The organism is Erythrobacter sp. BLCC-B19, from assembly GCF_028621955.1.
Taxonomy (GTDB): Bacteria; Pseudomonadota; Alphaproteobacteria; order Sphingomonadales; family Sphingomonadaceae; genus Erythrobacter.
Genome location: NZ_CP117516.1, coordinates 458,632 through 569,056, shown reverse-complemented (window position 1 = coordinate 569,056; position 110,425 = coordinate 458,632). Strand labels below are relative to the sequence as shown.

Below are 110,425 nucleotides of genomic sequence, written 5' to 3'. Positions count from 1 at the left end.
CCGAGCTGTTGTAGCGGTTCCACAATTCGCCAAGGCCTGCGCCCAGCACCAGCACCATCAGCAGGCCGACGCCAAGGAAGGTGCCGAAGATCGTGTTGAGCTTGCGCGCCAGCGGCAGATCGCGAAACCACGCAAAACGTTCGAGCCAACTGGCAGCCGCCGACGGCGCAACCACCGCCTCGTCGCGATCCGCCGCTGTATCGAAATCCGCCCTGAGGTCTCTTACGAAGTCAGGAACGGCCTGTTCCTCGCGCCGCTCCTGCAAGCTCATCATGTTCATGCCGCGATCCCCCGGAGTATTGTTGCAAGCATTTATGAAGGAAAATCCTTTCCAAATGCTTGACTTACCCCGCGAAACGCAGCGTCAGCCGGCCCGCACCCGAGCGAGAAAGCCCTGCACCTGCGCGCGCAATGTGGCGGCCTGGGTTTCGAGACTGGTCGCGCTGGAGAGCACCTGGCTCGCCGCCGCGCCGGTCGAAAGCGACAGGGCGCGCACGTCTTCGACATGAGCGGCAACCTTTTCGGTGCCGCGCGCGGCAAGGTCGATGCTGCGGGCGAGATCGTGCCCCGCGACCGACTGCTGATCGACCGCCGAGGCAATCGAGACCGCGGTGGTTTCCAGCTGCTCGATCTGGGCCGCGATCGTGCGCAAGGCGCTGACGCTGGCCCCGGTGGAGGATTGCATCGCGCGGATCTGATCGCCGATCATCTCGGTTGCACGGCTGGTCTGGTTGGCGAGCTCCTTGACCTCGCTGGCGACCACCGCAAAGCCGCGCCCGGCCTCGCCGCCGCGCGCGGCTTCGATGCTGGCGTTCAGGGCGAGCAGGTTGGTGCGCCGCGCGATCGACTGGATCAGCTCGACAATCTGGCCGACTTCTTCAGCCGACGCGGACAAGGCGCCGATCGTGCTGTCGGCCTGACGCGCGGACAGGCTGGCTTCGCGCGCGAGTTCGGCCGAGGACGCGGCCTGCCGGCTGATCTCGCCGATCGACATGGCGAATTCGTCGCTCGCGGCAGCGGCAGAGGTCGCGCCGAGATTGGCTTCCTGCATCGCGGCAGCGGCCTCGCCCGTGCGCTGTGATGCGTCGGAAGCGGTGGTCGCCATCAGGCTGGCGGTCGATTGCAGCTGGCTGGAGGCGGCGACGACCCCGGTGACGACATCACCGACGGTGCGTTCGAACTGGTCGGCAATCGCGTGGATCGCGCGTTCGCGTTCGAGCCGGGCTTCTTCGGCGATCACCTGCTGACGGGCCTGCTCGTCGAGCTCGGCGCGGGCGCGTTCGGCGCGTTCGCGGCTGAGCTTTTCGAGCCGCACCCCGGCGCGGTGGAAGACTTCGGTGGCGCGCGCCATTTCGCCGATTTCGTCGGAGCGCTCCTTGCCGCTGATCGCGACATCGGGCTCACCTGCGGCAATGCGGGTCATCTGACGCGCCATCGCGGAGAGGGTCGCACCGACATGGCGATGGAAATAGCGCTGGGCATACAAGGTGATCAGCGTGAGGATGGTGGCCAGCACGATCCACATCACCAGCAGCCGCGAAATCAGCGCCGCGCCATCATCGGCCATGCTTTCGGCCTGTTCGCCGAGGCCGACGGTGAGGCTGCGGGCGGCTTCGAGTGTCGCGTTGCTGGTTGCGGCGATCTCTTGCCCCTGACGCTTGCGGCTCGCGGCGTCGGCGGTTTCCGGATCGAAGGCTGCGACCGCGCGGTTGAGGCCATCGATCCCGGAGACGATGAGCGCGATCTGGTCGGCCGAGCCGGTGTCGCTGGCTGCGGCGCGATCAGACAGGGCGGCGGCGCTGACAGCGGCGCGGTCGAGCGCCTCGCGGGCCGCACGGGCGCGGGCGACCTCTCCTTCGGCAACCAGCATTTCGGCGTGGCGCTGGCCTTCGCTCAAGTGAGCGAGCAGCCGTTCTGCGCCGAGGGCCGCGGCGTGGGTGGAGCGGATGCGTTCGGCACGCTGGCCGAGCTCGACATAGCCGCCCACCACGAACAGCCCGGCAAGCAAGGCAAAGCCGAGATTGACGCTGAAGAACAGCGTGATCTTGCCGCCGATGGTCAACCGGTCGAACCAGGCCCGCAGCCGTCCGACCCGTGCCGGAGCAGCGACCGGTGCAGGGACGTGCTCCTGCACGGCAGCTTCGGCTTCGAGGTTGAGGGCAATGTCGGAAAGCGCGCTCATGCCGCCTGTTCGTCCCCGTGGGCTGGCCCTGCGACCTGGGCGGATGAAAGAGATTGTTCGGCGATCAGCCGGTCGATTTCTGCTGCGGGCAGGGCTTTGTAGTAAAGCCAGCCCTGAATCTGGTCGCACCCGGCAAGGCGCACCAGTTCGGCCTGTTCCTCGGTCTCCACCCCTTCGGCAGTGACCCCCATGTTGAGCGCGCGGGCGAGTGCGATCGAGGACAGCATCATCGCCCGGCTGCCGTCATCCACGCCCGCCAGTTCGACGAGCGAGCGGTCGAGCTTCAGCTTTTCGAAGCGGAAGCGCCGCAGGAAGCCGATCGAGGCATAGCCGGTGCCGAAATCGTCGAGCGCAATGCGCACGCCGAAGCTGCGGATCACATCCAGCGTGCGTTCGGCAACGACCGGATCGAGCACGAGGCAGGTCTCGGTCACTTCGAGTTCGAGCCGGTGCGGGGGGAAGCCGGTTTCTTCCAGCACCTCGCCCAGCTTGATCGGGAATTCGGCGTTGCGCAGCTGGGCTGCCGAGATGTTGACCGAGAGGGTGATGTCACCCCAGCGGCGCGCGTCGCACACCGCCTGACGCAGCACCCACAGGCCGAGCGGGTTGATCAGGCCCGATTCCTCGGCGACAGGGATGAAGATATTGGGGCCGAGCGGATCGCGCGTGCCCCGGTCCCAGCGCAGCAGCGCCTCGACCGCGACAATGCGCTTGTCCTCGGCGCTGACGAGCGGCTGGTAGGCGACGTTGAATTCCCCGCCGGCGATCGCGGTGCGGATTTCGTCCTCGATTTCGCGCACCCGTTCGCGGCGGCGGTCGAAGCTTTCGTTGAACCAGGTGCAGCGCATCTTCCCGCCGCGCTTGGACATATCCATCGCGACATCGGCCCGGCGCAGCATTTCGGAGGAGGGCACGCGCAGATCGGCGGTCGAACGGGTCAGACCGATACTCGCGCCGACCGCAATCTGGCGGTGGCCGAGCGCAATCGGGGTGCCGAGCTTCTCGATCAGCGTGCGGCAGATGCCCTCAAGGATGGTGCCTGCAACCTTGCCCGACATGACCATGGCGAACTCATCGCCGCCAAGGCGGTAGCATTGTGCTTCCTTGCCGCAGACGGCGCGGATCAGCTTGGCACATTCCTCGATCAGCTGGTCGCCGACCGCATGGCCATAATGGTCATTGACCTGCTTGAAGCTGTCGAGATCGATCATCGCCAGCGCCACTTCTTCCTCGCCTCGTGCAGCGAAGAGAATGTCCTCGTGGAGCGCGTGACGGTTGGAAAGGCCGGTGAGCGGATCGGTGATCGCACGCGCTTCGAGCCCGCGGATGCTGGCAATTCCGCTGCGGCCGAGGAAGAACAGCACGGCGGCATAGACCAGGATGGCCGAGATCAGCAGCGCACCGGGCGATGCGATCGCCAGGTCGTCGCTGAAGCTGACAACCATCACCAGCGCGGCGGACATCACGCTCGCCACCGCGATCGGGATGAGCACGAGCCCGGTGGAGGTCAGTCGCAAAGGTTGCTTGGCCGTTGACACGATCCTGTATCCCGCTGGGGCGCGCCGAAGGGGCGGCCTTGCAGGATTGTCCTAAAGAGAAGCGGCTAAGGAAGGGTAAAGCTGCGCGCCTGCGATGCGCGGAAGCGCGCGCAAATCAGGCGATTTTCTGCAGGCTGGCAGCTGCGGCGGGGCTGGCCAGTTCGAAGAAACTGGCGCGCCGCGAGGTCGGCACGAAGCGGTCGGTCTGGCCCACCACGGTCTCGCCCGCGCCGAGCATGAGGAAACCGTCGGGCATGACCGCGCTCGACAGGCGGTTGAAGGCCGCGCTGCGGGTCGGGCGATCGAAATAGAGCAGCACATTGCGGCACAGCACCAGATCGAACGGCATCCGCCCCGGTGAGGGGCCGAGCAGGTTTGCCTGCGAAAAGCGCACCATGCGGCGCACCTCGTCACGCACCTGCCAGCCGCGCGCTGTCTCGTCGAAATGGCGCAGCATCTGGGTGACACCCAGCCCGCGCTGCACTTCGAACTGGCTGTAGAGCCCGCTGCGTGCCGCTGCGACCGCGCGCTGCGAGACGTCGGTGCCGAGGATGTCGATGTGCCAGCCCTGCCACTGTTCGGCCTGTTCGATGAACAGCATCGCGAGCGAGTAGGCCTCTTGCCCGGTCGAACAGCCCGCCGACCAGATCGACAGCCGCCGACTGTCGCGCCGCCGCCGTGCCAGTTCGGGCAGGATCTCGCCCGGCAGCTGATCGAAGGTCGGCTTGTCGCGGAAGAAATAGGTCTCGTTGTTGAGCAGCGCCTCGACGACTTCCTGTGCCAGATCGGCGCCTCCGGCCGTGGTCGGCGGGGCGGCGAGCAGGCAGACGAGCTGGTCGACATTGGTGATGCCATAGGTGCGGAAAATCCCCGCCAGCGCCGAATTGACGCGCCAGCGGCGGCTTTCGGTCAGGTGCTGACCGGTGCGCGCTTCGAGCAGATCGGCGATGATCTGGAAGGAGGCTTCGCTGACATCCATCAGGTTCAGGCCTGCCGCGTCGCCGCGGCGCAGCCTTGCGCCATCACCGCCTCGCCCAGCCGTTCGGGCGGGGCGACGAGGCTGGTGAGTCCCGCCCGCGCGACCGCACCGGGCATTCCCCAGACCGCGCTGGTATCGGCATCCTGCGCATAGATCGTGCCCCCGGCGTCGACCAGCATCTGCGCGCCAGCGGCCCCGTCGCGGCCCATGCCCGACAGCAGCACGCCCAGCGCGCGGCCTTCGCAGGCTTCAGCGAGGCTCGCGAACATCGGGTCGACCGAGGGCACGCAGCCACTTGGCACAGGTTCGGTGCTGATCCGCGTGACCAGCCGCGCGCCCTTGCGTTCGACCACGATGTGGCCGTGGCCGGGGGCGATGATGATGCGACCGGGGGAGAGTGCCAGGCCGTCAGCGGCGATATCGGCGGGACGGCCGCAGGCGGTTTCGACCTGACGCGCGAAGACCGGGATGAAGGAGGCGGGCAGGTGTTGGGTAATCAGCAGCGGCAGATCGAACTCCGGACCGATCCGGCGCAGCATCAGGCCCAGCGCGTGAATCCCGCCCGTCGAGGCACCGATCGCGACCACCTCGGGCCGCACTCGGCGACGGCCAAGCGGCGGGCGCACGAAAGAGGCAGGCGGCTCGCTGCGCTGAGGCACGAGCGCCGAATCGCCGGAACGGTCGGCACTGCGGGTGCCGAGCGCGCGGATCTTGCCGAGCAGCTGGGCACGGTAATCCTCGGTGAACCCGCCCGGGCGCGGCTTCAGGAGGGTATCGGCAGCGCCCATCTGCAGCGCGGACAGCGTGTGTTCGGCCCCGTCCATCGTCAGCGAGGAGACGACCAGCACCTGCGGGCCGCCGGGCGTGGCAAGGATCGCCGGCAGCGCGTCCAGTCCGCCAATGCCGGGCATTTCGAGATCGAGCAGCACCACATCGGCCGGGGTTTCCCCCAATTGCACGATCGCCCGTTCCGCGCTGCTGGCAGTGCCGACGATGACCAGTGCAGGATCGCTTTCGACCATCCGCTTGAAGATGGTGCGCACGGTCAGCGAATCGTCCACGATCATGACCCGGATCGCAGCGGCCGCGCCGGGGCGCGCAAAGGGGCGCCGCGCGCCTTCGTCAGCAGCGGCGGATGGGGGCACGCGGGGAATGGAGGAGGGACGGTTCACGCAAACCCGACAAGCTGCAGCTTGATCTGCAGAGTCTCGTGATCGAAGGGCTTCATCACATATTCGTCCGCCCCGGCGCTGATCGCCTCGCGGATGTGGGCGACGTCGTTTTCGGTGGTGCAGAACACCACCTTCGGCCGGTCGCCGCCAGGGCGCTGGCGCAGGTGGACGAGGAATTCGATCCCCGTCATCACCGGCATATTCCAGTCGAGCAGCACCACATCGGGCATCGCCGCATCGCACGCATCCAGCGCCAGCTTGCCGTTCTCGGCCTCTTCCACGGCAAAGCCGAGCGTTTCGAGAATGTGTCTCGAAACCTTGCGGATGACCCGGGAATCATCGACGATGAGGCAAGTTTTCATGGGCGTTCCTGCGATTGATGCCATGAAAATAGGGGCGATTTGGTAAGGATTGGATTAAGCTACCGGCTCGATTTCGCTGGTAAGGGCTTCAGGCCCGGCAAGCAGCGCCGGCAAATCAATCAGCAACGCGGGGCCGGCGAGGGTCTCGATCATGCCGGTGGCGATGCGCGACCATTCGGGGCCGAATCCGCCCGGCACCTGCCCGGCAGAGCCCGCTGCGGTGGTGATGTCCTCGATCGAATCGACCAGCAGCGCATAGGAATGGCCACCCTCGGTAACCACCACGGCGCGATGATCGGTCGGCCCGTCGGTTTCGGTGAGGCCAATCGCGCGGCGGCAGTCGATGACGGTCAGCGCCTGGCTGCGCAGCGCGGTGATGCCGGTGATCCAGGACGGCGCGCGCGGGATCGGGGTGATCGCCGAAATCTCGATAACCGACCGCACATCGAGCGCCGAGAGCGCGCAGCGACGTCCGGCAATCTGGGCGATGACGAGCAGGTCTCCGGTCATGCGGCTACTCCGGTGCGCAGGCGCGCCAAGTCGGCCAGAGCGGCGAGCAGGGCTTCGCGGTCGTAGCGGTAGATCGTCGGGCAATCGGCAGGAGCGTCGGGTTGATCGCGCAGGCGGATGACCCGGGCGGGCAGATCATGACCCAGCGCGGCGGCGACTTCGTAGATATCGTCAAACACGATGCCGATGGCCTCCGGATCGCTCGCACCCTCTGGCAGAACGTCGTAGCCTGCGGCGGTGACCAGCGGGGCAAGAATGGTGCGCGCCCATTCCCCTTCGGGCAGCAGGCAGCGCGGGCGATTGGCAGCGCGCGGCACCTCGCCATGGCGCGCGAACAGCGCGTGGGCGTCGATCAGGGTCACAGGCGTGCCGCCGATCAGGGTGATCGCTTCGATCAGCGGGTCTTCGGGCACGGCCCGCAGCGGTTCTGTCAGTTCGACGGCGTCCTCGACCTCGCGCACCGCATAGAGCAGTTCGCACGACCCGTCCGACAGGCGCAGCAGGCGCACGCGCGGGGTGGTGAGCGGGCCATCGGGCAGGCCGATCAGCGGAAGGATTGCCCCGTCGATCACGACCCGCGCGCGCGCGGCGGAGCGATCAATCGCGCTGGCAGGCGCGGTTTCGATGCGCTGCACCAGTTCGAGCCGTACCGCGGCGCGGCGGCCCGTGAAGTCGGTGAACAGCATTGCCCTTTCGGCCACAGCGGCAGCGGCGTGCTCGTCGGCGAGCGGGGTCAGCACCCGTGCGCGGGTATCGGACACCAGCGCGTGCTGCGCGGCGATGTTGGCGATGTCGAGCAGCAGCACCGGGGTTCCGTCATCCAGCAGGGTCGATCCGGCGTAGAGCCCCGACTTCATCACCGCGGGCGCCAGCGGCTTGACCACCAGATCGCCGTGATTGTGGATGCCCTCGACCGCCAGCGCGAACAGATCGCCGCTGGCAAGGCGCAGCATCACCAGCGTCGGCTCGCGCGCGGCGGCTTCGGCGGAGGTGATGCCGAGCACGTCGCCCAGCATCAGGCAGGGCACGCGGTTGCCGCGGAAGGTGATCAGCGCGGTCTCGCCCAGCCAGGTGAGGTCGAGCGCGGTGCGGCTGGCCTGCACGATTTCCTCGACATAGCTTTGCGGGATCGCGAAGCGGTGCCCGCCGACCTCGACCGTCAGCCCGGCAATGATGCTGAGCGTCAGCGGGATCTGCAGGCTGAAGGTGGTGCCTTCGCCGGGCGCGCTCGCCACCTTGATGCTGCCGCCGACCTTTTCGAGGTTCTGGCGCACGACATCGAGGCCAACGCCCCGGCCCGAGACATTGCTGACCGTCTCGGCGGTCGAGAAGCCGGGTTCGAAGATCAGGTTCAGGATCTTGTCGCGCGAGGCGGCGGCGCGTTCGGCGGGGGTGATGAGGCCGGTGGCGATGGCCTTGGCGGCGATCCGGTCTTCATCCAGCCCGCGCCCGTCGTCGGAAATGACGATGCTGATGGTATTGCCCGATTGCCGCGCGGCGATGGCGATGAGGCCGATCTCGCGCTTGCCGTTGGCAAGGCGGGCCGAGGGCGATTCGATCCCGTGGTCGATGGCGTTGCGGATGAGGTGGGTGAGCGGATCGCGGATCGTCTCGATCATCTCGCGATCGAGTTCCACGTCCCCGCCGTCGCAATCGACCATCACCTGCTTGCCGAGCTCTGCCGCAAGATCGCGCACCAGCCGGGGCAGGACGGTCAGCAGCGTTTCGATCCGCTGCATCCGCATCCGGGTGATCGCATCGCGGACATCGGTGAGGATGGTGGTGAGCCGTTCGAACGGGCCGTCGATGGTCGGCTGGGTGCCGGCCTGCCGCAGCCGGTGGGCCAGATCATTGCGGGCGAGCACCATGTCGGACACGCCGCTCATCACCCGGTCGAGCAATTCGACCGGCAGGCGGATGGTGCGCTGGGCGGCTGCATCGGTGCGACGGGTGAGGGCAGCAGGTTCCTCGCCGTTGCCCAGCAAGGCCTTGGCCGGAGCGTGCAGCGGCAGCGCGAGCGATGCCGCATCGCTTTCCGGTTGCCCTTCCGTTTCGGCGCCGTTCGACGATTCCTGTGATGCGTCGAGCTGGGCGATCAGTGCCGCATCGGCCTCAGCCGGGCCAAAGGTCTCAAGATCCTCGCCCGCCTCGATCACGTCGATCATCTGGCCGATACGGTCGATGATCGCGAGCACGGCCGTGACCAGCGCGGCATCGGGTTCACGCCGTCCGGCGCGGCAATCGGCCAGCGCGTCCTCTGCCGCGTGGGACAGGGCGGCAAGGCGCGGGAAATCGAAAAAGCCGCAATTGCCTTTCACCGTGTGAACAAAGCGGAAGATCGCATCCAGCCGCGCACGGTCGGTCGGGTCGGCCTCCCACGCGACGAGTTCGCCGCTTGAGGCTTCCAGCATTTCGCGGGTCTCGGCGATGAAATCCGCCAGCAGATCGTCCATGCGTTGCGCGCCCTCTTGCCTTTCGCGGGCATGGCTATGGCGCAGGGTTGGTTAACAAGCGCCTAGCGTGGGCTCCAGGCCGGCGCGGGCCTGGCAAAGATATGGCGCACCAGCACCAGCGCGGTCGCCGCACCGAAAAGGTTGGCGGCAAGTTCCGCGGTAAAGATCGCCGCGCTCCCCATCGTGCCTTGCAGCAGCAGCGCTGTCGGCAGCATCACCAGAAACACCCGCGCGACCGATTGGGCGAGGGCAAACCCGGCCTTGTCGACCGCGTTCATGATCCCGTTGCCGACGATCAGCAGCCCGAACCCGGCATAGCCCCACGCCGCGATCTTGAGGTAGAGGTCAAACTCGGCGACCACCGCCGGGTCGTCAGTGAACACCCGTGCGAAGGTTGCGCCCGCAGCCATCATCGCGATGGCAACCAGCAGCCCCCACGCGATACAGAAGCCGAAGGCATAGAGCACCGCCTCGCGCGCACGGTCGAACCGGCCTGCGCCCCAGTTCTGCCCGACAATCGCCCCGATCGCGCCCGACAGGCCGAGCAAGGGCACGATCACGAAGCTCTGGAGCCGCCCCGCCGCGCCAAAGCCTGCCACGGCCGCTTCGCCTTCCAGCGCCACCAGCGCAGTCAGGATCGAGAGGCCCAGCGGGTTGATCGCGTTGGAGAAGGCAGCGGGCAGACCGACCTTGATGATCGCCTTGGCCGGATCGATCAGGCTGCAATCCCGCAGCAAGGCGAGGTTCAGCGGCAGCGATGTGCCGCGCAGCAGCCACAAGGCCGTCAGCACGCCGATCCCCCAGCCGATCACCGTGGCATAGGCCGATCCGGCAATGCCGAAGCCCTCGACGCCAAATGCGCCAGTGATCAGCACCGGATTGAGCACCCAGTTGGCCGCGGCATAGGCGATGCTGACCGTGCTGGTGCGCTTGGCCTCGCCCTGTCCGCGCAGCACCCCGTTGAAGCCCATGATCGCAAGGCTCAGCGGGAAGCCCATCGCGTAAGGGGTCATATAGGCGCGGATCAGCGGCATCAGGTGCGCGGGCGCGTTCATCGCGGTGAAGATCAGGTCGATCGCCAGCCACAGCGCAAGGCCCATCACCACGCCGCACAAGGCCGCGAATACTATCCCGAAATTGGCGCGGCGCGCGGCGCGTTCGTGGTCACCTTCGCCCAGCGCGCGGGCGACCACCGAATTGATCCCGACCATCACCCCGACACCGAGCGAGGTGCTGGCGACGGCGACCGGGAAGATGAAACTGATCGCCGCCAGCGGTTCGCTGCCGAGCTGGCCGATGAAGTAGGCATCGACAATCCCGATCGACATGATCGCGGCCACGCCGATCACGGCGGGCAGTGTCTGGCTGACGAGATGTCCGGGGATGCTGCCGGTGACCAAGCGGGCAGTGGACGGAGATGAGGCTGTCATGCTGCAACCGGCGTAGCGGGGCGGCTCGCAGCTTGCAAAGCATTCCCTGTGCGTGCGATAGCGGAGGAAAGACTGACGGAGAGGATTTCCCCATGGCAACCCAGCTCAAACCCAGCATCGAGTGCAGCCCGGAAGAGTGGCAGGCGCGGCTTGATCTTGCGGCGTGCTACCGCATCTTCGATCACCTCGGTTGGTCGGAATCGATCTACAACCACATCTCGGTGAAGGTGCCCGGCGAGAAGGACACCTTCCTGATCAACCCCTTCGGGCTGCTCTATTCGGAAGTGACGGCGAGCAACCTCGTCAAGATCGATGTCGAGGGCAATAATGTCGGCGGCTCGCCCTATATGGTGAACAAGGCGGGCTTCACCCAGCACGCCTATTTCCACAAGCACCTGGGCGGCCGCGCCGATGCGATCTGCCATGTCCACACCACAGCGACCATGGCCGTGGCGAGCCACAAGGACGGCTTGCTGCCGACCAATTTCTACGCCTGCAATTTCCAGGGCCAGATCGGCTACCACGATTTCGAGGGCGTCACCGTCCGCGCGGAAGAGGGTGAGCGGCTGGTCAAGAACCTCGGCAACCACACCATCCTGATGCTGCGCAACCACGGCCCTGTCGTGATGGACCGCACGATCCAGGGGATGTTCGTCAAGATGTGGGCCTTGCAGCGCGCCTGCGAGATTCAGGTGGCGACGCTCGGCATGGGTGATCCGATCTTCATTTCGCAGGACGTGATCGACGTCCACCAGCGCGACCTTGCCGTGATGAGCGGACAGGGCGGCGCAGGGCTGTTCGATTTCGAAGCATGGAAGCGCAAGATCGACCGAATCGACGACAGCTGGCGCCAGTAAGCCACCAAGGGGCCACATCATGTCGCGCATGACCGTCAACGAACGGCCGGTGCAGTTCGACCTCGATCCGCGTATGCCGCTGCTCTATGCGCTGCGCGAGGCGATGAACCTCACCGGCACCAAGGCCTGCGGCGGCGGGCCGGATTGTTCGGGCGCGTGCATGGTGCTGGTCGATGGCGTGGCCTTGCGGTCATGCGCGATCACGCTGGCCGAGGCAGAAGGGCGGTTGATCACCACCATCGAAGGGCTGTCGCGCGATCGTTCGCATCCCGTGCAGCAGGCCTTGGTGGCGCAAGGGGCGATCCAGTGCGGCTATTGCACGCCCGGGATCGTCATGTCTGCCGCCGCGCTGCTGATGCGCAACCCCGCGCCCAGCCGCGAGGATATTGACGCGGGCATCCCCAATATCTGCCGCTGCGGGGTCTATCCGCGGCTCGTGAAGGCGGTGGAGCAGGCAGGCCGCGTAGCGCAGCGGCAGGAACAGGTCAGCGCCGCGCCCGCGCCGGGGATCAGCCCCGAGGATGCGGCCAAGGCCGTGCCCGCCTTGCGCATAGTGCCCGAGGGGGAATGAGATGAAGGCGACAATCTGGCACAACCCCGGCTGCGGCACCTCGCGCAAGACGCTGGCGATCCTCGACAATCTGAGCGGGGTCGAGCTGACGGTGGTGGAGTATCTCAAGACCCCGCCGAGCGCGGAGAAGCTCGCGCAGCTTTACCGCGATGCCGGGATCACGCCGCAAGCAGGCCTGCGGCTGCGCGGCACCGATGCGGCAGAACGGGGGCTGCCCGAAGCGGACGATGCGACCGTGCTCGCCGCGATGGTGGCCGATCCCAAACTGATCGAGCGCCCCTTGGTGGAGACCGAGAAGGGAGTCAGGCTCTGCCGCCCACAGGACAGGGTCTTGGAGATATTGTAGCGAATGCCACTGACCGGCTGCGCAGCAGCCGCGAGCGCACGCGCGCGAGCCGCAGGTGCTCAAGCCCGCAGGGCTTGAAACAGCACCGAGGACGCACCCGCGGAGGCGGGTGCGCCAGCCAAGACTTCCCGCGCAGGCGGGTGCGCCAGCAAGGACTCTCTAGCTCCGATCTTTCGTAAGCTCGGTATCAGCCTGCAGCTTGAACCACCCGTGCACCAGCACGATCAGGCACAGCGCCACGATCAGCCCGAAACCCAGCCAGTCCGAATGGGCGTAGAGCCACACGCCCAGCGCCGGCGCATAGATGTAGCTGGCCCCGGCAAGGCTGGCGACGATGCCGCTCGCCTGCCCCTGTTCGGCGCGGGTGACGGCGAGCGATGTGCCTGCCGTGGTGCCAGGGCGGAACAGGCCAAAGCCCAGCGAGGCAATGGCATAGCCCAAGGCGATCAGGTGCAGATCACCCGCGACGGCGAGGATCATCGTCCCGATGGCGGCAGCGGTAATGCCCCACAGGGTCGCCGCACGCGGGCCAAGGTCGAAACGCGGGATCAGCCCCCACTGCGCCAGCAGCGTGGCAATCGCGCCGCTCATCAGCACCAGCCCCACCGGCCCCGCGCCCTCGGCAGGCGTGTCGCGCAGGCCGAGCCGGTCGAGCACCAGAAAGCCCGCAATTCCCAGCACCATCGCCTGTGCATGGCCGCCGATCAGCCCGGCAAACACCCACGGCCTGAGCCGCGGATCGCGCCAGCTGAGGCGGGGCGGCTCGCCGGCCAATTCTTCGCTCTCGGCGTTCTCCTGCGGATCGACCGGCGCGCCCGAACCGCTTGAGGAATAGGCCACCGCCTGCCCGCGCGCGGCATATTGCGGCTCGTCATCGGGCAGGCGCAGGCGCAGCAGCACCAGCGCCACCACGCCGATCGCGGCAAAGCACAGGAACGGCCCTGTCAGGCCCAGCCCGAGGAACGGCACCACCATCAGCGGCGCCAGCGCCGGGCCGATCACGGTGCCGAGGCCGAAGCTCGACGCGATCAGCGAGAGCGCCTGCGTGCGTTCGGCGCGCGGGGTGCGCGATGCGACATAGGCCTGCACCGCCGGGGGCGCGGCGCTGCCGAACCCGCCATAGAGGCTGCGCGCCGCAGCAAAGGCGACCAGCGTCCAGAGTGCCGACATCCAGCCTGCCAGCCCCGCCCACAAGGCCGCTCCGCACAGCACGAAAGACACGATGAAACCGGTCAACCCCAGCGCCATCATCGCCTTGCGCCCGCGCTTGTCGGAGCGCCGCGCCCAGAACGGCGCGCACACCACCCACAAGAGCGCCGACCAGCTATAGGCCAGGCTGATCCATACATCCTCGACCTGCAGCGCCGTGCCGATCGAGGGCATCACCGATTGCATCGCGGTGTTGCCTGCCGCTGTCACCAGCATGACCATGAACAGCAACGCCATCCGGGCCGGCGGGATCGCGCCGGTGGCAGACTTGGCGGCAGGAGTGGGGTCGGACATGGCGTGCCTAATCGAACAGGGAGGCTTCGACCTCCGGCCCAGCCGGCTGCGAGAGCTGGCGGTGGATCGCGGCGGAAAGCGCGTGGCTTACCGCGTAATAGGTCGCCAGCATGACCCCCAGCATCGCCGCATTGCCGAACAGCGCCGCACGCTCGCCGAAAGCGGCGAAGATCAGCCCGGTGCTCACGATCACCAGCAGCGCGATCACCACCGCGAGACTGAGGAGAGCGGCGAAGAACACCATCAGCACGCCGCTATTGCCCGCTGTCAGCCGCCAGGACCGGAGCATGGCGGCCAGCGGATTGAGGCGCTTGTCGATCACGATCACCGCGCTTGTCAGCGTCAGCCGGACGCTGAGGAAAAATCCGATGCCAATCAGCAGCACCAGACCGCCGAAGGGCAGCATCGCCACCAGCGGCGCGCCAAGGAACAGCGGCGCCTGCTTGACCATTCCGACCAGAAACTGCGCGGCAAACATCGATGCGAACAGGCGCGGGATCTGTGCGAGCACTTCGCCCACCGTCGGCCGGGTGCGATCACCCAGCAGCGCAAGGATTGCGATCTCGCCGCAGATCGGCCCGATGATGCCGATCACAAATGCCCACCAGTTGCTCGCCAGCACCGCCTGCACCTGCGCCATCACCTTCTCGGGATCGGGCTGCGTGCCGGGCGGGCCCATGTCGAGGTCGCTCGCCAGCACGGTCGAGCTCAGCACGAACATCGGCAGGAACAGGAACAGCCCCGCCAGCACCCCCACCAGTTCGCGGTTCGCGCGCAACCGGGCCATCGCGTCGGTCCAGGCCTTCCCCATGTCGAGCTTGTGCTGTGTCATCCGTGCTGATCCGCCGTACCATGGGGGTGATGAGACGCGCGCTCTCGCAATCGCCTCTTGATCTCGCCGCTCAATGCCCCCACCGGTGCGGCATGGCAAGCATTGCTCCCGCCGCTGGCGGCGCATTTCCGATCGAATGGCGGCGCGAGACGGCGCAGGTGCCCTATGCTGCGGCTCTGGCGGAAATGGAGGCGCGCAACGCGGCCGTTTACGCGGGCGAGGCGGCAGAGCTGGTGTGGCTGCTCGAACACCCGCCGGTCTATACCGCCGGCACCAGCGCTGACCCGGCCGAACTGGTCGACCCGCGCTTCGAGGTGGTCGAGGCGGGGCGCGGTGGGCGCTACACCTATCACGGGCCGGGTCAGCGGGTGGGCTATCTGGTGCTGAACCTTGCGACACGGGGGAAGGACGTGCGCTGCTTCGTCCACGCGATCGAGGGCTGGGTGATCGCCACGCTCAAGACATTCGGCGTCGAAAGCTGGCGCGCCGAGGGCCGGGTGGGCATCTGGACACGCGACATCGACGGCGCCGAGGCCAAGATCGGCGCGATCGGCGTGCGGGTGCGGCGCTGGGTGACGATGCACGGCTTCTCGGTCAACCTCGACCCTGATCTCAGCCACTTTGGCGGGATCGTGCCTTGCGGGATTGCCGAATATGGCGTCACCAGCCTTGCGCGTTTGGGATTGCAGGTTTCGCCCGAACAATGGGACGCAGCGCTGATCGCCGCGAGCGACGATTTCCTTGACGCATTGGATGCCGCCGCCAAAAGAGCGTGCCAATGAAACGCGCTCTTCTCCTCGTCCTGCCTTTGGCGCTCGCCGCGTGCGAGCAGCAGGCCGCTGCCCCTGCCAAGCAGGGCGGCGCGGCCTCGGGCGAGGTGCTGGCCGGATCGGTTTCGGATGCGATGATCCCGCTCGACCAACTGTCCTCGCAGGCTCCGCTCGCCCCGCGTCAGGCGCCGCCGGTGGGGGATGTCGACGCGGAACAGCCCGATGTCGAGCCGATGCCGGGGATCAATGATGCACCGGCAAGCGTGGGGGGCGAAGCAGCGCCTGCCGCTCCGGCCCCCAGCGAGTAATCACTCAGCCGCCTGACCCTGTTCCTCTTCGAGGGTCGGGTAGTCGGTGTAACCCTGCGGGATCGGGAAGTACCAGCTCTTGGGCACGTCCTTGTTGGGGTTCCAGTGCGCGCCCGCCGCGATCCGCTTGTCGAGATCGGGGTTGGAAATGTACGGACGGCCAAAGCTCACCGCATCGCACTTGCCGCTGGTCACATCGGCTTCCGCTTCCTCGGCGGTGTAGTCGCTGTTGAGGATCAGCTTGCCGGTGTAGATCTGGCGGATCAGCGGGCTCTGCTTGGGCACGTCGGTCTGGCCGAAGGTGCCGTTCGGGCCGGGCTCGCGCAGTTCGACGAAGGCAAGGCCCAGTTCTTCGCACACCTTGGCGGCAGCGCCGAAGGTTGCGGGCGGGTTGCTGTCATCGGTCCCTTGCGAATCGCCGTTGGGCGAGAGGCGGATACCGACGCGGTCCGCGCCCCACACGTCGATCAGGGCTTCCAGAACCTCGCGCATGAAGCGGGTGCGGTTTTCCGGCGAGCCGCCGTATTCGTCGGTGCGCAGGTTGGTCTTGTCGCGCAGGAACTGGTCGATGAGGTAGCCGTTCGCGCCGTGGAGCTGGACGCCATCAAAACCCGCCTTCTTGGCGTTCTCGGCCGCGCGGCGGTAATCGCCGATGGTGCGCTTGATGTCCTCGTGGGTCATTTCGCGGGCCTGGGCATAGGGCGACTTGCCGGTCGGCGTGTGGGCTTCGCCCGGTGCGGTGGTGGCGCTGGCGGAGAAGGGCGGCTCGCCGCCGAGGAAATAGGGGTGGACGATCCGCCCCATGTGCCACAGCTGCATGACGATGAGGCCGCCCTCTTCGTGCACCGCCTTGGTGGTGGCCTTCCATGCTTCGGTCTGCTCGTCGCTCCAGATGCCCGGCGCGCTCGGCCAGCCGAGACCTTCGGTGCTGATGCCGGTCGCTTCGGTGAGGATCATCCCTGCGCCTGCACGCTGGCGGTAATAGGTCGCCATCAGTTCGTTCGGCACGAACATCGGTTCGGCGGCGCGGCCACGGGTGAGCGGGGCCATGTGGATGCGGTTCTTGGCATGGAGCGCGCCCATCTGGAGCGGCTGGAACAGAGCGTCGTGCATATGTGGGTAATCCTCGTGGGCCAGTTGCGATTGGCTATCCAATTGGGGGGCGCGAGGCTAGGGCGCAAGCATGGAAAATGAGGGTGCGCCCCAAGAAGAAGTTGTCGTGCCCGGTGCGCCTGAAGCGCCGCGCCCGGCGGCATGGCTGCTGTTCCTCGCGCTGTTCGGGGGGAACGTGGCGCTGGCGATCGGCCCGTGGTTCGTCCGGCTCGCCGATACCGGCCCGGTCGCGGCGGGGTTCTGGCGGCTGTTCCTCGCGCTGCCCTTCATGGTGCTGCTGGCGCGGGCGAACCGCCAACCGCTGACGGGAATGCCGGCGACGACGCTGGCACTGGTGGCGCTGGGGGCGGTGACTTTCGCGCTCGATCTGGCAAGCTGGCACATCGGCATCGGCATGACCCGGCTGGGCAATGCGACGCTGTTCGGCAATGCCGGGTCGATCGTGCTGCTGTTCTGGGGCTTTATCGTCCACCGGACGCTGCCGGGGCGGCTGGAGTGGCTGGCGATTATCTTCGCGCTGGCGGGCGCGGCGATCCTGATGGGGCGCTCGCTGGAGATTTCCGACGCAACGCTGATCGGCGACCTGTTCTCGGTCGCGGCGGGGCTGCTCTATGCGGTCTATCTGCTGACCCTGCAGGGCGCGCGGGGGAGCTTCGGATCGTGGAGCCTGCTGGTCTGGGTCAGCATCTTCGGCGCACCGGTGCTGCTGGTGATTGCCCTCGCGCTGGGCGAGCCAGTGTGGCCGCAGGCGTGGGGGCCGATTGTCGGGCTGTTCGTGCTCAGCCAGCTGGTGGGGCAGGGGCTGATGGTGTTCGCGCTGCGATACTTCCCGCCGCTGGTGGTGGGTCTCGCGCTGCTGACGCAGCCAGCCGTGGCCTCGATCTATGGCTGGGCCGCGTTTGGCGAGGTGCTGTCGGGGATGGATATTGCCGGAATGGTGCTGGTGGGCGCGGCGCTGGCGGTGGCGCGGGCTAGGGCTTAGCGCACACAGGGCGGCAGGCTTGCGACCTTTGGTCGCATCGCTGTCATGCGCTCCGCTTCGGAGAAGCTGACCCGCGCGCCGATCGTGGCGACAAGGCCGTGCCAATGCCAGAAGCGGACATTGTCGGGGTAGCCCGCGATATGGGCCTGAACCGCGCGGATGAAGGCACGGTCCGCGACACGATCCAGCCGCTTTGCATCGGGGCCGGACAGGCACGACCAGACCGGCCGCGCCAGAGCGCCCTCGTCGACCGCCTCACGCACCCGCAGGCTCGCCCACAGTGCGAAGAAGAAGGCGGCAAGCGCGAGGCAGCCAGCGACCGATCCGGTCAGCCGCAGGACGCGCGCCATGCGCTCAATCCCCGCTGAACCGCACCTTCCCCAAGTCCCCCATGCCCACGGTCCCGCTCGCCATCTCCAGCATCCGGTCGAGGCTGCGCTTCGCCTTCAGGCGGATGCCTTCCTCGATCTCCACCTGCGGCGTCAGGTCGCGCAGCGCCACGTAGAGCTTCTCCATCGTGTTGAGCGCCATGTAGGGGCAGATGTTGCACGAGCAGTTCCCGTCCGCACCCGGCGCGCCGATGAAGGCTTTCTCCGGCAGCGCCTTCTGCATCTGGTGGATGATGTGCGGCTCGGTCGCCACGATCAGCGTGTCGCCGGGGAAGGTCTTGGCGAAGCTCAGGATGCCGCTGGTCGAACCGACGTAATCGGCGTGGTCGATGATCGTCGGCGGGCATTCCGGGTGCGCGGCGATGGGCGCGCCGGGGTATTGCTCTTTCAGCTTGAGCAGCTCGGTTTCCGAGAACGCCTCGTGGACGATGCACACGCCGGGCCACAGCAGCATCTCGCGGTTGAACTTGCGCGCGAGATAGCCGCCGAGGTGCCGGTCGGGGCCAAAGATGATCTTCTGCTCGGGCGGGATCTGGGCGAGGATCGTCTCGGCGCTGGAGCTGGTGACAATCACGTCCGAGAGCGCTTTCACCTCGGTCGAACAGTTAATGTAGGTCAGCGCGATGTGATCGGGATGGGCTTCGCGGAAGGCGCGGAATTTCTCGGGCGGGCAGGAGTCCTCAAGGCTGCATCCGGCGTCCATGTCGGGCAGGATCACGGTCTTCTGGGGCGACAGGATCTTCGCCGTGTCGGCCATGAACTTGACCCCGCAGAAGGCGATCACGTCCGCGTCCGTCGCTGCCGCCTTGCGCGAGAGCTCCAGCGAATCCCCCACGAAGTCGGCAATGTCCTGGATGTCCGGCGTCTGGTAGTAATGCGCGAGGATCACCGCGTTGCGTTCCTTCCGCAGGCGGTCGATCTCGGCGAGCAGGTCGGCGCCGGTGGGGCTCTGGGTCAGCAGGCTCATGGTCGGGTTCCCCGTAAACTCAAGAGCCGCTGATATAGGCGCTGGCCTGCGATTATCGAGCGAAATCCTACATCACGAAGCCCGGCGGCAGGAAGGCCTGCATCGGGCGAGCGGCACCCGGCGTGCCCGCGATCACCGCCTCGGTGATGCTGTAGCCCAGCGGCGAATAGGCCAGCGCCATCGACGCAAGGAACGCGCCGACATTGATCCCCATGCCCCACCAATAGGCCGGGTGCACCTGACCATGCTTGCGCCAATCGACCAGCATCGCGATGGCGCCGAAGGTAAAGCTTGCGCCGACCGCGATCGGCCAGGCGTAGGGGATCAGCAGCGGCATCGGCAGCAGGCGGCCGAGGCCCGGGCCCGTCAGCGCGCTCATGGCCACCAGCATCAGCCGCCGGTGCCAGCCGGTGTAGCGCCGCACTCTCAGAGCCCACAGCGCCAGCCCGCCGAACACCAGCAGCCCGGCGAGATTGCTGATCAGGAACTCGTTTTGCGCAAAGAAGAACGGCCCGCCGGTGCCGCGCACCGAGACGAGAATGATCATAACCCCGGCCGCGACCATCGCCGGGATCCAGACATAGGCGATCCGGCCCAGCTGGCGGTGGAGCGCCTTCTGCCCGGCGGCGATGGTCACCACCTGCGCCAGATACAGCGCCAGCCAGCCCATGAAGATCAGCCCGTGGACATGGAACGCCAGCGGCAGGGCAAAGCTCGACCGGCCCATCGCCAGATTGAGGCTGAACCCGGCGATGATAACGCCGGCCATCACGAAGGCCATGATGGTGAAGAAGCGCGTCCCTTGCGAGCCTGCGCCGCGATTTGCCAATGTGGCCATTACCCCGATCCCCCGATGCGCGCCCCGGTGCAGGGTTCAACACGATCCTGCCTCAAGTGCAAGAATGATCCGGCCTGCCTTAAGCCGCGCCGATCAGGGTGCGACCTGACAGCGCGCAAGACCCATTGACGAACTGCCGAGCGTTTCGACCCACTTGCCCTTGAGTATCAGCGTCATGCCTCTGGGGCTGACCTCGCCGCGCCCTTGCTCGATGCCGTCGCGCGCGCGGAAGATGGTGGCAGGCGTGTTGGCCATCATGTCGGTCGGCACCGGCCCGTCGAGGCGCACGACATGGTTGGTTGCATCGCAGGTCATCGGCATCCCGAACAGGCCCAGCGCCAGATCGAGCGGGATGACGGCATAAAGCTGTTCCCAATTCGCAACGCCCGCCGGCAGCACCGGTTTTCCATCAGCATTGGCGCCGGGCATCTGCGCGGCATATTGCTCGACCCGTTCCAGCCACGCCCGCGCAAACTGGACTTCGGGCGGGGTGGCTGCGGGAGCCAGCGCGGGGCATTTGCCAGCATTGATGCTCATCGAGGGGCACAGCACGCTAAGGGCGCGGGTCGCTTCTGCCTTGGCGACTGTGCGAAACTGCTGCGCTGCTGCCGGATTGCGCGCAGCAAGGTCGGCCAGAACGGCGTCGGCCGCCGTGCGCTTGAGGCCCGAGACATCGCCCATGCTCGCCCACAGCGTTTCACCGCGCAGGGCGGCAACGGCCTGCACGCGCGCGGCCCACACCATCTGCCGGTCCGTGCCGATGGCCTTGGCCTGTCCTGCCGCCGCGACGACACGGGGGTCGGTGCAGGCGATGGCGGCCAGATTGCTGCGCATCCCCGGCAGCCAGCCGTCAATCGCGGCCTTGTCGGCATCGGAGAGGGTGGTGCGCAGTTCGTCAGCAAATAGATCGATTGCGCGGCGCTGGTCGGCATCGAGCACCTTGCACTGGTCATCGAGCGCGGTCTGTTCGCTCAGCTGTGCCAGCAACTGTGCGGGGCTCTGTGCTGCCAGCGGCGATGTGCTTGCGGCAAATGCCAGTCCGGCTGCCAGACCAAGAACCCGCCGAAAGGCCGACGCGCGCCCGAGAATTGTCATTGTCGCAATCTCCAAACATCCTCGAAGGTTGCGACCCGGCCTCGTTTCTCGAGATCCAGCAAATGCGCAGTGACCGACATTCCTGCCGCGCCGGTCAGCCGCGGATCGAGCCCGACATACATCTTGGCCACGAGCGTATCAACTGTGTGATCCCCCTCGCCCAGCAGGCGCAGGATCTGGTTTTCGCGCTGGCGGCGGTGGCCGATCATGCCGCGCACGAGCTGCTTGGGCTTCTCGATCGCCGCGCCGTGGGCGGAGTGATAGCGCAGGTCATCGCGCGCCATCAGCTTTTCGAGGCTCGCCATGTAATCGCCCATGTCGCCATCGGGCGGGATGACGACGCTGGTCGACCAGCCCATCACATGGTCGCCTGTGAACAGCGCGCCGCTCTCCTCCAGCGCGAAGCACAGGTGGTTCGAGGTGTGGCCGGGCGTGGCGACGGCGGTCAATGTCCAGCCGGTACCGCGCATCCCTTCGCCATCGGCGAGCACGCGGTCAGGCGCATAGGTCGGATCGAAAGCCTCATCGGAACGCGGCCCGGCGACTTGCAGCATCAAGGGCGCGCAGCCGACGATGGGCGCGCCCGTCTGCGCCGCCAGCGGCGCTGCGGCGGGGGAATGGTCGCGGTGGGTGTGGGTGCACATGATCGCGAGGATTTTCCGGCTCCCCACCGCAGCGCGGATCGCGGCGATGTGATCGGCCTCCTCCGGGCCGGGGTCGATCACCGCGCAGTCGGGGCCGTCCGCCATCCCCACCACATAGGTCTGGGTGCCGGTGAAGGTATAGGGCGAGGGGTTGGGCGCCAGCACGCGCTTGACGAGCGGCTCGACATCTTCGGCAAGCCCGGTGGGCCAGGGTTGGGGAGGGATGGTGACCATGGCCTTGCATATGGCGGGCACCATGGCAGATGTCACGCCGGAGAGAGGGATACGCGATGTCTGACTATATTCTGGTGCTCGACGAAGGCACGACGTCCACCCGCGCGATGCTGTTCGCCTCCGACGGCGTGCTGGTCGCCAGCGCGCAGGCGCCGCTGACGCAGCACTATCCCCAAAGCGGCTGGGTCGAGCATGATCCGCGCGAGATCTGGGACAAGACCCTCGCCTGCGCGCTGGAGGTGATCCCCAAGGCGGGAGGGGCGGCGAGCATTGCCTGCATCGGCATAACCAACCAGCGCGAAACCGTGGTGGCGTGGGATCGCTCGACCGGCGAGCCGCTGACCAACGCGATCGTCTGGCAGGATCGCCGCACCGAGCCCTTCTGCGCCGAGCTGCGCGCCGCGCACCACGAAGCCGGCGTCCAGGCGCGCACCGGGTTGCTGCTCGATCCCTATTTCTCGGGCACCAAGATGCGCTGGATGCTCGACAATGTGCCCGATGTGCGCGCGGCGGCGGACAAGGGCACGCTCGCCTTCGGGACGGTGGAAAGCTGGCTGACCTTCAAGCTGACCGGCGGGGCGGCGCATATCACCGATGCCAGCAACGCCAGCCGCACGCTCCTGATGGGGCTGGAAGACGCGCAGTTCGACGAGGGGCTGTGCGACTTGCTCGGCGTGCCGCTGGCCGCGCTGCCGGGGGTGGTCGATTGCTCCGGTCCGCTCGCGATGACCGCGCCCGATCTGTTCGGCCGCGCCATTCCGATCACCGGCCTTGCGGGCGACCAGCAGGCGGCGACCATCGGGCAGGCGTGTCTTGCGCCGGGGCAGACCAAGGCGACCTATGGCACCGGCGCCTTCGTGCTGACCTGTCAGGGCAGCCGCATCCCGCGTTCGCAGAACCGCCTGCTCGGCACGGTGCTGACCCAGATCGAGGGCCAGCGCACCTATGCCATCGAAGGTTCGGTTTTCGTCGCCGGGAGCCTCGTTCAGTGGCTGCGCGATTCGCTCGGGATCGTCGAGGTCGCCTCGGAGACCGAAGCGCTCGCCCGCTCGATCCCCGATAGCGGCGGGGTGGTGATCGTTCCCGCCCTGTCGGGCCTCGGTGCGCCGCACTGGCAGGCGGAGGCGCGCGGGGTGATCGCAGGATTGAGCTTTGCGAGCGGCAAGGCCCATCTCGCCCGCGCCGCGCTGGAGGCGATGGCGCACCAGACCCACGACCTGTGCGCCGCCTTCACCGCCGACGGCGCGCCGTGGCAGACGCTCCGCATCGACGGCGGCATGGCAGCCAATGACTGGATGGCGCAGGACTTGGCCGACGTGCTGGGGGTGAGGGTCGAGCGCCCCGGTTTTGTCGAGACCACGGCGCTCGGCGCGGCGATGCTGGCGGCCGCGGGGGCGGGGCTCTATCCCGATCTGGCGAGCGCCGCACAGGCCATGCGCGGGCGGCTGGCGACCTTTGAACCGGCGATGGCTGATGACGTGCGCGAGACGCGGCTGGCGGCCTGGCGCAAGGCGCTCGCGGCGGCGTGATTGTCTAGGCGGGGCGGTGCGGGACGGGCCTGCGCCACCCGCGCTGGCCTATTATCCGAACCGGCCGAATTCCCGTCCGATGCGATCCTGAAACGCGCGCACGGGTGAGGCCATGTCGAAATGTGCGCGCCATGCCTCGTCGAGCCGGGCAATGCGCTGGTGCAGCTTTTCGGTATCGGCGATCAGTTCGCGGGTTTCCGGTTCAAGCAGCGCCAGCTGCGCCTCGTCCGACGCCCGGTCAGGCGGCAGCGCGCCATGCAGACGCACCTGATTTTCCGAAAGCTCGCCGGAAAACAGCGCGCGCTGGTTGAGCAGCCAGGCCAGCACGTGCATCATCCGCGTGGTGGTCTTGAGGCCTTCGGTCGAAAGCGCGAGGCGCACGAAGGCGTCTTCCCCGACCATCGGTTCGCGCACACCCGCAGCAAACACGGCGCGCACCTCGTCCGCCAGAACGAGCGCTTCGGTGTAGAGCGCCTCAATGATCGGGCGCGAAAGATTGCTGGTGCGAGCCATGGAGCGGGAGATTACGCTGCCCTGCGTCTGCCCGCCATATTGCTATGGTTACTTTCCAAACAATTTTCACATCCGTCCCTTCAGGGAACAGAATTAGCGGCGCGTTAAGTATGTTCGCGCGGCGCGTTCGATGGCGCGAAACCTAGGCGATAATATCCGGCAGCAGCGTATCCTCGATAATCGCGATCTGATCCTTGAGGCGCAGCTTGCGCTTCTTGAGGCGCGCGATCTGGAGCATATCGGCGCTGGCGTTGGCGCGCGCGGCATCGGTCAGTGCCGTGATCGCGGCATCGAGGTCGCGGTGCTCGGTCTTGAGCAATTCGAGCGTTTTCCTGAGCTCCTGCTCGGTCATGTCGCCCCTGATCCCTTTCGCGCTGTCATCGCCATTTGCGGCCCCAACTGACACGCCCGCTACGCGTTCCCGCAGGGCTTGGGTAGATGCCTTGCGCAGATTTCGCGCCGGTCGGCGGCGGTCATCCCCGGTAGCCATTCGTCGCAGACGGCTACGGATACGCCGCTTAAGGGTTCATCAGGGCTTTGCAACCTAGCCTTGGTGTGGTTCTTTCGAACCTGCGGCTCGGCCGCACCCTATGCCGAGTCGCCTGTCCGGGGGCATTCCCCCGCTTCTACAGGAGAACGCCTTATGGCATCGACCGCAGTGTTGTCTCACCTCCACGCCCTTCAGAGCAAGCACGCCGGCCTTGAAGCCCGCCTGCGCGAAGAAATGGCCCGGCCTGTGCCCGACACCGCAACGATCCAGTCTCTCAAGAAACAGAAGCTGCGACTGAAGGAGGAAATGTCCGCCGTCTGACGGCGGGGCCACGCTTCTGACCGATCGTGGGCGGGCGGCGTGTGGCGCGCGGCGCTCGTACAGGGCTTTTGCATTTGCCGCGCGGTTTGAATACACCGTGAGGCGATGACCGCCGCAGCTGCCGCCCGCCAGATCCTGACCCGCCTGACCGAGGTGATGGCCTCGCGTATGCACGCGCAGGGCAAGCTCGATCAGGTGGTCGAGATCATCGGTGAATGCCTGTCGAGCGAAGTCTGCTCGATCTACCTGCTGCGCGAAGGGATGCTCGAACTCTTCGCCACCCGCGGCCTCAACCAGAGCGCGGTTCACGTCACCCGCATGGCGATTGGCGAGGGCCTGACCGGCGCCATTGCCAAGAAGGTGGAGACGCTCAACCTCGCCGAGGCCAAGGCCCATCCCGATTTCCAGTATCGCCCCGAAACCGGCGAGGAAAAGTTCCATTCCTTTGCCGGTGTCCCGATCGTCTATCGCGAGCGTGCGGTGGGGGTGCTGTGCGTCCAGCATGTCGAGCCGCGCCGCTATGAAGAGGTCGAGATCGAGGCGTTGCAGACCACCGCGATGGTGCTCTCCGAACTGATCGCCAATGCCGAACTGATCGACGAGGAACAGGCGCTTGGCCTGACCGCCGAGATGACCGGGCCGCAGACGCTGACCGGCCTCACGCTGGTCAAGGGGCTGGGGGCGGGCCAGGCGGTCTATCACCAGCCGCGGGTCGAGATCACGCAGGTCATGGCGCAGGATATCGAGGCCGAGCGCGACCGCGTTTACCGCGCCTTCGACCGGATGCGCGAGCAGATCGACAACCTTGCCAGTCAGGCCGAATTCGGCGTGGGGGGCGAGCACGAAGAGGTGCTCGAAACCTACAAGATGTTCGCCTATGACGAAGGCTGGTCGCGGCGCATCAACGAGGCGATCGACTCTGGCCTCACCGCCGAAGCCGCGATCGAGCGCGTGCAACAGCACACCCGGATGCGGATGCGCGAGATCGACGATCCGCTGCTCGCTGACCGGATGCATGATCTGGAGGATCTCGCCAACCGCCTGATCCGCATCGTCGCCGGGCAAGTGGGCACGGCAGCATCGCAAGGCTTGCGCAAGGACACGATCCTGATCGCGCGCAATCTCGGCCCTGCCGAACTGCTTGAGTATGACAAGCGCCGTCTGAAGGGCGTGATCCTTGAGGAAGGCTCGCTCACCGCCCACGTGGTGATCGTGGCGCGGGCGATGAATGTGCCGGTGATCGGCCGCACCAAGGGCGTGCGCACCACCATCCGCGAAGGCGACGAAGTGCTGCTCGATGCCAGCGCCGGAACCGCGATCATCCGCCCCCTGCCGCAGGTGGCTGACGCCTTTCAGGCGCGCTTTGCCAAGAGCCGCGAAAAGCAGGCCGCCTATGCCGCGCTCAAGGACGTCGAGCCTTTCACCCGCTGCGGCACCCGCATTCAGGTGATGATGAATGCCGGCCTGCGCGACGACATGAGCGCGCTCGCCATGACCGGCGCGGACGGCGTCGGCCTGTTCCGCACCGAGTTCCAGTTCCTCGTTTCAGCGACGCTGCCGCAGCGCGAGCGCCAGACGCGGCTCTATCGCGATGTTCTGGATGCCGCGGGCGACAAGCCGGTGATCTTCCGCACGGTCGACATCGGCGGCGACAAGTCGGTGCCCTATCTCGCCAGCGAAATCGCCGCGCAGGACGAGAACCCGGCGATGGGCTGGCGCGCGCTGCGGCTTGCGCTGGAACGCGAAGGGCTGATGAAGGTGCAGGCGCGCTCGCTGCTGGAGGCAGCGGCGGGGCGTTCGCTCTATGTCATGTTCCCGATGGTGTCCGAGCCGTGGGAATTCGATGCCGCCAAGGCCGTCTTCGACGAACAGCTCGCCTTCCTGCGCGCGCAGAAGAAGCTGCTGCCAGAGCGCATTCATTTCGGCGCGATGCTGGAAGTGCCGGCGCTCGCCGAAGTGCTCGATCTGCTGCTGCCGCGGCTGTCGTTCCTGTCGATCGGGACGAATGATCTTACGCAATTCCTGTTCGCCGCCGACCGTGCCAACCCCAAGCTGGCCGAGCGCTATGACTGGCTCAGCCCATCGATCCTGCGGTTCCTGCGCCGGGTGATGCAGAATTCGGTCGGCAGTGGGGTCGATATCGGCGTTTGCGGCGAGATGGGCGGGCGCAGGCTGGAGGCGCTGGCGCTCATGGGGATCGGCTATCGCCGCCTCTCGATCACGCCTGCCGCCGTCGGCCCGATCAAGGAACTGGTGCGCAAGGTCGATCTGGCCGAACTGACCGCAGCGATGACCGGCTGGCTGGCCGACCCGTCGCTCAATCTGCGCAAGGAATTGTCGGCCTGGGCCGACGCGCGGGACATCGAGTATGATTGAGGCACGGTTGGCCGAGACACGTGCGAGGCGTGCGGCAGTGTGCTATCGTCACGCTTGACAGGACGCTCCGCGCAGGGTGAGTCCCGTTCAAGGACGATTCACAACGCCTCTCTCACAACATACAGCAAGCCTCGCAAAGACGGCGCGGATCCGGGTCATGGACAGCGAAAACACCACCAGCGGCGATACCGCGCACGATACGTCTTTGGCTGACGGCCCCGGCGCCCGCCTGCGCGCCGCGCGGCAGGCCTTGCGGCTCGATCTGGCGCACGTCGCCGCCGAGACCCGGATTCCGCTGCGCCATCTCGAAGCGATCGAGGGCGACAACTACGAGGCACTGCCGAGCCGCGCCTATGCGATCGGCTTTTCGCGCACCTTCGCCAAGGCGGTGGGGCTCGATCCGGCCGAGATTACCGACATGGTGCGCGCCGAACTCGCCGATGGCTCGCTGCGGCGCGCGCTGCCTTCGCCGGGGATTGAGCCGGGCGATCCGGCGCGCCTGCCTTCCTCGGGCCTTGCCTGGGCGATGGGCGGGGCGGTGCTGGTTCTCGCGCTTGGCGTTTTCGCCTTCTACCGTGCCTATTTCGGTGCCGGGACCGAGCCGGGCTCGCTGCTTGAACCGGCGGCAAGCGCCACGCCTGCCGCTGTCGCCGCCAAGCCTGCGGCTGCAACCACGCCGGCAGCGAGCGGCCCGGTGGTGCTGACTGCGCTGGAAGAAGGGGTGTGGCTGCGGCTTTACGAGGAGGGCGGCGAACGCCTGTTCGAACGCGCGCTCAAGCTGGGTGAGGCGGTAACGGTGCCTGCCACGGCAGCCGATCCGCGCATCAACACCGGGCGGCCCGATGCCCTGTCGGTCACGATTGGCGGGCAGGCGGTCGCCAAGCTGTCGGACAAGCCGGAGACGATTTCGGGCGTGCCGGTATCGGCTGCGGCGCTGCTGGCGCGCGGCACCACCCCGGCGGCGATGGCCAGCGGTGTGCCGATGCCCGGCGGCGTGGTGCCGCTCAGCGCGCCGGCTCCGGCCCCAGCGCGCCGCCGCAGCACCGTGCCTCGGCCTGCGCCGACCACCATCACCGTCCCCGAGGCTGCACCCGCCAGCGAGCCTGCCCCGGCCGCCGAAGCGGCGCCTGCACCGCAGGGCTGATCCCTTTTCCCGTTGATTAGGGAGCCTGCCGCACTCGACTTCAATCGCTGTGCGGGGCAGGGATACCGGAAATATTCATACGCGCCGCGCCACGGATGTGCGGCCACTGCCAGGGAGCCTGACGCGCCATGACTTCGCCGCTGCGAACCGCCGCCCACCGGATCACCCTCAGCCGGACAGGGGCACGCCGCCTTGCCGGTGCCGCGCTGGCCGCTGCTACGCTCGCGAGCCTCGCTCCGATGGCCGCCAATGCGCAGGACACCGCCGCCTCGGCCGAAGCCCGGCTGCGCAAGGTCGAGGCCGAGGTGCGCGCGCTGCAGCGCAAGGTCTTCCCCGGCGGCGACGGACGCTTCTTCGAGCCCCAGATCGGCCCGGGCGGCGAGACAACGACCCCGACCGCAACGCCCCCCACCATCGCCAGCGGCGTTCCCGCAGCGACAGCGGTGACCGATATTCTCGTGCGGCTCGATGCGCTCGAAGGGCAATTGCAGCGCCTTACCGCGCGGTCGGAAGAACAGGCGAATGCGCTCGCGCAGATGGAGGCGCGGGTTGCCGCTCTGGAGACCGCGGCCAATGCGCCGATCACGCCTGCTCCGGTGCTCCCGGCGAGCCAGCCTGCGGTCTCGACCACCGCTGCCACGACGGTTCCCGCAACAGTCACGCCGGCGCCCAAGCCTGCCGTGACGACCACGCCGACGCCGGCGCCCAAGCCCGCCGCCCCGACCACCACGCCCCCCGTCGCCGCGCCCAGCGCCGCAAGGCTTGCTGCCGTGCAGGCGATTGCCAAGCCGCAAACCGCCGACGCAGGGGATGACGAATATTCCTACGGCTTCCGTCTGTGGAACGCCGGCTTCTATCCCGAAGCGCGCCAGCAGCTCGACAAGTTCGTCAAGGCCTACCCCAATCACCCGCGCATCAGCTTTGGCCGCAACCTGCTGGGCCGCGCCTATCTCGACGACAATATGCCCAAGGAAGCGGCGCAGTGGTTCTACCAGAACTACCAGGCCAACAAGGCGGGCGAGCGCGCGCCGGATAGCCTTCTCTATCTCGGCAAGTCGATGATCGCGCTGGGCGACAACGCCAAGGCCTGCATCGCGCTCGCCGAATTCGGCGAGACCTATCCGCTGCTCGCCACCGGCCGTCTGGCCGATGAATACAAGGCCAGCGTCGCCAAGGTGAAGTGCAAGTAACCGCGCGCTTTGCCGCCGATCTGGCGGCGCTCTGGCCCGAGGAAGACCGCGCGGGGCCGCTCGGCCTGGCCGTGTCGGGCGGGCCGGACAGTCTGGCCCTGCTGCTGCTCGCCGCCGAGGCGCTGCCCGGGCAGGTAGCGGTTGCCAGTATCGATCACGGCCTGCGCCCTGAAGCCGCCGCCGAGGTCGCGCTGGTCGGACGGATCGCGCGCGAGCAGGGCATTCCCTTTACCGCCCTCACCGTGGCGCTCGCGCCCGGCAACCTCATGGCGGAAGCCCGCGCCGCCCGTTACGCCGCGCTGGCGCGCTGGGCGGAGGACACGGGGCTTGGCGCTGTCGCGACGGCGCACCATGCCGATGATCAGGCCGAAACTCTGCTGATGCGCCTCAATCGGGGGAGCGGGATCGCGGGCCTTGCCGGGGTGCGGGCGCAGGGCACGCTGCCCGGCTGCGACATTCCGCTCATCCGCCCCGTGCTCGGCTGGCGCAAGGCCGATCTGGCGGCGGTGGTTGCAACGGCGGGGATCACGCCTGCCGACGACCCCAGCAACACCAACCTCGCCTTTGACCGCGCCCGGATGCGCGCAGCCCTCGCCGGGGCTGAATGGCTCGATCCGCTCCAGATCGCCGCGAGCGCCGCGCATCTGGGCGAGGCGTGGCAAGCGCTCGCATGGTATGCCGAGCTTGACTGGCACGAGATGGTGATGCGCGAGGTGAGCGATATCGGCACCCCCGGCTTCAGCTATTGCGCCAATGTCCCGCGCATCATCGCCATTGAAACGATCCTCAGGATCATCCGCGAACTGGGCGGCCACGCCACCCGCGCCGAGGCGGCCCGCGCATGGGAGCGCCTGTGGGCGGGCGAGAACGCGTCCCTCGGCGGGGTGCTGGCCGTGCCGGGGGTCGAGCGGGTCGAAAAGGTCGGCGTCCCCATGCGCGTCTGGCGTTTCCGGCCCGAGCCGGTGCGCGGCAGCGTGAATTGACCGGGGTTGTCTGACCAGGCCGGGGAAGGTGGCCGGAAGCTAGAGAATCTTGTCCCCCACGCCCACCATCTTGCCCCGCGTGATGATCACCTTGTCGCCGCGGCTGGCGGCGGCGAACAGCTTGGCGGCGAATTCGTCGGGCACGCCGATGCAGCCGTGGCTGGCATAGCCGTTCATCACCGGCGAGCCGTGGATCGCGATACCATCCCAGGTCAGCCGCAGCGTGAAGGGCATCGGCGCATTGTTGTATTTCTCGGAGACGTTGTCGCGCTCTTTGGTGAGGATCGGAAAGGTGCCGAGCGGGGTGGGGTGTTCCTGCGTGCCGAGCAACACGACGGCTGTGCCGATCTCGTGCCCGTCACGAAAGGCGCTGATGACGCGGGCATGGAGGTCGACAGTGATGACCAGCTTGCCGGTGCGCGGGGCGGCGCTTTCGTCCCAGAACCAGTCGCCATAGCGGATGCTGCCCTCGATCGGCAGGATCGACTTGATGACGAAGGGATCACTGCTGACCGGTGTCAGTGCAGGGGCAGGCGCGGCGAGCACGGGCGCGGCCTCGGCGACGACGACCGGCGCGGGTGCGGGTTCTTCCGGCGCGGCAATCATCCGCGCAGCCGGGCCGCGCGGTGCCTCTTCGATGGCAGGCTCGATCATTGGCGCGGGCGGCAGCTCGACCTCGGGCAGCGCGGCCGGCGCCTCGGTCAAGGGGGGGAGACCAGCATAAACGGCCGCGGCATCATCGGCGGCGGGCATCCCGCTATCGGGATCGATCCGCTCGAAGGTGCCCGTCGCCCGGGCCGCGACCGCTTCTGCGGCATTGGCGGCCTGATCGGCATTGGACTGCGCTGCCACGCCATAAGGCGCAGCGAGCAGGGCGAGCGAGACAGCAAGGTTCCGGATCATGCGCAAGGTTATGCCGCGTTAACCGCCGCCTTGCCAGAGGCTAACCGCGTTGCGTCCCTGTGGGGGACGGGCAGGGGTGAGGCGTTAACGCGCGATCACGCCGAACAGGTCGTGGGCGTCGGCATCCTCGATTGCCACGTTGACGATGTCGCCGGGCCGCAGCGTTTCGGGGACGCTGCGCAGGTACACCGCCCCGTCGATCTCGGGCGCGTCGGCCTGAGAGCGCCCCGTTGCGCCAATGTCGCCGTCCTCGTCGGGCTCACCCACCTCGTCGATGATGACGGGGAGCGTGCGGCCGACCTTGGCGGCAAGCTTGGCGGCGCTGATGCGCTCGGTCACTTCCATGATCCGGGCGTAGCGTTCTTCCTTGATGGCTTCAGGCACGTGATCGGGCAGGGCATTGGCCGCCGCGCCCTCGACCGGCTCGAAGCGGAAGGCACCGACGCGGTCGAGCTGGGCTTCTTCCAGCCAATCGAGCAGATACTGGAAGTCCTCCTCCGTCTCACCCGGGAAACCGACCACGAAGGAGCTGCGGATCGCGATATCAGGGCAGATTTCGCGCCACGACTTGAGCCGTTCGAGCACCTTGGCCTCGTTTGCCGGGCGGCGCATCAGCTTCAAGACCTTGGGGCTGGCGTGCTGGAACGGGATGTCGAGATAGGGGGTCAGCAGCCCCTCGGCCATCAGCGGGATGACCTGATCGACGTGCGGGTAGGGATAGACATAGTGCAGCCGCACCCACGGCGCATGGCCTTCAGCCGTGCGCAGCTGGCCCAGTTCGCGCGCCATGTCGGTCATGTGGGCGCGGACTTCGCGGCCCTGCCATGTCCGGCTCTCGTGCCGGATATCGACCCCGTAGGCACTGGTGTCCTGCGAGATGATCAGGAGTTCCTTCGTCCCCGCCGCGACCAGCTTTTCCGCTTCGCGCAGCACGGCATCGATCCGGCGGCTGGCGAGTTTGCCCCGCAGCGACGGGATGATGCAGAAGGCGCAGGAGTGGTTGCAGCCCTCGGAAATCTTGAGGTAGCTGTAATGGCGCGGGGTCAGCTTGATGTCGGTGTCGGACGGTTGGGGGATCAGGTCGACGAACGGGCCTTGGCTGGGCGGCGCGTGGGTGTGCACCGCCTCGACAACCTGCTCGTATTGATGCGCGCCCGTCACCGCCAGCACGCTGGGATGCGCGGCGCGGATCGCGTCGGCTTCCTCGCCCATGCAGCCGGTAACGATCACGCGGCCATTCTCGGCAATCGCCTCGCCGATCGCGGCGAGGCTTTCTTCCTTGGCGGAATCGAGGAAGCCGCAGGTGTTGACCAGCACCACATCGGCGCCCGCGTAGTCCTCGGCAAAGGCATAGCCATCGGCGCGCAGGCGGGTCAGGATGCGCTCGGAATCGACCAGCGCCTTGGGGCAGCCGAGGCTGACCATGCCAATCTTCTTCTGATCGGGGAGGATGGTGGGGGTGTTCATTGCGGCGCGGCCCCTACACTGTGTGCGGCCTTAGCGCTAGGCTTGACCGCAGCCGCGCCGGACGGGCAAAAGGCGCGCCATGATCGCAAAGCTCTTCACCGACCACCCGCGCGCCATCGGCGAGACCTACGGCCAGCACGCCCGCACCGCCCTGAGCTTCGGGGCGCGGATGGTGGCAGGCGGGCTGGCCTGCATGGTTCATGCGGTGGTGCCCGGCGTTTTCGTCAAGACCGCGAGCCGCACCGTGGTGCAGCTCGACGCCGAGATGCGCGGACGCAAGGCGACACCGGCCGAGGAAGAATTCGCCTACGTGATCTGATCTGGGAGACCCGCGCATGAGTGATTTCGCCCTGTGGCCAGTGCTGTCGGGGGCGCTCGCCTTCTTTGCGGTGGGAGCGCTGTGGTACGGGGTGATCTTTGCCAAGCCGTGGCAGCGTGCGGCGGGGCTTTCGAACACCCAGCTGCGCGAAGGCAATATGGCGCTGATCTTTGCGCTGACCTTCGCCTTCGAGATGCTGATCGCGATGGTGCTGTGGCACCTGCTGGCCCGCACCGATCCGCCGCAGCACGTGGTGATGATGATGTCGGTCGGCTTCGCGGGCGGGGTGATGATTCCAGCGGTCGGGATCAACTACCTCCACCAGAGGAAGCCGCTGGCGCTGTTCCTGATCGATGCCGGACATTTCCTGATCGGCATGGCGGCGATGGGCGGGGTGTTCGTGTGGTTCAGGAGCTGACGCCGCTCTCACGCGTCGCGGTCGGCACGATCTCGACCACCACGTCGCCGGGTTCGAGCGACTGGCATGCATCCTCCCAGAAACCGATGGCGCGGCCGTTGCGATAGACACGCAGCCCCTTGCCCCCGCTGGTGAGTTCGGCCAGCGATTTGCCGCATTCCGCCTCGGTCACGGTGCGCTCGACGAGCTGCACCCGGCCGCCGACGCTGGCGAGGTCGGCGAGGTAGTCGGCGATGTGTGCCCCCTTGACGCTGCCAGCCAGCAGGAGGCCGGTGAAACGCACCGGGTTGATGACGTTGTTCGCCCCTGCCTGCCGCGCGAGCAGTTCATTGTCGTCGGCGCGCACGACCACACTGATCGGCACCTTGGGGGCGAGGTGGCGCACGGTCAGCACGATCAGGATCGAAGTATCGTCGCGGCCCGCGCTCACTAGCACGCTCGATGCCTGGCTGATCCGGACGGCCTTCAAGGTCTCGTCGCGGGTCGCATCGGCGGCCATCACGTTGACCCCGAGCTTTTCGGCTGCGGCAAGACGGTCTTCCGAGGGGTCGATCACCACGATGGTGCGCGGGTCGACCCCGCGTTCGATCAACTCGCCGACACTCTCGCTGTTGGAGGTGCCATAGCCGAGCACCACGACATGATCGGTCAGCTGTTCCTGGATGCGAGCCATGCGCCATTTCTCCCAGCTGCGCTTGATGACGAAATCGTAGGCCGCGCCCACGAAGATGAACAAGACCGCGATCCGCACCGGGGTCACGATCACCGCTTCGATCAGCCGCGCGCGGTCTGAGATCGGGGCAATGTCGCCAAAGCCCGTGGTGGTGATGCTGATCATGGTGAAATAGACGACGTCGAGGAAGCTGATGACGCCGTCATGCCCGTCCTTCAGCCCGTCGCGGTCGAGCCAGTGGACTGCGATGACGAAGGCGATCAGCACGAAAGCCGCGCCCATGCGCAGGCTGAGATCGCCCCAGACCGGGATTTTCACCTGCCGCCGCAGCGGGCGGAACTGATCGGCGAGCAGCGCCTTGCGCTTGAACGGGTTGCGGCTTGGCTCGTCTGCCATCAGTCGGCGAAGCGTTCGGCGAGGATGCCGATGGTCGAATAGTGGGTGAGATCGAGCTGCAAGGGCGTGACCGCGACGAAGCCTTCCTCGATCGCTTCGAGGTCGGTGCCGTGATCCAGCGTGTGCTCGATCTGGTCGAGCCCGAACCAGAAATAGCGATAGCCGCGCGGATCGCGGCCTTCGACGATGGTGCCGCGCGAATAGTCGTGGAAGCCCTGCCGCACGACACGGATGCCCTTCACCTCCTCGGCGGGACGCGCGGGGAAGTTGACGTTGATGAGCGTGCGCTCGGCCATCGGCGCGTCGATCAGGGGGGCGAGCACTTTCGGCCCCCATTCGCGCGCCGCGCCGAAGGGTACCTCGTCGCCCATGCCTTCGCGGGCATAGACCTGGCTGAAGGCAATCGCGCGGATCCCCGCCAGCGCGCCCTCGATCGCGGCCGAGACCGTGCCCGAATAGGTGATGTCGTCGGCAAGGTTCGCGCCGCGGTTTACCCCTGAGAGGATGATGTCGGGCGCATCGGGCATGACTTCGCGCAGGGCCATCATCACGCTGTCGGTCGGCGTGCCGCTGACCGCGAAACGCCGCTCGCCATGCTTGTGCAGGCGGACGGGGCGGGTCAGCGTCAACGAGTGGCCCGCGCCCGATTGCTCCTCGGAAGGGGCGCAGATCCAGATATCGTCGGAGAACTGGCGCGCAATTTCCTCCAGCACCTTGAGGCCGGGGGCGTTGATGCCGTCGTCATTGGTGAGGAGGATGCGCATTACGAGGCGGGTTCCAATCTGGTCAGGCCGCCCATGTAGGGCAGCAAGACGTCGGGCACGGTGACGGAGCCATCGGCGTTCTGGTAGTTCTCGATCACCGCCACCAGCGTGCGCCCGACCGCGAGACCGGAGCCGTTGAGGGTGTGGACGAACTCGGTCTTCTTCTCGCCCGCGACACGGTAGCGGGTGTTCATGCGGCGGGCCTGGAAGTCGCCGGTGTTCGAGCACGAGCTGATCTCGCGGAAGGCGCCCTGACCCGGCAGCCAGACCTCAAGGTCATAGGTCTTGCGCGCGCCGAAGCCCATGTCGCCGGTGCACAGCAGCAGCTTGCGATAGGGCAGGGCGAGGCGTTCAAGGATGGTCTCGGCGGCGCGGACCATGCGCTGGTGCTCGGCCTCGGAGTCCTCCGGCCGCACGATGCTGACGAGCTCGCACTTTTCGAACTGGTGCTGGCGGATGAACCCGCGCGTATCCTTCCCCGCCGCGCCCGCCTCGGAGCGGAAGCACAAGGTGAGCGCGGTGAGGCGCATGGGGAGGGCGGCCTCGTCGAGCAATTCGCCCAAGACGCTGGCGGTGAGGGAGACTTCGCTGGTGGGGATGAGCCAGCGGCCATTTGTGGTGTTGAAGCTGTCCTCGGCAAATTTCGGCAGCTTGTCGGTGCCATACATGGCATCGTCGCCCACCAGCACCGGCGGGTTGCACTCCGCATAGCCATGCTCGCCGGTCTGCACGTCGAGCATGAACTGGCCGAGCGCGCGGTGGAGCCTTGCCATGCCGCCGCGCAGGAAGGTGAAGCGCGCGCCCGAGAGCTTTGCGCCGGTTTCGAAATCCATGCCCAGCGCCGGGGCGATGTCGGCGTGTTCCTTGGGGGTGAAGTCGAATTCGCGCGGCGTTCCCCAGCGGGAGACTTCGACGTTCTCTTCCTCGCCCGCGCCATCGGGCACGTCCGCGCCCGGCAGGTTCGGGATGACTTCCAGCAGTTCTTTCAGCTTGCCCGCCAGTTCATCCGCGCGGGCTTCCAGCGCGGGCATATGGTCTTTCAAGGCGGCGACTTCGGCCTTGATCGCCTCGGCCCCGTCCTTGTCGCCCTTGGCCATCGCCGCGCCGATCAGCTTCGACGCCTCGTTGCGGCGCGATTGCGCGACCTGCACGGCGGTTGTCGCCGCGCGGCGTTCCTCGTCCAATACGATCAGCGCCTTGGCGAGCGGATCAAGCCCGCGCCGCGCCAACCCTGCGTCAAAGGCCTCGGGATTTTCTCGGATGAAGCGAATGTCGTGCATGGGCAGCGCCTATGCCCGCTCCGACAATCCAAGGGAAGGGCCAAAGGAAAGGGAAACAAGGGGCGGCGGTGGTGTATCAGAGGCCGCCGCCCCTCAGGGGAGGTGAGGATCAGAAGTTGATCTGCGCGGTCACGAACACGCGGCGCGGATCGCCGTAGAACCCGGTCAGCGTGCCTTCGCGGCCCAGCGTCGGAATGAACGGCGCACCGCCCACGCCGCCAGCGACGAAGTTGTAGCCCGCGACGATATATTCCTTGTTGAACAGGTTCTTGCCGTGCAGCCCGATCGAGAACAGCCCGCTGTCGGCGGTGTAGACGACGCTCGCATCGACCAGCACGAAGCCGTCCTGATCGAGGAAGGGGTTGGGCACTTCGAACTGGCTCGCATCCGACCGGAGCGAGGCGAGGCCGATGAAATCCATCATGCCCCCGCCCACCGGCAGGCCCATGTTGAAGCCCATGTGCGCGGTGATGTCCGGCGTGTTCTGGAACACGCGCTGGTCAGCGACGTCGCGGCCGAAATTGTCGATGAAGGTGTTGAACTTGGCATCGAGCACGCCGAGCGACCAGTTGACGCTGAAGCGGCTGCCTTCGCCCGCAAAGTCGCGGCCGACCAGCGCGTTGCCTTCGAACTCGATCCCGTTGACGTCAGCCGAGGCTGCGTTGCTGGTGATACCGATGAAGCTTTCGTTCACCCCGTCGCCGTTGGCATCAAAGCCGACCGAGCCGGGGATCTGGACGTTCTTGTACTGCCCGAGGAAGCCCGCGATCGAGATGTTCAACCGGTTGTCGAGCAGCGAGGCCTTGTAGCCCACTTCGTAGCTGTCGACCGTTTCGGGGTCGAAGGCCATGAAGTCGAACACCTCTTGCGGGGTGCAGGCACCGCCGCGCGGATTGCGGCAGGCGGTGGTCTGACCGCGCGGGTCGAACCCGCCGCCCTTGAAGCCTTGCGAATAGGTGAAATAGACGTTGTTGTTCGCGTCCGGCTGCCAGCTGATCGAGGCGCGCGGGTTGAAGTCCTTGAAGGTCGCGCTGCCGTTGAAGTTGCTGGTGACCGCCGCTGCCACGCCGGTGCCGCCGAACAGGTTGGAGAACCCGCCCAGGAAGGTCGTGCGCAGCACCCGGCTGTTGCGCTTGTCATTGGTGTAACGCCCGCCGACCGAGACGCTGATGGTGTCGGAAAGGTCGTAGGTGAAGTCGCCGAACACCGACCAGGTCTTGGTGTTGACGTCGCCCAGCGTCTGCGCGGTGAGGCCGTTCACGGTGGTGAACAGCGCCACGTCGAAGGCGGTGAAGGCATTGGCATCGAGGTAGTAGAAGCCCAGCACGCCCGACAGGCTGTCGCCTTCATAGAGCAGCTGGAGTTCCTGGCTGATCTGGTCGTTGTTGTAGATCGCGGGCACATCGAGGTCGACGGCGGGGAGGCTGTCGAAGTCGATCGGGGTGGTCGACTTGTCCTCGCGGTAGCCGGTGATCGACTTGATCGTCACGGTGTCGCTGAGTTCCAGCGCGATGTTGAGCGCGCCGCCCCAGGCCTCGACTTCCTGATCGACGATGTTGAGACCAGCGCGGGTGTCGAACACATCATCGAGCACCGGCGCGCCGCTGACGAGGCTACGGATGAAGCGGTGACCCTGACGCGCCTCGCTGTTGTCCTTCACATAATCGCCCGACAGGCGCACCATCAGCGGCCCGTTGTCGAATTCGATCGTGCCGCGCGCGGCCCAGACGTCCTTGTTGTAGTTCTCGGTGCCCAGCGTCAGGTTGTCGCCGAAGCCCCCGCGCGAAAGCCGCGCGCCGCTCGCGCCGATCTTCAGATTGTCGGTGACCGGGGTCGAGGCGGTGACGATCAGATCGGCCTGATCGTAGGAGCCATAGGTGCCGCGGATCTTGACCGCGGTTTCATCAGGCAGGGGGGCGGTGACATACTTGATCGCGCCGCCGATGGTGTTGCGCCCGTAGAGCGTGCCCTGCGGGCCGCGCAGCACTTCGATGCGCTCGACATCATAGACATCAAGCACGGCGGCCTGCGGGCGGTTGAGGTAGACGTCATCGACATAGAGCCCGACGCCTGCCTCGAAACCGGCGACCGGATCCTGCTGGCCGACGCCGCGGATGAAGGCGGTGAGGGTGGTGTTGGTGCCGCGGCTGACTTCGAGCGTGATGTTCGGCACCTGCTGGGCAACCGCGACAATATCCTGCACGCCCTGCTTGATCAGCTCATCGCCCGACAGGGCAGTGACCGACAGCGGCACATCGATCAGGCGTTCCTCGCGGCGGCGGGCGGTGACGTAGATCACGCCTTCTTCTTCAGCGGCGGCATCGGCGACGTCTTCGGCAGCTGCGGCAATATCGGCGGCGCTGTCCTGCGCCATGGCGGGCGCGGCAAAGGCGGCAAGTCCGGCGGTTCCGGCCATCAGCGCGGCGCGGACGTAAAGCATCTTGGTCATGGGGTGTTTCCTCTCCTGGCCCTCTTGTGTGGACACCAATATTGAAAGTTGAACCACCTTTCAAGTTTAGACTTGTGCGCCGGGCTTGCGCGGCCTACCGAAAGCGTGGAGGGAGTAGCTGATGGGCAACAGTCCGGGCACCGCGACCATAGTCGAAGACGCCAAGACGCCGCGTACCGAGCGCGGGCGCCGCACCTTGCGCAAGCTGCTCGATGCGGCGGCGGAGGAGTTTGGCGAGAAGGGCTTCCACGAAGCCTCGGTCAGCTCGATCACCCGCCGGGCCGGCATGGCGCTGGGCAGCTTCTACACCTATTTCGACAGCAAGGACGCACTGTTCCGCGCGCTGGTTGCCGACATGAGCGAAAAGGTGCGCACCAGCGCGCGATCGGCGCTGCATGACGGCATGGGCGCGCTGGAAATCGAACGCGCGGCGCTGGCGGCCTTCCTGCGCTTTGCCGCCGAACACAAGGAAATCTACCGCATCATCGACGAGGCGGAATTCGTCGATCCGGCGAGCTACCGCGAACACTACGAAACCATCGCCGCGCGCATCGCCGACCGTTTGCGCGCCGGGGCTGCGAGCGGCGAAATGCGCGGCGATCTGGGCGAGCTTGAGGCCTGGGCGCTGATGGGGATGAACGTGTTTGTCGGCCTGCGCTATGTCGTGTGGGGAGGCGGCGAAGAGCTTGGCCCCGATGCGGTTGCGGCCGGGGTCAATCGCCTGCTGGCCGAGGGCGTCCTCAGGCGCTAGACCGGCGCACCATGATCCTTGTCATCAACGCCATTCCCGATGCCGAACACCGCGCCGCGATCGCCGAGCGCATTGCCCTGCTTGAATGGCGCGACGGGCGCGAGACGGCGGGCGCCGTCGCGCGTGAGGTCAAGCGCAACGAACAGGCCGTGCTCGAAGGCCCGGCGGGCCGGGGCCTGCGCGAGGATCTGGCGCGGTTGATCGACGACCACGCAGTGATCAAGGCCGCCGCGCGCCCGCGTCGGTTTTCGCCGCTGATCATCAGCCGCACCGGGGTGGACGGGCGATACGGCGCCCATGTCGACAATGCGCTGATGGGCAACGGGCCGCAGCGGCTGCGCACCGATCTGTCCTTCACCTTGTTCCTCACGCCCCCGCACGAATATGACGGCGGCGAGCTGGTGATCCACACCGCAGGCATGACCCAGGAGGTCAAGGGCGAGGCGGGCTATCTGGTGCTCTATCCCTCGGGCAGCATCCATGAAGTCAAGCCGGTGACGCGCGGGCAACGCATCGTGTGTGTCGGCTGGATCGAGAGCCTGCTGGCCGATCAGGCGCAGCGCGAGATGCTGTTCGATCTCGAAAACCTGCGCCAGTCGCTGCGCCAGCAACTCCCCAGCCAGTCGGCCGAACTGCTGACGCTCGACAAGACCATCGCCAACCTATTGCGGATGTGGACGCACCCCTGACGGGCGGGGCGTGGCCGCCTTTTTCCCCTTGAGGGTGAAGTAGATAATCAGGCTCACCCCGATCACGCTCGGCCCGGCCCAGATGGCGGGATTGAAGACGTGTTCGGGCACCAGCCGGATCAGCCCGACCGAGAGGAAGGCGGTATAGGCTGAAATCCCCATCCCGATCAGCGCGCGGAAGTGTTCGCCCACATAGGTCTGGCGCGGCGGCTCACTGGACTGCCAGATAAAGCGCTGCTGGATCACCATCGAGACAATGCCGATAACCGCCACCAGCACCATCAGCGGATGGCCGACCTGCCAGCCGAAATAGCCGCACCACGCGCCGCTTGCGATCACCGCCGCGATCACCGCCTGATAGCGCAGGGAACGCAAGGCGTGCCGGTTCCGGCTGTGCTTCACCACGGCAAGGCCATAGTCGACAAAGCCGATGGTGAGCGTGCCAAGATAGAGCATCATCCACCCGAACAGCCCCTCATAAAGCGTCCGGTCGGTGATTTCGGGGTGGCGATGTTCCGGCCCGTAGAGCGACAAGAGCGCCATGCAGATCGCCAGCGCGCCTGCGCCGAGAAAGCCGTAACACGCCGCGCGGCCCCAGCGGCGGTGCGGCTGGGCGCCCTTTCTGGTGACGATCGGCCCCCAGAATGCCGTCAGCCCCACCACCCCGGTGGCGACATGGAGCACGACGAGCGCGTGGAACAGCGTCATGCCCGCAAGCATGACACAAAAAGTGTCAACTTCCTAGGTCACCCGGCGACGCTTACCGCACCCGCGAGGGCGCGATCAGCACGGCATTGGCGAGCATCAGGTCGAGCCCTTCGAGAAAGGCGCGGGTCGAGGGATCGTGGGCAAAGCCGATCACCAGTCCGCGCCCGGTCGGCTGGGCCATCATGTAGGGCTTATAGGCCATCTGCCGCCGGTTTTCTTCCCACACGTAACCGCTCGCGATCAGTCCCGCGGGCGCCGCGAAGCGCAGCACGTTGATCCCGGTCGCGCGGTCGAGCGGGGTGAAGATCTGCGTTCCCGTCGCCAGCACCACGGCGCCATCGTCGTAACCGGCGGAGAGGAAGTGGTCAGGCTCTCCGACCACGTTCAGCAGTGCGCCCGGCAAGGTGTCGGGCAGCGCCTGCTGATCTTTGATCGCCTCGCGATACTCGGCATCGTTGGTGATGGTGAGCGCTTCGGCAAGGCTCGCCTTGTCGTCCTTCTTGTCGGCAGGGTCGCGGCCCAGTGCGGCCTCGCGCTTCACCGCCAGCAGCGGATTGTCGCCGCCGCTGAAGGTCTCGAGGCTGTCGCCGATCGCCACCAGCACCCCGCCGCGCTGCACGAAGCTGCGCAGGGCGCGCTGCCCGCTGTCGCCCAGCACCGAGGACGGATCGCCCTCGGGCACCAGCACCACGTCATAGTCGCTGAGATCGGCGCGGCCGAGGCGGCTGGTGCGGATCGGCGTAACCGGCAGGCCGATCCGCTGTTCGAGCACATAGCGCAAGGAGCCTGCACTCAGCTGCGACACCCCGTCATCCCACGCCACCGCGACGCGCGGGAGCGTGAGGCGCACGAAATGCTCGCTGCCGAGGTTCGGCCCGTCATCGACCCAGCCGCTTTCGAGCGCGATGGTCTGCGCGCCCACATCGCGGGCGATCTCGGCGAGGCGGGCCATCTTCTCGGGGCTGTTCGACCCGGCAGGGAAGACCACCGTGCCGCGCGGGAATTCGCGCCCGGCGGTGGTGAAGGCACGGTCGGTGGCGCGGCCATCGATGCCTTCGCGCAGCGCGAGCGTGACGAGCCGGGCCTGCCCGCTGTCCGTCCACGGCACGGCGATGGCGAAGCTGCCCTGGCCTTCGGCGCGCGGGGTGATGGGCGCATCAAAACGCAGCGGATCGCCGCTCGCCGGTGCCGCGCACAGCGCCACATCGACGCCCGCCATTGGCCCGACCGACCAGGCGGTGACATCATAGAGCTCATGCGGCAGATCGACCGACCGGCGGCGTTCCTGTTCGGCGAGGAAATCGGGGGGCAGGGGCGTGTCGCGGTCGAGCAGGCTCTTGATCAGCCGCGCGGCAGGCTGGGCTTGGGGCACAGCGAGGTAGCCGGCGGGATAGGACTTGCCGCAAAGCGTGGCTGCGCCATCGCGGCGCAGCACGGTAATGCCCTGTTCGGCAAGGCGGCGACCGAGGCGCTCGGCGTTCCAGCGCCGCTTGCCAAGGTCGATCACATAGGTGCCCTTGCCTGCCGCGCCGCTGGCATTGCCCGCGCGGTAGGCGGCAAAATCGGCGAGGAACCTTTGCGGATTGTCGGCCACGGCTGCGGCTGTGGCGAGGCTGGCGGTGAAGTGATTCGCTACCCCGTCGGCATAGGTCAGCTCGGTTCCATCGCGCCGCGCCCATACCAGCCCGCGCGATGACCCCTGTTCGTAGGTGCTGCCGATCGCGCCCTGATGGGCGTTCCAGGTGTCGCCGTAGCCGGGGTAGAACAGGTCGAACACTTCGCGGGTGAAATAGGGCTCGCCGCGCGCATCGAAGGCTGCGGCGTTGTAGCGCCCGATCAGTTCATAGGCGCGGATCTGCGCGGGCGTGAGATTGGGGCTGAAGGGCTGGGCGGCGGGCGAGAAGAAATAGGTCTCGTCCCCGCCCATTTCGTGCAGGTCGACGACGACCACCGGGTTCCACTGCCGGATCGCGGCGACCTTGCCGCGGGTTTCGGGCTGCGAGAGCGTGAACCAGTCGCGGTTGAGATCGAACAGGTAGTGGTTGACGCGCCCGCTCGGCCAGGGCTCGTCATGCTCGGCGGCCTGCCGGTCGGCATCGGGGACGATCCCGGTCGAGGCGAGGAAATTGTTGAGGAATCGCGCCCGCCCGTCGGGGTTCTGCATCGGGTCGATCACGACAATGGTGTTGGCCATGATCTTGGCCGCGCGGGCATCGTCCTTGGCGGCGAGCAGGTGGTAGGCGGTCATCAGCGCGGCATCGGTCGAGGAGATCTCGTTGCCGTGGACGCCATAGGTCAGCCAGGTGACAGGCAGCGCGCTGCCATTGCCCGTGCGCCCGGCGGCGATGCTGGCCATGTCGGCCTTGATCGCGTCGATCCGGGCCATGTTGGCCGGGGCCGTCAGGACGAGGTAATAGAGCGGGCGTCCCTCCCAGCTTACCGCATATTGCACCAGCCGCGCGCGATCAGGCGCGGCCTCGGCGAGCGCCTTGAGATAGGCATAGGTCTGATCGGGCGAGGTAATCCGCGCGCCCGGCGCATGGCCGACCGTGGCGGTCAACGTCGGGATGGCGGCATCGACCGGCCCTTCGATAAAGGACTGCGCCTGCGCGGGCACAGCCGTCGCCGTCGCTGCTGCCGCCAGGGCTGCCCAGACAATGAGGCTCCGGCCCCCGAACACTTTGCGCATGAAAACCTCTCTCGCCTGCAGGACGCAGCAAATGGCGCAAAGCCATGCCGCGACAGGGCCGGGGCGGTCAAGCGGGGAGGGGTGAATGACGCAAGCGGTTCTGCCAACCACCCATCGTCGAAGAGCCATTTCCGCCGGAATAGAAAGGGGGGAAATGGTGGGCGCGACAGGGATTGAACCTGTGACCCCACCCGTGTGAAGGGTGTGCTCTACCGCTGAGCTACGCGCCCGTCCGAAGGGCCGTGTGGCCCGGACAGGGGCGCGCCTTTAAAGCGGCCTTGCGCGCTTGGCAAGCGGTTGCGGGTGCCGCGTGTGCGATTTCGCAGGCGGGGTCAGGATTGGCTCAGCCAGTTGAGGAAGGTCAGCAGCGCATCGGGTGACTTGGCGCGTGGGGCGGGCGCGGCGGCGGGGCGGGCGGGGCAATCGGCGCAATAGGCCTGCACCCCGCGCGTGCCCAGCAGCCGCTCGGCATCGCGCGCCAGTTGTGCGGCAACCACGTCGCGGCGGCCTGCGACCATCGCGAAGATGTCCCCGCTGTGCGCTGCGGGCATGACAGACGCGCTGCTGCCGCCGGTCACCAGCTGGCGGATCAGCGAATCGTAATTCGGCGCTTCCTCGCCGAGGAAGACCGGGTGCCAGCCGCCGTCCTTCAACCCGGCCTTGGCCGCTGCCCAGGCGAGCGCCGCGTCGAGATCGCCGAACTCGTCCACCAGCCCCAGCTGGCGCGCCGTGCCGCCGTCCCACACGCGCCCCTGCGCAATGCCGTCGACCTTTTCGGTCGGCATCCCCCGCGCCTTGCCCACCAGGCCGATGAATTCGGCATAGGTGCCCTCGATCGAGGTCTGGAGCAGCGAATCGATCGCCGGTGTAAAGCCGCCGATGATGTCGGGCTGGCCCGACAGCTCGGTGGTGCGATAGCCGTCGGCCTTCACGCCATATTGCGCCGCCGCCTTCTCGAAGGTCGGCACCACCGCGAACACCCCGATCGAGCCGGTGATCGTGGCCGGTTCGGCGAAGATGCGGTCGCTGGAGGTCGCCACCCAATAGCCGCCGCTGGCCGCGACATTGGCGAAGGAGACGGCGACCGGGATCTTGCGGTCGCGGAAGCGCTGGATCGCGCGGCGGATTTCCTCGGCAGCGTTGGCCGATCCGCCGGGCGAATCGACCCGCACCACCAGCGCGGCGAGATCATCGTCCAGGGCCTCGTCGAGCAGATCGGCGATGCGGGTGCCCCCGGCGATACCGGGGCCGGCCTCGCCATCGACGATTTCGCCGGCGATGGTGACGACGCCGATCTTGCGGCCTGCCGTGTCGGGGCCGACATCGGCGAGGAAGGCGTCAAGATCGCTCGCGGCAAAATTGCCGGGCTTGTCGCTCCAGGGATCCTCGCCTGCCATTTCGGCCACCCTTGCGCCGAACTGCGCGCGGTCGCCGAGCTTGTCGACCATCCCGGCAGCGAGCGCCGCCTTGGCCAGATCGCCGCCCGAACTCTTGATCCAGGCGACAGGATCGCCCGTCACCTTGGCCAGTTGCAGCTTGGGCCGGGCCTTGGTGAGGTTGGCCTTGTACTCCTCCCACAGCGAACCGTAGAGCGCCCCTGCCGCGGTGCGTGCCTCGTCCGACATCCCGCTGCGGACATAGGGCTCGACCGCCGACTTGAAGGTGCCCACCCGGTACACCCGCGCATTGACGTTCAGCCGCGCGAGAAGATCGCCGTAATAGAGGTTGGTGCCCCCCGGCCCGGCGATCACCGCCAACCCGCGCGGATCGAGCCAGACTTCGCTCGCATGGGCGGCGATCGCCATGTGATCGTCGGCATAGCCCAGCGCATAGGTCAGCACCGGCTTCTTCGCCTTGCGCACCCGGTCCATCGCCTCGCCGATGGCGGTAAGGTGCACCTGCCCACCGCCGATGAAGGTCGAAAGGTCGATCACCACCACCTTGATCCGGTCATCGCGGGCCGCGGCATCGAGCGCCCGGGTGATGTCGCGCGCACGATATTCGCTGACGGGGGCCGTGCCCGAGAGGAATGTCTCGATCGGATCGAGCACCGACTTTTCCTCGACCACCACGCCAGCCAGGTCGATCAGCAGCGCGCCTTCGCGCACTTCGCCGGGGTTGGGGCGGGCCGAGAGCACCGCGAACAGCGCGATGAAGAACAGCAGCATGGCCAGCAGAACCAGACCGTCCTTGATCCCCACCAGGATCTTCCAGACCTTGCCGACGAAACCCATGCAGCATTTCCCTTGCGATTGCGGCCCTTGCTCTAGGGTCTTTGGCCGCGCAGTTCTATCGGAAAGCTTTACGCCATGGGTTGAGTGGCGGATGAGGCTGCCTTAAGGGCATCGCTTTAATGAGTGCCACCGATCTTTCCGCCCCCGCGGGCCGCTTTCCGGCCGGACGGCTGGCGTTCCCGCACCGCGATCTCACCGGTATCGGCAAGCTGGCGCGGCACGAGATCCTCTATGTGCTCGATCAGGCGCAGCAGTGGGTCGCGCTCAACCGGCAGAGCGCCAAGCACACCGATCTCTTGGCGGGCCTGACCATCATCAACGCCTTCTTCGAGAATTCGACCCGCACGCTGCTGTCCTTCGAGATCGCGGGCAAGCGGCTGGGGGCGGATGTGGTCAACATGCACGCGGCCACCAGCAGCGTGAAGAAGGGCGAGACGCTGATCGACACCGCGATCACGCTCAACGCAATGCGCGCCGATGCGATCGTGATCCGGCATGGATCGTCAGGGGCGACCGGGCTGATTGCCGACAAGGTCGATTGCCCCGTCCTCAACGCGGGCGACGGGCAGCACGAACACCCCACCCAAGCCCTGCTCGATGCGCTGACCCTGCGCCATGCGCTCGCCGAGCGGGGCGAGGGGGCCGAGGACTTCACCGGGCTCAATGTCGTGATCTGCGGCGATATCCTCCATAGCCGGGTGGCGCGCTCCAATATCCTGTGCCTCACCGCGATGGGCGCCAAGGTGCGCGTCTGCGCTCCGCCTGCGCTGATGCCGGCGGGGGTCGAGGCGATGGGGGTTGAGGTGTTCCACAATTTCGACGCTGCGCTGGAGGGCGCGGAAGTGGTGATGATGCTGCGCCTGCAATCGGAACGGATGAGCGGGCAGTTCATCCCCTCCCCGCGCGAATATCGCCACCTCTATGGCCTGACGACCAAGCGCCTTGCGCTCGCGCGGCCCGATGCGCTGGTGATGCACCCCGGCCCGATGAACCGCGGGGTCGAGATCGACAGCGAGGTCGCCGACATGGCGGGCCGCTCGCTGATCACCCGACAGGTCGAGATGGGCGTGGCGATCCGCATGGCGTGCCTCGATATCCTCACCCGCGAGGCGCGGGGCGTGGAGGGGTGGGCGGCATGAAACAGGCAGCACCGCTCACCATCACGGGCGCCGAGGTGGTGATGCCCGATGGCATGGCCCGGGGCGCCTTGCGCTGCGCCGAGGGGGTGATCCTTGCCGTGGGTGCTGGTGTGACGCCGCAGGAAGGCGACACCATCGTCGATGCGAAGGGCAAGCTGCTCGCCCCCGGCCTCGTCGATTTCGGGGTCTTCGCGGTCGACAAGCCCGCGTTCCATTTCGGCGGGATCACCCGCGCCGCATTGATGCCGGATCAATCGCCCCCGCTCGATCTGCCGAGCCGGGTCGGCTTCATCGCCAAGAGCGGCAAGCCCGATCTGTGGGTTCACCCGCTTGCTGCTGCCACGCGCGGGCTGGAGGGGCGGGAGCTGGCCGAACTGGCGCTGATGCAGGATGCCGGGGCCAAGGCGGTCGCCACCGGGCGGCGCTGGATCGCCGATAGCGGCGTGATGCTGCGGCTGCTGCAATATGCCGCGATGCTGGGGCTGGTGGTCGTCACCCATGCCGAGGATGGCGGCCTGGTTGGCGAGGCTGCCGCGACGGCGGGTGAGATCGCCACCCGGCTTGGCCTTCCCTCGGCACCCGCCGAGGCCGAGGCGCTCGCGATTGCGCGCGACATCGCGCTCGCCGAGCTGGCGGGCGCGCGGCTGCATATCCGGCAGGTGACGACCGCGCGGGGCTTTGCGCTGGTGCGCGAAGCGAAGGCGCGGGGGCTGGCGGTGACCTGCGGGATCACCCCTGCGCATTTCCTCCTGTCCGACCTGGCGACCGTCGACTTCCGCACCTTCGCGCGCCTGTCGCCGCCGCTGCGGTGCGAGGCTGACCGGCAGGCGGCGCTTGCCGCCATCGCCGACGGCACGGTGGACGTGATCGCCAGCGGCCACGATCCGCGCGGGCCAGAAGACAAGCGCCTGCCCTTTGCCGATGCGCTCCCCGGCATGGCGGGGGCCGAGACGCTGCTCGCCACCACATTGGGGCTGGTGCGCGACGGGGTGATCGACACGCACCGCGTCTTCGAACTGTTGGCGACCAATCCCGCAAAGCTCCTCGGGGTGCCCGCAGGGGTGCTGGCCGAAGGGTTGGAGGCCGACCTTGCCCTCATCGACCCGGACGCCCCGTGGATCATCGACCGCCGCAAGATGGAAGCGACCGCGGACAACACCCCCTTCGATCGGCAGGGCACCCAGGGCCGGGTGCTGGGGCTGTGGAAGGGCGGGGTCAGGCTCTAGCGGGGCGATCCTACACCTGTGCCGCAAGCGCGTGGCGGAGCGCACCGCCATAACCGGCCCTGCGCCTGCGCAAAACCCGCCAAGACCTGCGCAAGCCGCGTCAAGACGCGTCTAAAAACTGTCGTTTGAAAACAAGGTGAAGCGCGATTTTCCCCGGATTTGCGGGGGTTTTTGCCCTCGCGGTAATGCTTCACGCCAGCATCGGGTGGAGGCTGGTGCCAGACCTGTTCCGGCACCCTAAGGTGCCTTGCTGGCTGTAGGAAAGCCCCTGCGCGCCCGGAGCACAAAAGGAAGCTCCCGGACAGCGACAGGCGCCATCCGGGAGCAAGGCTCGCTCATATCTGTGGGGCGGGCGTCGCAGCCCGCAAGACAGCTCAGCGGCTGCGCGTGGCGACCTGCACGTCGCGCTTCACCGCGCCAGCCGGCGGGGTGGAGGCGGCATAGGCAAAGCAGCCGCGACCCGACGACTTGACCGTGCTGCACATCGACTGCGCGCTCTTGGGGCCAAAGCCATCAGCGGCCACGCGCCAGAAGGTGCGCCCGTTCACCACCGCCTGGGTGATGACCGGCTTGTGATCCTTGAGCTGCGGGAACTTCGCCTTGAGCACATTCCAGCCGCGCTCGGCTTCGACCTTGCTGTCATAGGAGCCGAGCTGCACGAGATGGGTGGCAGCGCCCTTGTCGCTGGCGACAGCCGCCTTGACCGGCGCCTTGGGCTTGGGGGCCGCGGCCACATCCGCCGAGGCGACCATGCGGCGCTGGCTGGGGGCGGCAGCGACACGCACCGGAGCGCGGCCCGGGGTGGTCGGCAGTTCCTGCACCACCGGGTTCGAGACATAGCGGATCGCGCCAGAGGCCATCGCCGGCTCGACGGTTTCGACCGACGGCTCGGGGCTGGCAAAGGCCTGCGCAAAGGTGGTCACGGGCGCGGTGGTCGGGGCGAGCACCGGGGCCGGGGCAGGCTCGGCAGCGGCCAGCGCAACCGGCGCTTCGTCCGCCGCAGCGTCAGCCACCATCACATCGGCAGCGGGGAAATTGGCGAGCGCGAGCTGCGCGGGCTGGCCGTTGTCGGCGCGCGGGGTGACATCGAGCAGGCTGGCGATGCGCTGCTGGAACAGCTCGGGCGCGGCCATCGCGGCCCAGCCCGACAGGCGGGCGTCGAGCTGATCGGCGGGCACATCTTCTGCCGCCATCACCCGCGCCGCGCGCCAGTTGCCCGCGAGCGCATAGGTATAGGCAAGGTTCTGGCGCAGCTTGGGGCTGACCACATCGGCGCTGCGCACGGCATTGACCAGCACGTGCACGCCGCGTTCCGGCTGTCCGGCCAGCGCCACGGCGAGGCCGAAATCGGCAGCGTCGATATTCTGCGAATTGGCATCGAGCACATCGAGCGCCGCGCGCTGATCGCCCAGCGCGATCTTGGCGAGCGCGAAGCTCAGCACGGTGCGCGGGTTGGTGTCGCCAAGGTCAAGCGCATCGCCGAAGCTGGTGGCGGCCGATTCGAACCGTCCGGCCTCGAGATAGGCAGCGCCCAGCAGAGCGCGGTAGGCCGAATTGCGCGGATCGCCTGCGACGGCGGCCTCGGCATGGGCAATCGCCTTGGCGACCTGACCCTTGGCGAGCGCGGTCTGCGCGCTGGCGAAGGACTGGTCGGGGCGCGGCGGCGCGGCCTCGGCGCTGATGCTGGCCAGCGCCAGCCCGGCAATGGCGGTGGTCACGGCAAGCGTGAGGCGCGGCGCGAAACGGCTGCCGGTCTTGAAGCTGCGGTCCATGGTCATTTCCCCCGTAAAATCTGGCGGTTCAGTGGCGTTTCAGATGGTTGGCGATGATGTCGAGGTCGTCATATTCGGCCAGCAGCCGATCAAGCGCCTCGGTGACGAGCGCCTGCGCGCTCACGCCTTGCATGGTGGCGGCAAGGCGCAGTTTCAGATGGCGGTCGGCATCGAGCCGGAGCGTGAAGGCCGCACGCCGTCCGCCCTGCACGGCCGGCACACGGGCCGCACGCGGGGCGGGTGCCGGAGCCGGCACCGGCGCCGGAGCCGGAGCGGCGGGCTGACGCGCGGCGAGCGGCGAATAGATGGCGCTGTCGGCGTAATCGCCCGCGTCCTCTTCTTCAGCTTCGTCTTCGCCCTCATTCTCGTCGGCAAAGTCGTCTTCGGTGTAGGCGCCATCGTCGTAGAACGCGGCGGCTTCGAAGTCCTCGTCCTCGTCATAGTCCGGCTCGAGGTCGTCCGGGCCGGTCATGGCGGCATCGGCGAGCACGCGCTCTTCGAGACGGCGCTGCTGGCGGCGCACCACCGGGCTCGGGCCGGGGACAAAGCCATCGGCGGTGACATCGGCGTTGATCGGCACGATGTCGGCCCCGAGGCTACCCTCGGCAGCACCATCGCCCATATCGTTCCAGCCGAGATCTTCGAGCGCCTCTTCCGGCACGGCCGCCTGGTCGGTCACCAGCGGCGCAACCTGCGGGCGCATCGCGGGCTTCGCGCCGCCCTTGCGAGCGAGCAGCGAGGGGCCGAGGGAGGCAAAGCCGGGATCGGACATGGCGCGTCTCGCCTCTATCGCTTACTGCGCCACCCGGCGGCCGAAGCCACCAGCGGGACGCGGCACGCCGCCCATCTGCTGGCCGACGCCATTGGGGGCAGCGGCGAACACGGTGCGGCGGAAGTTCTTTTCAAGCCGGTCGGCAATATAGCGCCACAGCGCGGCGATCTCGGCAGCCGAGCGGCTTTCGGGATCGACTTCCATCACGGTGCGGCCGTCGATCATCGAGGCGGCGAAATCGGTGCGGTGGTGGAGCGTGATCGGGGCGACGGTGCCGTGCTGCGACAGGGCAACGGCGGCTTCCGAGGTGATCTTGGCCTTGGGGGTGGCCGCATTGACGACGAACACCAGCGGCTTGCCCGCCCGCTCGCACAGGTCAACCGTGGCGCCCACGGCGCGCAGATCGTGCGGGGAGGGGCGAGTCGGCACGACGATCAGCTCGGCGACCGAGATCACCGACTGGATCGCCATGGTGATGGCGGGCGGGGTGTCGATCACCGCGAGCTTGAAGCCCTGCTGGCGCAGGACGGCAAGGTCGTTGGCAAGGCGCGCCACGGTGGTCTGGGCAAAGGCAGGATATTCCGCCTCGCGCTCGTTCCACCAGTCGGCGAGGGAGCCTTGCGGGTCGATGTCGATCAGCACGACCGGCCCGGCGCCTGCGCGCTGGGCCTGGACGGCGAGATGTCCGGACAGGGTGGTCTTGCCCGATCCACCTTTCTGCGATGCCAAAGCGAGTACACGCAACGCCTGGGTCCCCCATGGATTAGACCGTCGGAGGGTGGCCCTATTGCGACCCCTGACAACGGCTGGATGACCACGGGATCGCAGGATACCCCTAATTTAGAGTTAACGGAGCGCAGCTTGATGCAGGACGGTATCGGTCCCTTGTCAGATACTTGGGCGACACCGCGCTGCGACTGAGCGGGGCGCAACCATTTGCTAACCGTGTTTGGACTAAGACCCGTGCCTCTCTCCCCCACGCGCGACGAGGCACAGGCGATGGCACGGTTGATGGTGACGAAGATGAAGCACGGCATGGCAGCTGCGGCGGCGCTTGCGCTGCTGGCGGCACCCGCTGCGGCGGACGTCAAGGCCGGGGTCGATGCCTGGGGCGCGGGCGATTATGCGCGCGCCGTGGTCGAATGGCAGGGGCCGGCGGCTGCGGGCGATCCCGACGCGCTGTTCAACCTTGCGCAGGCCTATCGTCTGGGGCGCGGGGTCGAGATCGACAATATCCGCGCGCGCAAGCTCTATGAACAGGCGGCCAGCCTCGGCCATGTGAAGGCCGCCGACAATTACGGGCTGATGCTGTTTCAGGAAGGCGAGCAGGTGCGCGCCATGCCGATGATCCGCGCGGCGGCCGACCGCGGCGATCCGCGCGCGCAATATGTGCTGGGCCTGTCGCACTTCAACGCCGATTATGCCGAGCGCGACTGGACGCGCGCCTATGCGCTGATGACGCTCGCGAGCGGATCGGGCCTGCCGCAGGCGCGCGATGCGCTGGTGCAGATGGACAAGTATGTGCCCCAGGCGCAGCGCGTGCAGGCGCAATCACTGGCGCGCCAGATCGAGGCCGCGGCGACGGCGCAGCGCTCCAGCGAGGTCGCTGCCGCTGAACTGGGCACCGGCACGCCGACGCAGCCCGCCCCGACGCCTGCGGTCATCACTGCGCCGGTGGCCAAGCCGTCCCCCAAACCACCGGTCGTTGCCGCCGCCGCGCCGCCCGCTGCCAAGCCCGGCCTTCCGCCTGCGCCCAAGCCCGTGACCCCGGCCGCGACGCTCGCCGCCGCCCCGGCTCCCGCTCCCGCGCTCGCACCCGCCAAGGGCAAGTGGCGCGTTCAGCTCGGCGCGTTTGGCGTGGCCGCCAATGCCGACAAGCTGTGGAACCAGATCAGCGGCCATGCCGCGCTTTCGGGCACGCGCAAGACGCTGGTGCCCAACGGCACGCTCACCCGCCTGCTCGCCTCCGGCTTTGCCAGCGAGGCCGACGCGGCGCGCGCCTGCGCCACGCTGAAGCGCGAGGGCAAGGCCTGCGTGGTCGCCGGGCAGGGCTGATCCGCCCGGGGTTGGCCGACAGCCCTTCCCAAGCCGCCGCGAATCGCTAATCTTGCGAGCCATCACACGGCTCGGGGGATCAGCCATGCAGGATACGCTTTCGCCGCAAGCTGCCGAGGATGTGTTCGGCGACCCCTCACCTGCCGCTGTCGCCCCGGTCGCTGCCGCGAACCGGATCGCGACGCTCGATTTCATCCGCGGCATTGCGGTGATGGGGATTCTGGCGGCGAACATCGTCGCCTTCGGCCAGCCTTTCGAAGCCTATATGTATCCGCCCGCCTTCCTGACCGATCCCGGCGATCCAGGCGGGTGGCAATGGATCGCGCAATTCGTGCTGGTCGACGGCAAGATGCGCGGGCTGTTCACCCTGCTGTTCGGGGCAGGGATGTATCTCTTCATGGAGAAGGCCTGGGCGCGCGGGAGCACGCGCAAGCTGCAGGCGTGGCGGCTCGTGATCCTGGCCGTGTTCGGGATGATCCACTTCCTGTTCATCTGGCCGGGCGACATCCTGTTCTACTACGCGCTGTTCGGGCTTGTCGTGCTGGCCTGCCTGCCGTGGCAGACGAGAACCCAGCTGGGTGTGGGGCTGGCCGGCTACATGGTCGGCGTGGTGTTCTATGCCGGCGCGATGAGTTTTCCCTGGGCGGTGGTCGATACTCCTTTCGGCAGCACGCCCGATAAGCAGCCAATGCGCGCCGACATGATCGCCGGGATCGATGAGGCGCTGGCCCATGGCGCGGTGCCCAATGCGACCATCGCCTCGGGCGATTATGGCGCCTTGGTGATGCACCGCCTGACCGAGCAGTGGAGCGAGCCGTTCTCCAACCTCCTGTTCTTCGGGTTCGAGACGATCCCGCTGATGCTGATCGGGATTGCGCTCTACCGCATGGGGTTCTTCTCGGGCGGGTTCGATCGGGACAAGATGATCCGCTGGGGCTGGATCGGGCTGATCGCGGGGGGGCTTGGCCACCTTGCCATCGGGCTGGTGGTCAAGGCGGGCGGCTTCACCTTCTACGGGACGCTTGCCGCCTTCATGGGCTGGAGCCCGCTGCCGCGGCTGTGGATGGTGCTGGGGCTGGCCGCGCTGCTGGTCGCCTATTCGCCCGGCGCAACCGGCTGGCTGGCCGAACGGGTGCGCGCGGCGGGAAGGGCGGCTTTCACCAATTACCTCGGCACCTCGGTGGTGATGATGTTCGTCTTCCACGGCTGGGCGCTGGGCCTGTTCGGCCAGCTGAACCGTCCGGGCTTGTATGTGGTGACAGTGCTGGCGTGGATACTGATGCTGGCGTGGAGCAAGCCCTGGCTCGACCGCTACCGCTATGGCCCGCTGGAGTGGCTGTGGCGGTGCCTGACCTATCGAACGGTGTTCCCGCTGAAGAAGTAGGGGAAAGAGAGGTTTTTGTTGTCCGCAGCGCCTCCGCGCTGCGAAATCCTCGCGCCTTCGGCGCTGCGGGCGGCCGGTCGGCCTTGCGGCGAGGCTTCGCCCGCCGATCATCGCCACAAGCAATCCAAGCCGCTTGGCGCTGGATCGGTCGCGCAGCGACCGCAAGCGCGACCGCGCGCCCGCAGCGATGCGGCCTTCAGGCCGCGTGAGCGAGGATTTCGCACGCCGGAGGGCGTGCGGACACAAAATCCCCCTTGTTATTGCGAATAACTCGCATACATTCGCTCCTGCAAACGCTTCGCAGGAAAGATTCGCGGCTCCATGTACATCTGCATCTGCAATGCCATCCGTGAGAATGATTTGCGCAAGGCTGCGCTGACCTGCGACGGGGATGCAGAAGCGACCTATGCCTGCCTCGGCAAGCGCCCCAATTGCGGCCAGTGCCTTGAAGAGGCGCAGGAAATCATCGACGCGGAGCGCGCGGCGGCGCGCTGCGACTTCCTCGCAGTAGAGGCGGCCTGACCCGCTCTTGCGAACGGATCGCAAGCGACTGATTCGCAAAGATTTTTCTCGCCCGACCCTTGCGAACAGCCCTCGGCACCGTCTAGAATGGCGGCAATGCCGGCCACCCGGCTTTGATATTTCGCAAAGGACTTTCCCATGAAGGGCGACCCCAAGGTCATCGACTATCTCAACCAGTGCCTCACCAACGAGCTGACGGCGATCAACCAGTACTGGCTGCATTACCGCGTGCTCGACAATTGGGGCATGAAGAAGCTGGCGGCCTATGAACGCCACGAATCGATCGAGGAAATGGAGCACGCCGACAAGCTGGCCGAACGCATCCTGTTTTTGGAAGCGCTGCCCAACTTCCAGGCAATCCACAAACTGAAGGTCGGCGAGACGGTCGAGGAAATCCTCAAGGCCGATCTCGCATTGGAACACGAGGCGATTCCGCTGCTCAAGGATGCGGCCGAATATGCCCGCAGCGTCAAGGATCACACCTCGGCCGGGCTGTTCGAGGAAATCCTTAAGAACGAGGAAGAGCACGTCGATTTCCTCGAAACCCAGTTCGAGATGATCGAGCGCATGGGTCTGCACAATTACTGCCAGCTGCAAAGCCAGGCTGCCGGCGAAAGCTGAGCGCCAGGGCTAGGGGCTGGCCGCAGGGCTGCACAAAAAGGGGGCAGGGCGTTCTTGTGTGCTGCACGCCATCCGGCGTGCAGTCCTCGACGCTGTTCCTCACCCCGGGTCAAGCCCGGGGTCCGGGCGTCTGCGGGCGGGCAGTCGCCCTTGCGGCCCGTCCTTTGGCGGGCCGTTCGACCGAGCCTGGTAGCGGTTACTCCTTGGTCGCCTGCGCCCCCAGCGCCGCCAGCCTTGTCTCGAACAGGAAGAAGCCGAGGCCTGTCACCAGCAGCACCATCGTCAGCACCCACATCGCGGCGATCAGCGTGCCGATCTGCGATGTGATATAGGCCGAGATGAACAGCAGCATGATCACCGCGCTGATCATCACGGCGGCTGCGGTCGAGAACATGATAGCGCCCTGCATCAGCCGCCGCCGCCGCATCAGCCAGCCATATTCGCGCGCCTGTTTGGCGGTGCGCGCGTCTTCCATCTTTTCCTCGATGTTCTCGATCCGCTGCGAGATCCAGATCATCCGGCTCATGATGACATTCATGATCGCCCCGATCCCGCTGAGCAGGAAGGCGGGGGCGAGCGAGAGTTGCACAACCTGCTGCACGCGCGGGGTCGAGGCGGTGCGCTCGATGATCTCGAGCGCCAGCGGCGTGCGGGTGGCGGCATCGGCGAGGTAGTCGAGCAGCATCGGGGCTACTCCTTGGCGTAGGGGTTCTTGTTGGCCTTGAGCGTCACGCGCACCGGCACCGCATCAAAGCCCAGCTTGGCGCGGATGCCGTTGACGAGGTAGCGCTCGTAGCTCTTGGGGAGCAGGTCGAGCCGGGTGCCGAAGATCACGAAGCGTGGGGGGCGGGTGCCGGCCTGGGTGATGTAGCGCAGCTTGATCCGCTTGCCGCCGGGAGCGGGGGGCGGGTTGGCTTCCATCGCATCGTCGAACCAGCGGTTGAGGGCCGAGGTGCTGACGCGCTTCGACCATGCCTCGCGCAGCTCGAAGGCACCGGCGAGCATCTGGTCGAGCCCCTTGCCGGTCTTGGCGCTGACGGCAAACAGCGGCAGGCCGCGCACCTGCGCCAGCCCGTCATCGAGCGCCGCGCGGATGCCGTTGAAGAGCTTGCTCGCGTCCTCGGCCACGTCCCACTTGTTGATCGCGATCATCAGCGCGCGGCCTTCTTCGAGGACGAGGCTGGCGATCTTGAGGTCTTGGTGCTCCAGCCCCTGCGTCGCATCGAGCAGCAGCACCACCACCTCGGCAAAATCCACCGCCCTGCGCGCGTCGGCGACCGAGAGCTTTTCGAGCTTCTCGGTGACGTTCTTCTTCTTGCGCATCCCTGCGGTGTCGATCAGGCGGATTTCGCGGGTCTCGCCGCTCTTGGGGTCGGTCCATTCCCAGTCGATCGCAATCGAATCGCGGGTGATCCCGGCCTCGGGGCCGGTCAGCAGCCGGTCTTCGCCGAGCAGGCGGTTGATGAGCGTGGACTTGCCCGCATTGGGCCGCCCGACGATGGCGAGCTTCAGCGGGCCGGAGGGGCGGTCTTCCTCCTCCATCGCGCGCAATTCGGCGCGGTGGGCCTCGTCAGCCTCTTCCCATTCCTCGGCCTTGGCGCCGATGATCGGCCACAGCCCGCCGAACAGATCGGCGACGCCCTCGCCGTGCTCGGCCGAAACGCCGAGCGGTTCGCCAAGGCCCAGTGCATAGGCTTCCATGATGCCCGCTTCGGCGGCGTTGCCCTCGGCCTTGTTGGCAACGACGACCACCGGCACTTCCTGCTCGCGCAGGTAGCGGGCGATTTCCTCGTCGAGCGGGGTCAGCCCTGCGCGCGCATCGACCACGAACAGCGCCGCATCGGCACCGGCCAGCGAAGCTTCGGTCTGCTTGCGCATCCGGCCGGGGAGCGAGAGTTCGTCCTCGTCCTCCCACCCGGCGGTGTCGACCACGGTGAAATGCAGCCCCGCGATCACCGCGTCGCCCATCCGGCGGTCGCGCGTCACCCCAGGCTGATCGTCCACGAGGGCGAGTTTCTTGCCCACCAGCCGGTTGAACAGCGTGGACTTGCCCACGTTGGGGCGGCCGATGATGACGACTTCAGGCTTCTTGGGGAGGGACATAACCCGGCCCAAGTGGGCGCAAACGGCCCAAATGGCAACCCGCGCGGGGGTTTCAGCCCTTTTTGGCGACCGGCGGGTTCTCGCCGAGGTCTTCGTACCATGCCTCGACCGGGCCGGTCAGCTTGATCGTCAGCGGCTGGCCCTTGCGATCCACCGCCTTGCCCGCCTGCACCCGCACCCAGCCTTCGGAGATCGAATATTCCTCGATATCGGTGCGCACCCGGTCCTTGAAACGGATGCCGACCCCGCGCTGGAGCTTTTCGGCATCGAAGAAGGGGCTGCGCGGATTGACCGACAGGTGATCGGGCGGAACGTCTGCGCCAGCAGTGGTCGGGGCGGTGTCGGGGGTTTCTTCGGTCATGGTGCGCGCCCTTATCCGCCAATCCGCAAGGCTTCAAGCGTGTTGCGCTTGCCCTTTTGGCTGAGGGGGGATAAGGGCACCGGCTGATACGCGCGGGGGGCCATGCTTCCCGCGCGGCTTCGTTCGGGCAAGCGGGCGTGGCGAAATTGGTAGACGCACCAGATTTAGGTTCTGGCATCGCAAGATGTGGGGGTTCGAGTCCCTTCGCCCGCACCAACTTCGTCCCGGCGCGCGCTCGCGCTCACGGATTTCTCATCTAGAAGGCTTCAGACCAGTTCCCATGCAGACCAAGCAGACTGTCAACGAAGGGCTCAAGCGCGCCTACCTGATCACGATCCCGGCCGCCGAGCTTTCGGCGAAGATCGATGCCGAGATCAAGAAGGTCGCTCCGCAGGTGCGGATGCCCGGCTTCCGTCCCGGCAAGGTGCCCGCCAACCTCGTCAAGAAGATGCACGGCGAAGCCCTGCACGGTCAGGTGGTGAACGACACCATCCGCGAATCGGTCGACACGCTGCTGCGCAACGAAGCGCTGCGCCCCGCGATGCAGCCTGAGATCGGCCTCAACGAGGATTACGAGCAGGGCAAGGACGCGGCGATCACCGTCAGCCTCGAAGTGCTGCCGACCATCGAAGCGCCGAGCATCGAAGGTCTGAAGCTTGAGCGTCTGGTCGTGCCCGTCACCGACGCGCAGATCGACGAAGCGCTGGCCAACATCGCAGGCCAGAACAAGAGCTACAAGGACGCGCCCAAGACCAAGAAGGCGGCGGACGGCGACCAGCTGATCATCGACTTCGTCGGCAAGCTCGACGGCGTCGAATTCGACGGCGGCAAGGCTGAAGACGCGGCGCTGGTGCTGGGTTCGAACACCTTCATCCCCGGCTTCGAATCCAGCCTGGTGGGCGTGAAGACCGGTCAGGAAAAGACCATCACCGTCACCTTCCCTGAAGAGTATCAGGCCGCGCACCTCGCGGGCAAGGAAGCGACCTTCGATGTCACCGTGAAGGCGGTGAAGGTCGAAACCGAAACCACCATCGACGAGGATTTCGCCAAGAGCCTCGGCCTCGACAGCCTCGACAAGCTGCGCGAGATCATGAAGGCGCAGCTCGAACAGCAGACCGCTGGCCTCACCCGCACCCAGATGAAGCGCCAGCTGCTCGATCAGCTCGCCGCAGGGCACAGCTTCGAAGTCCCCGGCACCATGGTCGAGGCGGAATTCCAGCAGATCTGGGCCCAGCTCCAGCAGGAAGCCGCGCGCGACGAAAACCCGGCTGACGCGCTGAAGCAGATCGAGGACGAGAAGGACGAGTACAAGTCCATCGCCGAACGCCGCGTGCGTCTGGGCCTGCTGCTTTCGGAAATCGGCCAGGCCAATGGCGTGGAAGTGACCCAGCAGGAAATGTCGATGCTGATCCAGCAGGCCGCGATGCAATATCGCACCGAGGATCGTGAGCGTTTCGTGCAGTACATCCAGTCCGACCCGATGGCCGCCGCCCAGCTGCGCGCGCCGCTCTATGAGGACAAGGTCGTCGACTTCCTGTTCGACAAGGCCGAAGTCACCGAGCGCGAAGTGACTGTGGAAGAACTCCAGGCCGCGATCGAAGCCGAAGAGGGCGCGGAAGCGGCTCCGGCGCCGAAGAAGGCTGCGGCCAAGAAGGCTCCCGCCAAGAAGAAGGCCGAGGCCAAGGCTGACGAGGCTCCGGCGGCCGAGGAAAAGCCCGCGGCGAAGAAGGCTCCCGCCAAGAAGGCTGCTCCCAAGAAGGAAGCGGCTGCGGCTGAAGAAAAGCCCGCTGCCAAGAAGGCTCCGGCCAAGAAGGCGGCTGCCAAGAAGTAAGGCTTCGGCCTGCTGACACCGACAGGCGCAAAGCCTGCTTTATGACCCCCGGCCGCGCAAGTGGCCGGGGGTTGTTCGTTTGGGGAAGGGGGAGGCGCTAGGCCGGGGTCACTCCCCTGCCGGTCGCCACGGGCGGAAGGTCGGCGCGGGCAGTTTGGCGCTGCGTGCCTTTTCATAGGCCGCGCCCGCTTTCAGCACGGCATGATCCTGCCACTGCCCGCCCATGATGCTGAGACCGACCGGCAGCCGCTCGACCGCCCCCATCGGCACGGTCAGATGCGGATAGCCCGCAATCGCCGCGAGATAGCCCGCCCCGATTCGTCCGGCGAAGTTGTCGCCATTGACCAGATCGGTGCTCCACGCCGGGCCGGCGGTCGGCGCGATCAGGAAGGTGACGTCATTGTCCTTGAGCAGCTTGTCGATCCCTTCCGCCCGCGACAGGCGGCGCAGGGTCGCAAGGTTCTTCGCATAAGCCTCGGCATCGTCGGTATCGAGCGCTTGCAGGAACAGCTCCTGCCCGAACCAGCGCAGTTCCTCGCGCTCGTTGGCGATGTTGAAGCTGACCACATCGGCGAGGCTGCGCGGCCCATCGCTGCCGGGGCGACCCGCGAGGTATTTGTCCAACTCCGCCCGCAGTTCATAGAGCAGCACCGGGAGCGAGGCCTGCCACAGCTCGCCGGGGGGCGAATATTCGACATCGACCAGCACCGCGCCCGCCTTGGTCAGATCGGCGAGCGCATCCTCGAACAGCGCGCTCACATCGGGGCGGCTGCCCACCGCGCCGCGCAGCACGCCGATCCGCACGCCGTCGAGCGAGGCGGTGTCGAGCCCGGCGGTGTAGTCCTTGACCCGCTTGGCCTGCAAAGTGACCGGATCGGCCTTGTCCTCGCCCGCGATGGCGGTCAGCAGCAGGGCAGCGTCGTAGACGGTGCGTGCCATCGGCCCGGCCGTGTCCTGGGTGCTCGAGATCGGCACCACATGGGTGCGGCTGACGATCCCGACGCTGGGCTTGAAGCCGACGATGCCGTTGATGCTGGCGGGGCAGGTGATCGATCCGTTGGTCTCGGTTCCGATGGCCGCCCAGGCGAACCCCGCCGCCACCGCCGCACCGCTGCCGCTCGAGGAACCGCAGGTGTTGCGATCAATCGCGTGGGGGTTGCGCGACAGGCCGCCCACCGCGCTCCACCCGCTGGTGGAGCTGTCGGAACGGATGTTGGCCCATTCGGAAAGATTGGTCTTGCCCAGCACCACCCCGCCATTGGCGCGCATCAGCGCGATCAGCGGCGCATCGCGGCCCGTGGCATTGTCCTTCAGCGCGAGGGAGCCTGCGGTGGTGGGCCATTCGGCCGTCTCGACATTGTCCTTCACCAGCACGGTGCGCCCGCGCAGCACGCCCGTGCCGAGCAGCTGGCGCGCCTTGACAGGGGCGGTGGGATCATAGTCGATCACGGCATTGATGCGCGGGCCATTATCATCGAGCGCCTGAATGCGCAGGATATATTCGTCCGCCGCCAGCAGCTCGTTCATGGCCGCGCGGGTTTCGGCCGTGGCTTCGGCGGGCGGGGCGGCGCTTTGCGCGAATCCGGGAATGGCGGTGCTGGCAAGCAGCAGGGCGAGGGCCGCGCGGGCGCTGTGGTGAGACGTCATGGCGCTGGTTTGCGCCCGCCAGCGTCGCGGCTCAAGGGGCAAAACGCACCACCTGCGGCTAAGGCAATTCACAGACACAAGGTAAACGCCCTTGAAATTGCCCCGCGCCTGACGACATAGCCATTCCGACACCTACGAAGGACACCGCAATCCCATGATCGATCTGTTCGGCAACGCTGGCGAAACTTTTGGCACGCAGGGGCAATTCACCCGCGATCCCGTGACCGGCGCGCTGGTGCCCACCGTGGTCGAGCAGTCGAGCCGGGGCGAACGCGCTTTCGACATCTTCAGCCGCCTGCTGCGCGAACGCATCGTGTTCGTCACCGGGCAGGTCGAAGACACGATGGCCAGCCTGATCGTTGCCCAGCTGTTGTTCCTCGAAAGCGAGAACCCCTCGAAGCCGATCTCGATGTATATCAACTCGCCCGGCGGGGTGGTGACGGCCGGTCTCGCGATCTTCGACACCATGCAATATATCAAGCCGCGCGTGTCGACCGTGTGCATCGGGCAGGCTGCCTCGATGGGCAGCTTCCTGCTGGCCGCGGGCGAGCCGGGAATGCGCATCGCGCTCCCCAATGCGCGAATCATGATCCACCAGCCTTCGGGCGGGGCGCGCGGGATGGCATCGGACATCGAGATCCAGGCGCGCGAGATCCTGCGCATCCGCGCCCGCATGAACGATCTCTACGTCAAGTTCACCGGCCGCAGCCTTGAGGAAATCGAAAAGGCGATGGACCGCGACACCTTCCTCGAAGCCGAGGAAGCCAAGGCCTTCGGTCTGGTCGACAAGGTGTTCGAGAGCCGGCCCGATACCGAAGAGGGCGGGGCTGACCTCGGCTCGGGCGGCGCGCCTGAGTAAGGCTTGCGCCTCGATCTGCGCCGGGGCGGGACAGGCGGGCCTTGGGCCTGACTTTTCCGCCACTACCGGTCGCCTCGCACCATGGTAACACCACGAAATCGCCCGCCATGTGTTGATTCATCTGGCGTGAGCGATACATTTGACGAATCCGCCCACAGCGCGTCCATGCTTTGTCATGCGGATTCGAGGACACAGGAATGACCAAATTGAGCGGATCCGACAGCAAGAGCACTCTCTACTGCAGCTTCTGCGGGAAGTCGCAGCACGAAGTGCGCAAGCTCATCGCTGGCCCCACGGTGTTCATCTGCGATGAATGTGTCGAGCTGTGCAACGACATCATCCGCGAGGAAACCAAGGCCGGGATCGCCGGCAAGAAGGACGGCGAAATCCCCACGCCGCTGGACATCTTCACCCAGCTCAATGACTACGTGATCGGGCAGGACCGCGCCAAGCGCGTGCTCTCGGTCGCGGTGCACAACCACTACAAGCGGCTGAAGCACTCCGGCAAGGCGGGCGACGTCGAACTGGCGAAGTCGAACATCCTGCTGGTCGGCCCGACGGGTTCGGGCAAGACGCTGCTGGCGCAGACGCTGGCGCGCACCTTCGACGTGCCCTTCACCATGGCCGACGCGACCACGCTGACCGAGGCGGGTTACGTGGGCGAGGATGTCGAGAACATCATCCTCAAGCTGCTTCAGGCCTCCGACTACAATGTCGAAAAGGCCCAGCACGGGATCGTCTATATCGACGAGATCGACAAGATCACCCGCAAGGCCGAAAACCCCTCGATCACCCGCGACGTTTCGGGCGAAGGCGTGCAGCAGGCGCTCTTGAAGCTGATGGAAGGCACCACCGCCTCCGTGCCGCCGCAGGGCGGGCGCAAGCATCCGCAGCAGGAATTCCTGCAGGTCGACACGACCAACATCCTGTTCATCTGCGGCGGCGCCTTTGCGGGTCTCGACAAGATCATCGCCGACCGCTTGCAGAAGCGTTCGATCGGCTTCGGCGCGCACGTGGCTGACCCTGACAAGCGCCGGGTGGGCGAGCTGCTCGAAAAGTCCGAGCCGGAGGATCTCCTCAAGTTCGGCCTGATCCCCGAATTCGTCGGTCGCCTGCCGGTGATCGCCACGCTGCACGACCTCGATGTGCCCGCGCTGGTGACGATCCTCAAGGAGCCCAAGAACGCGCTGGTGAAGCAGTACCGCAAGCTGTTCGAGCTTGAGGATGTGGAGCTGACCTTCACCGACGATGCGCTCCAGGCGATTGCCGAGCGTGCGATCAAGCGCAAGACCGGCGCACGCGGGCTTCGTTCGATCGTCGAAGGCCTGCTGCTCGACACGATGTTCGACCTGCCCGACATGGAAGGCGTCACCGAAATCGTGATCGACGCCGATGTGGTCGCGGGCAAGAAGGAACCGATCCGCGTCCACGGCGGCGAAGCGGCTAAAAAGGAAGAAGCGGCGTAAGCGCCGCGCCCCGCTCCGCCCGATCCCGGTGCCAAGGGCCGGGGTTGGGAGGACAGGATGCGTCACTACCTTTTCGTCTGTAGCCAGAACAAGCTGCGCAGCCCGACTGCCGAGCACATCTTCGCCGATGTGCCCGGCATTGCGACGCAATCTGCGGGCACCAACAATGATGCCGAAAATCCGCTGACCGACGAGCTGGTCGAATGGGCCGACTTCATCTTCGTGATGGAGCGCCAGCACCGCAACAAGCTCCAGAAAAAGCACCGCGCTGCCTTGAAGGACAAGCGCGTGGTAGTGCTCGACATCCCCGACGAATACGAGTTCATGGATCCGGCGCTGGTGCGGCTGCTGCGCATAAAGATGCTGCGCTGGCTCCCGGCGCAATAGCTCCCCGGCAAAGCGACAAAACCCCGCCCGGCCCAAGGGGAAGGGCCGGACGGGGTCGGGAGAAGCGCTGCCCCTCGGGTTGGAGGGGATGGGGGAAGAGAGGCAGCGCCAGCCGGGAAAGGCTTAGGCGGGCAGGAACACGCCGTCGGTCACGTGAACCACGCCATTCGAGGTCATGACGTCGGCCTGCGTCACGGCGGTCGCGCCGCCCTTGGCATCGGTGATCACGATCTTGTCGCCCGAAAGGCGCGCGGTCAGCTTTTCGCCCGCGATCGTGGTGATCGTGGCGGTGCCGTTGTGCTTCTTGATCAGCGCGACGAGATCGGCGCTGGTCACCTTGCCCGAAACCGCGTGGTAGGTGAGGATCTTGGTCAGCGTGGCCTTGTTTTCAGGCTTCACCAGCGTGGCGACGGTGCCCGCGGGGAGCTTGGCGAAGGCGGTGTCAGTCGGGGCGAAGACGGTGAAGGGGCCGGGGCTCGACAGGGTGTCGACGAGGCCAGCGGCCTTCACGGCGGCGACCAGCGTGTTGTGGACGCCGGTGCTGACAGCGACGTCGACGATGGTCGGGGCGGCCTTGCCGTGATCGCCATGCTGGTGCGCGACGGCGGGGAGCGCGGCAAAGCCGGTGGCAGTGGCCAGAGCGGCGGCGACGGCGGCGGTCAGGGTGTTCTTGAGGGTCACAGTGGGGATCTCCGTTTCAGGATTGTCACGTCTGCAAGCCCCTCCCGCTTGCATGAGAGGTTACGCAGGCCCGGTGCTGCGGGATGCGAAAAAAATGCTATTGCGGATGAATTGCTGGTTTTGCGCGACGAACCGAAACCGGCCCGCAGGCCCGATCAGACGCGGGTAAAGGCGCCCTTGGCGACCACGGGGCCGGCGTCCTTGCCCTCGGGCTTGCCGCCAATCGGCTCACGGGTCAGCACGAGGCTCGCCCCGTCGCCCAGCTTGGCGGTGACCGCCTGCGGCAGTTCCATGCTGCGCACTTCGCCGGGCTTGACCACGCCCAGCGATTGCAGCGGGGTGCCATCGGCGGGGACGAGCCACAACTCGTGATCGTGGACGCCATCGGGCGTGAGGCCGATCGCGCCGACCACCATGCGTTTGCTTTCGGGGATATAGGTGACGTCGAGGCGCAGCCCGCTATCCCCCACCGGCACCGTGGCGACCATCGGCGCGGCGGCGGCGACCTGGATGGGAGCAGCAGGGGTTTGTTCGATCCGCATTGGCACGATCGCCAGAAATGCCAGCGCCACGGCCGCCGCCATCGAGGAAATCCCCGCCACCCACTGCCAGCGCCGCACCTTCGCCTGAAGTTCGACCACATTCGCGGCAGGCGCGGAAGGCTCTGTCGAAACAGCCGCCTGCGCCGCCGAGACGCGCGCGGCGATGCCGTCCCATACATGATCGCCCGGCTCAGCGCCGGGGATCGCGTCGGAGAGCGGGGCGAACCAGTCGTCCCACCATTCCTTGCGCCAGGCGAAAGCGGGATCGGTCGCATACTTGCCGCGCGCGGCGAGCAGTTCCTCGCCTTCGAGCAGGCCCAGCGCCCATTCGGCGGCGATCATCGGATCGTCGCGGGTCACGCCATCCTCGGGGGTCTGTTCGGGGCCGCTCATGCCGCCTCGCTCGCTTCGAGACAGGCGCGCAGGCGTTGCAGCCCGCGGCGGATCCAGCTCTTCATCGTGCCGAGCGGAACATCCGCCGCCTCGGCGAGCTGGGCATAGGTCTTGCCCTCGAAGAAGGCCGCGCGGATGTGGCCCTGCGTGCGCGCGTCGAGGCCGCCCAGGCACTTGTGGATCTGCGCGGTCTGTTCGGCATCGATCAGCAGCGCATCGGCCAGCGGGCTTTCATCGGGGAGGGGAGCCGCTTCCTCCACCGGCACCGCCCCGCCGCGCACCTTGCCCGTGCGCAGCCGGTCAATCGCGCGGTTGCGCGCGAACGCCGCCAGCCACGCGATCGGGCTCGCGCGGGTCGGGTCATAGCGGTCGGCCCGCTGCCAGAGATTGACATAGACGTCCTGCAAGGCGTCCTCGGCTTCCTTTCGGTCACCCAAGATACGCAAGGTAATCCCGAACAGTTTCACCCGCGTGGCGAGATAGATTTCCTCAAGCGCCGTCTGATCGCCCGCCGCCAGCCGCGCCATGGCATCGCGCAGCGCCTCGCGCGCATCGTCGGAGGAGGGGCGGGGGCGGGCGGCCATCAGCAGCACCCCTGAAGGCTCTGGGCGCAGGGGTTCTCCCCGCTTTCCACCTGAAGGGTCGCATGGCTCACCCCGAAACGGGCCTCGAGGCTGGCGGCGATCTCGCGCAGCAGGCTGTCGGGCGCGGGGCGTCCGGGCATCACGAGATGCGCGGTCAGGGCGACTTCAGTGGTCGACATCGGCCAGACGTGGAGATCGTGGACGGCAGCGACCCCGTCAAAGCTGCCAAGGTGGCGCTTCACTTCGCCAAGGTCGATCGCAGCAGGGGCCGCAAGCAGCCCCATCGCCACGGAATCGCGCGCAAGGCCCCAGGTGCTTGCACCAATCACGCCGAGGATCACAAGGCTCACCAGCGGGTCGATCCACGCAAGGCCGGTCAGCACGATCGCCAGCCCCGCCACGACCACGCCCAGCGAGACCAGCGCATCGGCGACCATGTGGAGATAGGCGCCGCGGATATTGATGTCGGAGTGCCCCCGCGCAAACAGCATGGCCGTCAACGCGTTGATCGCGATCCCGATCCCGGCAACCGCCATCATCGCCCCGCCCTGCGGCTCGGCGGGCTGCATCATGCGCTGCACGGTCTCGAACAGGATCGCCCCGATCGCGACTGCCAGCAGCAGCGCATTGGCGAGGGCTGCAAGGATGGTCGAGCTCTTGTAGCCATAGGTGAAGCGCCCGGAGGCCGGGCGTTTGGCCGCCACCGCCGCGATCCACGCCAGCGCCAGCGCCAGCACGTCCGACAGATTGTGCCCTGCGTCCGCGATCAGCGCCATCGATCCGTAGATCACCCCCGCTGCCGCCTCGACCAGCACGAAACCGAGGTTGAGCGCTATGCCGACGGCAAAGGCGCGGCCGAAATCGGCCGGCGCGTGGTGGTGCCCGCCATGATGGTGACCATGGCCATGCGCATGGACGTGCCCGTGATCATGGTGGTTATGGGCGTGCGCGTGAGCCATTGTCGGGGCTTGTAGCCGCAAGCATCGGCTACGTCACGCGCGACGATGCGCGTGTCAGTTGCACCCGTATCCGCTGCCGCCATTGAAATTGATGTAATAGCCGCTGCGGAAGTTCATCAGCGCGTTGGCATAATCTGCCGGACACCCGCGCGCGTTGAGCTGGCTCCCGGCGCTGTCGATGGCGCTGCAGCCGTTCTGGATGTCATACTGCCCCGGCGCCGATCCGAACGCCCCGGCGCGGATCCAGACCTGGATTTCGCCCTGGGCCTGCTTGAAACTGCGCGTCGCCTTCTCGACCCCTGCATCGACAATCGCGCTGCATTCGCCATCGAGCCGCTCCGCCTCGGCGCGCTGGCGCTCGCGCTCTTCCTGTTCGTAGGCGAGCCGCCCGCGCTCGGCCGCCGCGCGGTCTTCGGCGCGGGTGGCGGTGAAGGTGGCGAAGGGCCCCTGGCCGATGATGTCGGGCCGCAACAGGGCAAAGCGGGACGCGCCCGCATCGCTGCGCAGAGCGTCATCGCAGGCATCGGCCAGCGCCTTGATCTCGTCACGCGACAGGTTGTGGAACATCAGATAGACCCGGTCGGTGAAGACCTCGATCGCCTCGAATTCGATCCCCTCGCCAAAGGCGTAGTAGCTGGCAAGGTAATGCGCCTTGACGTCGCCCGTGTTGAGATCCTGCATCAACCCGGCCGCGCCCTGGCACATCCGCAATTCATGCTCGGTGAACCGCTCGAAATGCCGCGCCCCGCCGCCGCTGTCCTGCGCGGTCGCCGCGCCGACCGATGCTGCCACGGCCGTTGCCGCCAGCAGCGTGGTGATCCCTCGTTTCATGTCTGCCCCCGTTCGCGCGCCCCGGGAAGTCGCGTAAATCCCCCGCGCACCAAGAGCAACGCCCTGTTCGGGAGGGGTCAGTTGTAGACGCAGGCGTCCAGTCCATCGCGCCGGACAATGCCGATGCGCCGCTCGATCCGGTTGCCGTGGCGCGCGAGCCAGCCGCCCGGGCCTTTGACCGCGCGCTTCTTGGGGCTGGGGAGGGCGGCGGCCATGCGGCTTGCCTCGTCCCGGCTCATCCGTGCGGCGGAGTGGCCGAAATAGCGCTGCGACCCAGCCTCCGCGCCATAGGTGCCGATCCCGGTTTCGGCCACGTTCAGATAGACTTCCATGATCCGCCGCTTGCCCCACACGGTCTCGATCCAGAAGGTGAACCAGGCTTCCAGCCCCTTGCGAAAATAGCCCCCGCCCTGCCACAGGAACACGTTCTTGGCGGTCTGCTGGCTGATGCTGGAGCCGCCGCGAATCTTGCCGCCTTCCATGTTGGCGCGCATCGCCTGCTCGATCGCCTCGGTGTCGAAACCCGAATGCTGGCAGAAGCGCTGGTCTTCCGATGCGATCACCGCCGAGACGAGATTGCGGTCGATATTGTCGAGGCTCTCCCAGTCCTTGGTGATGCCGTTGCCGTCGAGCAGCATGGTTGCGGTGACGGGGACGGGGAGCCATTTGAAGGCGAACACCAGCACCAGTGTCAGCCCGAAAAACGCGGCAAATCCCTTGGCGAGATAGCGGAGGATGGTGAAGACCATGGCACGGCTCTAGCGCAGCAAATCCTTGGCGTGAAGCATCGGCGCTTGCGGGGCAGGGCCATGCGCGGTTAGCGTGGTGTCATACTATCAGGGGAGACCACAAATGCGCCTGTTCCACCTCGCCGCCAGCGCCATCGCGCTTGTCGCCGCTGCCCAGCCTGCCCTGGCCGAAGACCCGGCGACCAAGGCCGCGATCGAGGCCGAATATGACAATTACCTCGCCCCGCTGTTCCTCGATTTCCACCAGAACCCGGAACTTTCCTACCTCGAAAACCGCACCGCCGCGAAAATGGCGACCGAGCTGCGCGCGGCGGGCCTGACCGTCACCGAAGGCGTGGGCGGCACCGGGGTGGTCGGCATCCTCAAGAACGGCGATGGCCCGCTGATCCTGCTGCGCGCCGACATGGACGGGCTGCCGGTCGAGGAGAAGACCGGCCTCGCCTATGCCTCCAAGGCGGTGCAGACCGGGCAGGACGGCAAGGAATATCCGGTGATGCACGCCTGCGGGCATGATGTGCACATCACCGCGATGGTCGCCACCGCGCGGCGGCTGGCGGCGATGAAGGGCCAGTGGAAGGGCACGCTGATGTTCATCGTCCAGCCCGCCGAGGAACGCGTCGGCGGGGCCAAGGCGATGATGGCGGACGGGCTTTATGAACGCTTCGGCAAGCCCGACTATGCGCTCGCCTTTCACGTTGCGGCTGATCTTGAGACGGGCAAGGTCTCGGCCTCGGAAGGGATCCAGTATTCCAGCTCGGATTCGATCGACATCATCGTGCCCGGCGTCGGCACCCACGGGGCGGCGCCGCATCTCGGCAAGGACCCGGTCTACATCGCCTCGCAGATCGTGACTGCGCTGCAATCCATTGATTCGCGGGAGATTTCACCGCTGAAGCCGGTGGTGGTGACCGTCGGCAGCTTCCACGCCGGCTCCAAGCACAATATCATCTCTGACGAGGCCAAGCTGCAAGTCACGGTGCGCGCCAATGACGAGGAAACCCGCGCGCAGGTGATCGCTGCGATCGAGCGGATTGCGGTCAATATCGGCAAGGCCAACGGGTTGCCCGACAATCGCCCGGTGGTGGTCAAGGTGCTCGAAGGCACCCCCGTCACCAATAACGACCCCGCGCTCGCCCGGCGGCTCAACGCGGTGATGGCGCGCGAATTGGGCGGCGATGCTTTCGTGCCCTTCGTCCAGCAGAACATGGGCGCGGAGGACTTCACCTATTTCGTCACCGAAGGGCTGGGCGTGCCGGGCTATTACTTCGCGGTCGGCGGCACCACGCCGGAGCGGATGGCAGCGGCCAAGGCCGGCGGGCCGCCGATTGCCGGGCACCACTCCCCGCTGTTCCAGATCGCCCCGCGCGAAAGCGTCATCACCGGCACCCGCGCGATGGTGGCAGCCGTGCTCGATCTGGCGGGGACGAAGAAGAAGCGCTGAGCCATGTTCGGTCAATGTTCCACGTGAAACATTGACAGTCCCGCGATGTGAAAAAAGGGGCGCTGCGAACCATCGCAGCGCCCCTTTTTGTTGGATTTGTGTTGGAAGCGGCTGGGCGGGATGGCGCGACGACCTAGCCCTAGCCCTGACTTTTAGCGTCTATTTTGCAATAGCTTAGGTGATGCCTGCACAATCGGCCACGGCCCTGCAACCGGCTTGGGGCGAAAGGGCGTGATGCGCCGCGTCCAACAGCGGCCAACCCGCGTCACCACCATGCGCAGCGCGCCACGCACGGTCACAAGCTGCGCAAAACCGGTCAAGCGCCGTTACCCCGGCGCTTGACCCGTTCCCAATATTGCGTGAGCCGGAGCGCTTACGCGATCCGTCAGGCGATCCCCGGCAGCAGCCGTTCGCCCGCGATCCGCTGCATTGCCTTTTGCAGCTTTTCGAAAGCGCGCACCTCGATCTGGCGGATGCGTTCGCGGCTGACGTCGTATTCCTGGCTGAGTTCTTCCAGCGTCTGGGGCTTGTCGGTCAACCGGCGTTCGGTGAGGATGTGACGCTCACGCTCGTTGAGGCTGTTCATCGCCTCGCCGAGCATTTCCATGCGCAGCTGCGATTCCTCCGCCTCGGCGACGGTTTCGTCCTGCAGCGGACGGTCATCCGTCAGCCAGTCCTGCCATTCGCCCGAGCCTTCCTCGCCCCCGCGCATCGGGGTGTTGAGCGAGCCGTCGCCGCCCATCATCATCCGGCGGTTCATGTTGACCACTTCCTGCTCGGGCACGCCGAGGTCGGTCGCGATCTTGGTCACATCGTCGGGGTGAAGATCGGTGTCTTCATAGGCATCGAGGTTCTTCTTCATCCGGCGCAGGTTGAAGAACAGCTTCTTCTGCGCGGCGGTGGTGCCCATCTTCACGAGGCTCCACGAACGCAGGATATACTCCTGGATCGAGGCCTTGATCCACCACATCGCGTAGGTCGCGAGGCGGAAGCCGCGATCGGGTTCGAACTTCTTGACGCCCTGCATCAGGCCCACGTTGCCTTCCGAAATGAGGTCGGCGACGGGCAGGCCATAGCCGCGGTACCCCATCGCGATCTTCGCGACGAGCCGCAGGTGGCTGGAGACGAGCTGGGCGGCGGCCTCAGGGTCTTCGTGTTCCTGATAGCGCTTGGCGAGCATATATTCCTGCTCGGCGGTCAGCACCGGGAACTTGCGGATTTCGGCGAGATAGCGGTTGAGGCTCTGCTCACCGCTCAACGCCGGCATCGACGAGGCTTTTGACTTGGTCACTGGATTACCTAACCTTTCTAGCGTCGACCGCTTGGCGAAGACCCCTGATGGGCATCCGTCGCGCTTGGGCCACGGGTTACGGATATACGCGAAAATCGCTCAGATGTATGCGCGTTTCATCGATCAGAACATCTCAGTTGGTCGATCAGTTCCATCATGTCAGATGGGAGATCGCTCCGAAATTGCACGGTTTCCCCGGTGATGGGGTGCTGGAAGCCCAGCTCGGCCGCATGGAGCGCCTGCCGCGAAAAGCCGAGTCGTTCGAGCAGGGGGCGCAGGGATTTGGGTGTGCGGCCATAGGCAGGGTCTCCCAATAAAGGATGGCCGATTGACGCACAGTGAACGCGCACCTGGTGGGTGCGACCGGTTTCCAGCCGGCACTCGATCACGGCGGCATCGTCCAGCCGTTCGAGGGTCTTGTAATGGGTGATCGCCGTTTTGCCGCGCGAGGAATTGTTGGGCAGCACCGTCATTTTCTTTCGGTCCGCGTCCGACCGGCCGACGCGCGCGTCGATGGTGCCCTCGGGCGGGCTGGGGTGTCCGGCGGTGACCGCGATGTAGCGGCGGTGGACGGTGTGCGCGGCGAACTGCACCGCCAGCCCCTCATGCGCGGCATCGGACTTGGCGACGACGAGCAGGCCCGAGGTGTCCTTGTCGATCCGGTGGACGATCCCGGGCCGCGCGACCCCGTTGATACCCGACAGGTTGCCCCGGCAGTGGTGCAGCAGGGCGTTGACCAGCGTGCCGGTGATGTTGCCCACCGCCGGGTGGACGACCATGCCCGCAGGCTTGTCGACCACGATCAGATGCGCGTCCTCGTAGGCGATGGTGAGCGCGATGTCCTCTGGCTGGGCTGCGGCGGGCATGGCGGCGGCCAGGATGATGCGGAACGCGGTACCGCCCGCAACCTTCATCGAGGCGGAGGTGGCAGTCTTGCCCGCGACATCGACGCGGCCCTCGTCGATCAGATTCTGAACACGCGCGCGCGACAGGCCGGTGGCTTCGGCCAGCGCCTTGTCGAGACGGGCGGGGGCTTCGATGGTGCCGGTGATGATTTCGCTGTCGGCCATGCTATGGCCATGCGGGATGGAACTCGCTGTGACAAGCCAAGCGCTCGCCGCCATGCGCGCCCATGCCGCCGCTGCCCATCCGCAGGAGGCGTGCGGCATCCTGCTGGGGGAGGGCGAGCGGATAACCGAGGCGCGCGCCGCCCGCAATGTCCACCCCGCGCCCCGCACCCATTTCGAGATCGACCCGCAAGCATTGATCGACGCGCACCGCGCCGCGCGGGGTGGGGGCGTGCAGGTTATCGGCTATTACCACTCGCATCCCCGCGGCCCGGCAGAACCCTCCGCCACCGACCGCGCCTGCGCCGCCGGAGACGGCAAGGTCTGGGCCATCATCAGTCAGGACGACACAAGGTTCTGGCAGGACGGCAAACAAGGGTTTGTCGCACTTCCCTTATGCCGGATCGATGGTTAGAGCAGCGAGCATGATTTCCCAGACCGATCTCGCCGCGATGCTGTGCTCGCGCCTGTGCCATGATATGCTCTCGCCGGTCGGCGCGCTCGCCAACGGGCTGGAGCTGCTGGCCGACGAACAAGACCCGCAGATGCGCGCGCGCTGCATGGAGCTGCTCGAACAGTCCGCCCGCATCAGCACCGACAAGCTGAAGTTCTTCCGCCTCGCCTTCGGGGCCGCGGGCGGTTTTGGCGAGGCGATCCCGGTCGACGAGGCGCGCAGCGTGATCGACGCGCTGGCGGGCGATGCCAAGCGGGTCGAGGTCAATTGGGCGATTGCCGAACCGAGCCTGCCCAAGCCCGCGGTCAAGGTGCTGCTCAACCTTGCGCAGATCGCGCTGGACGCGCTGGTGCGCGGCGGGACGCTCGACATCGGGGCGGAACGGCGTGACGGGGCGGTGGAGATTGTCGCGCGCGCCCGCGGTGACCGGATCGCCTTCGACGAGACCATCGGCCGCGCGCTGCAGGGCGATCTCGACGAGGCCGAGATCACCAGCCGCACGGCTGCTGCCCACATGATCGCGGTGCTCGCCGAGGAGATGGAGGGCGGGCTCCAGTACAAGCTGGGTGACGGGGCGCTGGTCTTGGGCGCGGTGCTGCCCGAGCCCGAAGGCATGATCGGCTAGGGCCGCGCGCGTGTCGGGGGGCGATGAACTCATTCACCGCGAACTCCCCTCGCCCAATCATGGCGAGCGCACCGCGCCCGTCTCGATGGTGGTGATCCACTATACCGAGATGAAGCCGGTCGAGACGGCGCTCGCGCGGATGTGCGATCCTGCCGCCAGCGTCAGCGCGCATTACTGCATCACCGAGGAAGGCGAGGTGATCCGTCTCGTGCCCGAAGACCGCCGCGCCTGGCACGCGGGCGCAAGCTATTGGCGCGGGATACCTGACGTCAATTCGGCGAGCATCGGGATCGAATTGGATCATCCCGGCCACGCCCCCGAAAACGGCGGCTATCGCGGCTTTGCCGAAGCGCAGATCGACGCGCTGATCCCGCTGCTGGCGCGGATCGTCAGGCAGTATGACATCCCGCGCGCCAATGTGGTCGGCCATTCCGATGTCGCGCCGATGCGCAAGGTCGATCCGGGCGAGCTCTTCCCGTGGGATCGCCTCGCGCAGCACAAGCTGTGCCTGCCCAAGCCCGAATGCCTTGCGGCGGGCAATCCGTTCCACAATTGGGGCAGCTTCTTCCTCGCGCTGGAACGCTTCGGTTACGACATCACCGATCAGGCCAAGGCGGTCGAGGCCTTCGAGCGTCGCTGGCGGCCCGAGCGGATCACCGGCGTCCCCGATGGCGAGGTGGCCGCGATCCTGTGGCAGCTGCTCCTCGACCGCGATCAGGGGCGGACGCGGTAAGCATCGCGCTGAAAAGTGGGAACCGGTTTTCAGCTTCAGCGATGCGACCACAAAGGACGCTAGTTTTGCTATTCTCGGCGCTTGCCCCTATAGGCCGCCCGGTCAGGGGGCCTGAGGCAGCCGCGTGCTTTCGGGCGCGAGGAAAGTCCGGGCTCCACGAAACAAGGGTGGCGGGTAACGCCCGCCGGCGCTTCCGCATGGGGCGCAAGGGAAAGTGCCACAGAGAGCAAACCGCCGATGGCGACCCGAAAGGGCGCACAGGCAAGGGTGAAAGGGTGCGGTAAAAGCGCACCGGGGGGCTGGCAACAGCAACCGCATGGCAAACCCCACCCGGAGCAAGGCCGAATAGGGGCCGCGCGCCCATCGCCAGATGGGTAGGGGTGTTTCGCCCTGAGCGGCCCGGGTTGGCTGCTAGAGCCGTCGAGCAATCGCCGGCCCAGATGAATGGCTGCCACCTGAGGCCCGTCCCGCAAGGGATACCGCCTCGGGAGACAGAACCCGGCTTATGATGGCCCCCTGATATGATGTATGTGTTGCGCTCGCCCCTCCGGGCGAGCGTCCTCGGTGCTGTTTCGATCCCTGCGGGATCGAGCACCTGCGGCTCGCGCGCGTGCGCTCGCGGCCCGTGCCGGGCCGGATCATTGCGATATTGACACCTTCCATACCCCGCCCCGGGCTTGACCCGTCGCCCCGCTGGCTCCCCCGCTAACAAGGGGTTGGTGCGCGTTGCCCCATCGCGTAACCTCGCGCACGGGAGGAACCGCCGCCAATGCTGACACTCGCCGCCCTCGTCGCCGCTGCCCTTGGTCTTGCCGCGCAGGAGCCGCCCGCGCCGCTTGGCGAGGCTGATTTCGACCGGCTCGATGATTGCGCCGCCGATTACGAAAGCCGCGCCGAGGAACGCGCAGGCTGGTCGATCATCGACGCGCGCGCCATGACCTCGCCCGTCGCGATCCATGCCGCGCTGCTGCGCGCTCTGCCTGAGGGCAAGCGGATCGTGATCCTTGGTGGTGAGTTTCCCAAGGCGGATATGCGGGTTGTCGCCGACGGGCTGGCAAATGCCTGCCTCGTCGACATGAACCTCGAAGGCAGCAATTGGGAGGCAACCCAGATCCCGCAGCTGCAACTGGTGCGCACATCCTTGCGCGAGGCCAAACTCGCCCGCGCGCGCTGGCCGGGGCTGCGCACCCGCGGCGTGGATATCGAAGGGGCGGATTTCTCCCGCGCCGATCTGTCGGGGATGCGCTTCGTATCGGCCTATCAGGGCGCGGGGTTCGGCAGCACCAGCTTTGCCGGGGCCAACCTCAGGGACGCAAGCTTTGCCTGCGGGATCACGGTCGACGAATGGTGCATCAACGCCACCCCCGACCTGACCGGGGCCGACCTCACCGGCGCCGATCTCAGCGGGCTGGGGCTGTGGGATGCGGCGATGCACGAGGGCGCGGTGATCGACAACACCACCATCGCCCCGCGTTCCCTGCCGCGACTGGGCGGCGCGCGCATCATCGGCCCGGTGCGACTGGCGAACTATTTCACCCCCACCTACGAAAGCGAGGATGAGGGCGAGGGCGGGGGCGAGCGCCTGCGGGTCGACATCACCCCTGATGAAGCCCGCAGCCTGATCGCCGCGAGCCTTTCGGTCGTCAGCCCGCCCGACCGCCCCAGCTTCGATTGCGCCAAGGCCGGAACGCCCGTCGAAAAACTGATCTGCGGGCAATTTGCCGAGTATCTGCGCAGCCTCGACCGTGATCTGGCCGAGGTGTGGGGCGAGGTGCGCGCTGCCGGCAAGGGCGATCTCGCCGCCCAGCGCCGCTGGCTTGCGGCAAGGGGGCAGTGCAAGGACGAGACCTGCCTTGTCGACCGCTACGAGGCCCGGCTGGCCCAGCTGCGCGGGCTGCTTGGCCCCGGTATCACCCTCAAGCCGGGGGAAACAGTCAGCTACCACACCGATCTCCTGCCCCTGCCCGATGCGGCGCGGCATGGCGACCTGTATGCGCGCATCATCCCGGTGTTGATCGATGGCAGCTACCAGCGGGTGACGCTGACCGGCGGCAAGGACGGCACCATCGACGCGGTGGGCGATGCCATCGGCGGCAATGCCCACATGTGCGACCTCAACGCGCTGGGGCTGCGGTTCGACCCGGCGAGCGGGTGGTGGAGCCTGCGCGGGACGGAGGGTGCGATGCTGCCGCTGCTGCGCCTTGATGGCCGCCGCATCCATTTCCGTTACAGCGGGAACCTTGGCGACACGCCCGAGGAAGTGGGCGATGTCATCAGCTGCGGCGCGCGGGCCGCCTTCGATAGCGGGATCGACCTATCGCCGCGCCCCGACTGACGGTTCAGTGCGGCCGGTCGCCGTGGAACACCGCCAGCGGCTCGCCGTCGCCACTGCGCGCCTGAAGGATGCGCCGCTGATCGCCTTCGAGCACCAGCGCCGTCAGCACGCCTGACCGGAACGCGCCGGTATCAATCCCGATCCGGTTGCCGCAATCCATCACGTGGTCGAAGATCGTATGACCGTGGACGACCACCTTTTCGAGCGGGCCTTCGTGGCTGAGAAAGCGGTCGCGGATCCACAGCAGGTCGCTGCGCTTCTGCTCGCCGAGCGGGCGCGTGGGATCGACCCCGGCGTGAACGAAGACATAGTCGCCCGCGCGGATCATCGTCTCGAAGCTGGCGATGTAATCGCGCACATCCTGCGGGACGACCTGCGGCAGGCGCTCGAAGATTTCCTCCAGCGTCAGATCCCACAACTGGCGCGAGGAGAAGCCATAGCTCAGCACCGTCTCGCGCCCGCCATGCTTGAGGAAGTGGCGCAAGGCTTCGGGCTTTTCGAAGGCGGCGAGGAACATTTCCTCGTGGTTGCCCGCCAGCACCCGGACATTGCGCGACTGCTGCCACACCCGCGTGCGTTCGACCACGCCCGCGCTGTCGGGGCCGCGGTCAACCAGATCGCCCAGCACGATGATGCGGTGTTCGATCCCCGGAGCGGCGGCGATTTCGCCCTCGATCGCGGCAATCAGCGCCTCATAGAGGTCAAGCCGGCCATGAATGTCGCCGATTGCATAGTAACGGGTGCCGCTTGGCACGCTCGGCATGATTGCCGGGGGAGGGGGAGCAAACAGTTCGCGCAATCGCTGAAGCATGAGCTTTTCAAATTTCCGGTTGTGCGACCCTGACGAAGGGCGAGGCGGCGGATTGCTGTTATGTCGCGCGCCCGGACAAGCTCGGAGCGCATACGCCCCTCAACGCAAGGCTGCAACAAACCCTCCGCTCCTATCGACCAATGGTGCGAAATTGTCGCCCAGTGGCCCGGTAGAGTCCCTTGGCCCGCCCGCGTCAGTCGAGCGTGAAGCTCACGGTCGTGACCACGCGCACCTTCTTGTAGGGGCTGTCGGCGCTGCCCCAGCCGCCCGCTTCGCCGTCACGCGCCTCGATCTCGAAATAGCCCTGGGTTGCGTCCCTGATCTTGCCGACGCCCGATCCGGAATCCTTGGCGAATTGTTCGGCGGCCGCGCGCGCGTCCTTGGTGGCTTCGGCGACCATTTCCGGCTTGATCGCGTTGAGCTTGGTGAAGGTATAGGCCATGCCCGAGCCCTCCTCCAGAAACACCCCGCGCCCGACCAGATCGAACTGCCGCGCGACCGCCTTCTGCGCGCGGGTGATGTCTTCGGTGCGCAGGGCAAGCCGCTGGCGCACCGTGTAGGTGGTCACGCCTTCATTGGTGAAGCTGGTGACATTGGCGCCGGTCGGCTGGAGCGCGTCTGCGGGAAAGCCCAGATCCTTGAAGAAGGCCTCGATCGCGGCGGTATCGGCACGCACCTTGCCCTGCGCTTCGGCAAGGCTGGTGGAGGATGCGGAATAGCTGATCGTCCAGGTCGCAAGGTCGGCGGTGACGTTGCGTTCGGCAAGGCCGCGCACGGTGACCGCGCGCTCGGCATCCTTGGCGCGCAGCAGCCCGTCGCCCAGCAGATACCCGCCTGCGATCATGCCGATCGACAGGATCGCTGCCGTGCCGAACCAGCGCAGCGCAGCCGGCTCGCGCAGAACACCGTTCGCCGAATTCGCCGGTTGCACATCATCGCCGCTCATACCATGTTCCCCGTGAAAGAGTTGATGCGATGAGTTGTGCATCATCGTCGATGAACCGTTTTTGAATGGAATGTGCCATGGTGAAATATCTTCACTCGATGATCCGCGTCGCTGACCCCGCCGCCACGGTCGCGTTTTTCGAACTGATCGGCCTCAGGGAAGTGCGCCGCTTCGACAGCGAACAGGGCCGCTTTACCCTGATCTTCCTCGCCGCGCCGGGACAGGAAGGGCTGGCCGAGGTCGAACTGACCTACAACTGGCCGCCCGAAGACGGCGCCCCGGCGGAGGAATATACCGGCGGGCGCAATTTCGGGCACCTCGCCTACCGGGTCGAGAACATCTACGAGACCTGCCAGCGCCTCGTCGATGCCGGTCACACCCTGCACCGTCCCCCGCGCGATGGACACATGGCCTTCGTCAAATCGCCCGACGGCATTTCGATCGAATTGCTCCAGGAAGGCTATCTCGAGCCGGCCGAGCCGTGGGTGAGCTTGCCCAATATCGGTAGCTGGTAAGCAACCTTCTTTTCGGAGCGGGTGAAATAAACCCGATCTAAACCATTAAAAATTGGGCGACAGTTGCACGGCTTGGTTATGTAATGTAATTTACAGGCGTTTTTGGGGAAGGGGGTCGCCTTGTCCATGTTTGCGCCTGAGCTGTGGCGGGGTCTTGTCCTGCTACAGCACGAATTGCTGCTGTTTGCCGGCGTCTTCTTTCTGATCGGCGCGCTGGACGATCTGGCAGTCGATGGAATCTGGCTGTGGCTCAAGGTCAGTGGGCGGGCGCGCACCGCGCGGCGTGGCCGCGAAGCCTTGCGCGCGCGGCCGCTGTCGGGGCCGGTCGCGGTGCTGATCCCGGCCTGGCGGGAAGCGGCGGTGATCGGGCAGACACTGCGCCACCTGCTCGACACCTGGCCGCACGCCACCCTGCGCCTCTATATCGGCTGCTATCGCAATGACCCTGCGACCCTCGGGGCGGCGATTGCCGCGGCCCGCGGCGATCCTCGGCTGCGGCTGGTGATCCTCGACCGTGACGGGCCGACCACCAAGGCCGACTGCCTCAACCGGCTGCACGCAGCCCTGCTGCTGGATGAAGCGCGCAGCGGGCGGCGCTTTGCCACGGTGGTGTTCCACGATGCCGAGGACATGGTCGATCCGGCGGCGCTCGGCCTGCTGGACGAATGCATCGCGGGCGGGGCGGATTTCGTGCAGCTGCCGGTCGAGCCGCTGGTGCCGCATCACCGCGACTTTGCCGCGCGGCATATCGGCGCGCATTATTGCGAGGAATTTGCCGAGGCGCATGGCAAGGCGATGGTGGTGCGTGATGCGCTGGGGGCGGGGCTGCCGGGCGCGGGCGTGGGCTGCGCGGTATCGCGCCGGGCGCTCGACTGGCTGGTGCGGCGCGAGGGGGATGGCGGAGCGGCGGGCTTGCCGTTCGCCAGCGATTCGCTGACCGAGGATTACGAGCTTGGCCTCGCCGTCGCGGCCGCGGGCGGGCGCTGCCGGTTCGTGCGCGCGCGGGGCGAGGATGGCCGCCTGATCGCCACCCGCGCCTTCTTTCCCCACGCCTTCGACGCGGTGGTGCGCCAGAAGGCGCGCTGGGTGCTCGGGATTTCGCTGCTGGGCTGGGACAGGGTGGGCTGGTCGGGCGGGATCACGGAATTCTGGATGCGCGCGCGCGACCGGCGCGGGCCGCTCACGGCGCTGGTCCTGCTGGTGGGCTATGTGCTGGTGCTGCTGACGGGCGTGATGGGTGTGATGGTGGTCACCGGCCTGTCCGAACCTGTGCCACTGAGCCCGGTGCTGCGCGCGGTGCTCTATGCCAACGCGGTCGCCTTCGGCTGGCGGATCGTCTGGCGTTTTGCCTTCACCGCGCGCGAGCATGGCGTGGCAGAAGGCCTGTTCGCGGTGCTGCGCCTGCCGCTGGCCAATGTCATCGCGATCATCGCCGGGCGGCGCGCGGTGTTTGCCTATGCGCGCACGCTGGCGGGGCGGTCTGCCGTGTGGGACAAGACCGACCATGACACGCATCCCGCAGAGCTCGGCGCGCGCCTGAGGGGGCAACTCGCGCTTGCCGGAGCGCAGCGCCCGTGACCATCGCCGCGCATCGGATCTCGGAGCGCAGCAGGCGGCGGGGCGGGCCGCTGGTGATGCTGGTGCTGCTGCTCGCCGGATGGAGCACGGCGCGGGCGGTGTGGTGGGAAAGCCCCTTTGCCCCGATGGCGAACGCGCTCGACCTGCAGCGCGCGGCGCTGGCCGAGGTGACGCGCGCGGCCCCTCAGCCCGCCTCGTTCGTTCCGGCGACCCTGCCCCTGGCGCGCGCCGCCGGGCCGCATGGCGCGCCCGCCCGCGCCGCAAGCGATCCACGCCTTTCGGCGGCGCGCCGGATGCTGCAACGCGCCGCGCTGCACGATCCCTTGCTGGGGGGAACGCCTGCAACCGGTCTGGCAAGCGCCGCGCCGGATCCGCCGGTTGCGACCCCGCGCGAGGTGCCGCCCCCATTCCTGCCGCCTCTCCCCGCCGCGCGGCAGGCTCCGGCCGGGCGCTGGACCTTCGATGCCTGGGCCTTCTGGCGACAGGGATCGAATGCCGCGCCGGTCTCGCAAGGGCGCGTGCCGATCTATGGGGCAAGTCAGGTGGGCGGCGTGCTGCAATATCGCATCGCCCCCGAGGCAGTGATCGACCCGCGGCTCTATGCCCGCGCCTACCGGGCGATGGTGCGGCAGGGTGAGAACGAACTGGCGCTGGGCGCGTCGCTGCGCCCCTTCGGACGCGTCCCGCTGCGCGCCGCGGCGGAGGTGCGCTACACCGATGCGGCCTTCAGCAACCAGTGGCGTCCGGCCGCCTATGTGGTCACGGAAATCGCCCCGGTCGCGCTTCCCTATGAAGCGCAGCTTGAGGCCTATGGTCAGGCGGGCTGGGTCGGGGGGACGCAGCCCACGGCCTTTGCCGACGGGCAGGCGAGCATCACCCGCGAGCTGCCGCCGGTCGCGCGCCTTACGGGGGATGCGGCGCGGCTGAGCCTTGGTGCGGGCATATGGGGGGGCGCGCAGAAGGATGCGCAGCGCATCGACATCGGGCCGACCTTGCGGCTCGATGTCACGCTCGGCGAGGTGCCCGCGCGCATCAGTATCGACTGGCGCCAGCAGGTCGCAGGCGATGCAGCGCCGCGTTCCGGAGTGGCGGTGACGCTGGCAACCGGGTTTTAGCGCAGCCCCGCGGCGAAGGGCAGAGGACAAGGCTCCCAAAAAACCCCGAGGATACGGGCCTCGCCTGCCTTTCATCCCCCCGCCGCCTCGGCTAGCCTGCGCGTCATGGACGTCTACCTGCCCATCGCGAATCTTTCGGTCAACGGGCTGTTTATCGTGCTGCTGGGCGGGCTGACCGGCATTCTGTCGGGCCTGTTCGGAGTCGGCGGCGGTTTCCTGACGACGCCGCTTTTGATCTTCTACGGCATCCCGCCGACGGTCGCTGCGGCTTCTGCCGCGACGCAGGTGACAGGGGCGAGCGTTTCGGGCGTGCTGGCCCATTCGCGCCGCAAGGGCGTGGACTATCGCATGGGCGCGGTGATGGTCGGCGGCGGGATTGTCGGCGCGCTGATCGGCGGCGCCTTGTTCAGCGTGCTGCAAACGCTCGGCCAGATCGATATCGTCATCAATATTCTCTACGTGCTGATGCTCGGCTCGATCGGGACGCTGATGATGCGCGAGGCGGTGAGCACCCTGCGCCCGGGCCTGCTGGGCAAGGGGCCGCAGGTGCGGAAGCGCCGCCACCACCCGCTGGTCGCGAGCCTGCCCTACCGTTGGCGGTTCTACGCCTCGGGCCTCTACATCTCGCCGCTCGCCCCGGCGATCCTCGGGATGCTGGTCGGCATCCTCACCATGCTGATGGGGGTGGGCGGCGGGTTCCTGCTGGTGCCCGCGATGCTCTATATCCTCGGGATGAGCGGCAATGTCGTGGTCGGCACATCGCTGTTCCAGATCCTGTTCGTGACGATGGTCACCACCATGACCCATGCGCTGACGACCAAGGCGGTCGATCTGGTGCTCGCCGCGCTGCTGCTGCTGGGATCGGTGCTGGGCGCGCAGTTCGGGACGCAGATCGCCTTGAAGGCGCGGCCCGAATATCTCCGCCTTGCGCTGGCCGCGCTGGTGCTGCTGATCGCGCTGCGGATGCTCTACGGCCTCGGGGTGCAGCCGGACGAGATCTACACCGTGGTGCCGCTGTGATGGCCGCTGCGTGAAGCGGATCGCGCTCCTCCTCCTGCTGGGATGGCTCGCCGTGTCCGCGCCGCCAGCTTTGGCGCAGCGCGAGCCGGTGCTGGTGCCCGCCGTCAGCCAGTCGCGGATCGAGGTGCGGCAGGGTTTCACCGGCGCGCGGCTGCTGCTCTACGGCGCGGTGATCGACCCCGCCGGAGCGGGCGCGAACGCCGAGGATTACGACATCGTCGTGGTGCTGAAGGGGCCGACGGAGGCGATCCGTATCCGCGAGAAGGAACGCATCATCGGCATCTGGGCCAATGCCGGGTCGAGCGATTTCCGCTCCGCCCCTGCCTTTTTCGCCGTCGCGTCTTCGCGCCCGATCAAGGAGATCGTCGATGAGCGCACCGCCGCGATCTACGAACTCGGCACCGATTTCATCCAGCTGTCCCCTTCCGGCCAGATCGAGCCGGAGGAGCAGGCCCGGTTTGCCCATGGTCTGGTCGAACTGCGCCGGCGGCAGGGCTTGTTCAAGGAGAGCCCGGGCGGGGTGAAGATCAGCGAAAAGGTGCTCTATCAGGCGCGCATCGATCTGCCCTCCAACGTCACCACCGGGCGCTACACCGCCGAAACCTTCGCCATCGCGCGCGGCCGGGTGCTGGCGAGCGCGACCGCGCGGATCGAGGTGGTCAAGGCCGGGCTCGAAGGGCAGGTGGTGACCGCCGCCCAGCGCTGGTCGTTTTTCTATGGCCTTGGCGCCATTGCGCTTTCGCTGGCGATGGGGTGGCTCGCCGGACGCCTGTTCGCCCGCAACTGACAGGCAACTGAGCCGGACGCGTTGACCCGTTCTTAACCTCATTGGCCGTAATCCTTGCCGGGTTTCGACGCTGCGCAGGGAAAGGCGCCAATGACCGATCACGCAAGGCAGGATTTCGAGCGCTTCACCGGCCCCAATCCGGTCGGCGAGGAAGAGCACGCCCCGGCCAATGCCCGCAGCGGGCATGACAATGCGCGCCTGCCGATCGGGGTGGTGCTGGAGATCTCCGGTTCGGGCTCGCAGATCGCGCTCGATTTGCAGCGCATCAATGAATGTATGAAGGATCCCGATGCCTCGGTCGCGATGGCCGGGCAGGTCGGCAGCCAGATCAAGATCCGCGTGGGCGATGCCTGGCTGCTCGCCAACGTGCGCGACCAGCGCAAGGATCGCCGCACCGAAGGCGGGATCATCGCCCATATCGACTTCCTCGGCGAAGGCGGCGAGGAAAAGCTGACCGGGAACATCCACGGTTTCAAGCGCGGGGTCACCCGTTACCCCATTCCCGGCGCGATGATCTATCCCTGCACCACGCGCGACCTTGAACAGATCTACGCCAGCGACGGGCGCGCCAGCATCACCATCGGCAAGGTGTTCCCGACCAAGGACATCCGTGCGGGGCTCTATATCGACGCCATGCTTGGCAAGCACTTCGCGCTGCTCGGATCGACCGGTACCGGCAAGTCGACCAGCGCCGCGCTGATCCTGCACCGCATCTGCGAGGCCGCGCCCAAGGGTCACATCGTGATGATCGACCCCCATGGCGAATATTCGGCCGCATTCCGCACCACGGGGCAGATCCTCGACGTCTCGAACCTCCAGATGCCCTACTGGCTGATGAACTTCGAGGAACATTGCGAAGTGCTGCTGTCGAGCAGCGGCAATGACCGCCAGACCGACAGCGACATTCTCGCCAAGGTGCTGCTCGCCGCACGCTCGAAAAGCCGGTTGGCGCAGACCATGGGCAAGATCACGGTGGACAGCCCGATCCCCTATCTGCTGTCCGATTTCAGCAATATCCTGCAGGACGAAATGGGCCGCCTCGACAAGGCAACCTCGTCGGCGCCCTATATGCGGATCAAGCAGAAGCTCGATGAGCTGAAGGCCGATCCGCGTTACCAGTTCATGTTTTCCGGGATGCTGGTGGGCGACACGATGGTGGAGTTCATCGCCAAGATCTTCCGGATGCCCGGCTATGGCAAGCCGATCTCGATCATCGACGTCTCGGGCGTGCCCTCGGACATCACCTCGACGGTGGTCGCGGTGCTTTCGCGCCTGGTGTTCGACTTTGCCATCTGGGGCCGCGAGGAAAAGACCCGGCCCGTGCTGCTGGTGTGCGAGGAAGCGCACCGCTACGTCCCCAACGAGAAGAACGCCGATGGCTCGTCGGTCGGCAAGATCTTGAGCCGCATCGCAAAGGAAGGGCGCAAATACGGCATTTCGCTGGGCCTCATCACCCAGCGTCCCTCAGACCTTGCCGAAGGCGTGCTGTCGCAGTGCGGCACGATCATTTCGATGCGCCTCAACAACGACCGCGACCAGGCCTTCGTGCGCGCGGCGATGCCCGAAGGCGCGCGCGGGTTCCTCGATTCGATCCCGGCGCTGCGCAACCGCGAATGCATCATTTGCGGCGAAGGCGTGGCGATCCCGATCCGCGTCAGCTTCGATGCGCTGGAAGAACACAAGCGCCCGGCCTCCGAAGACCCGAGCTTCGTCGAATTGTGGAGCAAGGACGGCGGCGAGGAAGAATTGGTCGACCGCGTGGTGATGCGCTGGAGATCGCAAGGGTAAGTTCCCACCCCTAACCCCTCCCGCAAGCGGGAGGGGGACTGGGTGGCGCTGATCCTCCCCTCCCGCTTGCGGGAGGGGTCGGGGGTGGGCCTGTCAGGTGCCTCGCGTATCGCCATACAAATGAATATGCATCCGGTCGCTCATGCGGAAGCCGTGCTTCAGGCACAGGTCCGATAGCCACGCCTGCCGCGCCCGCAGCGTTTCGCTGTCCGTCCCCTCGGCCATCAGGAACACGCGTTCGGGCCGGAAGCGGTAGCGGGCGTGGAGGGCGAGCACCTCGTCCACATCTGCCGGCGCGGCGATCACGAACTTGAGGAAGGCGCGCGGCTCGCTCGCCCATGCGTCGAGCCTTTCGGGGATCAGCGCCAGATCGGCGGGGTTGCCGCTGTGCGAGAGCTTGGGGCTGACATTGTACTGATCGACCCGCACATCGAGCCGGGCGGGCGGGGCGACCGTGCCGTTGGTTTCGATCTCCACCGCGATATCGGGCAAGTGCGCCAGCATTTCGGCCAAGGCGCCTGCCTGAAGCAGCGGCTCGCCCCCGGTGATGACAAGGCGTGTCTGGCCCAGCGCCGCGATCCGCTCCGCCGTTTCTACGGGCGAGAGCGTCACCTGATTGGCCTTGCGGTCATAGGCCACGCCATCGCGGTGCGGCCGGTTATCGCCCTCGAAACGCCAAGTATAGGCCGTGTCGCACCAAGTGCAGGCAAGGTTGCAGCGCGACAGCCGCACAAAGGCGACCGGGACGCCCATGCTCGGCCCTTCACCCTGAAGCGAGGCGAAAATCTCCGGCCCGCCGGTGTCGTCGGTGGCAAGGGCGAGGTTCATTGGCCGGCCTGCAATAAGCGTGACAAAGGTGACACGGTGTCACCTTCCCAACAGGCTTGAAACCTGTTGAAAATCAGATTCTTGGTCAAGAAATTGCGAAGCGGACGGACAAAATCTGTGCGCGCGGAAAGAGGGATGAAGCGACAAGACATATCCGGCCTATGCCACGATTTGCCGGCGTAGGAAATTTGCACGGCCCATGGATCTGGCGACGGCGGCGCAGGAGGGCTTTCTGCCGAAAGCTGCCGTTCGGGAAACGACCTCGAAGTGGTCATTGCTCTCCGCCTTCCCGGGCTTGACCCGGGACCCCGCTTTTTTGCACGCCGACCGGGAAAAAGGCAGCGGGGCCCCGGATCAAGTCCGGGGAGACGACGAGGGTGGGCGGCAGCCAACCACCCATCTGCCGTCACGGCGCTACCGCCCGGCCTGTCCTGAAAGCGGACGTTGGGCCGGGCGATGGCTTGGATTGCGCGTAAAGCTACCCCAGCCGCGCCAGTGCTGCCGTCAGCCTTTCGACCTCGCCCTTGTGATGGGCGAGATCGGCGCGGGCCTTCTCGACGGCTTCGGGCTTGGCCTTCTCGGCGAAGGCGGGGTTGGACAGGCGGCCTTCGAGGCTCTTGGCTTCCTTGGTGCTGGTCGCCAGCGCCTTTTCGAGCCGCGCCTTCTCCGCCGCGATGTCGACGATCCCTTCCAAGGGAATCACGAAAACATCCTCGCCCGCGGTCACCTGCATCGCGGGGCCAGCGGGTGCTTCGCCTAGGTGCACGGGGGTGAGGCGCGCGAGGCGCTCGATGGCCGCTGACGAGCGCTCGATGGTGCGTGCCGCCACATCGGAAGGTGCCGCCAGCCACGCCGCCAGCTTCGCACCCGGGGCGATGCCGAGTTCGTTCTTGGCGCTGCGGGTGCTGGTGGTGAGGTCGATCACCCAGTCGATCGCGTCGGTCGCTTCCTTGCTCACCTCAGCTTCCGGCTTGGGCCACTGCGCCACGATCAGCTCGTAATCGCGCGCGCCCAGCTTGTGCCACAGCTCTTCGGTGATGAAGGGCATGAAGGGGTGGAGCATGACGAGGATCTGGTCGAGTGCCCACCCGGCGACCGCACGGGTTTCCACCGCCGGCGGGCTGTCGGCGTCACCCGCGAAGACCGGCTTGATCAGCTCCAGATACCAGTCGCAGAACTTGCTCCACGTGAACTGGTAGATCGCATTGGCCGCCGCGTCGAAGCGCAGGTCGGCCATCGCCTTTTCGATCTCGGCAACGCAGGCCGCGACTTCGCCGATGATCCACTGGTTGGCGGCGAGACGGGCCGTGGGAGCCTTGACCGTGTCGGACGCACCGATCCCGTTCGACTGGCAGAAGCGCGCCGCGTTCCACAGCTTGGTGGCAAAGTTGCGGTAACCCTCGACCCGCTTTTCATCCATCTTGATGTCGCGGCCCTGGCTCTCCATTGCCGCCATGAAGAAGCGCAGCGCATCGGCCCCGTATTGGTCGATCAGGCCGAGCGGATCGACCACATTGCCCTTGGACTTCGACATCTTCGCGCCATCGGCCGCGCGCACGAGGCCGTGGAGGTAGAGCGTGTCCCAGGGCTTCTGGCCCATGTTGTAGAAGCCCATCATCATCATCCGCGCATCCCAGAAGAACAGGATGTCGAAGCCGGAGATGAGGAGGCTGTTGGGGAAGTGTTTTGTGAGGAGCGGCGCGCCGTTCTCCGGCCACCCCAGCGTGGCGAAGGGCCACAGGGCGCTGGAGAACCAGGTGTCGAGCACGTCCTCGTCCTGACGCAGCGCCACGCCTTCGCCAGCGAGCGCCTGCGCGGCCTCGGCGGTTTCGGCGACGAAGCAGCGGCCATCATCGGCAAACCACGCCGGAATCCGGTGCCCCCACCACAGCTGGCGCGAGACGCACCACGGCTGGATGTTCTCCATCCAGTTGAAGAAGGTCTTCTCCCACGTCTTGGGCACGATCTGGATGTCGCCGCTGCGCACCGCTTCGATCGGCTTCTTGGCGAGTTCCGCGGCGTTCACATACCACTGGTCGGTGAGCCACGGCTCGATCACCACGCCGCCGCGGTCGCCGAAGGGGGTGGCGATCTGGCGCGGTTCGGCGTCGTGCTCGACGGGGTTGCCTTCCTTGTCCTTGGTGATGTGCGGGATCAGGAGGCCAAGCGCCTTCATCCGCGCGACCACCAGCTCGCGCGCGCCGTCCAAGCCGTCGCGCTTGAAGCGGTGGAGGCCGAGGAACTCTTCCGGCACCAGCCCGTCAGCGGTCTGGCAGACGTTGGCCTCGGCATCGAGCATATTGAGCATTTCGCCAGCCGCTATCCCGGCGCGCTTGCCCACTTCGAAGTCATTGAAATCGTGCCCCGGCGTGATCTTGACGCAGCCGCTCCCCAACTCGGGGTCGGCGTGCTCGTCCGCGATCACCGGGATGCGGCGGCCGGTGAGCGGCAGCACAACGAACTTGCCGACCACGCTCTGATAACGCGGATCAGCCGGGTTCACCGCCACCGCCATGTCGGCGAGCATCGTCTCGGGGCGAGTGGTGGCGACTTCGAGATAATCGCGGCCATCGGGCAGGGTTGCGCCGTCGGCGAGCGGGTATTTGAAGTGCCAGAAGCTCCCCGCGATGGTCTGGGTTTCCACCTCAAGGTCGCTGATCGCGGTCTTGAGTTTCGGGTCCCAGTTCACCAGCCGCTTGTCGCGGTAGATGAGGCCATCATTGTAGAGGTCGACGAAGGTCTTGATCACCGCCTTGGTAAAGTGCGGGTCCATCGTGAACTGCTCGCGGCTCCAGTCCATCGAGCAGCCCAAGCGGCGCAGCTGGTTGGTGATGGTGCCGCCGCTTTCGGCCTTCCACTCCCACACCTTCTCGACAAAGGCCTCGCGCGAGTAGTTGGTGCGCTTGTCCTGCCGTGCCTCCATCTGGCGCTCGACCACCATCTGGGTCGCGATGCCTGCGTGGTCGGTGCCCACGACCCACAGCGCGTCTTTCCCGCGCAGGCGCTCATAGCGGATCACCACGTCCTGCAGCGTGTTGTCGAGCGCGTGGCCGATGTGGAGGCTCCCCGTCACGTTGGGCGGCGGGTTGACGATGGTATAGGCCTCCGCCTCGGGGCGATCGGGCCGGAACAGGCCGTTCGTCTCCCAGTGGGAATACCAGCGCGCTTCGATGGCAGCGGGGTCGAAAGTGGTGGGCAAGGTGTCGCTCATGATAGGCCGCGCCATGCCAGCACCCTTGTTGCGATGCAATGTGATTGAGAGAGCGACGGCGCGAGCAAGGCGCGCCTGCAACTGGCCGCGAGAGCCTTGTCGGCGGCGGAAAATCACCCCATAGCCTGATCCCGATGCAGCAAGCCGCGCAATATTCGCTGGAGCCAGCAGGGGAAGGGGCCGCGCGGCTGGTGCTGTCAGGACAGCTGACCCTGGCCAGCATCGCCGCCATCGAACCGCAGTTGAAGGCGATCGCCGAGCCGCTCGGCAGCGTCGACATCGCCGCCGTGGATGAAATCGACACGGTCGGCGCCTGGGTCGTGTGCCGCCTGGCGCATCAGCATGACAGCGAGATCACCGGCGCAAGCCCAGCGGCCGAGCGGCTGCTCGAAGCCGTGCGCGGGATCGATGCCGATGGCCCCATGCACCCGGATCGCCCGCCGGTGTGGGAGCGCGTGCCGCTTGCGGTGGGCGAAAAGGTGTTCGGCGCGCGCGGCGGGATCTACCGCGTGGTCGGCTTCTTCGGGCAGATCCTGATCGGCTGCGGCAGCCTGCTGCGCCATCCCTCGCGTTTTCCGATCAAAGCGCTGGTGCACCAGATGGAGCTGGTCGGCGTCACCGCGCTGCCGATCATCGGCTTGATGAGCTTCCTGATCGGCATCGTCATTGCCCAGCAGGGCTCGGTGCAGCTCGAGCAGTTCGGGGCCGAGGCGCTGACGGTGAACCTCGTCGGGCGCATCACCTTGCGCGAACTCGGCGTGCTGATGACCGCGATCATGGTCGCCGGTCGATCGGGCAGCGCCTTTGCCGCGCAGCTCGGCACGATGAAGCTGACCGAAGAGATCGACGCGATGCGCACCATCGGCATCTCTCCCATCGAGGTGCTGGTGATCCCGCGCATCCTGGCGGCGACCTTCATGATGGTGCTGCTGGGCTTCTATTCCTCGCTGATGGCGATCATCGGCGGGGCGGTGGTGGGCGACCTCACGCTCAATATCCCGTTCTGGACGTTCCTGTCGCGGATTCAGGAAGTGGTGCCCGAACATGACCTGTGGGTGGGGCTGATCAAGGCGCCGGTGTTCGGGCTGATCGTGGCGCTGGCGGGCTGCTTCAACGGCCTGCAGGTGCGCGGCAATTCCGAAGAGGTCGGGCGGCGCACCACCATGGCGGTGGTCTCGGCGATCTTTGCAGTGATCGTGCTCGACGCCTTCTTCGCGGTGTTCTTCACCGAAATCGGGTGGGGCTGAGCGATGCGCGTCTTTGACCATCCCGACGACGATACGCCGCCCATCGTGATCGAGGGGCTGGTCAACCGCTTCGGCGATATTGCCGTGCACGACGGGCTCGACCTCACCGTGCGCCGGGGCGAGATCCTCGGCGTGGTCGGCGGGTCGGGGACGGGCAAATCGGTGCTGATGCGCTCGATCATCGGGCTCCAGCGGCCCGAGGCCGGGCGGATCGACGTGCTGGGGCGCTGCATCACCGAAAGCGACCTCGAACAGGGCATCGGCGTCAGGCGGCGCTGGGGCGTGCTGTTTCAGGGCGGGGCGCTGTTTTCGACCCTGACGGTGGGCGAGAATGTCGAGGTGCCGCTCAAGAAATATTACCCCGACCTCTCCCCCCAGCTGCGCGCCGAGATCGCGCGCTACAAGGTGATCCTCACCGGCCTGCCGGAAGAGGCGGTGGCGAAATATCCATCCGAATTGTCGGGCGGGATGAAGAAGCGCGCCGGGCTGGCACGCGCGCTGGCGCTCGATCCGGAGCTGCTGTTCCTTGACGAGCCGACCGCGGGCCTCGACCCGATCGGCGCGGCCAAGTTCGACCGGCTGACCCGCGACCTGAAGGAGACGCTGGGCCTCACAGTGTTCCTCATCACCCACGATCTCGATACGCTTTACGAAATCTGCGACCGGGTGGCGGTGATCGCCGACAAGCGCATCATTGCCGTCGGCACCATCCCCGAACTGATCGCCACCGGGCACCCGTGGATCGAGGAATATTTCAACGGCCCGCGCGGCCGCGCCGCCCATGCCTCGCACCTCAGGGATGTGCCATGAGCCGGATAATGTTGGACACATCCGCCCGGGCGGCGGCATAGGGACACGCACATGGAAACCAGAGCCAATCATCTGTGGGTCGGTGCGGTAACGCTGGTGCTGCTGGCGATGCTGGCGGCCTTCATCGTCTGGATCGCGCGCCTTGGTGAAGGCGCGAAGGACGAATACGACATCTTCTACAACCAGTCGGTCTCAGGGCTCGCCAATGGCAGCCAGGTCAGCTTTGCCGGGGTGCCGGTGGGGCAGGTGACCGAGATCGCGCTGGCCAAGGGCAACCCCGAATTCGTGCGCGTGCGGATCAAGGTGAAGGATGATGTGCCGATCCTCGTCGGCACGCAGGCGACCATTCAGGCGAGCTTTACCGGTGTGTCGACCATCCTGCTCGATGGCGCGCGCAAGGATAATCCGCCGATCACCTGCGAGACCACCGCCTGCCCCGAAGGCCGCCCGGTGATCCCGCCGGGACGCGGCGGCTTTGGCGAGATCGTCGCCAACGCGCCGCTGCTGCTGGAACGCCTTGCGACCCTGACCGAGCAATTGAACACCATCCTCGGCCCGGAAAATCAGGAGGAGCTGGCAGGCATCCTCAAGAACACCAACCGCCTGACCGGCGGGCTGGCCGATGCGACGCCCGAACTGACCGCCAATCTCAAGGAATTCCGCACCACCATGACGGAATTCAACGAGGCGCTCGACGCCTATGAAAAGCTGGCAGCGACCACGGACGGCCTGCTCAAGAAGGAAGGCGAGCCGCTGGCCAAGGAGCTGCGCGAGACGATGAAGAGCGCCAATGCCGCGCTCGCCTCGCTTTCGGCGACGCTGGAGGACACGCGGCCTGCCGCACGCCAGCTGCGCACCACCACGCTGCCTGCCGCCGAAGCGACATTGGAAGACCTGCGCGCCACCAGCCGGGCGCTGCGTTCGATCACCGAAAAGCTCGAAAGCGAAGGCGCCGGTGCGCTGGTGGGCGGCAAGTCGCTGCCCGACTACAAGCCCAAAGGACAATGATGCGATGCGCATGACCAAACGGCCCCTCATCATCGCCCCGCTGCTGCTGGCCCCCATGCTGGCGCTATCGGGCTGCATCAGCCTCGGCGGAGAGCCGCCCGCGAGCCTTTTGACCTTGAGCCCCACCGCCAGCGCACCCGCCGGCCCCGGCCCCGGCAGCGCCGATCAGCCCGTGATCGCGGTGCTCAGCTTCGACACCCCGGCCAAGCTCGATGTGCTGCGCGTGCCGGTCGCGGTGAGCGATACCGAACTCGCCTATCTGGCCGAGGCCTTCTGGGTCGAAAAGCCCGCCCGCCTGTTCCGCCGTCTGGTGGGCGAGACGATCCGGGCGCGCGGAGGCGCGATGGTGGTCGATGGCGACAGCACCGCAACCCTTGCAAGCGTGACGGTGCGCGGCACGCTGATCGAGATGGGCTATGAAGCGCAGACCTCCGAAGCGGTGGTGCGGTTCGATGCGGTTCGGATCGATAAGGACGGCAAGGTCGCCACGCGCCGCTTTGAAGCGCGCGAGGGCGGTGTAACGGCTGATACCCGCGCGGTCGGCGCGGCGCTCAACACGGCGGCGAACAAGGTCGCAGGCGAAGTGGCGGATTGGGTGGCGGGGGGTTAGCTCTCAAATCCGTTCGCCCTGAGCTTGTCGGAAGCGAAGCTGACGCGCAGCGTCAACGGCTGTTCTTCCTTTTGGCCTGACCGCTCCGGTCAATCAGTGCAGTGCTTCGACAAGCTCAGCACGAACGGATGTTTCTAGGTTTTCGCCAACCGCGCAAAGGCACAGGCGCGCAGGAAATCCGCCTCGCGCCGTTCGCGGCGTTCCTCGGCCTCCCAGTCGCGGCCCCACAGGTCAGCCTGCCATTCTTCTTCGAGGCACACCGCCTGCCACAAGGCGCGCGGTTCATCCTCGAGCGCAGCATCGAGCGCGGCGAGCGCTGTGACCAGCGAGGCGGCCAGCTTGGTCATCGCCTCGACCCCTGCCAGCACGAAAGGTGGCAGCGTCAGCAGCCGCGCGCGCAGCACATCAAGGCTTTCGGGCGGCTGCGGGCGGTGGAGGACACCGCTGACCCGCACCAGCGTGATGCCGTGGGCGGCCTCGAAACCCGCCAGCAGCGGCTCCCACACGGCCTGCTGGCGCGCGTGGAGCGGCTCGTCCGGGTCGGCGCGGTAGCACAGCGTATCGGTTTCGGCATAGGCGATCAGACCCTCGGCCACGTTGGCCGGGTCGGCAGCGACGATGTCGATGGCGTAGTCCGCCATATCCCGCAGCGGCAGACTGGCAGTGTCGATCTTATCGCCCTGCCGCGCCCATTCCGCTGCCATTGCCTCGGCCAAAGCACGGGTGGGGACGATCTGGGGTGCGCCGCCCACGGTCTTCACGCCGCGTGCATCCAGCATCACCTGAAACCCGCCCGCTTGGCTGGCGAGCGTTACATCCTTGTAAAAGCGGCGGATCATCGGCGGCGTGCGTCCTGCTTTTTCCATTGGCGCGCGAGCAGCCAGGGCACGAAGAAGAAATCGAGAAAGCCGACCAGCGCCACACCCGCCCCCACGATCCACGGCAGATCGAAAGCGCCCCGGGCGATGGCAAAGCCGAGCATCACCAGCCCCACCCCGCCAAAGCGCAGGGCAGTGATGACGATGAAGCGATTGCGCGCCTGCACTTCGGCCTGCTGGCGGGGGGAGGGCGAGGGGCTCATGGCAGCAACTCCGCAAGTGCATCGCCCAGCGCTGCGGCGGTCTCGACCACGCGCTCGGCGCCGCTGGCGGTCAGTTCGCCCGCCGCGTGATAGCCCCAGCCCACGCCAATGGCCGCGACCCCGATGGAGCGCGCCATGAGCATATCGAAGCTGGTGTCGCCGATCATCACGGTTTGATCCCGGCCCGCGCCCGCTTCGAACATCGCCGCTTCAAGCATCGCGGGATGGGGCTTGGAAGGGTGGCGGTCGGCGGTCTGGAGCGAGACGAACAGGTCGGCGATGCCATGCGTGGCAAGGCAGGCGGCGAGGCCACGGTCGGACTTGCCGGTGGCGACGGCCAGTTGCCAGCCATCTGCGTGGAGGGCCCGCAGCAATTCGGCGATGCCATCATAGAGCGGCTCGTCGAGCAGGCCTTCCTCGCGCCGCGCCCGGAAGCTCGAGCGGTAGAATTCGGTGACAGAGCGGTTCTGGTCCTCGCTCAGCTGTGGAGCGAGCGCGCGCACGGCGGCGGGCAGGCTGAGGCCGACGATCCGGCGCACGGCGCTGGTTTCGGGCGCTTCCAGCCCCGCGCGGGCAAAGGCGCGCGCCATCGCCCAGCAGACATCGGCCTGCCCGTCCACGAGGGTGCCGTCGCAATCGAACACGGCAAGGCGCACGGGGGGGCGGGTCATGCGGCCCCCTTCGCCAGCCGCTCCATCGCGGCCGCGAGCGCAAGGTGTCCTTCATCCTTGAGCCCGGCGACAAGGCGGTCCCGCTCCGCCGCAGGCTTGTTCTGCGAAAGCTTGACGGTCGGCCGCCACGCCTCGATCGTGAGTTCGAAGCCCACGATCATGTCCATCATCCGGTCGCGCTTGGCGGTGTCCATCTTGTCCATCGTCCATGCCGCGCCCTGCGCCACCCGCGCTTCATGGTGCGCCGAGACGTCTTCGAGCAGCGCCAGCAGCCCGTCCCAATCCATGCGGCGCACCGTGCCTTCCATTTCGAGGGCAAGGTAGTTCCAGGTCGGCACCTGATCCGGGTCGGCATACCAGCGGGCCGAGATGTAGCCTTCCGGCCCGTTGACCACCGCCAGCGCCTTGGCGCCGTCCAGATGGCGCGTCAGGGCGTTGCCGCGGGCCAGATGGAAGCGCAGCGTTCCCGCGTCGGTGAGCAGCAGCGGCACATGGGCGACGCGCGGCCCTTCGGGCGTGGTCAGGAACACCATGCCAAAGCCGCTTTCCCGGATCAGGGCAGCGAAAAGATCGTGGTCGTCCGAACGGAAGGCGGGATTGGGGTGCATCAGCGGGTCGGTCTTTTGCCGGAGGGCTTGCCCCCTGCCTTGGGCTTGCTCTTGGCCTTAGGCTTGCCCCCCGCCTTGGGCTTGGACGCCTTGTTCGCGGCCCCGCGCGCGCGGCGGGGTGCGCGTTCTTCCTTGCGCGCCTGCTTGAAATGGCGGCGGGCGGCCTGCTTCTTCTCTTCGGGGGTCTTCTCGGGCGTTTCCTCGCGCAAGGGCGATGCGTCCGACAGCGACGGATCGAAGCCCAGCACTTCCATGCTCGCGGCGAAGTGCGGGGGGAGTTCGGCGGTCACGTCCAGCTTGCCGCCCGTTCCCTCACCCGCCTTGGGCTCGGTGATGATCAACCGGCGGGCGTGGAGGTGCATCTTGCGGCTGACCGCGCCGGTCAGGAACGCATCCGGCCCGCCATACTTGCCGTCGCCCACGATCGGGTGGCCGATCGCCGCCATGTGGACGCGCAGCTGGTGGGTGCGCCCCGTCAGCGGCTCCAGTTCCACCCACGAGGCGCGCTGTCCGGCGCTGTCGACCACGCGGTAGCGGGTCTTGGCCGCCGCGCCGTTTTCCTCGTCGATATGCATCTTTTCGCCGCCCGTGCCCGGCTGCTTGGCGAGCGGCGCATCGATCACCCCTTCGGACAATTGCGGCTTGCCCACCACCAGCGCCCAATAGACCTTGCGCGCAGAGCGGCTCGCAAAGCGCTTGGAGAAACTCGCCGCGCTGCCCGGTGTGCGGGCGATCAGCAACACGCCCGAGGTGTCCTTGTCGAGCCGGTGGACAAGCCGCGGGCGGGGCTGGCGCTCGTTCTCGACGAAGGCATCGAGCAACCCGTCGACGTGCTTGGTGGTCTTGCTCCCGCCTTGCGTGGCAAGGCCGGGGGGCTTGTTGAGGACGATGGCCGCGGGCGTCTCGCGGATCACCATGTCGCGGGCCTCGGCGATCTGTTCGTCGGTGAGCGGGCGCGCGCGCGGCTTGGCGGGTGCGCGGGGTTGATCGTCCCCGCCCGGCGGCACGCGCAGCACTTGCCCGGCAGCGAGGCGATCTTCCGGCTTCACCCGCTTGCCATCGACCCGGATCTGCCCGGTGCGCGCCCAGCGCGAGACGGTGGCAAAGCCGATCTGCGGCAGATTGCGCTTGAACCAGCGGTCGAGCCGGATGTCGTTATCATCCGCGCTGACGGTGAACTGGCGCACGTTATCGGTGGGGGTCTCGGTCATCGCGGGCCTCCCTGCACGGCGACAAGGCCGATGATCACCGCCGCCGCGCCCGCGATCAGCGAGGCTGCGGCATAGCCCGCCGCCAGCCCCGCCTGCCCGCGGTGGAGCAGGGTGACCAGCTCGGCGGAAAAGGCGCTGAAGGTGGTGAAGCCGCCCAAGAGGCCCACGCCCAGCAGCAGCCGCGCGGTCTCTGCCGCCGCTTCGCTCGGCGCGCCGCGCGCATACCACCCGACCAGCGCGCCCATCAGCAGGCTGCCCGCGACATTCACCGCCAGCGTGCCCCACGGAAAGGCATTGCCCGCACCCGCCAGATCGCTCACGATCCGCCCCGCATGATAGCGCAGCACCGAGCCCACAGCGCCGCCCGCAGCGACCAGCAGACTTGCCTTGATAGGGGAGATCACACCGTCCATCCGCCGCCTTTAGCGAGCCGCTGGCGCTCTGCATAGCGGGGCTGCCTTACGCGAATGCACTCTGGCGGCTTGCCATTTTGCCGATGTTGGACTATCGGGGCGGCGTTTCACGGGCGGTCCCCCTTGGGAATCGCCCGTATTTCAATGGAAATTCACCGCGTAACCCTGCGCAGAATCATGCAGGGCTCTGGCGTTTGGACATGAGGTAGTCGTCGTTTATGCAAATCATGGTTCGCGATAACAATGTCGATCAGGCCCTGCGCGCGCTCAAGAAGAAGCTGCAGCGCGAGGGCGTTTATCGCGAAATGAAGCTGCGTCGTCACTACGAAAAGCCCTCGGAAAAGCGCGCCCGCGAAAAGGCCGCCGCCGTGCGCCGCGCCCGCAAGATGGAGCGCAAGCGGATGGAGCGTGACGGGAGCAAATAATCCCGTCGTCAGGCGCGCCTCCGCTATCGGAACCGCTTGAAACACCCTTTCCGATCAGCCATCAGGGCGCGGCATCAAACCCGCGCCCTTTTGTCGTCATTCGCCCGCCTCATTGCGCGCGGCCCAGCAGGACAAGACCATGACCGAGATTACCCGCGTTCCCATCCAGCCCGTCGCCAAGGGCTCGCTGACCAAGCTGTGGATCGGGGTGATCCTCGCCGTGCTGGTCGGCGCGGGCCTTGCCTGGGCGGCGGTGCCCAAGGGTCTGGATATTGACGTCATTCAGGCGGGCACCGGCCCCAACCCGAAGCAGGGCGAGGTCGTCTTCGTGAAGTACAAGGGCATCCTTGCGGCCGATGGAACGGTGTTCGAGGACGCGCAGACCAGCCCCTTCCCGGTGCCGGGTCTGTTCCCCGACGGCACGCCCTTCCTGCTCGAAGAAGGCGCGATGATCCCCGGCTTCCTGCAGGCGCTGCAGCAGGTGCAGAAGGGCGGCAAGTACAAGATCTTCATCCCCGCCGAACTCGGCTACGGCGCAACCCCGCCGCCGACCGCGGGCATTCCGGCCAATGCCGATCTCGAATTCGAGATTGAAGTGGTTGAAATCACCACCCGCGCCTCGGTGGAGCGCAAGATCCAGGTGCTCCAGCAGACCATGCAGCAGCAGATGGGTGCAGCTGGCGGCGCGGCTCCGGGCGGCGCGGCTCCGGGCGGTGCGCCTGATGGCGCGGCAGCAGCGGGCGAGGCTCCGGCGGCTGCGGCCCCGCAGGGCGCGCCGCAGGTTGTTCCGGGCCAGTAAGGGGCAGCGGGGCTCATGTCGGTGGACAAGGCAACCGTCGCCAAAATCGCTTCGCTGGCGCGCATCCGCATGGATGATGCGGCGCTCGAACAGATGGTGCCCGAACTGAACGGCATCCTCCAATGGGTCGAGCAGCTGGGCGAGGTCGATGTGACGGGGATCGAGCCGATGGCGGCGGTGATCCCCAACACCCTGCGCCTGCGCGAGGACGTGGTCGATGCCGACCCGCTGACGGGCGGCGGCAAGCGCGACGACGTGCTCGCCAATGCGCCCGCGGCTGAACACGGCTTCTTCGGCGTGCCCAAGGTGATCGAATAGGGAGAGCCCTCTCCCCGTTCGCCCTGAGCTTGTCGAAGGGCCGCTTTTCTTTCAGTGCTGCGGTCGAAGACGAAGGGCGGTGCTTCGACAAGCTCAGCACGAACGGAGTTTGCTAGTGACTGACCTTACCTCTCTCGGCGTCAAGGACATCCGCGACGGTGTCGCCAAGGGCGAATTCACCGCGCGCGAAGTGGCAGAAGCCTTCAACGCTGCGGTCGCCGAGGCCGCGAGCCTCAACGCCTTCATCGTCACCACCCCCGACCACGCGCTCGCCGCTGCCGACAAGGTGGATGCAGCCCGCGCGGCTGGCGAGGCGCTGGGCGCGATGGCGGGCGTGCCGATCGGCATGAAGGACCTGTTCGCCACCCACGGCGTTCAGACTACGGCCGCGAGCCACATCCTCGAAGGCTTCACCCCCCGCTACGAATCGACCGTCTCCCAGAAATTGTGGGACGCGGGCGCGGGGATGCTGGGGAAGCTCAACCTCGACCAGTTCGCGATGGGCTCGTCGAATGAGACCTCCTATTTCGGCAATGTCACCTCGCCGTGGAAGAAGGCGGGCAGCAACGCCGCCATGTCGCCGGGCGGTTCCTCGGGCGGTTCCTCCGCTGCGGTGGCCGCGCGCATCGCGCCCGCCGCGACCGGCACCGACACCGGCGGCTCGATCCGCCAGCCCGCCGCCTTCACCGGCATCTGCGGGATCAAGCCGACCTATGGACGCTGCTCGCGCTGGGGCATCGTCGCCTTTGCCTCTTCGCTCGATCAGGCCGGGCCGATGGCGCGTTCGGTGGAGGATTGCGCGATCATGCTCGGCGCGATGGCGGGGTTCGATCCCAAGGATTCGACCAGTCTCCAGATGGACGTGCCCGATTGGGAAGCGGCGCTCAACGCCGACCTGCGCGGCAAGAAGGTCGGCATTCCGCGCGAATACCGGATGGAGGGCACCGATCAGGCGATCCTCGATTCGTGGGAGCAGGGCAAGGCATGGCTGAAGGACGCGGGCGCCGAGATCGTCGACGTCTCGCTGCCGCACACCAAATATGCGCTGCCCGCCTATTACATCGTCGCCCCCGCCGAGGCTTCGAGCAACCTCGCCCGCTATGACGGGGTGCGCTATGGCCTGCGCGATCTGCCCGACGGGGTGGGCCTGCAGGATATGTACGCCGCCACCCGTGCCGCTGGCTTCGGCGACGAGGTCAAGCGCCGCATCCTGATCGGCACCTATGTGCTCTCGGCGGGCTTCTACGATGCCTATTACACCCAGGCGCAGAAGGTCCGCGCGCTGGTCGCCCGCGATTTCGCCCGCGCTTTCGAAGAGTGCGACGTGATCCTCGCGCCGACCACGCCGACCGCGAGCTTCCCATTGGGGTCGATGAACGAAGACCCGCTGACGATGTATCTCAACGACGTCTTCGCGGTCCCCGCCAGCCTCGCAGGCCTGCCCGCAATGAGCGTCCCCGCGACGATCAACGCCGATGGCCTGCCGCTCGGTCTCCAGCTGGTCGGCAAGCCCTTCGACGAGCAGGGCGTGCTCAACGCCGGCCTCGCGATCCAGCAAAGGGCAGGCTTCACCGCCAAGCCGGAGAAGTGGTGGTGACCGCCGCCGCGCCGCCCGCAGGAGCAACGATGCGCTTTGAGGTGCTGGACGCCCTGCGCGGTATCTGCGCGCTGCTGGTGGTGCTCTTCCATTTCAACTCGAACGGCTACCTTGCGCAGCTGCCGATCGTGCAGAACGGGTGGCTGTTCGTCGATTATTTCTTCGTGCTGAGCGGCTTTGTCATCGCTCATTCCTATGGCACCCGGCTTACGGAAGGGCGGATTTCGGTTGCGCGCTTCATGGGGCTGCGGATGGGGCGGATCTATCCGCTGCATCTGTTCGTGCTGCTCGGTTTCGTCTCGCTGGAAATGCTGCTGGTGCTGGGGGGCGATACGATTGGACGCTATGTCTCGCGCGAGCCCTTCACCGGTTCGCGCGGGATCGAGGCGCTGATTCAGAACCTGTTCCTGTTCCAGACCTTCGGTATCGGCAAGGCGGTGGGTTGGAATGTGCCCGCGTGGAGCATTGCTGCCGAGATGTGGACCTATCTGGTGTTTGCGCTGGTCTTTGTCGTCAGCAAGGGCCGCAGTGCGCTTGCCAGCGGTGTGCTGGCTGTGGTCGCGCTGCTGGCCCTGATGTCCTATTCGCCTGATCTCGATGTGACCTTCCAGGGCGGCATTCTGCGCTGCATCTTCGGCTTCGGGCTGGGTGTGGTGACCTATCACCTGTTCCGGCGCTTTGGCGGGTCAGGCGGCAGCGCAGCGGAAATTGCCGCGGTGCTGGTCAGCATCATCTTCGTCTCTTTTGCCGAAGGGGCGCTGACCTTTCTTGCGCCCGTGGTGTTCGGCAGCGTCGTGTTCGTCCTTGCGAGCCAGAACGGGGGTGTCTCGCAGGTGCTCAAGCGTCGCAGCTTCCAGTTCCTCGGTCTGACGAGCTATTCGATCTACATGATCCACACCTTCATACAGGGACGGGTCGGGGAAGTCCTGCAGATCACCAAGATCGTCGCGATCCGGGTCGATGGGGCTGGGCGCACCTTCCTTGAAGGATCGCCGCTGGTTGCCGACGCTATCACGCTGGCAATGCTGGCCCTTGTGGTCGGCGCGGCTTATGTCACCTATTCGCTGGTCGAGAAGCCCGGGCAGGCCTTGTCGCGGCGCCTGCTTGCGGCCGAGCCGAAACCCGCAAGCGGAGCGGGCGCGCAATGATCGCCGACACCCCCCTCTGGCTTGCCGGAATCGGCATCATGCTGGCGGTGCCGGTGACCTTCATGGTCGCCAACTGGGTGCGCAAGAACGTCGATCACGGCGAGATGCGCTTCGGGCCGGATGGCAAGGTGATCGAGGACGAGAACAAGCGCGATGCGTAGCCCATGCTGATGCTCTTGCACGTCCTTGCCGCCATGCCTTCAGTGGCAGCGGTCGAAAATGCGCGGCAGGACAATGGTGCCAACTGCGCCACGCACCAAGCCATCGCGGCAGAGCTGAAGAAAGAGCAATATTACCGGACCCGGAAGACGAGGCGGATCGCGGGCTATCTTGTCGAAGTCTGGGAAAACTTCGTACCGGATGAAGAGCGTCGTCCCGACCGGGATCGGTTTGTGTATGTCCGTCACACGGACACGGAAGATTGTTTGATCAGGACCACAGAGCAATGAGCAACTACCGCATTCAGGGTGCCACGGGTGAATGGGAGGTCGTGATCGGCCTTGAAGTCCACGCGCAGGTCACCTCCAACGCCAAGCTGTTCAGCGGCGCGGCGACCGCCTTCGGGGCGGAGCCGAACGCGCAGGTCAGCCTCGTCGATGCCGCGATGCCGGGGATGCTGCCCGTGCCCAACCGCGAATGCATCCGTCAGGCCGTGCGCACCGGCATGGCGATTGAGGCGCAGATCAACGCGTGGAGCCGCTTCGACCGCAAGAACTACTTCTACGCCGATCTGCCGCAGGGCTACCAGATCAGCCAGCTTTATCATCCGCTTGTGGGCGAAGGCTCGCTGCTGATCGAGGCCGACGAGAAGGCGGGGATTCCGGAAGACAAGGTGATCGGGATCGAGCGCATCCATGTCGAGCAGGATGCGGGCAAGCTGATGCACGATCAGCACCCGACCATGTCCTATGTCGACCTCAACCGCTCGGGCGTGGCGCTGATGGAGATCGTCAGCCGCCCGGATATGCGTTCGCCCGCCGAGGCAGGGGCTTACCTGAGGAAGCTGCGGGCGATCCTGCGCTATGTCGGCTCGTGCGATGGAAACATGGAAGAAGGCTCGATGCGCGCCGACGTCAACGTCTCGGTGCGCAAGGTCGGCGAGCCCTTCGGCACCCGCACCGAGACCAAGAACGTCAACTCGGTGCGCTTCGTCATGCAGGCGATCGAGCATGAGGCGATGCGGCAGGTCGATGTGCTCGAAAGCGGCGGGAGCATCGTGCAGGAGACGCGTCTGTTCGACCCGGGCACCGGCACCACGCGCACGATGCGGTCAAAGGAAGACGCGCACGATTACCGCTACTTCCCCGATCCCGATCTGCTGCCGCTGGTGCTGGAGGAGGACTTCCTCGCCGAGTGCCGCGCCTCGCTCCCCGAACTGCCCGACGCCAAGCGCAAGCGCTATGTCGAGGTGCTTGGCCTCACCCCCTACAACGCGCGCGAGCTGACCGCCGAAGTGGAAACCTTCGCGCGGTTCGAGACGCTGCTGGCCGAGACTGCGAAAGCCACCGGCAAGGATGAGGCCGCGGTCGCCACGCAGGTCGCCAACTGGTCGCTCTCGGTCGCGCCGGGGGTGCTGAAGGCGCTGGGTGACGAGGGCGACCCCGCCAACGCCACTGCCGCCGCGCAGGCGAGCATCCTCGCGATGGCCGACAAGGCCGAGATCAGCGGCGGGCAGGCCAAGGAGATCTTCGAAATCGTCCTCAAGACTGGCCGCGATCCTGCTGAAATCGCCGAGGCCGAGGGGCTGAAGCAGGTGTCCGACACCGGCGCGATCGAAGCCGCCGTGGACGCGATCATCGCCGCCAATGCCGACAAGGTCGAGCAGTACCGCGCCGGCAAGGAAGCGCTGTTCGGCTTCTTCGTCGGCCAGACGATGAAGGCGATGCAGGGCAAGGCGAACCCGCAGCTCGTGAACCAGTTGCTCAAGGGCAAGCTGGGGTGATGGCGGGGACGCCTCTCGATGCGGTGCGGGTTGACGGGGACGACCTCGCCGATCTGATCCCTGAGGTCGAGGCGTCGTTTGCCGTCACACTGCCGCAAGATCTGCGTCATGTGCAGACGGCAGGCGCGCTGTTTGACGAGATTTTGCGTTGCCGCACCCCCGATGGTGCGGGAGAGCGGTGCGATACGCAGATGGCGTTCTACCGTCTGCGGCGACTGCTGGTGAACCTGGGCCTTGATCCCGCCGCCGCGCCGCAGACGGCGCTCAAGGGGCAGGGCTTGCCTTCGCCCCGCCGGGTGGCGGCGATGATCGAGCGTGACCTCGGGCTGGCCGCGCCCGCCAAGGTCATCAGCGGCGCGGGCTGCGCGCTTGCGCTCGCACTGCTTGCGGGCGGGGCCGTGTTGGCGCTGTGGCAGGGCTCGGGCGATTGGCTCGCCTTGTGGCCGCTTGCGGTGCTGGTGGTGCTGTTCGACCGTGGGGGCTGGAGCGGGGACTGGGCAACGCTCGGCAGCCTTGCCGAGGCGGTCGCCGCGCGCAATGTCGCCCGGCTCGCGGCACAAGGTGCGCGCAATGACGAGCGCCAATGGTGGAAGCGGTTTTCCAAGCTGCTCTGCGAGGTCGCATGGGACGGGAGCCAGCAGGTGAGCGATCACCGGCTGATCGCCCGCCACACCCGGATCGAGCTGGTCTAGCGCCATGGCTGCCGCGCAGACCCTCTATTTCCACGGCCTGCCCGGATCGGCGGCGGAGCTGGCGGGCTTCGGTCCCGAGATCGCCGCACAGGCGGCGGGGTTCCATGTGGCGGCGCGGGGCGGAAATTTCGCGCGGCTTGCCGAAGCGATCGCGGCCCGCTTGCCCGACGGTCCGCTGCACCTTGTCGGCTTTTCGCTGGGCGCGCACGCCGCCTTGCGGGTCGCACCCCTGCTGGGCGAGCGGGTGGCACGGATCGACCTCGTCTCCCCCGCAGCGCCGCTCCAGCTGGGCGATTTTCTCTCCGGCATGGCCGGCGCGCCGGTGTTCCGCGCGGCGCTGGCGGGGGCCGTGCCCTTTGCGGCGCTGACCGTTGCGCAGGCGCAGGTCGCCCGCCTTGCGCCCGAACGGATGGCTGCTGCCCTGATGGCCAAGGCCCGCGGCGCAGACCGCGATCTCGCCGCCGATCCGCGCTTCATTGCGAGCCTCGCGCAATCGCTGCGCCACAGCCTGCTCGACAGCCGCGCTGCCTATGCTGCCGAGATCCGCGCCTATGTTGCCGATTGGCGCGATGATCTGGCGCGGGTGCCGCAACCGGTCAGCATCTGGCAGGGGCGCGAAGACGACTGGACACCGCCGGCGATGGCCGAAGCGCTCGCCGCCGCTCTGCCGCAGCGCCCGCAGGTCGCACTGATCGACGGCCTCTCGCATTTTTCGACCCTGCGGCACTATCTCGCGCGCCTCCCGGCGTGAACCGCAAGATCGGTCGGGCGCGCTGCCGCTTGGCGTTCTAGCCATCCCCTGCAACGAAGGGATGGAAATGAACGAGACCGCCGCCACCAATTACGCAAGGCGCATGACGCGGGTGCTGGATCATATTGACCGGCACCCCGACGGCGACCTCTCGCTGGCCGCGCTGGCCGGGGTGGCGGCGTTCAGCAAGTTTCACTTCCATCGCCAGTTCGCCGCCACCTTCGGCCTTTCGGTGCAAGCCTATGTCAGCCTCTCGCGTCTCAAGCGCGCGGCGTTTCAGCTCGCCAATCGGGCAGAGATGCCGGTGATCGCGGTCGCGCTGGAGGCGGGCTATGACAGCCCGGATGCCTTTGCGCGGGTGTTCCGCAAGGCCTTCGGGGTCAGCCCCAGCGCCTTTCGGCGCGCGCCGGACTGGAACGCGTGGCACGCGGCGATCCTGCCGCAGACCCAAGCAAGGAAATACGCCATGCCGCAATTCGCCGCCGAGGATGTCACTATCGCCACCTTAGCCGCCGTCCCCGTCGTGACCCTGCGCCACGATGGCCCGCCGCATCTGCTGGGAGCGAGCATCGGGCGCTTTATCGCCTGGCGCAAGGCCAATGGCGCGGGGCCGCAGAAGACGCGCACCTTCAACATCTTCGCCAGCGATGGTGAGGGCGAGCCGCAAGTGACGCTCGCCTGCTCGCGCATTCCCGGCCTCGCACCGGGCGAGGGGATGGGCGAGGGCGTGATCCCCGGCGGACGCTGCGCAAGGTTGCGCCTCACCGGCCCGGCCGATGATCTGGAGGCGCCTGCCAACTGGCTCTACCGCGAATGGCTGCCCGCCAGCGGCGAGGGCTTGCGCGACTTTCCGCTGTTTGCCGAGCGCAGCAATTTCGGCCCCGGCATCCCGGAAGGCGAGATGGTGACCGATCTCTACCTGCCTCTGGCCTAGCCGCCGCGCGCGGGCTAGGCGGCGGGGCATGACCGCAATCGTCCTCGTCCAGCCCGAAATTCCCGGCAACACCGGGGCGGTGGGGCGCACCTGCGTGGCGCTCGACATGGAGCTGATCCTGATCCACCCGCTCGGCTTCGAGATCTCGGACAAGCGGGTGAAGCGCTCGGGCCTCGATTACTGGCCGCACGTGCGCCTCGCCGAATATGCCAGCTGGGACGCATTCCTGGCCGCCCGCGCGCCGCGGGAGGATCAGGTGTTCCTGTTCGAGGAGTTCGGCGCGCGGTCATTCTACGAGCCCGATTACCCGGAGGACGCCTTTCTGGTGTTCGGGCAGGAGACCAAGGGCATCCCGCAAGCGATCCTCGCGCGGCATGAAGGGCGCCTGTTCAAGCTGCCGATGCGCAGCGAGGTGATCCGTTCGCTGAACCTTGCCAACACCGTGTCGGCGGCGGCCTATCAGGCGCTCAGGGGCAGGATCTAGGCGCGGGAAAATTCCCGCTTGCAGCGTGCAAATGGCTCTGTCAGGTTGCCGCTCAGGGTCAAACGAGAGGGGCGCATTTACCATGAAGTTGCTGCATTATGCAGCGCTTGCGCTGATGGCGGCAGTGCCATCGGTAGCAGGCGCGCAGGCGATCAAGACCGAACCGCCGATGAAGGTGTTCACTGCTGCCGAGATCGAAGCGGTGGCGATGCCCGATCTGGCCTACACCCCCGATCCCACGATCGCGGCGGATTTCGACAAGTATTTCTTCTTCCACCGCGCCGATACCAGCTTCGATCAGGCCTATTTCGACATCACCGAATGCGATTCGCTCGCGAGCGGGATCAACTTCTACATGGGCGCCGATAGCGCCGCGATCAGTTCGGCGATGAGCCAGTACGGCGTGCTCGCCGGCGGGATCGGCGGGGCGATTGGCGGGCTGATGGCCGACGCGATCTTCGGCAGCGCCGAACGTCGCCGGATCAAGCGGATCAACCTGCGCAACTGTATGTTCTACAAGGGTTATGACCGCTACGGCCTGGAAAAGGAGCTGTGGCAGGCGTTCCATTTCGAAGAAGGCCTCAGCCGCGAAAACGCCAAGGATCGGGAGGCCGCGCTGATGAAGCAGGCGCGCGTCGCCTCCGGCCCCAAGCCCAAGCTGGAGGTGCTCGAACCATGAAGCGCATCATCACCCTGATCGCAGGCGCGCTGGCGCTGGCGGCGACCCCCGCGGCGGCGGAAAAGCTCAAGCCCGATGTCGCCGAATACAAGGCGATCGAATTGAAGAACCTTGCCTCGGGCAAGGCCAAGATCGATCCGGCCAAGGCCTATATCTACATCAAGAGCCCCCAGAACCGCACCTATGGCGTGTTCCTGAAGACGCCCAATGCCGCGGAAATCGCCAATTACGAGGCCAAGTGGCGCGAGGAATTCGAGGAGGCCAAGGAGGACTATCCCAAGAAGCTGGCGACCTACAACGCCTCCAAGCAGACCGGCCGCCCGCTCAAGAACAAGCCGGTCGAGCCGACCGAGGAAAACTTCGCCATCGCGGATATCGACCTGCGCATGATCGTGCCCTTCGGCCCGCAATTCGTGTTCGACAAGACCGAGGCGCCCGCCAAGAGCTTCTCCTATCTCATCGAGGTCGAGCCGGGCGAATATACGTGGTTCGGCCCGATCCTCTATCTGCCCGGCGCCGCGACCGGGGGGCAGTGCTATTGCATGGGCTCGGTCAAGTTCGAGGCCAAACCGGGGCAGATCACCTCGCTCGGCGATTTCCTCAGCCTCGGCTGGGCGGATCGCAAGGCGCTGGAAGCTTCGACCTTCCAGCGCGAGCTGATGCCCGATCGCCCCGCCGTGCCGACCGACTGGAGCACGCCGGAGAGCCTTGCCAAATACACGGTCGTGAAGGCCGATCTGCGCGCGGCGGGCAAACGCAACAATTTCCTCAACGCGCTGGTCGGGCGGATCCCGCCGGTGCCGGGGGTGCTGGCCTATAACCGCGACGTGCCGATTGATCTCGTCGGGCTGGCCGAGGCGGAAGCCAAGGCCAAGGCCGAAGCCGAGGCCGCGCGGTTGGCACAGGAAGAGGCGCGGGCCAAGGCCGAGGCGGAGGCTGCTGCCGCCGCCGCCGCGGCTGCGCCTACTCCAGCCCCAGCGCAGTAAGGTTCATCGTGGCCGCGTTGTAGCTTGCTTCGGCCAGCCGGCCGGCAAGCTCGGCGCGGATCGCCTTGATCTGGGCGTTGGCGGCGGTTTCCTCGCGCTGGTTGACGAAGAAGAAGTCGCCCGCCCCCAGCCGGAACCGGGTGCGTTCGGCCTGCACCATCGCATTGGCCTGCTTGACCTCGGCATCGGCAAGGTCGGCAAGGCGCAGCGCGGCCGACAGGTTGGCAAGGATGTTGCCGACATCGGTGGTGATCTGGTCGGCGATCCGGCGCTGGCGCAGTTCGGTCTCGCGCAGCTCGGCCTCGGCGCGCTGCAAGGCACCGCGCGCGGTGCGGCGCTGGAGCGGGACCGAAAAGGTCAGGCCCACCACCGTATCGGTCGAATCGAACCCCGGGCCGCCGGGGCCGATCTGGCCAAAATCGCGCGACAGCTCGACCGAGGCGTTGAGCGATGGCTTGAGGTCGTTTTCGCGCAAGGCGACCTTGTTGGTCGCGCGTTCGAGCGCGAGTTTGAAGGTCTGGAGTTCGGGCCGGTTCTGGATCATCTCGCTGAGCGGCAGCGCGGCGAGCTTGTCCGCCGGGGAAATCTCGCGGAAGCGCGCCATGTCGGGCAGCATTTCACGGGTCGGCACGATCATCCGCCCGTCCGACCCACGGATATAGAACCCCAGCGAATTGGCGGCGGTGGTGAAGTTGCGCTTGGCCTCTTCCAGCAGCGAGCGGCGGGCGAGCAGGTTCTGCTCGTTCTCGGTCAGCGCGATGCGTGCGCGCGCGCCTTCGTTCACCTCGCGGGTGAGGCCGATCTGGCGCGCTTCGGCGATTTCGAGCAGTTCCTCGAACACCCGGATTTCCTCGCCCGCCGCGACCCAGCGCCAATAGGCGCGCAGCGCTTCGTGCTGGACGTTCAATTGCACCAGCAGCACATCGAGCTGGGCCTGCGATGCGGCAAGGCGCGTGTCCTCGAGCGCGAAGCGGCGGCTGTCGATGTCGCGGTTGCGCAGCAGCGAGAACAGCGCGCCGACCTTCACCTCGCCCAGCGCGTTGGTGTAGTTGTAGTTCTCGTAAGTCGGGAAGTCGCCCGAGGAGACGCGGTAGGAGCCGAACACTTCCGCGCCAAAGGGCATCAGCGGCTGGCGCGCTTCGACCTTGCCGAACCCGCCCGAATAGTAACCGGTCAGGCGATCATAATATTCGCCCTTGAGCATCAGGTCGAAGGCGCCGTCGGCGCCGAGCTGGTCGGCGCGGGCGGCGGCCTCGCGTTCGAAGGCTTCGAGCACCTGCGGGAAGGTGAGGGCCGAGGAGCGCAGCACTTCTTCAGGCAGCAGCGGCCCGGTGGTGAGCGCCACGTCGAGCGGGTCTCCCACCGGCTCGATATTCTGCGCGACCGCGGGCGCGCCGCTCGCCAGCGTCAGCGCCAGCAGGGCGCAGGCGGCGAGCAGGGCGCCCGGCCGCCGCAAGGCAGGACTTCGGCGCATCGTCAGTTGGCCGATCCGCTGCTGCTGCCGCTGGCGCTGGCCGTGCTGGAAGGCGCGGGAAGTTCGGGCGGGAAGTTGTTGAGCTGACGCCAGATCTCGTAGCCGACCGGCACCGTCTCCAGCAGCACCCAGGCCTGCACCACCGCGCCAAAGCGGACGTAGCGTTCTTCCGGCCAGCCATAGCCGTCGAGCTTTTCCTCGGCGATCAGCACGCGGAAGCGGCCATTGACCTGCGCCGACTGGTCGACCGCGATGACCTTGCCGCCGAAGGTGCCGACCGCGACCGAGGGCCAGCCGGAAAACTGCACCGCGGGCCAGCCTTCGAACTGGATGCGGGCCTTGTCGCCCGGTCGCACCAGCGCGACATCGCGCCCGTCGATGAAGATTTCGATCACGCGCTCGGCCCCGTCGGGCACGAAGGTCGCCAGCACATCGCCGGCCTTGATGAAGGTCGCGGCATCGCCGGCATTGAGGCTCTGGATGAAGCCATCGCGCGGGGCGCGCACGATCTGTTCGGACTGGCGCGCGATGTTGACATCGGCGCGGTTCAAATCGGCCTGCGCGGCGGCGACCTTGCCCTGCATATCGGCGACCTTGATCTGCGCCAGCTCGTAATCGCGCCTTGCAGCGAGCCCCGCCTCGAACAGTTCGCGGCTGCGGCGTTCGTCAATCTGGGCGGTGGCGAGCGCGGACTGGGCGGCAGCCAGTTGCAGTTCCATCTGCGCGCGTTCGGCGCGCAGGCGATCG

At 66.9% G+C, this 110,425-nt stretch carries 110 protein-coding genes, 2 tRNA genes and 1 other RNA gene (2 of these 113 running past the window's edge); 57 read left to right on the top strand and 56 right to left on the bottom strand.

Annotation, left to right across the window (positions count from 1 at the left end; all coding sequences use genetic code 11):
• The 9 genes from PS060_RS02485 to PS060_RS02445 all read right to left on the bottom strand — a co-directional run.
• A protein-coding gene (locus PS060_RS02485; protein ID WP_273985232.1) for a methyl-accepting chemotaxis protein crosses the window boundary here: on the bottom strand, nt 1–280 show its 5' portion. Its footprint begins 1,580 nt before the window's first position; only the first 280 of its 1,860 coding nucleotides appear in the window; it begins with the start codon at nt 278–280; the stop codon falls past the left edge of the window.
• A gap of 84 nt (nt 281–364) precedes the next feature.
• A complete protein-coding gene (locus PS060_RS02480; protein ID WP_273985230.1) occupies nt 365–2,182 on the bottom strand; it encodes a methyl-accepting chemotaxis protein in 1,818 nt (605 codons plus the stop codon).
• Nucleotides 2,179–3,720, bottom strand: a complete 1,542-nt coding sequence (locus tag PS060_RS02475; protein ID WP_273985228.1) for a putative bifunctional diguanylate cyclase/phosphodiesterase — start codon at nt 3,718–3,720, stop codon at nt 2,179–2,181. Before PS060_RS02475 ends, PS060_RS02480 begins: the two co-directional genes overlap by 4 nt.
• Nucleotides 3,721–3,835: 115 nt before the next feature.
• Nucleotides 3,836–4,699, bottom strand: a complete 864-nt coding sequence (locus PS060_RS02470) for a CheR family methyltransferase (RefSeq protein WP_273985227.1) — start codon at nt 4,697–4,699, stop codon at nt 3,836–3,838.
• Nucleotides 4,700–4,704: 5 nt separating this feature from the next.
• Entirely contained in the window at nt 4,705–5,766 is a 1,062-nt protein-coding gene (gene cheB, locus PS060_RS02465; RefSeq protein WP_273985226.1) for a chemotaxis-specific protein-glutamate methyltransferase CheB, read from the bottom strand.
• Nucleotides 5,767–5,867: 101 nt separating this feature from the next.
• The gene (locus tag PS060_RS02460; protein ID WP_273985224.1) at nt 5,868–6,233 is read right to left on the bottom strand and encodes a response regulator; all 366 of its coding nucleotides are present in this window, start codon (nt 6,231–6,233) and stop codon (nt 5,868–5,870) included.
• A gap of 54 nt (nt 6,234–6,287) precedes the next feature.
• Complete coding sequence (locus PS060_RS02455; protein WP_273985223.1) at nt 6,288–6,743, bottom strand: chemotaxis protein CheW; 456 nt, start codon at nt 6,741–6,743, stop codon at nt 6,288–6,290.
• Nucleotides 6,740–9,196 (bottom strand): chemotaxis protein CheA, encoded by a 2,457-nt coding sequence (locus PS060_RS02450; RefSeq protein ID WP_273985222.1) that lies wholly within the window; start codon nt 9,194–9,196, stop codon nt 6,740–6,742. Before PS060_RS02450 ends, PS060_RS02455 begins: the two co-directional genes overlap by 4 nt.
• A 62-nt stretch (nt 9,197–9,258) precedes the next feature.
• On the bottom strand, nt 9,259–10,626 hold the full coding sequence (locus tag PS060_RS02445) for an MATE family efflux transporter (protein ID WP_273985221.1): 1,368 nt from the start codon (nt 10,624–10,626) through the stop codon (nt 9,259–9,261).
• Between the two features lie 92 nt (nt 10,627–10,718).
• On the opposite strand from PS060_RS02445, the gene PS060_RS02440 reads away from it, so the two are divergent.
• From PS060_RS02440 to PS060_RS02430, 3 genes are read left to right on the top strand one after another with little or no spacing between them, the layout of a single operon-like run.
• Nucleotides 10,719–11,483: a class II aldolase/adducin family protein gene (locus PS060_RS02440; RefSeq protein ID WP_273985219.1), complete on the top strand. Its 765-nt coding sequence runs from the start codon at nt 10,719–10,721 to the stop codon at nt 11,481–11,483.
• Between the two features lie 19 nt (nt 11,484–11,502).
• Complete coding sequence (locus PS060_RS02435) at nt 11,503–12,054, top strand: (2Fe-2S)-binding protein (RefSeq protein ID WP_273985218.1); 552 nt, start codon at nt 11,503–11,505, stop codon at nt 12,052–12,054.
• 1 nt (nt 12,055) lies between these two features.
• The gene (locus PS060_RS02430) at nt 12,056–12,400 is read left to right on the top strand and encodes an arsenate reductase family protein (RefSeq protein WP_273985217.1); all 345 of its coding nucleotides are present in this window, start codon (nt 12,056–12,058) and stop codon (nt 12,398–12,400) included.
• Nucleotides 12,401–12,559: 159 nt separating this feature from the next.
• Here PS060_RS02430 and PS060_RS02425 read toward each other — a convergent pair whose 3' ends face one another.
• Both PS060_RS02425 and PS060_RS02420 read right to left on the bottom strand, forming a co-directional pair.
• Nucleotides 12,560–13,903, bottom strand: coding sequence for an MFS transporter (locus PS060_RS02425; RefSeq protein ID WP_273985216.1), 1,344 nt, complete (start codon nt 13,901–13,903; stop codon nt 12,560–12,562).
• Nucleotides 13,904–13,910: 7 nt separating this feature from the next.
• A complete protein-coding gene (locus PS060_RS02420; RefSeq protein ID WP_273985214.1) occupies nt 13,911–14,735 on the bottom strand; it encodes a hypothetical protein in 825 nt (274 codons plus the stop codon).
• 92 nt (nt 14,736–14,827) lie between these two features.
• On the opposite strand from PS060_RS02420, the gene lipB reads away from it, so the two are divergent.
• Entirely contained in the window at nt 14,828–15,517 is a 690-nt protein-coding gene (gene lipB, locus PS060_RS02415) for a lipoyl(octanoyl) transferase LipB (RefSeq protein ID WP_273985213.1), read from the top strand.
• Nucleotides 15,514–15,813, top strand: coding sequence for a hypothetical protein (locus PS060_RS02410; RefSeq protein WP_273985211.1), 300 nt, complete (start codon nt 15,514–15,516; stop codon nt 15,811–15,813). The genes lipB and PS060_RS02410 overlap by 4 nt, the downstream gene beginning before the upstream one ends.
• Here the strand turns inward: PS060_RS02410 and PS060_RS02405 are convergent, their stop codons facing one another.
• Nucleotides 15,814–16,926, bottom strand: coding sequence for an alkene reductase (locus tag PS060_RS02405; protein WP_273985208.1), 1,113 nt, complete (start codon nt 16,924–16,926; stop codon nt 15,814–15,816). It lies immediately after the preceding gene.
• Nucleotides 16,927–16,996: 70 nt separating this feature from the next.
• On the opposite strand from PS060_RS02405, the gene PS060_RS02400 reads away from it, so the two are divergent.
• Nucleotides 16,997–17,908: a DMT family transporter gene (locus PS060_RS02400; protein WP_273985205.1), complete on the top strand. Its 912-nt coding sequence runs from the start codon at nt 16,997–16,999 to the stop codon at nt 17,906–17,908.
• On the opposite strand, the gene PS060_RS02395 is transcribed toward PS060_RS02400, so the two are convergent.
• The 5 genes from PS060_RS02395 to PS060_RS02375 all read right to left on the bottom strand — a co-directional run bounded on the left by PS060_RS02395 (nt 17,905) and on the right by PS060_RS02375 (nt 22,075).
• Nucleotides 17,905–18,258, bottom strand: coding sequence for a hypothetical protein (locus PS060_RS02395; RefSeq protein WP_273985202.1), 354 nt, complete (start codon nt 18,256–18,258; stop codon nt 17,905–17,907). The two genes, PS060_RS02400 and PS060_RS02395, sit on opposite strands and share 4 nt — an antisense overlap.
• A gap of 4 nt (nt 18,259–18,262) precedes the next feature.
• A complete protein-coding gene (nadA, locus tag PS060_RS02390; RefSeq protein WP_273985200.1) occupies nt 18,263–19,264 on the bottom strand; it encodes a quinolinate synthase NadA in 1,002 nt (333 codons plus the stop codon).
• A 67-nt stretch (nt 19,265–19,331) separates the two neighbouring features.
• Nucleotides 19,332–20,102, bottom strand: coding sequence for a hypothetical protein (locus PS060_RS02385; RefSeq protein WP_273985199.1), 771 nt, complete (start codon nt 20,100–20,102; stop codon nt 19,332–19,334).
• A 93-nt stretch (nt 20,103–20,195) separates the two neighbouring features.
• Entirely contained in the window at nt 20,196–21,197 is a 1,002-nt protein-coding gene (locus PS060_RS02380; RefSeq protein WP_273985197.1) for a hypothetical protein, read from the bottom strand.
• A complete protein-coding gene (locus PS060_RS02375) occupies nt 21,194–22,075 on the bottom strand; it encodes an MBL fold metallo-hydrolase (RefSeq protein WP_273985196.1) in 882 nt (293 codons plus the stop codon). Before PS060_RS02375 ends, PS060_RS02380 begins: the two co-directional genes overlap by 4 nt.
• A 56-nt stretch (nt 22,076–22,131) precedes the next feature.
• Here PS060_RS02375 and glpK point away from each other — a divergent pair, with 56 nt between their 5' ends.
• Nucleotides 22,132–23,604, top strand: a complete 1,473-nt coding sequence (gene glpK / locus PS060_RS02370) for a glycerol kinase GlpK (RefSeq protein WP_273985194.1) — start codon at nt 22,132–22,134, stop codon at nt 23,602–23,604.
• Between the two features lie 51 nt (nt 23,605–23,655).
• Here the strand turns inward: glpK and PS060_RS02365 are convergent, their stop codons facing one another.
• Nucleotides 23,656–24,117, bottom strand: coding sequence for a DUF1465 family protein (locus PS060_RS02365; protein WP_273985192.1), 462 nt, complete (start codon nt 24,115–24,117; stop codon nt 23,656–23,658).
• Nucleotides 24,118–24,259: 142 nt separating this feature from the next.
• Nucleotides 24,260–24,469: a YdcH family protein gene (locus PS060_RS02360; RefSeq protein ID WP_273985190.1), complete on the bottom strand. Its 210-nt coding sequence runs from the start codon at nt 24,467–24,469 to the stop codon at nt 24,260–24,262.
• A gap of 291 nt (nt 24,470–24,760) precedes the next feature.
• Between PS060_RS02360 and PS060_RS02355 the strand changes: the two genes are divergently transcribed.
• The 5 genes from PS060_RS02355 to tilS all read left to right on the top strand — a co-directional run bounded on the left by PS060_RS02355 (nt 24,761) and on the right by tilS (nt 30,621).
• Complete coding sequence (locus PS060_RS02355) at nt 24,761–24,928, top strand: YdcH family protein (protein WP_273985189.1); 168 nt, start codon at nt 24,761–24,763, stop codon at nt 24,926–24,928.
• Nucleotides 24,929–25,033: 105 nt separating this feature from the next.
• Entirely contained in the window at nt 25,034–27,304 is a 2,271-nt protein-coding gene (ptsP, locus tag PS060_RS02350) for a phosphoenolpyruvate--protein phosphotransferase (RefSeq protein ID WP_273985187.1), read from the top strand.
• A 157-nt stretch (nt 27,305–27,461) separates the two neighbouring features.
• Nucleotides 27,462–28,448 (top strand): helix-turn-helix domain-containing protein, encoded by a 987-nt coding sequence (locus PS060_RS02345; RefSeq protein WP_273985186.1) that lies wholly within the window; start codon nt 27,462–27,464, stop codon nt 28,446–28,448.
• 128 nt (nt 28,449–28,576) lie between these two features.
• Nucleotides 28,577–29,638 (top strand): tetratricopeptide repeat protein, encoded by a 1,062-nt coding sequence (locus tag PS060_RS02340; RefSeq protein WP_273985184.1) that lies wholly within the window; start codon nt 28,577–28,579, stop codon nt 29,636–29,638.
• Nucleotides 29,629–30,621, top strand: a complete 993-nt coding sequence (gene tilS / locus PS060_RS02335; RefSeq protein WP_273985181.1) for a tRNA lysidine(34) synthetase TilS — start codon at nt 29,629–29,631, stop codon at nt 30,619–30,621. The genes PS060_RS02340 and tilS overlap by 10 nt, the downstream gene beginning before the upstream one ends.
• A gap of 39 nt (nt 30,622–30,660) precedes the next feature.
• Here the strand turns inward: tilS and PS060_RS02330 are convergent, their stop codons facing one another.
• Entirely contained in the window at nt 30,661–31,524 is an 864-nt protein-coding gene (locus PS060_RS02330; RefSeq protein ID WP_273985179.1) for a L,D-transpeptidase family protein, read from the bottom strand.
• A gap of 84 nt (nt 31,525–31,608) precedes the next feature.
• Complete coding sequence (gene rimO, locus PS060_RS02325; RefSeq protein WP_273985178.1) at nt 31,609–32,991, bottom strand: 30S ribosomal protein S12 methylthiotransferase RimO; 1,383 nt, start codon at nt 32,989–32,991, stop codon at nt 31,609–31,611.
• A 79-nt stretch (nt 32,992–33,070) separates the two neighbouring features.
• Between rimO and PS060_RS02320 the strand changes: the two genes are divergently transcribed.
• Together PS060_RS02320 and PS060_RS02315 are read left to right on the top strand one after the other, a co-directional pair.
• Entirely contained in the window at nt 33,071–33,310 is a 240-nt protein-coding gene (locus PS060_RS02320; RefSeq protein WP_273985177.1) for a DUF6356 family protein, read from the top strand.
• Nucleotides 33,311–33,326: 16 nt separating this feature from the next.
• Nucleotides 33,327–33,728: a DUF1761 domain-containing protein gene (locus PS060_RS02315; RefSeq protein ID WP_273985175.1), complete on the top strand. Its 402-nt coding sequence runs from the start codon at nt 33,327–33,329 to the stop codon at nt 33,726–33,728.
• Here the strand turns inward: PS060_RS02315 and PS060_RS02310 are convergent.
• The 4 genes from PS060_RS02310 to PS060_RS02295 form a co-directional block, all read right to left on the bottom strand.
• Nucleotides 33,718–34,797 (bottom strand): potassium channel family protein, encoded by a 1,080-nt coding sequence (locus tag PS060_RS02310; protein ID WP_273985174.1) that lies wholly within the window; start codon nt 34,795–34,797, stop codon nt 33,718–33,720. The two genes, PS060_RS02315 and PS060_RS02310, sit on opposite strands and share 11 nt — an antisense overlap.
• A complete protein-coding gene (gene surE, locus PS060_RS02305) occupies nt 34,797–35,561 on the bottom strand; it encodes a 5'/3'-nucleotidase SurE (RefSeq protein ID WP_273985172.1) in 765 nt (254 codons plus the stop codon). The genes PS060_RS02310 and surE overlap by 1 nt, the downstream gene beginning before the upstream one ends.
• A complete protein-coding gene (gene serS / locus PS060_RS02300; RefSeq protein WP_273985171.1) occupies nt 35,561–36,841 on the bottom strand; it encodes a serine--tRNA ligase in 1,281 nt (426 codons plus the stop codon). Before serS ends, surE begins: the two co-directional genes overlap by 1 nt.
• A gap of 109 nt (nt 36,842–36,950) precedes the next feature.
• Nucleotides 36,951–39,290 (bottom strand): TonB-dependent receptor, encoded by a 2,340-nt coding sequence (locus PS060_RS02295; protein ID WP_273985169.1) that lies wholly within the window; start codon nt 39,288–39,290, stop codon nt 36,951–36,953.
• Between the two features lie 121 nt (nt 39,291–39,411).
• On the opposite strand from PS060_RS02295, the gene PS060_RS02290 reads away from it, so the two are divergent.
• Both PS060_RS02290 and PS060_RS02285 read left to right on the top strand, forming a co-directional pair.
• Complete coding sequence (locus PS060_RS02290) at nt 39,412–40,041, top strand: TetR/AcrR family transcriptional regulator (RefSeq protein ID WP_273985167.1); 630 nt, start codon at nt 39,412–39,414, stop codon at nt 40,039–40,041.
• Nucleotides 40,042–40,052: 11 nt separating this feature from the next.
• On the top strand, nt 40,053–40,730 hold the full coding sequence (locus tag PS060_RS02285; protein WP_273985166.1) for a Fe2+-dependent dioxygenase: 678 nt from the start codon (nt 40,053–40,055) through the stop codon (nt 40,728–40,730).
• On the opposite strand, the gene PS060_RS02280 is transcribed toward PS060_RS02285, so the two are convergent.
• The 4 genes from PS060_RS02280 to sppA all read right to left on the bottom strand — a co-directional run bounded on the left by PS060_RS02280 (nt 40,704) and on the right by sppA (nt 46,361).
• Complete coding sequence (locus PS060_RS02280; RefSeq protein WP_273985164.1) at nt 40,704–41,438, bottom strand: hypothetical protein; 735 nt, start codon at nt 41,436–41,438, stop codon at nt 40,704–40,706. The genes PS060_RS02285 and PS060_RS02280 overlap by 27 nt on opposite strands.
• 52 nt (nt 41,439–41,490) lie before the next feature.
• Nucleotides 41,491–44,127, bottom strand: a complete 2,637-nt coding sequence (locus tag PS060_RS02275) for a M14 metallopeptidase family protein (RefSeq protein ID WP_273985163.1) — start codon at nt 44,125–44,127, stop codon at nt 41,491–41,493.
• Between the two features lie 155 nt (nt 44,128–44,282).
• A tRNA-Val gene (locus tag PS060_RS02270) sits at nt 44,283–44,357 on the bottom strand.
• 102 nt (nt 44,358–44,459) lie between these two features.
• Nucleotides 44,460–46,361 (bottom strand): signal peptide peptidase SppA, encoded by a 1,902-nt coding sequence (sppA, locus tag PS060_RS02265; RefSeq protein ID WP_273985161.1) that lies wholly within the window; start codon nt 46,359–46,361, stop codon nt 44,460–44,462.
• A 119-nt stretch (nt 46,362–46,480) separates the two neighbouring features.
• On the opposite strand from sppA, the gene PS060_RS02260 reads away from it, so the two are divergent.
• Complete coding sequence (locus tag PS060_RS02260; RefSeq protein WP_273985160.1) at nt 46,481–47,500, top strand: aspartate carbamoyltransferase catalytic subunit; 1,020 nt, start codon at nt 46,481–46,483, stop codon at nt 47,498–47,500.
• A complete protein-coding gene (locus PS060_RS02255) occupies nt 47,497–48,726 on the top strand; it encodes a dihydroorotase (protein WP_273985159.1) in 1,230 nt (409 codons plus the stop codon). Before PS060_RS02260 ends, PS060_RS02255 begins: the two co-directional genes overlap by 4 nt.
• A 374-nt stretch (nt 48,727–49,100) precedes the next feature.
• On the opposite strand, the gene PS060_RS02250 is transcribed toward PS060_RS02255, so the two are convergent.
• The 3 genes from PS060_RS02250 to PS060_RS02240 are packed head-to-tail and all read right to left on the bottom strand — an operon-like array spanning nt 49,101 to nt 52,014.
• Nucleotides 49,101–50,498 carry a tetratricopeptide repeat protein gene (locus PS060_RS02250; RefSeq protein ID WP_273985158.1) on the bottom strand — a complete coding sequence of 466 codons (1,398 nt, stop codon included), beginning with the start codon at nt 50,496–50,498 and terminating at the stop codon, nt 49,101–49,103.
• A 28-nt stretch (nt 50,499–50,526) separates the two neighbouring features.
• Nucleotides 50,527–51,270, bottom strand: a complete 744-nt coding sequence (locus PS060_RS02245; RefSeq protein WP_273985157.1) for a hypothetical protein — start codon at nt 51,268–51,270, stop codon at nt 50,527–50,529.
• Between the two features lie 21 nt (nt 51,271–51,291).
• Nucleotides 51,292–52,014 carry a ParA family protein gene (locus PS060_RS02240; RefSeq protein ID WP_273985156.1) on the bottom strand — a complete coding sequence of 241 codons (723 nt, stop codon included), beginning with the start codon at nt 52,012–52,014 and terminating at the stop codon, nt 51,292–51,294.
• 219 nt (nt 52,015–52,233) lie between these two features.
• On the opposite strand from PS060_RS02240, the gene PS060_RS02235 reads away from it, so the two are divergent.
• From PS060_RS02235 to bfr, 4 genes are all read left to right on the top strand, one after another.
• Nucleotides 52,234–53,325, top strand: a complete 1,092-nt coding sequence (locus PS060_RS02235; RefSeq protein ID WP_337960229.1) for an SPOR domain-containing protein — start codon at nt 52,234–52,236, stop codon at nt 53,323–53,325.
• Between the two features lie 85 nt (nt 53,326–53,410).
• A complete protein-coding gene (locus PS060_RS02230) occupies nt 53,411–54,709 on the top strand; it encodes a DUF418 domain-containing protein (RefSeq protein ID WP_273985154.1) in 1,299 nt (432 codons plus the stop codon).
• A gap of 321 nt (nt 54,710–55,030) precedes the next feature.
• Entirely contained in the window at nt 55,031–55,231 is a 201-nt protein-coding gene (locus PS060_RS02225) for a (2Fe-2S)-binding protein (RefSeq protein WP_073977216.1), read from the top strand.
• A gap of 138 nt (nt 55,232–55,369) precedes the next feature.
• Complete coding sequence (gene bfr, locus PS060_RS02220; protein ID WP_273985153.1) at nt 55,370–55,852, top strand: bacterioferritin; 483 nt, start codon at nt 55,370–55,372, stop codon at nt 55,850–55,852.
• Between the two features lie 196 nt (nt 55,853–56,048).
• On the opposite strand, the gene PS060_RS02215 is transcribed toward bfr, so the two are convergent.
• From PS060_RS02215 to PS060_RS02205, 3 genes are read right to left on the bottom strand one after another with little or no spacing between them, the layout of a single operon-like run.
• Entirely contained in the window at nt 56,049–56,537 is a 489-nt protein-coding gene (locus tag PS060_RS02215; RefSeq protein ID WP_273985152.1) for a DUF2721 domain-containing protein, read from the bottom strand.
• 5 nt (nt 56,538–56,542) lie between these two features.
• Nucleotides 56,543–57,955, bottom strand: coding sequence for a ribosome biogenesis GTPase Der (gene der, locus PS060_RS02210; protein WP_273985151.1), 1,413 nt, complete (start codon nt 57,953–57,955; stop codon nt 56,543–56,545).
• Between the two features lie 52 nt (nt 57,956–58,007).
• Nucleotides 58,008–58,316, bottom strand: a complete 309-nt coding sequence (locus PS060_RS02205; RefSeq protein ID WP_273985150.1) for a DUF3297 family protein — start codon at nt 58,314–58,316, stop codon at nt 58,008–58,010.
• 131 nt (nt 58,317–58,447) lie between these two features.
• On the opposite strand from PS060_RS02205, the gene PS060_RS02200 reads away from it, so the two are divergent.
• Together PS060_RS02200 and tig are read left to right on the top strand one after the other, a co-directional pair.
• Nucleotides 58,448–58,532 (top strand) — tRNA-Leu (locus PS060_RS02200).
• Nucleotides 58,533–58,596: 64 nt separating this feature from the next.
• Nucleotides 58,597–60,147 carry a trigger factor gene (gene tig / locus PS060_RS02195; protein WP_273985148.1) on the top strand — a complete coding sequence of 517 codons (1,551 nt, stop codon included), beginning with the start codon at nt 58,597–58,599 and terminating at the stop codon, nt 60,145–60,147.
• A gap of 108 nt (nt 60,148–60,255) precedes the next feature.
• Here tig and PS060_RS02190 read toward each other — a convergent pair whose 3' ends face one another.
• Complete coding sequence (locus PS060_RS02190) at nt 60,256–61,794, bottom strand: amidase (protein WP_273985147.1); 1,539 nt, start codon at nt 61,792–61,794, stop codon at nt 60,256–60,258.
• A gap of 154 nt (nt 61,795–61,948) precedes the next feature.
• Here PS060_RS02190 and clpP point away from each other — a divergent pair, with 154 nt between their 5' ends.
• The 3 genes from clpP (at nt 61,949) to PS060_RS02175 (ending at nt 64,506) form a co-directional block, all read left to right on the top strand.
• On the top strand, nt 61,949–62,653 hold the full coding sequence (gene clpP, locus PS060_RS02185) for an ATP-dependent Clp endopeptidase proteolytic subunit ClpP (RefSeq protein WP_273985145.1): 705 nt from the start codon (nt 61,949–61,951) through the stop codon (nt 62,651–62,653).
• Nucleotides 62,654–62,850: 197 nt separating this feature from the next.
• Nucleotides 62,851–64,119 (top strand): ATP-dependent Clp protease ATP-binding subunit ClpX, encoded by a 1,269-nt coding sequence (gene clpX, locus PS060_RS02180; RefSeq protein WP_273985143.1) that lies wholly within the window; start codon nt 62,851–62,853, stop codon nt 64,117–64,119.
• 57 nt (nt 64,120–64,176) lie between these two features.
• Nucleotides 64,177–64,506, top strand: a complete 330-nt coding sequence (locus PS060_RS02175) for a low molecular weight protein tyrosine phosphatase family protein (protein WP_273985142.1) — start codon at nt 64,177–64,179, stop codon at nt 64,504–64,506.
• Between the two features lie 123 nt (nt 64,507–64,629).
• On the opposite strand, the gene PS060_RS02170 is transcribed toward PS060_RS02175, so the two are convergent.
• From PS060_RS02170 to mtgA, 6 genes are all read right to left on the bottom strand, one after another.
• Entirely contained in the window at nt 64,630–65,187 is a 558-nt protein-coding gene (locus PS060_RS02170; protein WP_273985140.1) for a fasciclin domain-containing protein, read from the bottom strand.
• A 155-nt stretch (nt 65,188–65,342) separates the two neighbouring features.
• On the bottom strand, nt 65,343–66,122 hold the full coding sequence (locus tag PS060_RS02165) for an anti-sigma factor (RefSeq protein ID WP_273985139.1): 780 nt from the start codon (nt 66,120–66,122) through the stop codon (nt 65,343–65,345).
• Entirely contained in the window at nt 66,119–66,706 is a 588-nt protein-coding gene (locus tag PS060_RS02160; RefSeq protein ID WP_273985138.1) for a sigma-70 family RNA polymerase sigma factor, read from the bottom strand. Before PS060_RS02160 ends, PS060_RS02165 begins: the two co-directional genes overlap by 4 nt.
• Entirely contained in the window at nt 66,706–67,665 is a 960-nt protein-coding gene (locus tag PS060_RS02155; RefSeq protein WP_273985137.1) for a cation diffusion facilitator family transporter, read from the bottom strand. Before PS060_RS02155 ends, PS060_RS02160 begins: the two co-directional genes overlap by 1 nt.
• A gap of 54 nt (nt 67,666–67,719) precedes the next feature.
• The gene (locus PS060_RS02150) at nt 67,720–68,496 is read right to left on the bottom strand and encodes a hypothetical protein (protein ID WP_273985135.1); all 777 of its coding nucleotides are present in this window, start codon (nt 68,494–68,496) and stop codon (nt 67,720–67,722) included.
• 77 nt (nt 68,497–68,573) lie between these two features.
• Nucleotides 68,574–69,245 carry a monofunctional biosynthetic peptidoglycan transglycosylase gene (gene mtgA, locus PS060_RS02145; protein ID WP_273985133.1) on the bottom strand — a complete coding sequence of 224 codons (672 nt, stop codon included), beginning with the start codon at nt 69,243–69,245 and terminating at the stop codon, nt 68,574–68,576.
• Nucleotides 69,246–69,348: 103 nt separating this feature from the next.
• Between mtgA and PS060_RS02140 the strand changes: the two genes are divergently transcribed.
• Nucleotides 69,349–70,686, top strand: a complete 1,338-nt coding sequence (locus tag PS060_RS02140; protein WP_273985132.1) for an amidohydrolase — start codon at nt 69,349–69,351, stop codon at nt 70,684–70,686.
• 385 nt (nt 70,687–71,071) lie between these two features.
• Here PS060_RS02140 and rpoH read toward each other — a convergent pair whose 3' ends face one another.
• Together rpoH and PS060_RS02130 are read right to left on the bottom strand one after the other, a co-directional pair.
• Nucleotides 71,072–71,953: an RNA polymerase sigma factor RpoH gene (gene rpoH, locus PS060_RS02135; protein WP_273986824.1), complete on the bottom strand. Its 882-nt coding sequence runs from the start codon at nt 71,951–71,953 to the stop codon at nt 71,072–71,074.
• 140 nt (nt 71,954–72,093) lie between these two features.
• On the bottom strand, nt 72,094–73,047 hold the full coding sequence (locus PS060_RS02130; RefSeq protein WP_273985130.1) for an RluA family pseudouridine synthase: 954 nt from the start codon (nt 73,045–73,047) through the stop codon (nt 72,094–72,096).
• Nucleotides 73,048–73,075: 28 nt separating this feature from the next.
• Between PS060_RS02130 and PS060_RS02125 the strand changes: the two genes are divergently transcribed.
• The 5 genes from PS060_RS02125 (at nt 73,076) to PS060_RS02105 (ending at nt 77,191) form a co-directional block, all read left to right on the top strand.
• Complete coding sequence (locus tag PS060_RS02125) at nt 73,076–73,459, top strand: M67 family metallopeptidase (protein WP_337960228.1); 384 nt, start codon at nt 73,076–73,078, stop codon at nt 73,457–73,459.
• A 10-nt stretch (nt 73,460–73,469) separates the two neighbouring features.
• Nucleotides 73,470–74,123 carry a histidine phosphotransferase family protein gene (locus tag PS060_RS02120; RefSeq protein ID WP_273985127.1) on the top strand — a complete coding sequence of 218 codons (654 nt, stop codon included), beginning with the start codon at nt 73,470–73,472 and terminating at the stop codon, nt 74,121–74,123.
• 10 nt (nt 74,124–74,133) lie between these two features.
• A complete protein-coding gene (locus PS060_RS02115; RefSeq protein WP_337960227.1) occupies nt 74,134–74,856 on the top strand; it encodes an N-acetylmuramoyl-L-alanine amidase in 723 nt (240 codons plus the stop codon).
• A gap of 104 nt (nt 74,857–74,960) precedes the next feature.
• Nucleotides 74,961–75,378: RNase P RNA component class A (gene rnpB, locus PS060_RS02110), an RNA gene on the top strand.
• Nucleotides 75,379–75,625: 247 nt separating this feature from the next.
• Complete coding sequence (locus PS060_RS02105; protein ID WP_273985126.1) at nt 75,626–77,191, top strand: pentapeptide repeat-containing protein; 1,566 nt, start codon at nt 75,626–75,628, stop codon at nt 77,189–77,191.
• A 4-nt stretch (nt 77,192–77,195) separates the two neighbouring features.
• On the opposite strand, the gene PS060_RS02100 is transcribed toward PS060_RS02105, so the two are convergent.
• On the bottom strand, nt 77,196–77,954 hold the full coding sequence (locus PS060_RS02100) for a metallophosphoesterase (RefSeq protein WP_273985119.1): 759 nt from the start codon (nt 77,952–77,954) through the stop codon (nt 77,196–77,198).
• A 241-nt stretch (nt 77,955–78,195) separates the two neighbouring features.
• Entirely contained in the window at nt 78,196–78,948 is a 753-nt protein-coding gene (locus PS060_RS02095) for an SIMPL domain-containing protein (RefSeq protein WP_273985117.1), read from the bottom strand.
• 77 nt (nt 78,949–79,025) lie between these two features.
• Here PS060_RS02095 and PS060_RS02090 point away from each other — a divergent pair, with 77 nt between their 5' ends.
• From PS060_RS02090 to PS060_RS02065, 6 genes are all read left to right on the top strand, one after another.
• Nucleotides 79,026–79,463 carry a VOC family protein gene (locus PS060_RS02090; protein ID WP_273985116.1) on the top strand — a complete coding sequence of 146 codons (438 nt, stop codon included), beginning with the start codon at nt 79,026–79,028 and terminating at the stop codon, nt 79,461–79,463.
• Nucleotides 79,464–79,589: 126 nt separating this feature from the next.
• Nucleotides 79,590–81,041, top strand: a complete 1,452-nt coding sequence (locus PS060_RS02085; protein ID WP_273985115.1) for a glycosyl transferase family protein — start codon at nt 79,590–79,592, stop codon at nt 81,039–81,041.
• Nucleotides 81,038–82,156, top strand: coding sequence for a hypothetical protein (locus tag PS060_RS02080; protein ID WP_273985113.1), 1,119 nt, complete (start codon nt 81,038–81,040; stop codon nt 82,154–82,156). The genes PS060_RS02085 and PS060_RS02080 overlap by 4 nt, the downstream gene beginning before the upstream one ends.
• A 105-nt stretch (nt 82,157–82,261) precedes the next feature.
• Nucleotides 82,262–83,176, top strand: a complete 915-nt coding sequence (locus PS060_RS02075; protein ID WP_273985112.1) for a sulfite exporter TauE/SafE family protein — start codon at nt 82,262–82,264, stop codon at nt 83,174–83,176.
• 19 nt (nt 83,177–83,195) lie between these two features.
• Nucleotides 83,196–83,963, top strand: a complete 768-nt coding sequence (locus PS060_RS02070; RefSeq protein WP_443112429.1) for a TIGR02186 family protein — start codon at nt 83,196–83,198, stop codon at nt 83,961–83,963.
• 90 nt (nt 83,964–84,053) lie between these two features.
• Nucleotides 84,054–85,751, top strand: a complete 1,698-nt coding sequence (locus PS060_RS02065) for an ATP-binding protein (protein ID WP_273985109.1) — start codon at nt 84,054–84,056, stop codon at nt 85,749–85,751.
• A gap of 93 nt (nt 85,752–85,844) precedes the next feature.
• On the opposite strand, the gene PS060_RS02060 is transcribed toward PS060_RS02065, so the two are convergent.
• Nucleotides 85,845–86,579, bottom strand: a complete 735-nt coding sequence (locus tag PS060_RS02060; RefSeq protein ID WP_273985108.1) for a 7-carboxy-7-deazaguanine synthase QueE — start codon at nt 86,577–86,579, stop codon at nt 85,845–85,847.
• Between the two features lie 478 nt (nt 86,580–87,057).
• Nucleotides 87,058–89,790, bottom strand: a complete 2,733-nt coding sequence (locus PS060_RS02055) for a valine--tRNA ligase (RefSeq protein WP_273985106.1) — start codon at nt 89,788–89,790, stop codon at nt 87,058–87,060.
• A gap of 134 nt (nt 89,791–89,924) precedes the next feature.
• Here PS060_RS02055 and PS060_RS02050 point away from each other — a divergent pair, with 134 nt between their 5' ends.
• Genes PS060_RS02050 through PS060_RS02035 form a run of 4 tightly spaced genes read left to right on the top strand, consistent with a single transcriptional unit; the run spans nt 89,925 to nt 93,465 of the window.
• Nucleotides 89,925–91,037 (top strand): MlaE family ABC transporter permease, encoded by a 1,113-nt coding sequence (locus PS060_RS02050; protein ID WP_273985105.1) that lies wholly within the window; start codon nt 89,925–89,927, stop codon nt 91,035–91,037.
• A 3-nt stretch (nt 91,038–91,040) separates the two neighbouring features.
• Nucleotides 91,041–91,847, top strand: coding sequence for an ABC transporter ATP-binding protein (locus tag PS060_RS02045; protein ID WP_273985103.1), 807 nt, complete (start codon nt 91,041–91,043; stop codon nt 91,845–91,847).
• Between the two features lie 51 nt (nt 91,848–91,898).
• A complete protein-coding gene (locus PS060_RS02040; RefSeq protein ID WP_273985102.1) occupies nt 91,899–92,855 on the top strand; it encodes an MlaD family protein in 957 nt (318 codons plus the stop codon).
• 10 nt (nt 92,856–92,865) lie between these two features.
• The gene (locus tag PS060_RS02035) at nt 92,866–93,465 is read left to right on the top strand and encodes an ABC-type transport auxiliary lipoprotein family protein (RefSeq protein WP_273985101.1); all 600 of its coding nucleotides are present in this window, start codon (nt 92,866–92,868) and stop codon (nt 93,463–93,465) included.
• 134 nt (nt 93,466–93,599) lie between these two features.
• Here the strand turns inward: PS060_RS02035 and PS060_RS02030 are convergent, their stop codons facing one another.
• From PS060_RS02030 to crcB, 6 genes are read right to left on the bottom strand one after another with little or no spacing between them, the layout of a single operon-like run.
• Nucleotides 93,600–94,304, bottom strand: a complete 705-nt coding sequence (locus PS060_RS02030) for an ATP12 family chaperone protein (protein WP_443112399.1) — start codon at nt 94,302–94,304, stop codon at nt 93,600–93,602.
• Nucleotides 94,301–94,546 carry a hypothetical protein gene (locus PS060_RS02025; protein WP_273985099.1) on the bottom strand — a complete coding sequence of 82 codons (246 nt, stop codon included), beginning with the start codon at nt 94,544–94,546 and terminating at the stop codon, nt 94,301–94,303. The genes PS060_RS02030 and PS060_RS02025 overlap by 4 nt, the downstream gene beginning before the upstream one ends.
• Nucleotides 94,543–95,217, bottom strand: a complete 675-nt coding sequence (locus tag PS060_RS02020; RefSeq protein ID WP_273985098.1) for an HAD-IA family hydrolase — start codon at nt 95,215–95,217, stop codon at nt 94,543–94,545. Before PS060_RS02020 ends, PS060_RS02025 begins: the two co-directional genes overlap by 4 nt.
• Entirely contained in the window at nt 95,214–95,825 is a 612-nt protein-coding gene (locus tag PS060_RS02015) for an FMN-binding negative transcriptional regulator (protein ID WP_273985097.1), read from the bottom strand. Before PS060_RS02015 ends, PS060_RS02020 begins: the two co-directional genes overlap by 4 nt.
• Nucleotides 95,825–97,036, bottom strand: a complete 1,212-nt coding sequence (locus PS060_RS02010; protein WP_273985096.1) for an RluA family pseudouridine synthase — start codon at nt 97,034–97,036, stop codon at nt 95,825–95,827. The genes PS060_RS02015 and PS060_RS02010 overlap by 1 nt, the downstream gene beginning before the upstream one ends.
• The gene (crcB, locus tag PS060_RS02005) at nt 97,033–97,449 is read right to left on the bottom strand and encodes a fluoride efflux transporter CrcB (RefSeq protein WP_273985095.1); all 417 of its coding nucleotides are present in this window, start codon (nt 97,447–97,449) and stop codon (nt 97,033–97,035) included. Before crcB ends, PS060_RS02010 begins: the two co-directional genes overlap by 4 nt.
• Before the next feature lie 218 nt (nt 97,450–97,667).
• Between crcB and rpsU the strand changes: the two genes are divergently transcribed.
• The 14 genes from rpsU to PS060_RS01935 all read left to right on the top strand — a co-directional run bounded on the left by rpsU (nt 97,668) and on the right by PS060_RS01935 (nt 108,204).
• Nucleotides 97,668–97,874, top strand: a complete 207-nt coding sequence (rpsU, locus tag PS060_RS02000; protein ID WP_017664771.1) for a 30S ribosomal protein S21 — start codon at nt 97,668–97,670, stop codon at nt 97,872–97,874.
• A 139-nt stretch (nt 97,875–98,013) separates the two neighbouring features.
• Nucleotides 98,014–98,673: an FKBP-type peptidyl-prolyl cis-trans isomerase gene (locus tag PS060_RS01995; protein WP_273985093.1), complete on the top strand. Its 660-nt coding sequence runs from the start codon at nt 98,014–98,016 to the stop codon at nt 98,671–98,673.
• Between the two features lie 15 nt (nt 98,674–98,688).
• Complete coding sequence (gene gatC, locus PS060_RS01990; RefSeq protein WP_273985092.1) at nt 98,689–98,991, top strand: Asp-tRNA(Asn)/Glu-tRNA(Gln) amidotransferase subunit GatC; 303 nt, start codon at nt 98,689–98,691, stop codon at nt 98,989–98,991.
• Nucleotides 98,992–99,106: 115 nt separating this feature from the next.
• Nucleotides 99,107–100,588 carry an Asp-tRNA(Asn)/Glu-tRNA(Gln) amidotransferase subunit GatA gene (gene gatA / locus PS060_RS01985; RefSeq protein ID WP_273985091.1) on the top strand — a complete coding sequence of 494 codons (1,482 nt, stop codon included), beginning with the start codon at nt 99,107–99,109 and terminating at the stop codon, nt 100,586–100,588.
• Entirely contained in the window at nt 100,585–101,736 is a 1,152-nt protein-coding gene (locus tag PS060_RS01980; protein ID WP_273985090.1) for an acyltransferase family protein, read from the top strand. Before gatA ends, PS060_RS01980 begins: the two co-directional genes overlap by 4 nt.
• Complete coding sequence (locus PS060_RS01975) at nt 101,733–101,897, top strand: glutamyl-tRNA amidotransferase (RefSeq protein ID WP_273985089.1); 165 nt, start codon at nt 101,733–101,735, stop codon at nt 101,895–101,897. The genes PS060_RS01980 and PS060_RS01975 overlap by 4 nt, the downstream gene beginning before the upstream one ends.
• Before the next feature lie 3 nt (nt 101,898–101,900).
• A complete protein-coding gene (locus PS060_RS01970) occupies nt 101,901–102,185 on the top strand; it encodes a hypothetical protein (RefSeq protein ID WP_273985088.1) in 285 nt (94 codons plus the stop codon).
• A complete protein-coding gene (gatB, locus tag PS060_RS01965; protein WP_273985087.1) occupies nt 102,182–103,678 on the top strand; it encodes an Asp-tRNA(Asn)/Glu-tRNA(Gln) amidotransferase subunit GatB in 1,497 nt (498 codons plus the stop codon). Before PS060_RS01970 ends, gatB begins: the two co-directional genes overlap by 4 nt.
• Nucleotides 103,678–104,370 carry a hypothetical protein gene (locus PS060_RS01960; protein WP_273985086.1) on the top strand — a complete coding sequence of 231 codons (693 nt, stop codon included), beginning with the start codon at nt 103,678–103,680 and terminating at the stop codon, nt 104,368–104,370. Before gatB ends, PS060_RS01960 begins: the two co-directional genes overlap by 1 nt.
• A 4-nt stretch (nt 104,371–104,374) precedes the next feature.
• On the top strand, nt 104,375–105,121 hold the full coding sequence (locus tag PS060_RS01955; RefSeq protein WP_273985084.1) for an alpha/beta fold hydrolase: 747 nt from the start codon (nt 104,375–104,377) through the stop codon (nt 105,119–105,121).
• A gap of 67 nt (nt 105,122–105,188) precedes the next feature.
• The gene (locus PS060_RS01950; protein WP_273985082.1) at nt 105,189–106,055 is read left to right on the top strand and encodes an AraC family transcriptional regulator; all 867 of its coding nucleotides are present in this window, start codon (nt 105,189–105,191) and stop codon (nt 106,053–106,055) included.
• Nucleotides 106,056–106,083: 28 nt separating this feature from the next.
• Nucleotides 106,084–106,539 carry a tRNA (cytidine(34)-2'-O)-methyltransferase gene (locus PS060_RS01945; RefSeq protein WP_273985081.1) on the top strand — a complete coding sequence of 152 codons (456 nt, stop codon included), beginning with the start codon at nt 106,084–106,086 and terminating at the stop codon, nt 106,537–106,539.
• Nucleotides 106,540–106,621: 82 nt separating this feature from the next.
• Complete coding sequence (locus tag PS060_RS01940; RefSeq protein WP_273985080.1) at nt 106,622–107,218, top strand: hypothetical protein; 597 nt, start codon at nt 106,622–106,624, stop codon at nt 107,216–107,218.
• A complete protein-coding gene (locus PS060_RS01935; protein WP_273985079.1) occupies nt 107,215–108,204 on the top strand; it encodes a hypothetical protein in 990 nt (329 codons plus the stop codon). The genes PS060_RS01940 and PS060_RS01935 overlap by 4 nt, the downstream gene beginning before the upstream one ends.
• On the opposite strand, the gene PS060_RS01930 is transcribed toward PS060_RS01935, so the two are convergent.
• Both PS060_RS01930 and PS060_RS01925 read right to left on the bottom strand, forming a co-directional pair.
• Entirely contained in the window at nt 108,182–109,678 is a 1,497-nt protein-coding gene (locus PS060_RS01930; RefSeq protein ID WP_273985077.1) for a TolC family protein, read from the bottom strand. The two genes, PS060_RS01935 and PS060_RS01930, sit on opposite strands and share 23 nt — an antisense overlap.
• Nucleotides 109,679–109,680: 2 nt before the next feature.
• On the bottom strand, nt 109,681–110,425 hold the 3' portion of the coding sequence (locus PS060_RS01925; RefSeq protein WP_273985076.1) for an HlyD family secretion protein. 311 nt of this gene lie beyond the right edge of the window; the window shows 745 of its 1,056 coding nt (coding positions 312–1,056); its start codon lies off the right edge, out of view — the gene reads right to left on this strand; its stop codon occupies nt 109,681–109,683.

What these genes read in the sequence shown, in the direction of transcription:
- PS060_RS02480 (WP_273985230.1), bottom strand. Translation starts at nt 2,182, where the DNA reads ATGAGCGCGCTTTCCGACATTGCCCTCAACCTCGAAGCCGAAGCTGCC.
- PS060_RS02470 (WP_273985227.1), bottom strand. Translation starts at nt 4,699, where the DNA reads ATGGATGTCAGCGAAGCCTCCTTCCAGATCATCGCCGATCTGCTCGAA.
- cheB (WP_273985226.1), bottom strand. Translation starts at nt 5,766, where the DNA reads ATGATCGTGGACGATTCGCTGACCGTGCGCACCATCTTCAAGCGGATG.
- PS060_RS02460 (WP_273985224.1), bottom strand. Translation starts at nt 6,233, where the DNA reads ATGAAAACTTGCCTCATCGTCGATGATTCCCGGGTCATCCGCAAGGTT.
- PS060_RS02455 (WP_273985223.1), bottom strand. Translation starts at nt 6,743, where the DNA reads ATGACCGGAGACCTGCTCGTCATCGCCCAGATTGCCGGACGTCGCTGC.
- PS060_RS02450 (WP_273985222.1), bottom strand. Translation starts at nt 9,196, where the DNA reads ATGGACGATCTGCTGGCGGATTTCATCGCCGAGACCCGCGAAATGCTG.
- PS060_RS02445 (WP_273985221.1), bottom strand. Translation starts at nt 10,626, where the DNA reads ATGACAGCCTCATCTCCGTCCACTGCCCGCTTGGTCACCGGCAGCATC.
- PS060_RS02440 (WP_273985219.1), top strand. Translation starts at nt 10,719, where the DNA reads ATGGCAACCCAGCTCAAACCCAGCATCGAGTGCAGCCCGGAAGAGTGG.
- PS060_RS02435 (WP_273985218.1), top strand. Translation starts at nt 11,503, where the DNA reads ATGTCGCGCATGACCGTCAACGAACGGCCGGTGCAGTTCGACCTCGAT.
- PS060_RS02430 (WP_273985217.1), top strand. Translation starts at nt 12,056, where the DNA reads ATGAAGGCGACAATCTGGCACAACCCCGGCTGCGGCACCTCGCGCAAG.
- PS060_RS02425 (WP_273985216.1), bottom strand. Translation starts at nt 13,903, where the DNA reads ATGTCCGACCCCACTCCTGCCGCCAAGTCTGCCACCGGCGCGATCCCG.
- PS060_RS02420 (WP_273985214.1), bottom strand. Translation starts at nt 14,735, where the DNA reads ATGACACAGCACAAGCTCGACATGGGGAAGGCCTGGACCGACGCGATG.
- lipB (WP_273985213.1), top strand. Translation starts at nt 14,828, where the DNA reads ATGGCAAGCATTGCTCCCGCCGCTGGCGGCGCATTTCCGATCGAATGG.
- PS060_RS02410 (WP_273985211.1), top strand. Translation starts at nt 15,514, where the DNA reads ATGAAACGCGCTCTTCTCCTCGTCCTGCCTTTGGCGCTCGCCGCGTGC.
- PS060_RS02405 (WP_273985208.1), bottom strand. Translation starts at nt 16,926, where the DNA reads ATGCACGACGCTCTGTTCCAGCCGCTCCAGATGGGCGCGCTCCATGCC.
- PS060_RS02400 (WP_273985205.1), top strand. Translation starts at nt 16,997, where the DNA reads ATGGAAAATGAGGGTGCGCCCCAAGAAGAAGTTGTCGTGCCCGGTGCG.
- PS060_RS02395 (WP_273985202.1), bottom strand. Translation starts at nt 18,258, where the DNA reads ATGGCGCGCGTCCTGCGGCTGACCGGATCGGTCGCTGGCTGCCTCGCG.
- nadA (WP_273985200.1), bottom strand. Translation starts at nt 19,264, where the DNA reads ATGAGCCTGCTGACCCAGAGCCCCACCGGCGCCGACCTGCTCGCCGAG.
- PS060_RS02385 (WP_273985199.1), bottom strand. Translation starts at nt 20,102, where the DNA reads ATGGCCACATTGGCAAATCGCGGCGCAGGCTCGCAAGGGACGCGCTTC.
- PS060_RS02380 (WP_273985197.1), bottom strand. Translation starts at nt 21,197, where the DNA reads ATGACAATTCTCGGGCGCGCGTCGGCCTTTCGGCGGGTTCTTGGTCTG.
- PS060_RS02375 (WP_273985196.1), bottom strand. Translation starts at nt 22,075, where the DNA reads ATGGTCACCATCCCTCCCCAACCCTGGCCCACCGGGCTTGCCGAAGAT.
- glpK (WP_273985194.1), top strand. Translation starts at nt 22,132, where the DNA reads ATGTCTGACTATATTCTGGTGCTCGACGAAGGCACGACGTCCACCCGC.
- PS060_RS02365 (WP_273985192.1), bottom strand. Translation starts at nt 24,117, where the DNA reads ATGGCTCGCACCAGCAATCTTTCGCGCCCGATCATTGAGGCGCTCTAC.
- PS060_RS02360 (WP_273985190.1), bottom strand. Translation starts at nt 24,469, where the DNA reads ATGACCGAGCAGGAGCTCAGGAAAACGCTCGAATTGCTCAAGACCGAG.
- PS060_RS02355 (WP_273985189.1), top strand. Translation starts at nt 24,761, where the DNA reads ATGGCATCGACCGCAGTGTTGTCTCACCTCCACGCCCTTCAGAGCAAG.
- ptsP (WP_273985187.1), top strand. Translation starts at nt 25,034, where the DNA reads ATGACCGCCGCAGCTGCCGCCCGCCAGATCCTGACCCGCCTGACCGAG.
- PS060_RS02345 (WP_273985186.1), top strand. Translation starts at nt 27,462, where the DNA reads ATGGACAGCGAAAACACCACCAGCGGCGATACCGCGCACGATACGTCT.
- PS060_RS02340 (WP_273985184.1), top strand. Translation starts at nt 28,577, where the DNA reads ATGACTTCGCCGCTGCGAACCGCCGCCCACCGGATCACCCTCAGCCGG.
- PS060_RS02330 (WP_273985179.1), bottom strand. Translation starts at nt 31,524, where the DNA reads ATGATCCGGAACCTTGCTGTCTCGCTCGCCCTGCTCGCTGCGCCTTAT.
- rimO (WP_273985178.1), bottom strand. Translation starts at nt 32,991, where the DNA reads ATGAACACCCCCACCATCCTCCCCGATCAGAAGAAGATTGGCATGGTC.
- PS060_RS02320 (WP_273985177.1), top strand. Translation starts at nt 33,071, where the DNA reads ATGATCGCAAAGCTCTTCACCGACCACCCGCGCGCCATCGGCGAGACC.
- PS060_RS02315 (WP_273985175.1), top strand. Translation starts at nt 33,327, where the DNA reads ATGAGTGATTTCGCCCTGTGGCCAGTGCTGTCGGGGGCGCTCGCCTTC.
- PS060_RS02310 (WP_273985174.1), bottom strand. Translation starts at nt 34,797, where the DNA reads ATGGCAGACGAGCCAAGCCGCAACCCGTTCAAGCGCAAGGCGCTGCTC.
- surE (WP_273985172.1), bottom strand. Translation starts at nt 35,561, where the DNA reads ATGCGCATCCTCCTCACCAATGACGACGGCATCAACGCCCCCGGCCTC.
- serS (WP_273985171.1), bottom strand. Translation starts at nt 36,841, where the DNA reads ATGCACGACATTCGCTTCATCCGAGAAAATCCCGAGGCCTTTGACGCA.
- PS060_RS02295 (WP_273985169.1), bottom strand. Translation starts at nt 39,290, where the DNA reads ATGACCAAGATGCTTTACGTCCGCGCCGCGCTGATGGCCGGAACCGCC.
- PS060_RS02290 (WP_273985167.1), top strand. Translation starts at nt 39,412, where the DNA reads ATGGGCAACAGTCCGGGCACCGCGACCATAGTCGAAGACGCCAAGACG.
- PS060_RS02285 (WP_273985166.1), top strand. Translation starts at nt 40,053, where the DNA reads ATGATCCTTGTCATCAACGCCATTCCCGATGCCGAACACCGCGCCGCG.
- PS060_RS02280 (WP_273985164.1), bottom strand. Translation starts at nt 41,438, where the DNA reads ATGACGCTGTTCCACGCGCTCGTCGTGCTCCATGTCGCCACCGGGGTG.
- PS060_RS02275 (WP_273985163.1), bottom strand. Translation starts at nt 44,127, where the DNA reads ATGCGCAAAGTGTTCGGGGGCCGGAGCCTCATTGTCTGGGCAGCCCTG.
- sppA (WP_273985161.1), bottom strand. Translation starts at nt 46,361, where the DNA reads ATGGGTTTCGTCGGCAAGGTCTGGAAGATCCTGGTGGGGATCAAGGAC.
- PS060_RS02260 (WP_273985160.1), top strand. Translation starts at nt 46,481, where the DNA reads ATGAGTGCCACCGATCTTTCCGCCCCCGCGGGCCGCTTTCCGGCCGGA.
- PS060_RS02255 (WP_273985159.1), top strand. Translation starts at nt 47,497, where the DNA reads ATGAAACAGGCAGCACCGCTCACCATCACGGGCGCCGAGGTGGTGATG.
- PS060_RS02250 (WP_273985158.1), bottom strand. Translation starts at nt 50,498, where the DNA reads ATGGACCGCAGCTTCAAGACCGGCAGCCGTTTCGCGCCGCGCCTCACG.
- PS060_RS02245 (WP_273985157.1), bottom strand. Translation starts at nt 51,270, where the DNA reads ATGTCCGATCCCGGCTTTGCCTCCCTCGGCCCCTCGCTGCTCGCTCGC.
- PS060_RS02230 (WP_273985154.1), top strand. Translation starts at nt 53,411, where the DNA reads ATGCAGGATACGCTTTCGCCGCAAGCTGCCGAGGATGTGTTCGGCGAC.
- PS060_RS02225 (WP_073977216.1), top strand. Translation starts at nt 55,031, where the DNA reads ATGTACATCTGCATCTGCAATGCCATCCGTGAGAATGATTTGCGCAAG.
- bfr (WP_273985153.1), top strand. Translation starts at nt 55,370, where the DNA reads ATGAAGGGCGACCCCAAGGTCATCGACTATCTCAACCAGTGCCTCACC.
- PS060_RS02215 (WP_273985152.1), bottom strand. Translation starts at nt 56,537, where the DNA reads ATGCTGCTCGACTACCTCGCCGATGCCGCCACCCGCACGCCGCTGGCG.
- der (WP_273985151.1), bottom strand. Translation starts at nt 57,955, where the DNA reads ATGTCCCTCCCCAAGAAGCCTGAAGTCGTCATCATCGGCCGCCCCAAC.
- PS060_RS02205 (WP_273985150.1), bottom strand. Translation starts at nt 58,316, where the DNA reads ATGACCGAAGAAACCCCCGACACCGCCCCGACCACTGCTGGCGCAGAC.
- tig (WP_273985148.1), top strand. Translation starts at nt 58,597, where the DNA reads ATGCAGACCAAGCAGACTGTCAACGAAGGGCTCAAGCGCGCCTACCTG.
- PS060_RS02190 (WP_273985147.1), bottom strand. Translation starts at nt 61,794, where the DNA reads ATGACGTCTCACCACAGCGCCCGCGCGGCCCTCGCCCTGCTGCTTGCC.
- clpP (WP_273985145.1), top strand. Translation starts at nt 61,949, where the DNA reads ATGATCGATCTGTTCGGCAACGCTGGCGAAACTTTTGGCACGCAGGGG.
- clpX (WP_273985143.1), top strand. Translation starts at nt 62,851, where the DNA reads ATGACCAAATTGAGCGGATCCGACAGCAAGAGCACTCTCTACTGCAGC.
- PS060_RS02175 (WP_273985142.1), top strand. Translation starts at nt 64,177, where the DNA reads ATGCGTCACTACCTTTTCGTCTGTAGCCAGAACAAGCTGCGCAGCCCG.
- PS060_RS02165 (WP_273985139.1), bottom strand. Translation starts at nt 66,122, where the DNA reads ATGAGCGGCCCCGAACAGACCCCCGAGGATGGCGTGACCCGCGACGAT.
- PS060_RS02160 (WP_273985138.1), bottom strand. Translation starts at nt 66,706, where the DNA reads ATGGCCGCCCGCCCCCGCCCCTCCTCCGACGATGCGCGCGAGGCGCTG.
- PS060_RS02155 (WP_273985137.1), bottom strand. Translation starts at nt 67,665, where the DNA reads ATGGCTCACGCGCACGCCCATAACCACCATGATCACGGGCACGTCCAT.
- PS060_RS02150 (WP_273985135.1), bottom strand. Translation starts at nt 68,496, where the DNA reads ATGAAACGAGGGATCACCACGCTGCTGGCGGCAACGGCCGTGGCAGCA.
- mtgA (WP_273985133.1), bottom strand. Translation starts at nt 69,245, where the DNA reads ATGGTCTTCACCATCCTCCGCTATCTCGCCAAGGGATTTGCCGCGTTT.
- PS060_RS02140 (WP_273985132.1), top strand. Translation starts at nt 69,349, where the DNA reads ATGCGCCTGTTCCACCTCGCCGCCAGCGCCATCGCGCTTGTCGCCGCT.
- rpoH (WP_273986824.1), bottom strand. Translation starts at nt 71,953, where the DNA reads ATGCCGGCGTTGAGCGGTGAGCAGAGCCTCAACCGCTATCTCGCCGAA.
- PS060_RS02130 (WP_273985130.1), bottom strand. Translation starts at nt 73,047, where the DNA reads ATGGCCGACAGCGAAATCATCACCGGCACCATCGAAGCCCCCGCCCGT.
- PS060_RS02120 (WP_273985127.1), top strand. Translation starts at nt 73,470, where the DNA reads ATGATTTCCCAGACCGATCTCGCCGCGATGCTGTGCTCGCGCCTGTGC.
- PS060_RS02105 (WP_273985126.1), top strand. Translation starts at nt 75,626, where the DNA reads ATGCTGACACTCGCCGCCCTCGTCGCCGCTGCCCTTGGTCTTGCCGCG.
- PS060_RS02100 (WP_273985119.1), bottom strand. Translation starts at nt 77,954, where the DNA reads ATGCCGAGCGTGCCAAGCGGCACCCGTTACTATGCAATCGGCGACATT.
- PS060_RS02095 (WP_273985117.1), bottom strand. Translation starts at nt 78,948, where the DNA reads ATGAGCGGCGATGATGTGCAACCGGCGAATTCGGCGAACGGTGTTCTG.
- PS060_RS02090 (WP_273985116.1), top strand. Translation starts at nt 79,026, where the DNA reads ATGGTGAAATATCTTCACTCGATGATCCGCGTCGCTGACCCCGCCGCC.
- PS060_RS02085 (WP_273985115.1), top strand. Translation starts at nt 79,590, where the DNA reads ATGTTTGCGCCTGAGCTGTGGCGGGGTCTTGTCCTGCTACAGCACGAA.
- PS060_RS02075 (WP_273985112.1), top strand. Translation starts at nt 82,262, where the DNA reads ATGGACGTCTACCTGCCCATCGCGAATCTTTCGGTCAACGGGCTGTTT.
- PS060_RS02065 (WP_273985109.1), top strand. Translation starts at nt 84,054, where the DNA reads ATGACCGATCACGCAAGGCAGGATTTCGAGCGCTTCACCGGCCCCAAT.
- PS060_RS02060 (WP_273985108.1), bottom strand. Translation starts at nt 86,579, where the DNA reads ATGAACCTCGCCCTTGCCACCGACGACACCGGCGGGCCGGAGATTTTC.
- PS060_RS02055 (WP_273985106.1), bottom strand. Translation starts at nt 89,790, where the DNA reads ATGAGCGACACCTTGCCCACCACTTTCGACCCCGCTGCCATCGAAGCG.
- PS060_RS02050 (WP_273985105.1), top strand. Translation starts at nt 89,925, where the DNA reads ATGCAGCAAGCCGCGCAATATTCGCTGGAGCCAGCAGGGGAAGGGGCC.
- PS060_RS02045 (WP_273985103.1), top strand. Translation starts at nt 91,041, where the DNA reads ATGCGCGTCTTTGACCATCCCGACGACGATACGCCGCCCATCGTGATC.
- PS060_RS02040 (WP_273985102.1), top strand. Translation starts at nt 91,899, where the DNA reads ATGGAAACCAGAGCCAATCATCTGTGGGTCGGTGCGGTAACGCTGGTG.
- PS060_RS02035 (WP_273985101.1), top strand. Translation starts at nt 92,866, where the DNA reads ATGACCAAACGGCCCCTCATCATCGCCCCGCTGCTGCTGGCCCCCATG.
- PS060_RS02030 (WP_443112399.1), bottom strand. Translation starts at nt 94,304, where the DNA reads ATGATCCGCCGCTTTTACAAGGATGTAACGCTCGCCAGCCAAGCGGGC.
- PS060_RS02025 (WP_273985099.1), bottom strand. Translation starts at nt 94,546, where the DNA reads ATGAGCCCCTCGCCCTCCCCCCGCCAGCAGGCCGAAGTGCAGGCGCGC.
- PS060_RS02020 (WP_273985098.1), bottom strand. Translation starts at nt 95,217, where the DNA reads ATGACCCGCCCCCCCGTGCGCCTTGCCGTGTTCGATTGCGACGGCACC.
- PS060_RS02015 (WP_273985097.1), bottom strand. Translation starts at nt 95,825, where the DNA reads ATGCACCCCAATCCCGCCTTCCGTTCGGACGACCACGATCTTTTCGCT.
- PS060_RS02010 (WP_273985096.1), bottom strand. Translation starts at nt 97,036, where the DNA reads ATGACCGAGACCCCCACCGATAACGTGCGCCAGTTCACCGTCAGCGCG.
- crcB (WP_273985095.1), bottom strand. Translation starts at nt 97,449, where the DNA reads ATGGACGGTGTGATCTCCCCTATCAAGGCAAGTCTGCTGGTCGCTGCG.
- rpsU (WP_017664771.1), top strand. Translation starts at nt 97,668, where the DNA reads ATGCAAATCATGGTTCGCGATAACAATGTCGATCAGGCCCTGCGCGCG.
- PS060_RS01995 (WP_273985093.1), top strand. Translation starts at nt 98,014, where the DNA reads ATGACCGAGATTACCCGCGTTCCCATCCAGCCCGTCGCCAAGGGCTCG.
- gatC (WP_273985092.1), top strand. Translation starts at nt 98,689, where the DNA reads ATGTCGGTGGACAAGGCAACCGTCGCCAAAATCGCTTCGCTGGCGCGC.
- PS060_RS01975 (WP_273985089.1), top strand. Translation starts at nt 101,733, where the DNA reads ATGATCGCCGACACCCCCCTCTGGCTTGCCGGAATCGGCATCATGCTG.
- PS060_RS01970 (WP_273985088.1), top strand. Translation starts at nt 101,901, where the DNA reads ATGCTGATGCTCTTGCACGTCCTTGCCGCCATGCCTTCAGTGGCAGCG.
- gatB (WP_273985087.1), top strand. Translation starts at nt 102,182, where the DNA reads ATGAGCAACTACCGCATTCAGGGTGCCACGGGTGAATGGGAGGTCGTG.
- PS060_RS01960 (WP_273985086.1), top strand. Translation starts at nt 103,678, where the DNA reads ATGGCGGGGACGCCTCTCGATGCGGTGCGGGTTGACGGGGACGACCTC.
- PS060_RS01955 (WP_273985084.1), top strand. Translation starts at nt 104,375, where the DNA reads ATGGCTGCCGCGCAGACCCTCTATTTCCACGGCCTGCCCGGATCGGCG.
- PS060_RS01950 (WP_273985082.1), top strand. Translation starts at nt 105,189, where the DNA reads ATGAACGAGACCGCCGCCACCAATTACGCAAGGCGCATGACGCGGGTG.
- PS060_RS01945 (WP_273985081.1), top strand. Translation starts at nt 106,084, where the DNA reads ATGACCGCAATCGTCCTCGTCCAGCCCGAAATTCCCGGCAACACCGGG.
- PS060_RS01940 (WP_273985080.1), top strand. Translation starts at nt 106,622, where the DNA reads ATGAAGTTGCTGCATTATGCAGCGCTTGCGCTGATGGCGGCAGTGCCA.
- PS060_RS01935 (WP_273985079.1), top strand. Translation starts at nt 107,215, where the DNA reads ATGAAGCGCATCATCACCCTGATCGCAGGCGCGCTGGCGCTGGCGGCG.
- PS060_RS01930 (WP_273985077.1), bottom strand. Translation starts at nt 109,678, where the DNA reads ATGCGCCGAAGTCCTGCCTTGCGGCGGCCGGGCGCCCTGCTCGCCGCC.